General features: G+C 70.0%; 66 protein-coding genes, 1 tRNA gene and 2 rRNA genes (2 of these 69 cut by a window edge). 48 read left to right on the top strand and 21 right to left on the bottom strand.

The window, feature by feature from the left end:
• The 4 genes from OG510_RS09155 to OG510_RS09140 form a co-directional block, all read left to right on the top strand.
• Nucleotides 1-2,397 (top strand): 23S ribosomal RNA (locus OG510_RS09155); it begins 728 nt to the left of the window's first position.
• Nucleotides 2,398-2,475: 78 nt separating this feature from the next.
• Nucleotides 2,476-2,592, top strand: a 5S ribosomal RNA gene (gene rrf, locus OG510_RS09150).
• A 96-nt stretch (nt 2,593-2,688) separates the two neighbouring features.
• The gene (locus tag OG510_RS09145; protein ID WP_406136279.1) at nt 2,689-3,366 is read left to right on the top strand and encodes a DegT/DnrJ/EryC1/StrS family aminotransferase; all 678 of its coding nucleotides are present in this window, start codon (nt 2,689-2,691) and stop codon (nt 3,364-3,366) included.
• Between the two features lie 95 nt (nt 3,367-3,461).
• A tRNA-Thr gene (locus OG510_RS09140) sits at nt 3,462-3,534 on the top strand.
• A gap of 61 nt (nt 3,535-3,595) precedes the next feature.
• On the opposite strand, the gene OG510_RS09135 is transcribed toward OG510_RS09140, so the two are convergent.
• On the bottom strand, nt 3,596-6,253 hold the full coding sequence (locus OG510_RS09135) for a SpoIIE family protein phosphatase (RefSeq protein WP_406136277.1): 2,658 nt from the start codon (nt 6,251-6,253) through the stop codon (nt 3,596-3,598).
• 263 nt (nt 6,254-6,516) lie between these two features.
• Between OG510_RS09135 and OG510_RS09130 the strand changes: the two genes are divergently transcribed.
• From OG510_RS09130 to OG510_RS09090, 9 genes are all read left to right on the top strand, one after another.
• On the top strand, nt 6,517-12,006 hold the full coding sequence (locus OG510_RS09130) for a HAMP domain-containing protein (RefSeq protein ID WP_406136276.1): 5,490 nt from the start codon (nt 6,517-6,519) through the stop codon (nt 12,004-12,006).
• 256 nt (nt 12,007-12,262) lie between these two features.
• Nucleotides 12,263-12,943 (top strand): two-component system response regulator, encoded by a 681-nt coding sequence (locus OG510_RS09125; RefSeq protein ID WP_164266742.1) that lies wholly within the window; start codon nt 12,263-12,265, stop codon nt 12,941-12,943.
• 135 nt (nt 12,944-13,078) lie between these two features.
• Nucleotides 13,079-15,856 carry a DNA translocase FtsK gene (locus OG510_RS09120; protein WP_406136274.1) on the top strand — a complete coding sequence of 926 codons (2,778 nt, stop codon included), beginning with the start codon at nt 13,079-13,081 and terminating at the stop codon, nt 15,854-15,856.
• A gap of 230 nt (nt 15,857-16,086) precedes the next feature.
• The gene (locus OG510_RS09115; RefSeq protein ID WP_406136273.1) at nt 16,087-16,896 is read left to right on the top strand and encodes a helix-turn-helix domain-containing protein; all 810 of its coding nucleotides are present in this window, start codon (nt 16,087-16,089) and stop codon (nt 16,894-16,896) included.
• Nucleotides 16,897-16,944: 48 nt separating this feature from the next.
• Nucleotides 16,945-18,408, top strand: a complete 1,464-nt coding sequence (gene rimO / locus OG510_RS09110) for a 30S ribosomal protein S12 methylthiotransferase RimO (RefSeq protein ID WP_406136271.1) — start codon at nt 16,945-16,947, stop codon at nt 18,406-18,408.
• A complete protein-coding gene (gene pgsA / locus OG510_RS09105) occupies nt 18,405-19,064 on the top strand; it encodes a CDP-diacylglycerol--glycerol-3-phosphate 3-phosphatidyltransferase (RefSeq protein ID WP_406136269.1) in 660 nt (219 codons plus the stop codon). The genes rimO and pgsA overlap by 4 nt, the downstream gene beginning before the upstream one ends.
• A complete protein-coding gene (locus OG510_RS09100; RefSeq protein WP_406136268.1) occupies nt 19,061-19,570 on the top strand; it encodes a CinA family protein in 510 nt (169 codons plus the stop codon). The genes pgsA and OG510_RS09100 overlap by 4 nt, the downstream gene beginning before the upstream one ends.
• A gap of 109 nt (nt 19,571-19,679) precedes the next feature.
• Entirely contained in the window at nt 19,680-20,063 is a 384-nt protein-coding gene (locus tag OG510_RS09095) for a helix-turn-helix domain-containing protein (RefSeq protein ID WP_164266895.1), read from the top strand.
• Between the two features lie 134 nt (nt 20,064-20,197).
• Nucleotides 20,198-20,668 carry a Dps family protein gene (locus tag OG510_RS09090; protein WP_406136267.1) on the top strand — a complete coding sequence of 157 codons (471 nt, stop codon included), beginning with the start codon at nt 20,198-20,200 and terminating at the stop codon, nt 20,666-20,668.
• Nucleotides 20,669-21,318: 650 nt separating this feature from the next.
• On the opposite strand, the gene OG510_RS09085 is transcribed toward OG510_RS09090, so the two are convergent.
• Together OG510_RS09085 and OG510_RS09080 are read right to left on the bottom strand one after the other, a co-directional pair.
• Complete coding sequence (locus OG510_RS09085) at nt 21,319-22,098, bottom strand: SDR family NAD(P)-dependent oxidoreductase (protein WP_406136266.1); 780 nt, start codon at nt 22,096-22,098, stop codon at nt 21,319-21,321.
• A 95-nt stretch (nt 22,099-22,193) separates the two neighbouring features.
• Entirely contained in the window at nt 22,194-23,045 is an 852-nt protein-coding gene (locus OG510_RS09080) for an Fpg/Nei family DNA glycosylase (protein ID WP_406136264.1), read from the bottom strand.
• A 238-nt stretch (nt 23,046-23,283) separates the two neighbouring features.
• Here OG510_RS09080 and OG510_RS09075 point away from each other — a divergent pair, with 238 nt between their 5' ends.
• Entirely contained in the window at nt 23,284-24,177 is an 894-nt protein-coding gene (locus tag OG510_RS09075) for an LLM class flavin-dependent oxidoreductase (RefSeq protein WP_406136263.1), read from the top strand.
• A gap of 136 nt (nt 24,178-24,313) precedes the next feature.
• Here the strand turns inward: OG510_RS09075 and OG510_RS09070 are convergent, their stop codons facing one another.
• Nucleotides 24,314-28,939 (bottom strand): ATP-dependent helicase, encoded by a 4,626-nt coding sequence (locus OG510_RS09070; RefSeq protein ID WP_406136262.1) that lies wholly within the window; start codon nt 28,937-28,939, stop codon nt 24,314-24,316.
• A gap of 58 nt (nt 28,940-28,997) precedes the next feature.
• Between OG510_RS09070 and OG510_RS09065 the strand changes: the two genes are divergently transcribed.
• Genes OG510_RS09065 through OG510_RS09055 form a run of 3 tightly spaced genes read left to right on the top strand, consistent with a single transcriptional unit; the run spans nt 28,998 to nt 31,019 of the window.
• Nucleotides 28,998-29,873: an AraC family transcriptional regulator gene (locus tag OG510_RS09065; RefSeq protein ID WP_406136261.1), complete on the top strand. Its 876-nt coding sequence runs from the start codon at nt 28,998-29,000 to the stop codon at nt 29,871-29,873.
• A gap of 10 nt (nt 29,874-29,883) precedes the next feature.
• Nucleotides 29,884-30,717 carry an AzlC family ABC transporter permease gene (locus OG510_RS09060; RefSeq protein ID WP_406136260.1) on the top strand — a complete coding sequence of 278 codons (834 nt, stop codon included), beginning with the start codon at nt 29,884-29,886 and terminating at the stop codon, nt 30,715-30,717.
• Nucleotides 30,714-31,019 (top strand): AzlD domain-containing protein, encoded by a 306-nt coding sequence (locus tag OG510_RS09055; RefSeq protein ID WP_406136259.1) that lies wholly within the window; start codon nt 30,714-30,716, stop codon nt 31,017-31,019. Before OG510_RS09060 ends, OG510_RS09055 begins: the two co-directional genes overlap by 4 nt.
• 104 nt (nt 31,020-31,123) lie before the next feature.
• Here OG510_RS09055 and OG510_RS09050 read toward each other — a convergent pair whose 3' ends face one another.
• The gene (locus OG510_RS09050; protein ID WP_406136257.1) at nt 31,124-32,038 is read right to left on the bottom strand and encodes a hypothetical protein; all 915 of its coding nucleotides are present in this window, start codon (nt 32,036-32,038) and stop codon (nt 31,124-31,126) included.
• Between the two features lie 79 nt (nt 32,039-32,117).
• On the opposite strand from OG510_RS09050, the gene OG510_RS09045 reads away from it, so the two are divergent.
• The 4 genes from OG510_RS09045 (at nt 32,118) to recX (ending at nt 36,071) form a co-directional block, all read left to right on the top strand.
• Complete coding sequence (locus tag OG510_RS09045; RefSeq protein ID WP_327294906.1) at nt 32,118-32,312, top strand: DUF3046 domain-containing protein; 195 nt, start codon at nt 32,118-32,120, stop codon at nt 32,310-32,312.
• Nucleotides 32,313-32,771: 459 nt separating this feature from the next.
• A complete protein-coding gene (locus tag OG510_RS09040) occupies nt 32,772-33,944 on the top strand; it encodes an AI-2E family transporter (protein WP_406142340.1) in 1,173 nt (390 codons plus the stop codon).
• A 261-nt stretch (nt 33,945-34,205) separates the two neighbouring features.
• Nucleotides 34,206-35,351 carry a recombinase RecA gene (recA, locus tag OG510_RS09035; RefSeq protein ID WP_406136255.1) on the top strand — a complete coding sequence of 382 codons (1,146 nt, stop codon included), beginning with the start codon at nt 34,206-34,208 and terminating at the stop codon, nt 35,349-35,351.
• A 3-nt stretch (nt 35,352-35,354) separates the two neighbouring features.
• Nucleotides 35,355-36,071, top strand: coding sequence for a recombination regulator RecX (gene recX / locus OG510_RS09030; protein ID WP_406136253.1), 717 nt, complete (start codon nt 35,355-35,357; stop codon nt 36,069-36,071).
• Nucleotides 36,072-36,267: 196 nt separating this feature from the next.
• Here the strand turns inward: recX and OG510_RS09025 are convergent, their stop codons facing one another.
• The 8 genes from OG510_RS09025 to OG510_RS08990 all read right to left on the bottom strand — a co-directional run bounded on the left by OG510_RS09025 (nt 36,268) and on the right by OG510_RS08990 (nt 43,120).
• Nucleotides 36,268-36,744, bottom strand: coding sequence for a rhodanese-like domain-containing protein (locus OG510_RS09025; protein ID WP_406136252.1), 477 nt, complete (start codon nt 36,742-36,744; stop codon nt 36,268-36,270).
• Complete coding sequence (locus OG510_RS09020) at nt 36,741-37,280, bottom strand: cysteine dioxygenase (RefSeq protein WP_406136251.1); 540 nt, start codon at nt 37,278-37,280, stop codon at nt 36,741-36,743. Before OG510_RS09020 ends, OG510_RS09025 begins: the two co-directional genes overlap by 4 nt.
• Before the next feature lie 88 nt (nt 37,281-37,368).
• Nucleotides 37,369-37,416 carry a hypothetical protein gene (locus OG510_RS09015; RefSeq protein ID WP_406142339.1) on the bottom strand — a complete coding sequence of 16 codons (48 nt, stop codon included), beginning with the start codon at nt 37,414-37,416 and terminating at the stop codon, nt 37,369-37,371.
• Between the two features lie 71 nt (nt 37,417-37,487).
• Nucleotides 37,488-39,416: an FAD-dependent monooxygenase gene (locus OG510_RS09010; protein ID WP_406136250.1), complete on the bottom strand. Its 1,929-nt coding sequence runs from the start codon at nt 39,414-39,416 to the stop codon at nt 37,488-37,490.
• Between the two features lie 279 nt (nt 39,417-39,695).
• Nucleotides 39,696-40,583 (bottom strand): amino acid ABC transporter permease, encoded by an 888-nt coding sequence (locus tag OG510_RS09005; protein WP_406136249.1) that lies wholly within the window; start codon nt 40,581-40,583, stop codon nt 39,696-39,698.
• The gene (locus OG510_RS09000) at nt 40,580-41,227 is read right to left on the bottom strand and encodes an amino acid ABC transporter permease (protein WP_406136248.1); all 648 of its coding nucleotides are present in this window, start codon (nt 41,225-41,227) and stop codon (nt 40,580-40,582) included. Before OG510_RS09000 ends, OG510_RS09005 begins: the two co-directional genes overlap by 4 nt.
• A 134-nt stretch (nt 41,228-41,361) precedes the next feature.
• Nucleotides 41,362-42,282: a glutamate ABC transporter substrate-binding protein gene (locus OG510_RS08995; RefSeq protein WP_164259019.1), complete on the bottom strand. Its 921-nt coding sequence runs from the start codon at nt 42,280-42,282 to the stop codon at nt 41,362-41,364.
• A 43-nt stretch (nt 42,283-42,325) separates the two neighbouring features.
• Nucleotides 42,326-43,120: an amino acid ABC transporter ATP-binding protein gene (locus OG510_RS08990; protein WP_164259021.1), complete on the bottom strand. Its 795-nt coding sequence runs from the start codon at nt 43,118-43,120 to the stop codon at nt 42,326-42,328.
• Between the two features lie 316 nt (nt 43,121-43,436).
• Between OG510_RS08990 and OG510_RS08985 the strand changes: the two genes are divergently transcribed.
• Both OG510_RS08985 and OG510_RS08980 read left to right on the top strand, forming a co-directional pair.
• The gene (locus OG510_RS08985) at nt 43,437-44,126 is read left to right on the top strand and encodes a response regulator transcription factor (RefSeq protein WP_406136247.1); all 690 of its coding nucleotides are present in this window, start codon (nt 43,437-43,439) and stop codon (nt 44,124-44,126) included.
• A gap of 14 nt (nt 44,127-44,140) precedes the next feature.
• Nucleotides 44,141-45,535 (top strand): sensor histidine kinase, encoded by a 1,395-nt coding sequence (locus OG510_RS08980; protein WP_406136246.1) that lies wholly within the window; start codon nt 44,141-44,143, stop codon nt 45,533-45,535.
• Between the two features lie 82 nt (nt 45,536-45,617).
• Here OG510_RS08980 and OG510_RS08975 read toward each other — a convergent pair whose 3' ends face one another.
• Nucleotides 45,618-46,613, bottom strand: coding sequence for a TAXI family TRAP transporter solute-binding subunit (locus OG510_RS08975; RefSeq protein ID WP_406136245.1), 996 nt, complete (start codon nt 46,611-46,613; stop codon nt 45,618-45,620).
• Between the two features lie 212 nt (nt 46,614-46,825).
• On the opposite strand from OG510_RS08975, the gene OG510_RS08970 reads away from it, so the two are divergent.
• The 3 genes from OG510_RS08970 to OG510_RS08960 all read left to right on the top strand — a co-directional run bounded on the left by OG510_RS08970 (nt 46,826) and on the right by OG510_RS08960 (nt 49,857).
• Nucleotides 46,826-47,458 (top strand): CBS domain-containing protein, encoded by a 633-nt coding sequence (locus OG510_RS08970; RefSeq protein ID WP_406136244.1) that lies wholly within the window; start codon nt 46,826-46,828, stop codon nt 47,456-47,458.
• Between the two features lie 93 nt (nt 47,459-47,551).
• Nucleotides 47,552-49,054, top strand: coding sequence for a tRNA (N6-isopentenyl adenosine(37)-C2)-methylthiotransferase MiaB (miaB, locus tag OG510_RS08965; RefSeq protein WP_406136243.1), 1,503 nt, complete (start codon nt 47,552-47,554; stop codon nt 49,052-49,054).
• A gap of 92 nt (nt 49,055-49,146) precedes the next feature.
• Nucleotides 49,147-49,857, top strand: a complete 711-nt coding sequence (locus OG510_RS08960; RefSeq protein ID WP_406136242.1) for a class III extradiol dioxygenase subunit B-like domain-containing protein — start codon at nt 49,147-49,149, stop codon at nt 49,855-49,857.
• Between the two features lie 79 nt (nt 49,858-49,936).
• Here OG510_RS08960 and OG510_RS08955 read toward each other — a convergent pair whose 3' ends face one another.
• Together OG510_RS08955 and OG510_RS08950 are read right to left on the bottom strand one after the other, a co-directional pair.
• The gene (locus tag OG510_RS08955) at nt 49,937-50,182 is read right to left on the bottom strand and encodes an antitoxin (protein ID WP_164259036.1); all 246 of its coding nucleotides are present in this window, start codon (nt 50,180-50,182) and stop codon (nt 49,937-49,939) included.
• Nucleotides 50,183-50,211: 29 nt separating this feature from the next.
• Nucleotides 50,212-50,448, bottom strand: a complete 237-nt coding sequence (locus OG510_RS08950; RefSeq protein WP_406136241.1) for a gliding motility protein — start codon at nt 50,446-50,448, stop codon at nt 50,212-50,214.
• Between the two features lie 227 nt (nt 50,449-50,675).
• Between OG510_RS08950 and miaA the strand changes: the two genes are divergently transcribed.
• The 6 genes from miaA (at nt 50,676) to hflX (ending at nt 58,635) form a co-directional block, all read left to right on the top strand.
• Nucleotides 50,676-51,614: a tRNA (adenosine(37)-N6)-dimethylallyltransferase MiaA gene (gene miaA, locus OG510_RS08945; protein WP_406136240.1), complete on the top strand. Its 939-nt coding sequence runs from the start codon at nt 50,676-50,678 to the stop codon at nt 51,612-51,614.
• A 106-nt stretch (nt 51,615-51,720) separates the two neighbouring features.
• Nucleotides 51,721-52,182 (top strand): hypothetical protein, encoded by a 462-nt coding sequence (locus tag OG510_RS08940; protein ID WP_406136239.1) that lies wholly within the window; start codon nt 51,721-51,723, stop codon nt 52,180-52,182.
• Nucleotides 52,183-52,228: 46 nt separating this feature from the next.
• Entirely contained in the window at nt 52,229-53,122 is an 894-nt protein-coding gene (gene dapF / locus OG510_RS08935) for a diaminopimelate epimerase (RefSeq protein ID WP_406136238.1), read from the top strand.
• A gap of 139 nt (nt 53,123-53,261) precedes the next feature.
• Entirely contained in the window at nt 53,262-55,406 is a 2,145-nt protein-coding gene (locus tag OG510_RS08930; protein WP_406136237.1) for a RelA/SpoT family protein, read from the top strand.
• Between the two features lie 105 nt (nt 55,407-55,511).
• Nucleotides 55,512-56,969 (top strand): M1 family metallopeptidase, encoded by a 1,458-nt coding sequence (locus OG510_RS08925; RefSeq protein ID WP_406136236.1) that lies wholly within the window; start codon nt 55,512-55,514, stop codon nt 56,967-56,969.
• A gap of 148 nt (nt 56,970-57,117) precedes the next feature.
• The gene (gene hflX / locus OG510_RS08920) at nt 57,118-58,635 is read left to right on the top strand and encodes a GTPase HflX (RefSeq protein WP_164259048.1); all 1,518 of its coding nucleotides are present in this window, start codon (nt 57,118-57,120) and stop codon (nt 58,633-58,635) included.
• A 165-nt stretch (nt 58,636-58,800) separates the two neighbouring features.
• Here hflX and OG510_RS08915 read toward each other — a convergent pair whose 3' ends face one another.
• On the bottom strand, nt 58,801-59,979 hold the full coding sequence (locus tag OG510_RS08915) for a trypsin-like serine peptidase (RefSeq protein ID WP_406136235.1): 1,179 nt from the start codon (nt 59,977-59,979) through the stop codon (nt 58,801-58,803).
• A gap of 95 nt (nt 59,980-60,074) precedes the next feature.
• Nucleotides 60,075-61,295, bottom strand: a complete 1,221-nt coding sequence (locus OG510_RS08910) for a trypsin-like serine peptidase (RefSeq protein WP_406136234.1) — start codon at nt 61,293-61,295, stop codon at nt 60,075-60,077.
• A 337-nt stretch (nt 61,296-61,632) separates the two neighbouring features.
• Between OG510_RS08910 and OG510_RS08905 the strand changes: the two genes are divergently transcribed.
• From OG510_RS08905 to OG510_RS08885, 5 genes are all read left to right on the top strand, one after another.
• Nucleotides 61,633-63,135 carry a diaminobutyrate--2-oxoglutarate transaminase family protein gene (locus OG510_RS08905; RefSeq protein ID WP_406136233.1) on the top strand — a complete coding sequence of 501 codons (1,503 nt, stop codon included), beginning with the start codon at nt 61,633-61,635 and terminating at the stop codon, nt 63,133-63,135.
• A gap of 43 nt (nt 63,136-63,178) precedes the next feature.
• Nucleotides 63,179-65,122, top strand: coding sequence for an IucA/IucC family protein (locus OG510_RS08900; RefSeq protein ID WP_406136232.1), 1,944 nt, complete (start codon nt 63,179-63,181; stop codon nt 65,120-65,122).
• A gap of 38 nt (nt 65,123-65,160) precedes the next feature.
• On the top strand, nt 65,161-65,889 hold the full coding sequence (locus OG510_RS08895; protein WP_406136231.1) for a GNAT family N-acetyltransferase: 729 nt from the start codon (nt 65,161-65,163) through the stop codon (nt 65,887-65,889).
• Nucleotides 65,890-66,014: 125 nt separating this feature from the next.
• On the top strand, nt 66,015-67,820 hold the full coding sequence (locus tag OG510_RS08890; protein WP_406136230.1) for an IucA/IucC family protein: 1,806 nt from the start codon (nt 66,015-66,017) through the stop codon (nt 67,818-67,820).
• Between the two features lie 38 nt (nt 67,821-67,858).
• The gene (locus OG510_RS08885) at nt 67,859-69,829 is read left to right on the top strand and encodes an ATP-dependent DNA helicase (protein ID WP_406136229.1); all 1,971 of its coding nucleotides are present in this window, start codon (nt 67,859-67,861) and stop codon (nt 69,827-69,829) included.
• Between the two features lie 168 nt (nt 69,830-69,997).
• Here OG510_RS08885 and lexA read toward each other — a convergent pair whose 3' ends face one another.
• Nucleotides 69,998-70,792, bottom strand: a complete 795-nt coding sequence (gene lexA, locus OG510_RS08880; protein WP_164259061.1) for a transcriptional repressor LexA — start codon at nt 70,790-70,792, stop codon at nt 69,998-70,000.
• 618 nt (nt 70,793-71,410) lie between these two features.
• Here lexA and nrdR point away from each other — a divergent pair.
• The 8 genes from nrdR to OG510_RS08840 all read left to right on the top strand — a co-directional run bounded on the left by nrdR (nt 71,411) and on the right by OG510_RS08840 (nt 80,343).
• Nucleotides 71,411-71,923 (top strand): transcriptional regulator NrdR, encoded by a 513-nt coding sequence (gene nrdR, locus OG510_RS08875; protein ID WP_164259063.1) that lies wholly within the window; start codon nt 71,411-71,413, stop codon nt 71,921-71,923.
• Between the two features lie 125 nt (nt 71,924-72,048).
• On the top strand, nt 72,049-74,931 hold the full coding sequence (locus OG510_RS08870; RefSeq protein ID WP_406136228.1) for a vitamin B12-dependent ribonucleotide reductase: 2,883 nt from the start codon (nt 72,049-72,051) through the stop codon (nt 74,929-74,931).
• A 299-nt stretch (nt 74,932-75,230) separates the two neighbouring features.
• Nucleotides 75,231-75,971 (top strand): class I SAM-dependent methyltransferase, encoded by a 741-nt coding sequence (locus tag OG510_RS08865; RefSeq protein WP_406136227.1) that lies wholly within the window; start codon nt 75,231-75,233, stop codon nt 75,969-75,971.
• A 197-nt stretch (nt 75,972-76,168) separates the two neighbouring features.
• Entirely contained in the window at nt 76,169-76,774 is a 606-nt protein-coding gene (locus tag OG510_RS08860; RefSeq protein ID WP_406136226.1) for a YdbC family protein, read from the top strand.
• 52 nt (nt 76,775-76,826) lie between these two features.
• Complete coding sequence (locus OG510_RS08855) at nt 76,827-77,486, top strand: histidine phosphatase family protein (protein WP_406136225.1); 660 nt, start codon at nt 76,827-76,829, stop codon at nt 77,484-77,486.
• Between the two features lie 12 nt (nt 77,487-77,498).
• Complete coding sequence (locus OG510_RS08850; protein WP_406136224.1) at nt 77,499-78,428, top strand: ADP-ribosylglycohydrolase family protein; 930 nt, start codon at nt 77,499-77,501, stop codon at nt 78,426-78,428.
• Between the two features lie 442 nt (nt 78,429-78,870).
• Complete coding sequence (locus tag OG510_RS08845; RefSeq protein ID WP_406136223.1) at nt 78,871-79,584, top strand: ribonuclease HII; 714 nt, start codon at nt 78,871-78,873, stop codon at nt 79,582-79,584.
• Nucleotides 79,585-79,680: 96 nt separating this feature from the next.
• Nucleotides 79,681-80,343 (top strand): hypothetical protein, encoded by a 663-nt coding sequence (locus tag OG510_RS08840; RefSeq protein ID WP_406136222.1) that lies wholly within the window; start codon nt 79,681-79,683, stop codon nt 80,341-80,343.
• 174 nt (nt 80,344-80,517) lie between these two features.
• Here OG510_RS08840 and OG510_RS08835 read toward each other — a convergent pair whose 3' ends face one another.
• Entirely contained in the window at nt 80,518-81,150 is a 633-nt protein-coding gene (locus OG510_RS08835; RefSeq protein ID WP_406136221.1) for a hypothetical protein, read from the bottom strand.
• A 417-nt stretch (nt 81,151-81,567) separates the two neighbouring features.
• Here OG510_RS08835 and OG510_RS08830 point away from each other — a divergent pair, with 417 nt between their 5' ends.
• Nucleotides 81,568-83,715 (top strand): RecQ family ATP-dependent DNA helicase, encoded by a 2,148-nt coding sequence (locus tag OG510_RS08830; RefSeq protein ID WP_406136220.1) that lies wholly within the window; start codon nt 81,568-81,570, stop codon nt 83,713-83,715.
• A 261-nt stretch (nt 83,716-83,976) separates the two neighbouring features.
• Here OG510_RS08830 and OG510_RS08825 read toward each other — a convergent pair whose 3' ends face one another.
• Nucleotides 83,977-85,044, bottom strand: a complete 1,068-nt coding sequence (locus OG510_RS08825) for a D-alanyl-D-alanine carboxypeptidase family protein (RefSeq protein ID WP_406136219.1) — start codon at nt 85,042-85,044, stop codon at nt 83,977-83,979.
• Between the two features lie 494 nt (nt 85,045-85,538).
• Between OG510_RS08825 and OG510_RS08820 the strand changes: the two genes are divergently transcribed.
• Nucleotides 85,539-86,834: a DUF4192 domain-containing protein gene (locus tag OG510_RS08820; protein ID WP_406136218.1), complete on the top strand. Its 1,296-nt coding sequence runs from the start codon at nt 85,539-85,541 to the stop codon at nt 86,832-86,834.
• Nucleotides 86,835-87,058: 224 nt separating this feature from the next.
• Nucleotides 87,059-87,643: the beginning of a glycogen debranching N-terminal domain-containing protein gene (locus OG510_RS08815; RefSeq protein WP_406142338.1), read on the top strand. Its footprint extends 1,350 nt past the window's final position; 585 of the gene's 1,935 nt are visible here — the first part of the coding sequence; the start codon lies at nt 87,059-87,061; its stop codon lies off the right edge, out of view.

Raw genomic sequence — 87,643 nt, 5'->3', positions numbered from 1 at the left:
GTAGCGAAAGCGAGTCCTAATAGGGCGTTTGAGTTGCACGCTCTAGACCCGAAGCGGAGTGATCTAGCCATGGGCAGGTTGAAGCGGCTGTAAGAGGTCGTGGAGGACCGAACCCACCAGGGTTGAAAACCTGGGGGATGACCTGTGGTTAGGGGTGAAAGGCCAATCAAACTCCGTGATAGCTGGTTCTCCCCGAAATGCATTTAGGTGCAGCGTCGTGTGTTTCTTGCCGGAGGTAGAGCACTGGATAGGCGATGGGCCCTACCGGGTTACTGACCTTAGCCAAACTCCGAATGCCGGTAAGTGAGAGCGCGGCAGTGAGACTGTGGGGGATAAGCTCCATGGTCGAGAGGGAAACAGCCCAGAGCATCGACTAAGGCCCCTAAGCGTACGCTAAGTGGAAAAGGATGTGGAGTCGCAGAGACAACCAGGAGGTTGGCTTAGAAGCAGCCATCCTTGAAAGAGTGCGTAATAGCTCACTGGTCAAGTGATTCCGCGCCGACAATGTAGCGGGGCTCAAGCGTACCGCCGAAGTCGTGTCATTCCAGCATATACCTCTAACGGGGGCTGGGATGGGTAGGGGAGCGTCGTGTGCCGGGTGAAGCAGCCGCGGAAGCGAGTTGTGGACGGTTCACGAGTGAGAATGCAGGCATGAGTAGCGATACACACGTGAGAAACGTGTGCGCCGATTGACTAAGGGTTCCTGGGTCAAGCTGATCTGCCCAGGGTAAGTCGGGACCTAAGGCGAGGCCGACAGGCGTAGTCGATGGACAACCGGTTGATATTCCGGTACCCGCTTTGAAACGCCCAATACTGAGCCCATTAATGCTAAGGCCGTGAAGCCGTCCTGGACCCTTCGGGGAAAGGGGAGTGGTGGAGCCGCTGAACCAAGGTGGTAGTAGGTAAGCGATGGGGTGACGCAGGAAGGTAGTCCAGCCCGGGCGGTGGTTGTCCCGGGGTAAGGGTGTAGCCCGTTGTCCAGGTAAATCCGGATGACATGTGGGTGAGACCTGATGCCGAGCCGATTGTGGTGAAGTGGATGATCCTATGCTGTCGAGAAAAGCCTCTAGCGAGTTTCATGGCGGCCCGTACCCTAAACCGACTCAGGTGGTCAGGTAGAGAATACCGAGGCGTTCGGGTGAACTATGGTTAAGGAACTCGGCAAAATGCCCCCGTAACTTCGGGAGAAGGGGGGCCATTTCCTGGTGATCATCTTTACGGTGTGAGCTGGGGGTGGCCGCAGAGACCAGCGAGAAGCGACTGTTTACTAAAAACACAGGTCCGTGCGAAGCCGTAAGGCGATGTATACGGACTGACGCCTGCCCGGTGCTGGAACGTTAAGGGGACCGGTTAGTCACATTTCGGTGTGGCGAAGCTGAGAACTTAAGCGCCAGTAAACGGCGGTGGTAACTATAACCATCCTAAGGTAGCGAAATTCCTTGTCGGGTAAGTTCCGACCTGCACGAATGGCGTAACGACTTCTCGACTGTCTCAACCATAGGCCCGGTGAAATTGCACTACGAGTAAAGATGCTCGTTTCGCGCAGAAGGACGGAAAGACCCCGGGACCTTTACTACAGTTTGATATTGGTGTTCGGTTCGGCTTGTGTAGGATAGGTGGGAGACTGTGAAGCGGCCACGCCAGTGGTTGTGGAGTCGTCGTTGAAATACCACTCTGGTCGTGCTGGATGTCTAACCTCGGTCCGTGATCCGGATCAGGGACAGTGTCTGATGGGTAGTTTAACTGGGGCGGTTGCCTCCTAAAGAGTAACGGAGGCGCCCAAAGGTTCCCTCAGCCTGGTTGGCAATCAGGTGTTGAGTGTAAGTGCACAAGGGAGCTTGACTGTGAGACCGACGGGTCGAGCAGGGACGAAAGTCGGGACTAGTGATCCGGCAGTGGCTTGTGGAAGCGCTGTCGCTCAACGGATAAAAGGTACCCCGGGGATAACAGGCTGATCTTCCCCAAGAGTCCATATCGACGGGATGGTTTGGCACCTCGATGTCGGCTCGTCGCATCCTGGGGCTGGAGTCGGTCCCAAGGGTTGGGCTGTTCGCCCATTAAAGCGGTACGCGAGCTGGGTTTAGAACGTCGTGAGACAGTTCGGTCCCTATCCTCTGCGCGCGTAGGAATATTGAGAAGGGCTGTCCCTAGTACGAGAGGACCGGGACGGACGAACCTCTGGTGTGCCAGTTGTCCTGCCAAGGGCATGGCTGGTTGGCTACGTTCGGAAAGGATAACCGCTGAAAGCATCTAAGCGGGAAGCCTGCTTCGAGATGAGTGTTCCCTCCCCCTTTGAGGGGTTAAGGCTCCCAGTAGACGACTGGGTTGATAGGCCAGATGTGGAAGCCCGGTAACGGGTGGAGCTGACTGGTACTAATAGGCCGAGGGCTTGTCCTCAGTTGCTCGCGTCCACTGTGTTAGTTCTGAAATAACGAACGACCGTGTTGTATCCGGTGTTGGTTAATTTCATAGTGTTTCGGTGGTCATTGCGTTAGGGAAACGCCCGGTTACATTCCGAACCCGGAAGCTAAGCCTTTCAGCGCCGATGGTACTGCAGGGGGGACCCTGTGGGAGAGTAGGACGCCGCCGAACAATCTTTCAACGTCGGCCCCTGAACTTCGGTTCAGGGGCCGACGTTTTTTTATGCCCTGTCACTTGGTGTTCACGTACGCCCCGCAGCATGCAGTCATGAGTACCGCGAGGTTCCTGAAGTCCGCAGGCGTCGGAGTCGGCGACGAGGTCGTCGTGTCGGCGTACGGTGATGCCGAAGCTGCCGCAGCCGTGGTGATGGCCGGGGCCAGGCCCGTCTTCGCCGACATAGATCCCGGGAGTTACTGCCTCGACCCGGATGCGGTCGCTGCCGTACTCACCTCACGTACCACCGCCGTGGTGGCGGCCGCCGCCTTCGGGCACCCGCCGGACCTGGCGCGGATCGGTGAACTCGGGCGTACCCATGGGCTCCTGGTCATCGGGCCCGGCGACGCTGTCGCCGCGGCGGACGAAGTCGAGCAACGCCGTTCTCACGCGGCCTACTTGCGCGACCGCTTGACCGGCGTACGCACACCGGTGCCGAACCCGGCCCATACGTACCAGCGTTACGTGGTGCGGGTGCCGGGCAACGGGCGCCCCGACCGCGATGCCTTCGCGCAGGCCCTGCGGCGCAGGGGAGTGGGGTGCGAGGTGCCCGTGACGACGCCGGTTCACCGTATGCCCGCCTTCCGGCGTGATGTGCGGCTGCCCGAGACCGAGCGGGCCGCCGACGAGACTCTCGCGCTTCCGGTGCACGGTTCGCTGCGCCGGCGTGAACTGCAGCGCATGGTCTCGTCCTGCAACGCGCTCGGCGGTCTGCTCCAACCCGCCCTCTGAACAGGCGGCTTGGCGTCGACGTGGGGCCGTGGAACGGCGGTGGCGTGATGGCGGGAAGCACCCTCGACTTCGGGTATGATCTATCTCGTTGCTGCGCCCCAATAGCTCAGTCGGTAGAGCGTCTCCATGGTAAGGAGAAGGTCTACGGTTCGATTCCGTATTGGGGCTCTCACACCGAAAGGCCCCCGCCGGTTGGCGGGGGCCTTTCGCGTATCCGCTACTTGGGCGGTTACTTGGGCGGTTCCGGGACGCGCATGGCCAGGATCGCCATGTCGTCCGACGCCGGTTCGGCGGCGAACCGCTCCACCGCGCGCAGGATACGGCCGGCCACCGCGCCCGCCGTCAGACCGGTGCAGGTGCTGAGCACATCGGCCAGGCCGTCGTCGCCGAGCATCCGGGTGCCCTCGCGGCGCTCCGTGACGCCGTCCGTGACGCAGAGCAGTACGTCGCCCGGTTCGAGGGTCACGGACTGCTCGTACAGCTCCAGGTCCTCCATCACGCCCAGCAGCGGCTGCGGCTCGGCCGCCGGCTCCACGGTGCCGTCCTGCCGCAGCCGCAGGGGCAGCGGATGTCCCGCGCAGACGACCTTGAGGAGCGCGCTGCCGTCCTCCTGGGGCCACAGCTCGCCGTAGAGGAGCGTCAGGAAGCGGCTGCGGGCGCCCTCGTCGAGGATGGCGGCGTTGAGCCGCTCCAGGACGGCGGGCCCCGAGAAGCCCTCCCGGGCGAGCAGCCGCAGCGCGTGGCGGGCCAGGCCGGTGACGGCGGCCGCCTCCGGGCCCGTACCGCAGACATCGCCGATGGCGAAGCCGTAGGCGCCGTCCCGGATGGGGAAGAGGTCGTAGAAGTCGCCGCCGACCTCGTTGCCCTCACCCGCAGCGCGGTAGATGACCTCCACCTCGACATTGGGCACCTCGGGCAGGCCCGGCGGGAGCAGGCTGCGCTGCAGGGCCTGACTGATGGCGGTGCGCTCCGAGTACAGCCGGGCGTTGTCCAGCGCGAGCGCCGCCCTGCGCGAGAGGTCCTCGGCGAGCTCCAGGATCTCCTGGCGGAAGTGGTCGTCGGACGGTTTGCCGAGCGTCAGCATGCCGATGACACGGTTGCGGGCGACCAGCGGCAGGACGACGGTCTCGCCGCCGACCGCTGCGGCGGTGGCGAGCGTGGTGCCGATGCCCGAGCCGAGCGCCGGGCTCGACCCGAGACCGAGGCTGCGCATCGACGACGTCAGCGCCGCCTGGTGCGCCGCCTCACCGGGAGCGGCCCAGCTCCGGGCGCCCGGGGTCGGGACGGGCTCGGGCGGGCTGATCCGGGAGAGCAGCGCCTTGAGGCCGTCGATGCGCTCCTCGTCCTCGTGCAGGACATAGGAGAGGTACGGCTCCGACGACTGGTCGGCGATCGTGTAGACGGCGCACCAGGCGGCCAGGGTCGGCACCGTCATCTGCGCCATCAGCGCGAGGGTCTGGTCGCGGTCGAGGGTGCCCGCCAGCAGGTCGGACGCCTCGACGAGGAACGAGAGCGAGCCGCGGCGCAGCTTCTCCAGCTCGCCGAGCCGGGCCGACTCGACGGCGAGCGCGATGCGGTCGGCGGCGAACTGCAGACGCAGCGCCTGCTCGTTCGAGTACCGGCCGGGGGCCTCCGTCGAGACGCCCAGGGAGCCGGTGAGGCGGCCCTCGACCTTGAGCGGGACCGTGACGACCGAGCGCATGCCCGTGCCGTTCAGCAGGGGGACGGCGCCGGGCACGGCCGCGAGGTCCTCGTGCACGGCGGGCATCCGCGCCGATCCGTACCGTCCGGTGCCCGCCTCGACCGGGACCCGGGCGAAGCGCTGGCGGGCCGAGGGCAGGCCGGTCGTGGCCCGTACTTCCAGCTCCGTCTCGTCGTCCGTCGCGAGCAGCAGGAACGCCGCGTCCGCGTCGAGCATGTCCCGGGCGCGCTCGACGGTGCGCTGGAGGAGGCCGTCGAGGTCGTCGGGGGCGGGGGAGCCGATGAAGACTTCGAACGGGTCGGTGGTGCGGTGGTCGGTGAAGGAGTTCGAGTCGTTCTGCGGGGTGCGCGCCGGTGTCTGGAGGACCGCGCGTTCGTAGTCGTTGACCAGCAGACAGACGGTGCTCGGCTCGCCCTGCGCGTCCCGTACCCGCAGGTGCGACGCGTACACCGGGACGACTCTGCCGTCGGCGGTGCGGATGCCGTAGCTGCCCTCCCAGCGGGACAGCTGGAGGGCGTCGGCGATGCCGGTGCCGGTGCCGGGGGTGTGCGGCCAGGCGGCGAAGTCGGTGAGCTGCTTGCCGACGACCTGGTCCGCGGGGTGGCCGAAGAGCTCCGTCGCGTCCTCGTTCCAGGAGGAGACGGCGCCGGTCGCGTCGATCTGGATCACGGCCACCCGGACGCGTCCGTCGGCCACCGGGAGGAGCTCGGCGGGCAGCAGCGGTCCTGCCGAGCGGGCGCCCACCGCGCGCTGCGGCAGGTCGAGTTGGAACCACACCTGTTTCTGGGTGGGTGTGTAGTCGACGCCCCAGCGGGACGCGAGGGCCGCGCAGAGCAGCAGTCCGCGGCCGCCCTCCCGGTCCGGGTTGCCGAAGGACTGGCCGCTGCCCTGGAGCGGGACCTCACGCTCCGGATAGTGGTCGGCGACCTCCACCCGGATGCCCTCTTCGGTCCGCAGGCACAGGACGTCGGCGTTGGTGCCCGCGTGGACCACCGCGTTGGTGACCAGCTCGCTGGTGAGGACGACCGCGTCGTCGACGACGTCGGAATAACCCCACCCCTGGAGGGTGTCACGTACAAAGGTACGGGCGGTCGCTACCGACCGTCCGACCGGTTCGAAACTGGCAGCCGCCCGCGCGGTGATCACAGAACTCCTCGTACGCGTCTCGACGCCCGGCTCTGCCATGTCGGCCCGCCCCTCGCTGCCCGGTGGTAGTACTGGTGCCTCCGCCCCCGCCGGGCGGACCGGGACGGTTGGACAGCCGGATGCCAGGTTACTTACCTTCGCGGTCCGTGCGGATGCCGGTTACGGGGTTTCCGCCCGGAGTGGGCGGGGACGGTATGCAAAGCTGCCGAACTGTTATGGCCTGGTCCTGCCATGGTGAAACACTGGGCAAGCTTCTCGGTACAGCCCCGGGCAGTACGGCCAACCCCTGCGGGAGGGACACGGTGGAGTCTGGCACGGCGGCGCGTGACAAGAACACGCGCGCAAAAAGCGGACAGTCGCCAAAAAAGCGACACCACGGGACAACTGAAGTGGATACCGCCGCCCTGGGCAGACTTCTGACAGCTCTGGCCGCGATGCGCGACGGCAACTTCCGGCGGCGTCTGACGGTCTCGGGCGAAGGGACGATGGCCGAGATCGCGGCTGTCTTCAACGAGGTCGCCGACCGGAATCTCCATCTGACGGGCGAGCTCGCCCGGGTGCGCAGGATGGTCGGCCGTGAGGGAAAACTCACGGAGAGGCTGGAGACGGGCGCCCTTGAGGGCTCCTGGGCGGTCGCGATCGACGCGTCGAACGAGCTGGTGGACGATCTCGCGCGGCCGGTCTCCGAGGTCGGCAGGGTGCTGTCGGCGGTGGCCGAGGGTGATCTGGAACAGCGGATGGACCTGCGCTCGCAGGCCATGGACGGGGTGGAGCGGCCGCTGCGCGGCGAGTTCCTGAAGGTCGCCCGCACGGTCAACAACCTGGTGGACCAGCTGTCGGCGTTCACCGACGAGGTGACGCGTGTCGCGCTGGAGGTCGGCACCGAGGGCAAGCTCGGCGGCCAGGCCCAGGTGCGAGGTATGTCCGGTTCGTGGAAGGGCCTCACGGATTCGGTGAACACCATGGCGTACCGGCTGACCGCGCAGGTACGTGACATTGCTCTCGTCACGACCGCCGTCGCCCGGGGTGATCTGTCACGCAAGGTCACCGTCCATGTGGCCGGCGAGATGCTCCAGCTGAAGAACACCGTCAACACGATGGTCGACCAGCTGTCCTCGTTCTCATCCGAGGTGACCCGGGTCGCGCGTGAGGTGGGCACGGAGGGCGAGCTGGGCGGTCAGGCGGCCGTGCCGGGTGTGGCCGGCGTGTGGAAGGACCTCACCGACTCGGTGAACACGATGGCCGGGAACCTGACGTCGCAGGTGCGGGGTATCGCGGAGGTCACCACGGCCGTCGCCAACGGGGATCTCTCGCAGAAGGTCACGGTGAGCGCGCGCGGCGAGGTCGCCCAGCTCGCCGAGACGATCAACCAGATGACCGAGACGCTGCGTACCTTCGCGGACGAAGTGACCCGGGTGGCCAGCGAGGTCGGTGCCGAGGGGCTGCTGGGCGGCCAGGCGCAGGTGCCGGGCGCCGCGGGCACGTGGAAGGATCTCACCGACTCCGTCAACACCGTCTTCCGCAACCTCACGACGCAGGTGCGGGACATCGCCCAGGTGACGACGGCGGTCGCCAACGGTGACATGTCGCAGAAGGTCACGGTGAACGTGGCCGGGGAGATGCTGGAGCTGAAGAACACCGTCAACACGATGGTGGACCAGCTGCAGTCCTTCGGTTCCGAAGTGACCCGGGTGGCGCGTGAGGTCGGGGTCGAGGGCCGCCTCGGCGGGCAGGCCGAGGTGCCGGGCGCCGCGGGCACCTGGAAGGACCTCACCGACTCGGTGAACACGGCTTTCCGTAACCTCACCGGGCAGGTGCGGGACATCGCGCAGGTGACGACGGCGGTCGCCAACGGTGATCTGTCGCAGAAGGTCACCGTGGACGTGGCCGGGGAGATGCTGGAGCTGAAGAACACCGTCAACACGATGGTGGCGCAGCTCTCGTCGTTCGCCGACCAGGTGACGCGGATGGCGCGTGACGTGGGCACGGAGGGCCGGCTCGGCGGGCAGGCCCGGGTGGACGGTGTCAGCGGTACGTGGAAGGAACTCACCGACTCCGTCAACTTCATGGCCGGCAACCTCACGTCGCAGGTGCGCCAGATCGCCCAGGTGACCACCGCGGTGGCCCGGGGTGATCTGTCGCAGAAGATCGACGTGGACGCGCGCGGCGAGATCCTGGAGCTCAAGAACACCATCAACACGATGGTCGACCAGCTGTCGGCGTTCGCCGAGCAGGTGACCAGGGTCGCCCGCGAGGTCGGTACGGACGGCAGGCTGGGTGGTCAGGCGCAGGTGCCCGGGGTGGCCGGGGTGTGGCGCGATCTGACCGACTCGGTGAACGGGATGGCGGGCAACCTCACCGCTCAGGTCCGTAACATCGCGCAGGTCGCGACGGCGGTGGCCCGCGGTGATCTGTCGCAGAAGATCGACGTGGACGCCCGGGGCGAGATCCTGGAGCTCAAGAACACCCTGAACACGATGGTCGATCAGCTGTCGTCGTTCGCGGAGCAGGTGACGCGGGTCGCGCGTGAGGTGGGCACCGAGGGCATCCTGGGCGGCCAGGCCGAGGTCCAGGGGGTCTCCGGCACCTGGAAGGACCTCACCCAGTCCGTCAACTTCATGGCGAACAATCTGACCTCGCAGGTACGGAACATCGCCGAGGTGACCACGGCGGTCGCCAAGGGCGACCTCTCGAAGAAGATCACCGTCGACGCCAAGGGCGAGATCCTCGAACTGGTCACGACCGTCAACACGATGGTCGACCAGCTGTCGTCGTTCGCCGAGCAGGTGACGCGGGTCGCGCGCGAGGTGGGCACCGAGGGCATCCTCGGCGGCCAGGCCCGGGTGCGCGGGGTCACCGGCATCTGGGAAGACCTCAGCGACAACGTGAACCTGATGGCGAACAACCTGACCAGTCAGGTGCGGAACATCGCGCAGGTCGCCACGGCGGTCGCCAACGGTGATCTGACCAAGAAGGTGACGGTCGAGGCGCGCGGTGAGGTCGCGCAGCTCGCCGACACCGTCAACACCATGGTGACGACGCTGTCCTCGTTCGCGGACGAGGTGACGCGGGTGGCGCGTGAGGTGGGTACGGACGGCTCGCTCGGCGGCCAGGCGCGGGTGCCGGGGGTCTCCGGTACGTGGAAGGACCTCACCGAGTCGGTGAACTCGATGGCGTCCAACCTGACCGGGCAGGTGCGCCAGATCGCCACGGTCACCACGGCCATCGCCAAGGGCGACCTGACGAAGAAGATCGACATCGACGCCCAGGGCGAGATCCTGGAGCTGAAGACCACCATCAACACGATGGTCGACCAGCTGTCGAGCTTCGCCGAGCAGGTGACCAGGGTGGCCCGTGAGGTGGGCACCGAGGGCCAGCTGGGCGGGCAGGCCCGGGTGCGGGACGTGGACGGCACCTGGCGCGACCTGACCGAGTCGGTGAACGAGATGGCGGGGAACCTGACCCGTCAGGTGCGCGCCATCGCGGCCGTGGCCACCGCGGTGACCCGCGGCGACCTCAATCTCAAGATCGATGTGGATGCGGCGGGCGAGATCCAGGCGCTCCAGGACAACATCAACACGATGATCGCCAACCTGCGTGACACCACCGTCGCCAACAAGGAGCAGGACTGGCTCAAGGGCAACCTGGCGCGTATCTCCGGGCTGATGCAGGGGCGCCGGGAGCTGGTGGACGTGGCGTCGCTCATCATGAGCGAGCTGACGCCGGTCGTCTCCGCCCAGCACGGAGCGTTCTTCCTGGCGGTGCCGACCGGTTCGGCCACCGAGAGCGGCGCGGGCGACGAGAACGCGTACGAGCTGCGGATGCACGGCAGTTACGGCTACTCGGCCGGCTCCATGCCGACGACGTTCCGGCCGGGCGAGACGCTCATCGGTACGGCCGCCGAGGAGAAGCGCACGATCCTGGTGGAGAACGTGCCGCCGGGGTACCTGAAGATCTCGTCCGGTCTGGGTGAGGCGCCGCCCGCCCATGTGATCGTGCTGCCGGTGCTCTTCGACGGGACGGTCCTCGGTGTGATCGAGCTGGCTTCGTTCCAGCCCTTCACGCATATCCAGAAGGACTTCCTCAACCAGATCGCGGAAATGATCGCGACGAGCGTCAACACCATCAGCGTCAACTCGAAGACAGAGGTGCTGCTCAAGCAGTCGCAGGAGCTGACCGAGCAGCTGCGGGAGCGTTCGGCCGAACTGGAGAACCGGCAGAAGGCACTTCAGGCGTCGAATGCCGAACTGGAGGAGAAGGCCGAACTGCTGGCCCAGCAGAACCGCGACATCGAGGTGAAGAACACCGAGATCGAGGAGGCCAGGCAGGTCCTGGAGGAGCGTGCCGAGCAGCTGGCCGTGTCGATGCGGTACAAGTCCGAGTTCCTGGCGAACATGTCGCACGAGCTGCGTACTCCGCTGAACTCGCTGCTGATTCTCGCCAAGCTGCTCGCCGACAACGCCGAGGGAAATCTCTCGCCGAAGCAGGTGGAGTTCGCGGAGACCATTCACGGCGCGGGTTCTGATCTGCTCCAGCTGATCAACGACATTCTGGATCTGTCCAAGGTCGAGGCGGGCAAGATGGATGTCAGCCCGACCCGGATCGCACTGGTCCAGCTCGTCGATTACGTCGAGGCCACCTTCCGTCCGCTGACGGCCGAGAAGGGCCTTGACTTCTCCGTACGGGTCTCGCCCGAACTGCCCGCGACGCTGCACACGGACGAGCAGCGGCTGCTGCAGGTGCTGCGGAACCTCCTCTCCAACGCGGTGAAGTTCACCGACACCGGGGCGGTGGAGCTGGTCATCAGGCCGGCCAACGCCAATGTGCCGAACGCCATCCGTGAGCAGCTGCTCGAAGCGGGCTCGCTGCGCGAGGCCGACGGGGATCTGATCGCCTTCTCGGTCACCGACACGGGGATCGGTATCGCGGCCAGCAAGATGCGGGTGATCTTCGAGGCGTTCAAGCAGGCGGACGGGACCACCAGCCGCAAGTACGGGGGGACCGGGCTCGGTCTGTCCATCAGCCGGGAGATCGCACGGCTGCTCGGCGGTGAGATCCACGCGGCGAGCGAGCCGGGCCGTGGTTCGACGTTCACGCTGTACATGCCGCTGCACGGCAGCGAGCTGCCTCCTCAGGGGTATCCGCAGCTGACTCCTGGCGGCGGTCTCGAGCGGTCGCCGGGCGGGGCCGACGAGGGGGCGTCGCGGGCCGAAGCGGGCCAGGCGCCCGGCATGGCGCCCACGGACGGCCAAGGCGGTCCCGCTGAGCTGTTCCGCCGGCGCCGCAGGTCGCTGGGGCCGTCCGGCGGACAGCCTGCGCTGCCCGCCAGTTCAGGGGTGCAGGCGGCGACCGCTGAGCCGGAGACCTGGGCCGAGGAGCCCCAGGAGCCGGCCGAGCCGCGCCGGGTCTTCCAGTTCAACGGCGAGAAGGTGCTGATCGTCGACGACGACATCCGGAACGTCTTCGCGCTCACCAGCGTCCTCGAACAGCACGGGCTCTCGGTGCTGTACGCGGAGAACGGGCGCGAGGGCATCGAAGTCCTGGAGCAGCACGACGATGTGACGCTCGTGCTGATGGACATCATGATGCCGGAGATGGACGGTTACGCGACGACGACGGCGATCCGCAGGATGCCGCAGTTCGCCGGGCTGCCGATCATCGCGCTGACCGCGAAGGCGATGAAGGGCGACAGGGAGAAGGCCATCGAATCCGGTGCTTCCGACTATGTCACCAAGCCTGTGGATCCTGACCATTTGCTCACGGTAATGGAGCAGTGGATGCGCGGTGAGTGATCGATTGATGAGTGAATCTTCAGGAGTTGCTGACTGACTGTGGCTGAAGGCGTGTGAGAGGGGCGCATTCGGGGAACCTTCTGGTCTCCCGGCGCGTTTCTGCATACGAGCGCCGTGACATCGCGGTGACATCACGGTGACAGGGTGTGGCGACAGGCGGGGTGCGGTTACCATGACCGGCACAAGGACGGACGGCGTTACGGAGCTGTCCCCTGGGGCGGCGCCCGGTGCACTGCCGGGACGAGGAGGACGGGCCATGGTGCAGAAGGCCAAGATCCTCCTGGTCGATGACCGGCCGGAGAATCTGCTGGCGCTGGAGGCCATTCTCTCCGCGCTCGATCAGACACTGGTGCGGGCATCGTCCGGGGAGGAAGCGCTCAAAGCGCTGCTGACGGATGATTTCGCAGTGATTCTGCTGGACGTCCAGATGCCGGGCATGGACGGTTTCGAGACCGCCGCGCACATCAAGCGGCGGGAGCGGACCCGGGACATCCCGATCATCTTCCTCACCGCGATCAACCACGGTCCGCACCACACGTTCCGGGGCTATGCCGCGGGGGCCGTGGACTACATCTCGAAGCCGTTCGACCCCTGGGTGCTGCGGGCGAAGGTGTCGGTCTTCGTCGAGCTCTACATGAAGAACTGCCAGCTGCGTGAGCAGGCGTCGCTGCTGCGTCTCCAGCTCGACGGCAGCGCTCCCGCGGTCGGTGACGCCAAGGAGCCCGCCGGGCTCCTCGCCGAACTGTCCGCGCGGCTCGCGGCAGTTGAGGAGCAGGCTGAGGCGCTCTCCAAACAGCTCGACGAGGAGTCGGCGGACGCCGCCGCGGTGGCCACCGCGGCCCATCTGGAGCGCAAACTCACCGGTCTCCGCAGGGCTCTGGACGCGCTGGAGCCGGGCACGGGCGGCCCGACTGCCCCGGTCCCCTCGCAGAATTGACGGGCCGTCCGGCGATCGCCGTCCGCTGAGGGCGCGTCACCGCGCGTCAAGAAGGCGTGTTCACCCCGGCGACACGAACGGGTGAAGCGGTAAGCACGCGTGTCCGTCGCCGCCGACACAGGTAACCTCGCCTCCATGGCCTCACGTACGTCCGGCAAGGGTTCCCCAGGCGCGGCGGGCACCGCCAAGCCGCGTGCCGGCCGTACCGGCCCAGCCAAGAAGGCAGCTCCGGCGAAGAAGACCGCCGCGAAGAAGACCGCCCCCGCGAAGCGCGCGCCCGCCAAGAAGGCGGCGGCGAAGCCCGCACCGAAACCGGCGCCGTCCCCCACCGGAGGCGTCTACCGGCTCGTGCGGGCTGTCTGGCTCGGCGCGGCCCACGGCGTCGGCGCGATGTTCCGCGGCATAGGACGCGGCGCGAAGGGGCTCGACCCGGCCCACCGCAAGGACGGGGTGGCGCTGCTGCTGCTCGGCCTCGCGCTCGTCATCGCGGCCGGCACCTGGTCGAATCTGCACGGCCCGGTCGGTGATCTCGTCGAGATGCTGATCACCGGCGCCTTCGGCCGGCTCGATCTGCTGGTTCCGATACTGCTGGGTGCCATCGCCGTACGGCTGATCCTCCACCCGGAGAAGCCGGAGGCGAACGGCCGGATCGTGATCGGGCTGTCCGCGCTGGTCCTCGGAGTGCTCGGCCAGGTCCACATCGCCTGCGGCGCTCCCGGGCGCGGGGACGGCACATCGGCCATGCAGGACGCCGGCGGGCTGATCGGCTGGGCCGCGTCCAAGCCGCTGATCTTCCTGATGGGTGATGTCCTCGCCGTACCGCTGCTCCTGCTGCTGACCGTCTTCGGGCTGCTGGTCGTCACGGCCACCCCCGTCACCGCCATCCCGCACCGGCTCAAGGCGCTCGGGGCCCGGCTCGGCATCGTCGACCCCGAGCCCGCGGGCGCCGAGCAGGACGAGCAGGACGACGAGCGGTACGAGGAGCAGTGGCGCGAGTCGCTGCCGGCCGGCCGCCGCACGGCCGCACCGCGCGGCCGCACCGCCGAGGTGTACGACGCCGAAGCCGCCGAGGAGCAGGCGCTCACCAAGCGCCGCACCAAGCCGCGCAGGCCGTCCGTGCAGCCGGCGCCCGGCCGGCCGATGGACGCCGTGGATGTCGCGGCTGCCGCTGCCGCGGCTCTGGATGGGGCGGTGCTGAACGGGCTGCCGCCCTCCCCGCTGGTCGCGGACCTGACCCAGGGCGTCTCCGTCGAGCGCCCCGACGCCACCCCTTCCGGGGCGCAGCCGGCGGCGCCCGTGCCGTCCGCCCGGGAGTCGGCGGGAGCCGGGAAGCCCGACGAGGCGGGCACGGGCGTACCCGACCTGACGAAGAAGTCCCCGAAGCCCCCCGAGTCACAGCCGCTGCCGTCCCGCGCCGAACAGCTCCAGCTCTCCGGCGACATCACCTACTCGCTGCCCTCACTGGACCTGCTGGTGCGCGGCGGCCCGGGCAAGACCCGCAGCGCCGCCAACGACGCGGTCGTCGCCTCGCTGTCGAACGTCTTCCGGGAGTTCAAGGTCGACGCGGCCGTCACCGGCTTCACCCGCGGCCCGACCGTCACCCGCTACGAGGTGGAGCTCGGCCCGGCCGTGAAGGTCGAGCGGATCACCGCGCTCACCAAGAACATCGCCTACGCGGTGGCCAGCCCGGACGTGCGGATCATCTCCCCGATCCCGGGCAAGTCCGCCGTCGGCATCGAGATCCCGAACACCGACCGAGAGATGGTCAACCTCGGTGACGTGCTGCGCCTCGCGGACGCGGCCGAGGACGACCACCCGATGCTGGTGGCGCTCGGCAAGGACGTCGAGGGCGGCTATGTGATGGCCAATCTGGCGAAGATGCCGCACGTCCTGGTCGCGGGCGCGACCGGCTCCGGAAAGTCCTCCTGCATCAACTGCCTGATCACCTCGGTGATGGTGCGGGCGACCCCCGAGGACGTACGGATGGTGCTGGTCGACCCGAAGCGCGTCGAACTGACCGCGTACGAGGGCATCCCGCACCTCATCACCCCGATCATCACCAACCCCAAGCGTGCCGCCGAGGCGCTCCAGTGGGTCGTGCGCGAGATGGACCTGCGGTACGACGACCTCGCGGCCTACGGCTACCGGCACATCGACGACTTCAACCAGGCCGTGCGCAGCGGCAAGGCCAAGGCGCCGGAGGGCAGCGAGCGCGAGCTCTCCCCGTACCCGTATCTGCTGGTCATCGTCGACGAGCTCGCCGACCTGATGATGGTCGCGCCGCGTGACGTCGAGGACTCCATCGTCCGGATCACCCAGTTGGCGCGCGCCGCCGGCATCCACCTGGTGCTGGCGACCCAGCGGCCGTCGGTCGACGTCGTCACCGGTCTGATCAAGGCCAACGTGCCCTCGCGCCTCGCCTTCGCCACCTCGTCGCTCGCCGACAGCCGGGTCATCCTCGACCAGCCGGGCGCCGAGAAGCTGATCGGCAAGGGCGACGGACTCTTCCTCCCGATGGGGGCGAACAAACCCACCCGTATGCAGGGCGCCTTCGTCACCGAGGAAGAGGTCGGTGAGATCGTCCAGCACTGCAAGGACCAGATGGCGCCCGTCTTCCGCGACGACGTCGTGGTCGGGACGGCCAAGAAGAAGGAGATCGACGGAGACATCGGCGACGATCTCGATCTGCTGTGCCAGGCCGCCGAACTGGTCGTCTCCACACAGTTCGGCTCGACATCGATGCTCCAGCGCAAGCTGCGCGTCGGCTTCGCGAAGGCGGGCCGGCTGATGGACCTCATGGAGTCGCGGAACATCGTCGGACCCAGCGAAGGGTCCAAGGCCCGCGACGTGCTGGTGAAGCCGGACGAGATGGACGGCGTGCTCGCGGTGATCCGCGGCGAGACCGAGCCGTAGCCGATCGGCGGGCAACCGTTTCCTCCGGCCGTACGTCAAGTTGAGGAGACACACAGAGAAGAAGGGCCGGGGATGTCCCGCAGACGGGTTGTCTCCCGGCCCGCCCGGCGGGTCGTCCGGTGATTCGCCGACCTGATGGCGTACAAAGTGCGCGCTCAGGTTGCCCCACCCTTTCACCACCCCCCTAGACTGAACATCCAGCAGGTGGCTCACGCTCGAAAGGCGCCCCCGTGTCCATCGGCAACTCCCCCGAAGACGACCGGCCTTCGATCGGTCACGCCCTCCATCAGGCCCGGATCGCCGCCGGTCTGTCGGTAGAGGAAGTCAGCTCGGCCACACGGGTGCGCATCCCCATCGTGCACGCGATCGAGCAGGACGACTTCTCCCGCTGCGGCGGCCAGGTGTACGCCCGCGGTCACATCCGTACGCTGGCGCGCGCCGTCGCCGTCGACCCGACGCCGCTGGTCGACCAGTACGACGCGGAACACGGCGGCCGTCCCGAGCCGACCCCGGTCGCTCCGCTCTTCGAGGCGGAACGCATCAAGCCCGAGCGCCGCCGCCCGAACTGGACCGCGGCCATGGTCGCCGCGATCGTCGTCGTGCTCGGCTTCGTCGGGTTCACCATGTTCACCGGCGGCAGCGGCGACAAGAAGAGCAACCAGGTCGCCGAAGGCCCCACGACCGCCACGAAGGGCGCCAGCCCGAAGCCCAGCAAGCCGGCCGATCCCAAGCCCAGCTCTCCCGCCGCGTCGGACAGCGCCATCGCCGCTGTGCCGAAGGACAAGGTGACGGTGAAGCTGTCCGCTGTCGACGACAAGAGCTGGATCTCCGCGAAGGCGCACAACGGCAAGCTGCTCTTCGACGGTGTGCTCGCCAAGGGCGAGTCCAAGACCTTCACGGACGCCCAGCAGGTCGACCTGATCCTCGGGAACGCCGGCGCGATCCAGCTGTTCGTGAACGGCAAGGACGTCCACAACGACTTCCAGACCGGCCAGGTCGAGCGTCTCTCCTACACCAAGGGCGACCCCGAGGCGGGCTGATCACCCTCGCGGAACGGGCGTGGGCCGGGACAAAGTAGTCTTGAGCCCATGCCCGAACGCCGTACCGTCGCCCTTGTCACTCTTGGCTGCGCCCGTAACGAGGTGGACTCGGAGGAGCTCGCAGGCCGCTTGGCAGCGGACGGCTGGGACCTCGTCGAGGACGCCGCCGCCGCGGACGTGGCCGTCGTCAACACCTGTGGATTCGTCGAAGCCGCCAAGAAGGACTCCGTCGACGCCCTGCTCGAAGCCAACGATCTGAAGGATCACGGGAAGACGCAGGCCGTCGTCGCCGTCGGCTGTATGGCCGAGCGGTACGGCAAGGATCTTGCCGAAGCGCTGCCCGAGGCCGACGGAATCCTCGGATTCGACGACTACGCCGATATCTCCGACCGCCTCCAGACCATCCTGAACGGCGGGATCCACGCGTCGCACACCCCGCGCGACCGCCGCAAGCTGCTGCCGATCAGCCCGGCCGAGCGCCAGGACGCGCCCGGTGTGGCACTTCCCGGCCACGCGCAGGACACCCCGCCCGACGACCTGCCGGAGGGGATCGCCCCGGTCTCCGGGCCACGCGCACCGCTGCGCCGCAGACTCGGCAACAGCCCCGTGGCCTCCGTGAAGCTGGCCTCCGGCTGCGACCGGCGGTGCTCCTTCTGCGCCATCCCGTCCTTCCGCGGCTCCTTCATCTCGCGCCGCCCGTCCGATGTGCTCGGCGAGACGCGCTGGCTGGCCGGGCAGGGGGTCAAGGAGGTCATGCTGGTCTCCGAGAACAACACCTCGTACGGCAAGGACCTCGGCGACATCCGGCTCCTGGAGACGCTGCTGCCTGAGCTCGCGGATGTCGAGGGCATCGAGCGGATCAGGGTCAGCTATCTGCAGCCTGCCGAGATGCGGCCCGGGCTGATCGACGTCCTGACGTCGACCCCGAAGGTCGCCCCGTACTTCGACCTCTCCTTCCAGCACTCGGCACCCGGTGTGCTCCGCGCGATGCGCCGCTTCGGGGACACCGACCGGTTCCTCGAACTGCTCGGCACGATCCGAGGCAAGGCACCGCAGGCCGGTGCGCGCTCCAACTTCATCGTGGGCTTCCCCGGCGAGAGCGAGAGCGACCTGGCGGAGCTGGAGCGTTTCCTCACCGGGGCGCGGCTCGACGCGATCGGGGTCTTCGGCTACTCGGACGAGGACGGCACGGAGGCGGTCGGCTACGAGAACAAGCTGGACGCCGAGGTCATCGCCGAACGGCTCGAACACATCTCGCGGCTCGCCGAGGAGCTGACCGCGCAGCGGGCCGAGGAGCGGCTCGGCGAGACGCTCTCGGTCCTCGTGGAGTCCGTGGACGGCGAGGACGGTGCGGTCGGCAGGGCCGCGCACCAGGCGCCCGAGACGGACGGGCAGGTGATGTTCACGGCAAGCGAGGGCCTGGTCCCCGGCCGTATGGTCGTGGCGAAGGTGGTCGGTACCGAAGGTGTCGACCTGGTGGCCGAATGTCTTGGTGAGGAGGCAGCCAGATGACCGGAGTCCCGGCATCCGCTACGGGCGGCGGTACCGGTGCCAAGCCGGCGCCCGCCGGAAAGCTGGGTGCCGCGGTGGTCAATCAGGCCAGCCTGTGGAACGTCGCGAATCTGCTGACCATGGTGCGGCTGGTGCTCGTACCCGGCTTCGTGCTGCTGCTGCTCCACGACGGCGGCTACGACCCGGTCTGGCGGGCCTGGGCCTGGGCGGCCTTCGCCGTCGCGATGATCACCGATGTCTTCGACGGCCATCTGGCGCGGACGTACAACCTGGTCACCGACTTCGGGAAGATCGCCGACCCCATCGCCGACAAGGCGATCATGGGGGCGGCGCTGATCTGTCTCTCGTACCTCGGTGATCTGCCCTGGTGGGTGACGGGCGTGATCCTCTTCCGGGAGCTCGGGATCACCCTGATGCGGTTCTGGGTGATCAGGCACGCGGTGATTCCGGCCAGTCGCGGGGGCAAGATCAAGACGCTCGCGCAGGGCACGGCCGTCGGGATGTACGTCCTGGCGCTGACCGGCCCGCTGGCCACCATGCGGTTCTGGGTGATGGCGGTCGCCGTGGTGCTGACCGTGGTGACCGGCCTCGACTACGTACAGCAGGCCGTGACCGCCCGCCGTAAGGGTCTCGCGGCCGAGCGGGCCGCCCGGTGAGTTCGGCGGCCCGGGTGCTGGAGCTCCTGGCGGACCGGGGGGAGACCCTCGCCGTCGCCGAGTCGCTCACCGGCGGTCTGCTGGCCGCCGAGCTCACCTCGGTCCCAGGTGCCTCCCGGGTCTTCCGCGGGTCCCTCACGGCGTACGCGACGGCCCTCAAGCAGGAAGTCCTCGGCGTCGACGGGACTCTGCTGGCGGAGCGCGGGCCGGTGGATCCCGGGGTCGCCCGGCAGATGGCGGCCGGGGTGCGACGGGTGCTGGGCGCGGACTGGGGGATGGCGACCACCGGGGTGGCCGGTCCCGCCATGCAGGACGGGCAGCCCGTCGGGACGGTGTACGTCGCGGTTTCCGGGCCGGGCGGGGCAGAGAATATGGCCTCACTGCGGTTGAACGGGGACCGGGCGGAAATCCGTAGAGAGAGCGTGCTGGGCGTTCTCGGACTGCTCTGCGATGAACTCCGTGCGAATGCGCGGACACAGGATACGGAAGAGAACGGGGGGAATTGATGTTTGCAGCCCTGAGTGAACACGACATCGCTCCCCGCACGGCCGCGGCGCAAGGCGGTACGGTGGGGCGTGAAGGATGCGGCTACGCGGTCCGAGGAGGGAGCCACCGATGATTCTGCTCCGTCGCCTGTTGGGTGACGTGCTGCGTCGGCAGCGCCAGCGCCAGGGCCGTACTCTGCGCGAAGTCTCCTCGTCCGCCCGAGTCTCTCTCGGTTATCTGTCCGAGGTGGAGCGGGGGCAGAAGGAGGCATCCTCCGAGCTGCTCTCCGCGATCTGCGACGCGCTTGACGTACGGATGTCCGAGCTCATGCGAGAAGTGAGTGACGAACTGTCGCTCGCGGAGCTGGCCGAGTCGGCAGCGTCCACTGAGCCCGTGCCTGTGCCGGTACGCTCGATGCTCAATTCCGTTTCCGTGACGTCGGTCACGGGTGTTCCTACCGAGCGGGTGACGATCAAGGCGCCCGCCGAGGCCGTGAATGTAGTAGCGGCCTAGTACGTGCTTCCCGGCTCCGGCTGGTCCTCAGGGACCGGTCGGAGCCGTTTTCCGTCTCGGGCTGCCCTGGATGTCCCCTTTGCGGATATTTGTGCCATGGTGGTGGAAACGTACGAACATCTGGGAGGACCCGCATGTCTGGCGTGAAGAGCTCTCTGCCCGAAGCCGATCTGAAAGTGGTCGGAGATGCCCTCCAGGGTGCGCTGGCCGATCTGATCGATCTGTCGCTGGTCGCCAAGCAGGTGCACTGGAACGTGGTCGGACCGCGCTTCCGGTCGGTTCATCTGCAGCTCGACGAGGTGGTCGACACCGCGCGTCAGTACACGGACACGGTGGCCGAGCGGGCCTCCGCGATCGGTGTGACGCCGGACGGACGGGCCGCCACGGTCTCCAAGACGAGCGCGATCCGGGAGGTCCCGGACGGGCGGATCAGCGACACCGACGCCGTACGGACCCTGGTGGCCGCCCTCGGGGCCGTCATCACCCGGATGCGGGAGCGGATCGCGGCCACCGATGTCCCGGACCCGGTCACCCAGGATCTGCTCATTGCGGTCACCGCGGCTCTGGAGAAGCACGCCTGGATGTACCAGGCGGAGAACGCGTGACAGCGGCTGGGTCGTAGTCCTGCCGGTCCTGCCGGTCCTGCCGGTCCTGCGGTCCTACGAGACTGCGGTCCTGCGGTCCTGCGGTCTCGTAGGGGCGGGGAAGGCGTGGCAAGCGACGAACGCGTGATATCGGTGCGGATATGCGCCGGGCGGGCACCTCGTGCGCTCTCCCGCCGGGTGATGGGACCCGGTCGGCGCCGTGGCCGGAGAGGGGCCGTGGGCGGTATGCCCCGGCCGGTCTCTCCGGGTGCGGCTCCGGCGTCAGCCGGAGGAGGCGGCCATGGTGCGGCGGTGGATGCCGGCGGTGATACCGGCGCTCATACTCGGCGGTCTGTGGTGGTGGGCCGTCCTGCGGCTGGTGCTGGTGCCCGGCGCGTCCGGGCCGCTGGAGGGCACCGTCGTGATCGGGGGGTGGGGGCTGAGTCTGTTGCCGGTGCATGTGGTCGCGCTGCCGGCCGGCCGCTCGCGGGCCCGGCGGCGGGCGGGTGCGCGTTCCGCGGGGGTGCGGGGGAGGCGGTGGGCTGTGGAGCGTCCTGGTGGTGTGCCGGGGGGTGGGGCGGCTGTGGAGCGTTCCGGTGGGGTGCTGCGTGGAGGGGCGGGGGAGCGGCGTTGGGGTGGGGATTCGTTGGGCCGGGCCGTGGTGCGGCTTGTCACCAGGGCATCGCGACGCCGCCGTTAGGGCGCAGGATCTGTCCCGTCGTGAAGGCTGCGGCGTCGGACGCCAGGTGCAGTACGGCGTGTGCGATCTCATCGGGCGTGCCCACCCGGCCCAGTGGCGACATCCGGGACATCAGGGCGGCGGTGTGTGCCTGGGCCTCGCTGTTGTTGTGCCGCTCGGTCATGGGCGTACGGATCCAGCCGGGGGCGACCGCGTTGACCCGGATCCCGTGCGGCCCCACCTCGGTCGCGAGCGTCTTCGTCAGCTGGAAGACGGCCGCTTTCGTCACGCCGTAGCAGAGCAGTCCCGGCCCTCCGGTGTCCACGGCGCCGGATGCCATCGTGACGATGCTGCCCGCCGTCCCTGTCGCGATCATGCTGCGGGCCGCTGCCTGGCAGGCGTACAGCACGCCCTTGAAGTTGACGGCGAGGACGCGGTCCAGGTCCTCGTCCCGTGTCTCCAGGACCGGACTGCTGTGCATGATCCCCGCGACGGCCGCCAGGATGTCCAGCCGGCCGGAGGTCGCGGTGACTCCCTCGACGGCCGCTTCCACGGCGCTGCGGTCGGAGACGTCCAGGGGGTGGAGGTGCGCGGTGCCGCCCGCTTCGGTGATGGTGGCGGCGGTCGCGCGCAGGCCCGCTTCGTCGCGGTCCGCGCAGTGGACGGTGGCGCCTGCTTCCGCGAGAAGGACCGCGCAGGCGCGGCCGATGCCGCTCGCGGCGCCGGTGATGAACGCGGTGCGGCCGGTGAGGTCGTACGCCGTGACGGGCATGACGGGACCGTACGACTGAATCTGACGGGGCGTCAACTGTGGGGTGGGTGAAGGGCGGAGGGGGGAGGGTGTGGCTCGGGAGGGTCTGGGGTGGGCTAGGTGGGTGTCGTCGGGCTGGTGGGGCTGGCGGGGCTGGTGGGGCCTGTCTGGCAGGTGGGGCACCAGTAGGTCGGGCGTTCACGGGCGCCGGTGCCGGTGCGGGTGTGTTTGCCGCTGCTGTCGGTCCGGTAGGCCCGGCGTACCTGCGTTCCGCAGCGCAGACAGGGGCGGGGAGCGCGGCCGTAGACGTACAGGCGCTGGTCCGGCCGGCCCGTCGTGGTGCGGACGGGGCGGTCGCGGTTGGCCTCCAGCAGCTTCTTGGCGACGGTCACCGCCCTTTCGGGGCGGGGGAGTTCGCCGACCGGCAGCCAGGGGGTGGCGCGCAGTACGAAACAGATCTCCGCTGCGAAGACATTGCCGATGCCCGCGAGGTTGCGCTGGTCGAGAAGGGCTTCGGCGATGGGCCGGCCGGGCTCCGCCAACAGGTTGGTGAGTGCCTTGCCGGGATCCCAGTCCGGACCCAGGAGGTCCGGTCCGAGGTGGCCCACGACCGTGCTCTCGTCGGCGGTCCGCAGGAGTTCGAGTACGGGGAGGCGGTAGCCGACGGCGGTGTGTCCGGCGGTTCCGATGACGGCGCGGATCTCGTACGAAGGGCCGCCCCGCCAGCGTTCGCCCGGGGCGTAGAGCTTCCAGGCGCCTTCCATGCGCAGATGGCTGTGCAGGGTGAGGCCGCCTTCGGTGCGCATCAGTAGATGTTTGCCGCGCGGGGTGACGTCGAGGACGGTGCGCCCGGTGAGATCCGCGGTCGCGAACCGGGGGACGCGCAGGTCGAACCGGGTGAGGGTGTGGCCGGCGAGCGCCGTGTGCAGCCGCCGGGCGGCCTGGTGGACGCTGTCTCCTTCGGGCATCTCTCCATGATGCGGGCTTGTTGCCGGGCGCGGTGGTCCGGCGGCCGGGTGGTCCGGTGCCCGGGTGGCCGGGTACTGGGGCAGGTCCGGGCTTGTGGGGCAGGTCCGGGTGGGGGTGCCGCGTTGTCGGGTTCCGGGTTGCCAGGCGGAACGTTGTTCCGTATCGTTAGTGGAACAATGTTCCGCTTTTGGTCGCGTCCGGCGCCACCGTGTTGAGCTTGAAAGGACCAGTGGTCCCATGCCGCAGTCACCACAGCCCCGTTTCGGGATCATGACCGCGCCCTCGCAGGTCGACTACGCCGACATCCTGCGGGTCTGGCGCGAGGCCGACGCGATCCCCGAGATCGAGCACGCATGGCTCTTCGATCACCTCATGCCGATCGGGGGCGACCCGAACGGGGTGGCCTACGAAGGCTGGACGCTGCTCTCGGCCCTGGCCGCGCAGACCCGGCGGCTGCGCATCGGTGTGCTGGTGACCAGCAACCGCTTCCGCCCGCCCGCGATGCTGGCCAAGATCGCGGCGACCGTCGACGTCATCTCCCACGGGCGGCTCGACTTCGGAATCGGCGCCGGCTCACGGCCCGGTCACCCCGTGGCCCGGCGCGAGTACGAGGCGCACGGTCTGCCCTTCCACGACGCCGCCCACGCCGTCGCCGGTCTCGCCGAGGCGTGCACGGTCATCCGGCGGCTGTGGACCGAGCCGGAGCCGTTCGACTTCGACGGTGACCACATCCGGCTGACCGGCGCGTTCGGCAACCCCAAACCCGTTCAGCGCCCGCACCCGCCCCTCCTCATCGGCGGACGCGCGTCAGCGACGCTCCGAGTGGTCGCCGAGCACGCCGACGTGTGGAACTTCCCCGGCGGCGACGTGGACGACGCCGCCGCTCGCAGCGCCCTGCTCGACCGCTACTGCGCCGAGATCGGGCGCGATCCCGCCTCGATCACCCGCTCGCTCGTGCTGCCGGTCTCCTACGAGGATCCCGGTACGACCCGGGAGTCGATCGGCAGGGCGACCGCGGCCGGCTTCCAGCACATCGTCCTGGGGCTGTCGGCCCCCTACCCCGTGGACGTCGCACGATGGGTCGCCGACGAACTCATCACCGCGACGGCCCAGGAGCACGGTGCGGCATGACCCGGCCTGCCGCAGTGTGACTTCGATGGCCCCGGCATGACCCGCCCGCAGGCATGACCTACCCGTAGGCATGGCCCGCCCCCGTATGACTCTGCCGCCCCGGTGCGACGGCGCCCCGCTGTTCCGGATCTCCTGTTCAGGCTCTCAGCCGCAACCCCCTCGGAGTGGCCACGAAACCGGCTGCCTCCAAGGTCCGGCCCAGGTCCGATGTGAGCGCCGCCGTGCCGTTGGTGCGCTCCACGGTCACGGTGCCGAGCGCCCCCGAAGCCGCCGCCGCGGCGAGCGCCTCTCCGGCGGCCAGCAGCGCCGGGTGGTCGGGCTCGGTGGGCCAGGCCAGCAGGCTCTTGCCACCGCGCTCCATGTAAAGGATCAGCTCGCCGTCCACCAGGACGACCAGAGCGCCCGCCTTGCGGCCGGGCTTGTGGCCCACCCCGCCCGGGGATTCCGGCCAAGGCAGCGCCGCCCCATAGGCGTTCGCCGGATCCGCCGCGGCCAGCACCAGCGCGCGGCCCGGTGTGCCCGCGTCCGTACGGTCGCGCGCGGTGGCGGCAGCACGCAGCCGGTCGACCGCACCGTCCATCGCGAACTGGGCCGCGCCCAGGCCCTCCACGACATAGCCCCGTCGTGCCTGCCCGGTGTCCTCGAACGCGGAGAGGATCCGGTAGACGGCGGAGAAGCCGCCCTCGACCCCTTCGGCCGATACCGCGCCCCGGGTGACGACGCCGTGCCGGTCCAGGAGCGTACGGGCCAGGGCGTGTGCACGGCGGGTCGCGTCGGGCTCGGCGGCCGGGAGCAAGGACCAGCGGCCCGCCACGGTCGGCGGCCCGGTCCGGGAGACGGGGCGCGCCCCCGCGGTGAGTGAGCCGTACCGCCCGCGCGGGACCGTCCGGCGGGCGCGGTGGGCGGTGGAGCCCGCCGTCCGGCCCGAGCCGAGCAGGGCGCGGAGCGGGGCCAGGGTGTCGTTGGTCAGCCGGCCCGACCAGGCCAGATCCCAGATGGCGTCGGCCAGTTGGGGATCCGTGCAGTCCGGGTGGGTGGTGGCCTGGACGTGGTCCTTGAGCTGGCGGAAGAAGAGGCCGTAGCCCGGGGCGAGGGCCTGGAGCACGGACTCGTGCAGCGCGCTCAGCTCCAGTGGGTGCGGCGGTGGGACGAGCAGCGGTGCGCTGTCCGCCAGGAAGAGGGAGATCCAGCCGTCCTTGCCCGGAAGGGCGCCCGCGCCGGCCCAGACGACCTCACCGGTGGTGGTGAGTTCGTCCAGGAGGGCCGGGGTGTAGCCGGACACCCTCGCGGGCAGGACCAGTCTCTCCAGCGCGGATGCGGGGACCGGTGCCCCCTGGAGCTGCTCGATGGCGCGGGCCAGACCGTCGATGCCGCGCAGGCCGCCGGCGCCGAGATGCTGCCACTGGGGGAGGAACGAGGCGAGGGCCTCGGGCGGAACCGGTTCGAGCTCCTCGCGCAGCGCCGCGAGGGAGCGGCGGCGGAGCCTGCGCAGCACGGTGGCGTCGCACCACTCCTGGCCGATGCCCGAGGGGTGGAACTCGCCCTGGACGACCCGGCCCGCGGCGGCGAGCCGCTGCAGCGCGCCGTCCGTGACCGCGCTGCCCAGACCGAAGCGTGCCGCTGCCGTCGACGAGGTGAACGGGCCGTGCGTGCGGGCGAAGCGGGACAGCAGATCGCCGAGCGGATCCTTGACCGGCTCGGTGAACGCCTCGGGCACACCCACCGGCAGCGCGGTGCCGAGCGCGTCTCGCAGTCTGCCCGCGTCCTCGATCGCCGCCCAGTGGTCGGTGCCCGCGATACGGACCCGGATGGCGCGGCGGGACGCCGCCAGCTCCGGCGCCCAGTGCGGCTCAGCCCCGCGCTCGGCCAGTTCGGCGTCCGTCAGCGGGCCCAGCAGCCGCAGCCGGTCCGCCACCCCCTCGGCGTCCTTGATCCGCCGGTCGTCCGTCAGCCACTGGAGCTCGCGCTCCAGCTCTTCCAGCACGTCGGCGTCCAGCAACTCGCGCAGTTCGGCCCGGCCCAGCAGCTCGGCGAGGAGCCGGGAGTCCAGCGAGAGGGCCGCCGCCCGCCGCTCCGCCAACGGCGAGTCGCCCTCGTACAGGAACTGGGCGACATAGCCGAAGAGGAGCGAGCGGGCGAACGGCGAGGGCTCGGCCGTGGTGACTTCGACGAGCCGCACGCGGCGCGACTCGATGTCGCCCATCAGCTCGGTGAGGCCCGGTACGTCGAACACGTCCTGGAGGCACTCACGGACGGCTTCGAGGACGATGGGGAACGAGCCGAACTCGCTCGCGACCTGCAGGAGCTGGGAGGCACGCTGGCGCTGCTGCCACAGCGGTGTCCGCTTGCCCGGGCTGCGGCGCGGCAGGAGCAGGGCGCGCGCCGCGCACTCCCGGAAGCGGGAGGCGAAGAGAGCCGAGCTGCCCACCTGATCTGTGACGATCTGATTGATCTCACCCTTGTCGAAGGCCACATCGGCCGCCCCGAGCGGGGCCTGTTCGGTGTCGTACTCGACGCCAGGGGCGGCCGGATCGGCGTCCAGCAGGTCGAGGCCCATCAGATCGGCGTCGGGGAGCCGCAGCACGATCCCGTCGTCGGCGTGCATGACCTGGGCGTCCATCCCGTACCGCTCGGAGAGCTTGGCGCCGAGCGCGAGCGCCCAGGGCGCGTGCACCTGCGCGCCGAACGGGGAGTGCACCACCACCCGCCAGTCGCCCAGCTCGTCACGGAACCGTTCGACGACGATGGTCCGGTCGTCCGGCACATGGCCGCAGGCCCGGCGCTGCTCGTCCAGGTAGGAGAGGACATTGTCGGCGGCCCAGGCGTCCAGCCCGGCGGCGAGCAGCCGCAGTCTCGCGTCGTCCGGGGCGAGCCCGCCCACCTCGCGGAGGAACGCGCCCACGGCACGGCCCAGTTCGAGCGGGCGGCCCAGCTGGTCGCCCTTCCAGAACGGCAGCCGTCCCGGCACCCCCGGGGCCGGGGTGACCAGCACCCGGTCGCGGGTGATGTCCTCGATGCGCCAGGACGTGGTGCCGAGGGTGAAGACGTCGCCCACCCTGGACTCGTAGACCATCTCCTCGTCCAGCTCACCGACCCGCCCCCCGCCCTTCTTGGGGTCGGCCCCGGCGAGGAAGACGCCGAAGAGACCGCGGTCGGGGATGGTGCCGCCGGATGTGACGGCGAGGCGCTGCGCCCCGGGGCGGCCCGTGACCGTACCGGCGATCCGGTCCCAGACCACGCGCGGGCGCAGTTCCGCGAAGGCGTCCGACGGATAGCGTCCGGCGAGCATGTCCAGGACCGCGGTGAAGGCGGACTCCGGGAGCGCGGCGAAGGGCGCGGCGCGGCGGACCACCGCCAGCAGGTCGTCGGCCTGCCAGCTGTCGAGCGCCACCATGGCGACCAGCTGCTGGGCCAGCACATCCAGCGGGTTCGACGGGATCCGCAGCGCCTCGATCGAGCCGGTCCGCATCCGCTCGGTCACCACGGCGGCTTGCACCAGGTCCCCGCGGTACTTGGGGAAGACCACACCCGTGGACACGGCGCCCACCTGGTGTCCCGCGCGCCCCACCCGCTGGAGGCCGGAGGCCACCGAAGGCGGTGACTCGACCTGGACGACCAGATCGACCGCCCCCATGTCGATCCCCAGCTCAAGGCTGGATGTGGCCACGACGGCGGGCAGCCGGCCCGCCTTCAGATCCTCCTCGACCTGGGCGCGCTGCTCCTTGGACACCGAGCCGTGGTGTGCGCGGGCCAGCAGGGCGGGCGCCCCCTTGGCCGCGCCCGACTCGGCCATCACCTCGGCGGGTGAGTGCGCCTCCGGCATGACCTCGCCGGTCGCCCGCTCGTACGCGATCTCGTTCAGCCTGTTGCACAGGCGCTCCGCCAGGCGGCGGGAGTTGGCGAAGACGATCGTCGAGCGGTGCGCCTGGACCAGGTCCGCGATGCGTTCCTCGACGTGTGGCCAGATGGACGGCTTCTCCGCCTTGTCCGGGTCGGTGTCGGAGGCCGGGGAACCGCCCAGCTCACCGAGGTCCTCGACGGGGACGACCACCGACAGGTCGAATTCCTTGCCCGAGGGCGGCTGCACGATCTCGGCCTTGCGCTGCGGTGAGAGATAGCGGGCGATCTCGTCCACCGGCCTGACCGTCGCGGACAGCCCGATACGGCGGGCCGGGCGCGGCAACAGCTCGTCCAGCCGCTCCAGGGACACCGCGAGATGCGCACCCCGCTTGGTGCCAGCGACGGCGTGGACCTCGTCCAGGATCACCGTCTCGACGCCCGCCAGCGCCTCACGCGCCGATGAGGTCAGCATCAGGAACAGCGACTCGGGGGTGGTGATCAGGATGTCCGGCGGCCGGAGCGCCATCGAGCGCCGCTCCCCGGCGGGGGTGTCACCCGAGCGGATACCGACCCGCACATCGGGCTCCGGCAGCCCCAGCCGCACCGACTCCTGACGGATACCGGTGAGCGGGCTGCGGAGATTGCGCTCGACGTCCACGGCGAGCGCCTTGAGCGGGGAGACATAGAGGACCCGGCAGCGCTTCCTGGCATCGGCGGGCGGCGGCGCCGACGCCAGCTGGTCGAGGGCGGCCAAGAACGCCGCGAGCGTCTTGCCCGAGCCGGTCGGGGCCACGACCAGCACATCGGACCCGGCCCCGATCGCCCGCCACGCACCGTCCTGGGCCGGGGTGGGCGCGGTGAAGGCCCCCGTGAACCAGCCGCGGGTCGCGGGGGAGAAGGAGTCGAGCGCTGACGTCACCATGTCCCCATCGTGCACTCCACCACTGACAACCGCCCGGACCAGGGGAAACAATGGAGGCATGGAGCCATGGGCGGCAGCAGCGCCGAGTGACGAGGAGCGGGCACGGCACTGGCGGCTCGACGAGCTGCCGGGCGTCGATCTGCTGCACGCCCGCTACATCAGCAAGTCCTTCCCCCGGCACACGCACGAGTCGTTCGTCATCGCCGCGATCACCCATGGCGTCGAGGCGTTCCGCCACCGCGACCAGCTGGTCAGGGCAGGGGTGGGAGAGCTCGCCCTCGTCAACCCGGACACCGCGCACACCGGATTCGCCGGCGTGCCCGAGGGCTGGATCTACCGCACGCTCTACCCGTCCGCCGCACTGATCGCCGAGGTCGCCGCCGACCTCAGCACCCTGAGAGGCCCGGTCGGTTTCACCTCGCCCGTCGTCGGTGATCCACAGGCCGCACAGCTCGTCGTCGGAGTGCACCGGGCGGCCGAGCAGGGCAACGGGCTGGCCGCCGGCAGCATGCTGCGGCTCGCCGTCGCCCGGCTGCTGCGCACCCACGGCGGCCGGCTCCCGGAGCGCCCGGCGCGCACCGCGGGGGCCGGGAACGCGGCCCGGGCACGCGCGGTGCTGGAGGAGCGGCTGGCGCGGCCACCGTCCCTCGACCGGCTCGCCGCCGACCTCGGCACCAGCCCCTTCGCCCTGCTGCGCGCCTTCCGGGCTGCGTACGGCATGCCGCCGCACACCTGGCTCACCGACGCGCGGGTGCGCCGGGCCATGCACCTCCTGGAGGCGGGCACCACGCCCGCGGAGACGGCGGCCGCCGTCGGCTTCACCGACCAGCCGCATCTGAACCGGCATTTCACCCGGATCGTGGGGGTGCCACCGGGCGCGTACCAGCGCGAGCGCGCAAAAACGTACAAGACCGGGCGTGGCCGTACCTCGTAGCGTCAGCCGGGTGACAAGGGAACAGACAGCAATCACGGACAACCGTGCAGAACCGGAACCCGGACCGAGACCGGACTCGGCCGTCATCAGGGACGCGCTGGGCGTCGGTGTCGCGGTCGGGCTCTCCGGGTTCGCCTTCGGCGTGACCTCGGCGGGCTCCGGTCTCAGCCTGCTGCAGACCTGTGCCCTCAGCCTGCTGGTGTTCACCGGGGCCTCACAGTTCGCGCTGGTCGGCGCGCTGGCGGCGGGCGGCAGTCCGTTCGCCGCCGCCGCGGGCGCCTTCTTCCTCGGGGTCCGCAACACCTTCTACGGGCTGCGGCTCTCCCAGCTGCTGGCCCTGCCGCGCGCGGTGCGGCCCTTCGCCGCCCAGTGGGTGATCGACGAGACGACGGCTGTCACTCTCGCCCAGCCGACGCGGCGCGCGGCCCGGATCGGGTTCACCGTCACGGGCCTGACCCTGTACGTGCTGTGGAACCTCACCACGCTGCTCGGCGCGCTGGGCGCGGAGGCGCTCGGGGACACCGCAGCCTGGGGCCTCGACGCGGCCGGGCCCGCGGTCTTCCTCGCGCTCCTGGCCCCCATGCTGCGGACGGCGACGGAGCGGGCGGTCGCCGGGCTCGCCGTCGTCCTGGGGCTCGGACTGCTGCCACTGCTGCCCGGCGGGGTCCCGGTACTGATCGCCGCGTTCGCGGCTCCGGCCGTGCTGTTCCTCAAGGGGCGCGCTGCCGACGGTACGCGCGGCGCGGAGAACGGAAAGACATCGGAGACGGGGCCACCAGAGAAAGAGGCACCCGAGAGAAAGGCGTCAGGGAAAGCGACACCGGAGAAGGGGCAGGACCGTTGAGCGTCTGGATCGCGATCGGGGCGACGGCCGTCGGCTGCTACCTCGCCAAACTGCTCGGGCTGCTGGTGCCCGCGGGCACGCTCGAACGGCCGGTCGTCAAGCGGCTGTCCTCGCTGCTCCCGGTCGCCCTGCTGGCGGCCCTCACCGCTCAGCAGACATTCGGAAGCGGCCAGCACCTCACACTGGACGCCCGGGGCGCGGGTGTCGCGGCAGCGGCGCTCGCACTGGTACTGCGCGCCCCCTTTCTGGTCGTCGTCGGAGCCGCCGTCGTGGTCACCGCCGGGATGCGCGCACTGGGCTGAGCCGGCGTACCGGATCCCGTCCACGCGCGCCCTGCGCTCCGCCGCGCGCCCAGCGAGTGGCGCGAGGACCGAGGGCCGAGGGGACGGGGGGAGGGGGGCGCGCGTCAGGCGACGTCGCGGCCGTGGGCCCGCAGGGTCAGCAGCGCCTGGACCGTCACCATGGGCCGCGCCTCCATCTGCGGACCCGGCGCCCAGGAAAGCCAGTTGACCGGCCAGCCGCCGTCCTGGCGCTGCTCGTCCGCCAGGAAGTCCAGCGACCGGGCCATCTCCTCGTCGGTGAACCAGCCACGCGCCAGCGAACCAGGTACCCGCGCGTAGTCGTACGGAAAATGCTGTTCCCCCGGCGCGTACCCCGGCGCGACCGGATACGACGCGCGGTCCTCCGGATCCAGTACGGCCAGCCGCTGCTCCCGCACCTGCCGGCCCAGCCGGTCGGCCGCCGCCTCGGCCCGCGACCGGTCGGGGACACCGTCCAGGAAGGCGACCGCCGCCTGGATCTCGTACGGGTGGGAGTGCTCCAGCGCGTCGACCGCCTGCCAGCAGAAGTCCGTCGCCCGGAAGAGCCAGGCGTGCCAGACCTCGTTACGGTGCAGCACCCCCACCACGGGCCCGGTGGCCAGCAGCTCGCTCGGCGGGTCGTCGACGACCGGGATGAACGGCGCGCACGGATAGCCGCGCTGCGAGGGGTGGACCGCGGGCAGCGCCCCGTCCCTGGTGGACACCTCGGTCAGATACCGGCACACCCGCTCCACCCGCATCCCGCCGCAGCGACCCACGGAGTCGAGCACGTGCAGCGCGTGCGCCGTGTGCAGGGGCTGGCTCACCGGCCCGCGCAGATCGGGTTCGAGCCCGTGACCGTACCCGCCGTCCTCGTTGAGGTGGGCGGCGAGCGCGGCCTCCACGGCGTCGGCGCGCCCGTCGAGGAAGTGGTACGCGAACCTCCGCTGTTCCAGCACCCGGGCCGTCAGCCAGATGAAGTGCTCGGCGCGTTCGAGAGGAGATGCTCCGGTTCCAGCCATGCTCCGAAGGTAGAGCGGAAAAAGCTCAGGGCAAGGGCGACGGGCGAGGCTGCACTCTCAGGGGCTGGATACTGAAGTCATGCGGTTGACGATTTTCTGGGAGCGGATGGCGGAGCACTTCGGCGAGGGGTACGCCGATTCGTTCGCACGCGACCATGTGATGGCGGAGCTGGGCGGCCGTACGGTGCACGAGGCACTGGCCGCGGGCTGGGAGACGAAGGACGTCTGGCGGGGTGTCTGCGAGGCGGCGGGCATCCCCGAGGACCGGCGCTGAGCGCCAGGGGGCCAGGGGGCGTGCGGCCGCCCGTCACACGGGTGCGCGAGACTGGGCGGGTGCGACCGGCCGCGTGTGCCACCTACAGGCTGTGCCACGTGCGGCCCGTGCCGCGGTGCCACCTGCTGCCTGTGCGACCGGCTGTGACGGCCCCGGACCCGAACATGACAGGCCGGGCCGTGGCGGACCGGGGCATGGTGGACCGGGTCATGACAGCCCCGGCCCATGACCGGCCCGACCGATGAACCGACCTGACGGCGACCTGACTGATGACTGACGGCCGACTGACCGATGACCGACCTGACCGATGAGACTGCCGAGGACCAGATGACCCCGGACGAGACCGCCACGGACCGGACGACCGGCGACCGGACGACCGCGGACCGGGCCCCCGGCGCCGTCCCGCCCTCTCCAGCCGCCGAGCCCGGCGGGCCCGCGGCCGGAAGGGGCCGGGCGGCGATGCCCCGCTGGTTGCCGAAGGCGATGGTGCTCGCCCTCGCTCTCGTGGCCTGCTTCCAGCTGGGCAGCTGGGCGTTCTACCAGCTCATCGGCTTGCTGACGAATATCCTCATCGCGTTCTTCCTGGCTCTGGCGGTCGAGCCCGCGGTGGGGCGCATGGCGGCGCGTGGCATGCGCCGTGGTCTCGCCACCTTCCTGGTCTTCTTCGGGGTGGCGCTCGCGGCCGCCGGATTCGTCTTCCTGCTCGGCTCGATGCTGGCCGGACAGATCGCCGACATGGTCGAGGAGTTCCCCAAGTACCTGGACCTGGTGATCAACTGGACCAACCACACCTTCCACAGCGAGCTGTCCCGGGTGCAGGTACAGGACAGCGTGCTGCACTCGGACTGGCTGCAGAAGTACGTCCAGAACAGCGCGAGCGGTGTGCTCGACGTGTCGACCACCGTGCTGGGCGGCCTCTTCCGGCTGTTGACGATCTTCCTGTTCGCCTTCTACTTCGCGGCCGACGGGCCACGCCTGCGGCGCGCGCTGTGCTCCGTACTCCCGCCGTCGAAGCAGACCGAGGTGCTGCGGGCCTGGGAGATCGCGGTCGACAAGACCGGCGGCTACCTCTACTCGCGCGGTGTGATGGCGCTGATCTCCGGAGTCGCGCACTACATCCTGCTGGTCGCGCTGAACGTGCCGTACGCCCCCGCGCTCGCGGTGTGGGTCGGCCTGGTCTCCCAGTTCATCCCGACCATCGGCACCTACCTGGCGGGCGCCCTGCCCATGCTGCTCGCCTTCACGGTGAACCCCTGGTACGCGCTGTGGGTGCTGGTCTTCGTGGTGATCTACCAGCAGTTCGAGAACTACGGACTCCAGCCGAAGCTCACGGCCAAGGCCGTCGACATCCACCCCGCGGTGGCCTTCGGTTCGGTTATCGCGGGTACCGCGCTGCTGGGGGCGGTCGGTGCGCTGATCGCGATCCCGGCGGTGGCGACCCTCCAGGCGTTCCTGGGGGCCTATGTGAAGCGGTACGACGTGACGGACGACCCGCGCGTCCACGGCAGGCGCGGAACGGGGAACGCACGCGGGCTCCGGGACCCGGCCGCGGTGCCCGCGAGGATCAGGAGCTCCCTGCTCCGGGGACGGATCCCGCGGCCGGGGGACAGCGACGAGGACACAGCCGGCTGACACGGCCGCTGAACCACGGCCGGCCCCGAAGACGCGCCGGACGCGGGCCGGACTCGGCGCCGGACACGGGCCGGACACCCGCGTGGTGCGCTTGACAGCAAAATCGAACAGCCGTTCTTATGGGGTTCTGGCCCGGTACTCGGACGAGTTGTCGACTGCGTTGTCCACCGAGTTGTCCACAGGCGGGACGGGCTTCGGAGCCCATTGTCAGTGGCAGGGGTTAGCGTCATTGACGTGAAGCGATCGACTCAAGCAAATCGGGTGGAACCCATGGCAGCAGGCAACGACCGCGAGAAGGCGCTGGACGCCGCTCTCGCCCAGATTGAACGGCAATTCGGCAAGGGCGCTGTGATGCGCCTGGGCGAGCGGCCCAACGAACCCATCGAGGTCATCCCCACCGGGTCGACCGCGCTCGATGTCGCGCTCGGCGTCGGCGGACTGCCGCGCGGCCGGGTGGTCGAGGTGTACGGTCCGGAGTCCTCCGGCAAGACGACGCTGACGCTGCACGCGGTGGCGAACGCACAGCGGCTCGGCGGCCAGGTGGCCTTCATCGACGCGGAGCACGCGCTGGACCCCGAGTACGCGAGGAAGCTCGGCGTCGACATCGACAACCTCATCCTGTCCCAGCCGGACAACGGCGAGCAGGCGCTGGAAATCGTCGACATGCTGATCCGTTCCGGCGCGCTCGACCTGGTCGTCATCGACTCCGTCGCGGCCCTGGTGCCGCGTGCGGAGATCGAGGGCGAGATGGGCGACTCGCACGTGGGTCTGCAGGCCCGGCTGATGAGCCAGGCGCTCCGCAAGATCACCGGCGCGATGAACCAGTCCAAGACCACCGCGATCTTCATCAACCAGCTCCGCGAGAAGATCGGCGTCATGTTCGGCTCTCCGGAGACCACCACAGGTGGCCGGGCGCTGAAGTTCTACGCCTCGGTCCGGCTCGACATCCGCCGGATCGAGACCCTGAAGGACGGCACCGACGCGGTCGGCAACCGCACCCGCGTGAAGGTCGTCAAGAACAAGGTTTCGCCGCCCTTCAAGCAGGCCGAGTTCGACATCCTCTACGGCCAGGGCATCAGCCGCGAGGGCGGTCTGATCGACATGGGCGTGGAGAACGGCTTCGTACGCAAGGCGGGCGCCTGGTACACGTACGAGGGCGACCAGCTGGGACAGGGCAAGGAGAACGCGCGGAACTTCCTGAAGGACAACCCCGATCTCGCCAACGAGATCGAGAAGAAGATCCTGGAGAAGCTGGGCATCGGTGTCCGGCGGGAGGCCGAACTGGGAGCCGAGCCGGCGGCGGACGCCGCAGGCGCCGTTGTGGCCGACGAGGCAGCGAAGACGGTTCCCGCTCCGGCGGCCGGAGGCAAGGCCAAGGCGGCCAAGACCGCCGCGGCCAAGAGCTGACCCGTGGTCCGGAGAACCGAATGGCCGGAGGCCAGGGACTCCGGGGGAGGGGACGGACAGGGAGACACCGGCTGCGGGGGCGAGTACAGGGACACGGACGGAGCCGGGGACGGAGCCTGGGACGGGGGAGCGGGACCGCGGCGCCAGCGGTCCCGGCAGGGGCGGTCCCAGCAGACGCGGTCCCAGGACCAGGGACCGCGGAAGCCTCAGGACCCGGCGGAGCAGGCGAGGGCCATCTGTCTGCGCCTGCTCACCGGGACCGCCCGCACCCGTAAGCAACTGGCCGAAGCACTGCAGAAGCGGGACATCCCCGACGACGTGTCCGAGGAGGTGCTGTCCCGCTTCGAAGAGGTCGGGCTCATCAACGACGCGGCTTTCGCGGACGCCTGGGTGGAATCCCGCCACCATGGGCGGGGGCTCGCCAAGCGGGCGCTCGCCCGGGAGCTCCGTACGAAGGGCGTGGACTCCGCGCTCATCGAGGACGCCGTCGGACAGCTGGACTCCGAGCAGGAGGAGGAGACCGCCAGGGAGCTGGTCACCCGCAGGCTCCGTTCGACCCGGGGACTGGAACGTGACAAACGGCTGCGCCGTCTCGCGGGCATGCTCGCCCGCAAGGGATACCCGGAGGGCATGGCCCTGCGGGTGGTGCGGCGGGCGCTGGAGACAGAGGGCGAGGACCTGGCGGACCTGGAACACGGGGGGTTCCAGGACGACGGGTAGCCAGGGCGCCACCGGCGATGGTGCCGGGCGCCGATCGCCGCCCGGCACGCGGACCGGTGGCCATCGGCCCCGATAGCCGGGTAGCTGGATGGCGGGTGGCACGCGGACCGGTGCCAGCAGCCGGGTAGCCGTGTGACTGGTGACTGGTGGTATGCGGCACGCGCCCGGTGGCATGCGGCAGATGGCAGATGGCAGCTCAGGGTCTGTCGACCGGGAGTCCTGCGGCGCGCCATGCCTGGAAGCCGCCGATGAGGTCGGTCGCCCGGTACAGGCCAAGCTGCCGCAGTGACGCTGCGGCGAGGGACGACGCGTATCCCTCGTTGCAGATCACCACGGTCCGCAGATCGTGGCCGGTCGCCTCCGGCGCACGGTGGCTGCCCTGGGGATCGAGCCGCCACTCCAGCTCGTTGCGCTCGACCACCAGTGCCCCGGGGATCAGCCCGTCGCGCTTGCGCAGGGCCGCGTACCGGATGTCCACCAGCAGTGCCCCCTGGGCCGCGGCGTCGAAAGCCTCCCGGGGGCCGATCCGGTCGAGCCCCGACCGGACTCTCTCCAGCAGCTCGTCCACGGAGAGCGGTTCGGGCACAGGCAGCGGTTCGGGCACGCGGAGCGGTTCGGGCACGGGGATTTCGGACGTGGGTGTGGGCAGCGGTTCGGGCACGGGGTTGCTCATTCCCACTCCCCGGGACGCTCGACCTGTTCCAGGCGGAGGAGGGGGCCGCTGCGGCTGTAGCGGCGCATCAGCGGCAGCGGCGGATAGTAGGCATGCACCGAGACCGCGTGCTCGGCGGCCGACTCGTTGAGCACCTGGTGGACGTGGTGGGCGCCGAAGGCCCGCCCGTCGCCCGGCGTCAGCTGCCGGGTGCGGTCGACCCCGTCGGCGAGTTCGAGGGTCTTCCACCCTTCGGTGGGCAGCCGCGCGGCCAGGGAGTCCTCCTTGAGCACACCCGCCGCCGTGGCGAACGCGCCCCGGGAGCCGCCGTGGTCGTGCCAGCCGGTGCCGGTGCCGGGTGGCCAGCCGATCAGCCATGCCTCGCTCCCGCCCGGACCGTCCAGCCGGATCCAGGTGCGGCCCTCGGGGTCGAGCGGGAGTGAGCGGATGAGTTCGGAGTCTGCGGCGGTCCGGGTGACGAAGTCGAGGAGCCGGCTCGCGGTGGGCGCCGCCGGGCGCGCGGGCGCAGCGGCGGACAGGGGTGCGGAGAGAGACATGATGACCGTCCGGAATGGTTCGCGGGTACGCGCGGCGCGGCACCCCGGAACAGCACGGGGCGGCGCAGGCGCGAAGGGAAAGGGCGAATCAGCTGGACGGACGACACGTGCAGCCCGCATAGCGGACGAGGTCCATATGGACCCTCCGCCACAGGCGCACATCGGTGTCGGTCACGCTCCGCAGTACACCATGTGCGCCCACGACGGTCAATTGACGTCCGCGGTGCTCTCCTCCCGGACCGTCGTCGCCGCCCCGCCCCGTGCGGCGTCGGCCGCTTCGTAGAGTTCGGCGGGGCGCACCCCGTTGAAGGCCGCCACCAGATGTCCGTCCGGACGCACCAGCAGCACCGTGTGCGCCGAGGCGCCCGGATAGGTCTCGGCCACCAGGAGTTCGGCCTTGACCGGCAGCGCGCTCACCGCGGCGGCCAGCCTCGGCATGACGCCCGCCTTCACCCAGTGCCGCCGGTCCCACACCCCCGTACCCGGCGCGATCAGCACGACCAGCAGTTGCCCGCCCCCGAGCCGTTCGCGCAGCCGCACGGCCGTACCGTCCGGCGCCGTGACCCGTACATCGACTACCGGCGCGCCGACCCGGGTGCCCACCGCGGTCTGTGAGGGGGTGCGCGGGGGCGCCAGGGGTGAGTGGGCGTACACCGGGGGCGCGCCCAGCGCACCGCCGCCCAGATGGCCGTCCGCGAGCAGGGCGTCGTGCCCGCGTGCCCTGCCCGGCAGATAGGCCCGCAGTCCACCGCCGCCGCGCAGTATCGGCAGTGACTGGTCAGCGGCGCGCAGCCGGGCGGCGACGGCCGTCCGGCGCTCCGCCTGATAGCTGTCGAGCAGCAGCTCGGACGCCCCGTGGTGCCAGGTCTGTGCCAGCTTCCAGGCGAGGTTGTCGGCGTCCCGCAGCCCCTCGTCCAGTTCCTGGGTCCCGAGCGCGCCCAGCAGATGCGCCGCGTCGCCGGCCAGGAAGGTACGCCCCACCCGCCAGCGCCTGGCGAGCCGGTGGTGCAGGGTGTAGACGCCGGTGTCGATCAGCTCGTACGGGGGCGTCTCGCCGCCGCACCAGCCGGCCAGCGCGGCGCGGACCCGCGCCACCAGCGCCTCGGGGGTGACCAGTTCGGCGCGCGGCGGCAGCAGCCAGTCGATCCGCCAGACGTCGTCCGGCAGCGGACGGGCCGTCACCTCCTCACCGCCGGTACGCCAGGGCGGCAGCCGGTGCAGCAACGCCTCACCGGGCCAGGGGAGTTCGGTACGCAGGGCGGCCACCGCGTGCCGCTCCACCGCGGTACGGCCGGGGAAGCGGATACCGAGCAGTTTGCGGACGGTGGACCGTGCGCCGTCGCAGCCGACCAGGTGGCTGCCGCGCCACCAGGTGCCCTGGGGGCCCACCGTGTGCACGATCACGCCGCCGCCGTCCTGTTCGACGGTGTCCACCCGGCTGCCGGTGACCAGCTTGACCTGTTCCCGCTTCGCCACCGCGGCCCGCAGTCCGCGGGTCAGCGTGTGCTGGGGCAGATGGAACGGTGACGGCTCGCCCGGGCCATGTCCGGGGCCGTCGAAGCTGTCGTACTCCTTGGACCCCTCGTACCCTTCGTGCTCCCCGTACCCTTCGTACTCCTTGTACCCCTGGAACTCATCGGCCGGCTCCGACCCGTTGGGCCCTGCGGGGCCCCTGGTCCCGTCGGAGCCATTGTTCTCGCCGGTCTCATCAGTCCCGTGAATCCTGTGCGGGCCCACTGAGCCGGATGGGGTGGCGGTGCCTGAAAGGGCGTCAAACCCGCCCGGCCGACCGCCCGTACCGGGGCCACCGATGCCACCGGCCGGGCCATGGCCGGCAGATGTACCGGGCCCGGTGGAGAACCGGACCGGCTCGTCGAAAACGACCCGTTGCATCTGCTGGCTCCGCCTGATGGACCGCCAGGCGGTCCAGCGCGCGGTCTCGCCCGGGGCCGTCGCACAGCCGATCCGCCCCAGGAAGTCGGCGGTGTCCGGGCGCAGTACGACGGTACGGGCGGGGCGCGGGGCCTCTTCGCCGTTCCCCTCGTCGAGCACCACGGAGGGGACATCACGGGCGGCGAGTGCCAGAGCCAGCGCGAGCCCGACCGGGCCCGCGCCGACGATGATCACCGGGTCCACGGTGCGGCTCCTCGGACCCGTGCGGAGAAGTGGCTGATGACAGGTAGAGCCCGGTGCGCGATCACAGAACGTATGCAACCCACTGCGGGTGCTTGCGTCAAGTGACGGCGGGATGCGGCGCAGCCACCGCCCCCGGTCAGCCCCAGAGGCCGCCGCCGGTCAGGCCCTGCGGCCCGGCTGCCGGTCAGCCCCAGGTCCCGGCCTCGGTCAAGCCCCGAGGCCCGCCGCCGGTCAAGCCCCGAGGCCCGCCGCCGGTCAGGTCCCGGGGCCTGCCCCCGGTCAGACCCCGACCGTGCCGCCCCCGACCGCGTCGGACGCGCCCGACACTCCCGGGGGTACGGCCGCGGGCCCTACGGCGATCCCCGTCTTCGCCCGCCGCCCGCGCTTCTCGATCCAGGTGGCGAGCGCCGAGAGGAGCAGGCACATCGCCAGATAGATGGCACCGATGACGACGATCGTCGAGACGTACGGGTACTGCCCGTTGACCGGTGTGTTGCTGGCGATCAGCCGTGCGGTCGCCAGCAGCTCCGGATAGAGAATGATGTAACCGAGCGAGGTGTCCTTCAGCGTGACGACCAGCTGGCTGATGATGGTCGGCAGCATCGCACGGACGGCCTGCGGCATCAGAACCGTCGCCACCACCTGCGACTTACGCATCCCCAGGGCGTACGCGGCCTCGCGCTGCCCCTTCGGTACGGAGTTGATGCCGGCCCTGAGCACCTCGGCCTGCACACAGCCGTTGTAGACGGCGAGGCCCAGAGCCAGCGCCCACATCGAGTAGTCGGTGAGGAACCCGACCCAGATCGCGTAGATGGTGATCAGCAGCGGAATGGAGCGGAAGACCTCGATGAACGCGGTCGCCACCCACCGCACCGGACGGTGGTCGGAGAGCCGGCCGACGACCAGCACCACACCCAGCACCAGCGAACCCGCCGCGCCCAGCGCGAACGCCTTGAGCGTGGCGACGACGGCGTCGGCGATGTTCGTGCGGATGCCGCTGTAGTTGAAGATGTCCCACATACCGCCGTCGAGGTCCCCCTTGCTGGAGAGACGTACGACGGCGACGACGATCAGCGCGACGATGGCCGCACTGCCGAGGACCGAGTAGATCCGGTTGCGTACGACGGCCTTGGGGCCGGGTGCGTCGTAGAGCACGCTGGCACTCATCGGGCGACCTCCATACGGCTCTCGACGAGGCGGAAGATGCCGCTGATCGCGAAGGTGATGATCAGGTAGCCGATGGCGACCCAGATGAAGAGGGGGACGATCCCGTACCCCAGGTCGCTCATGGCCTTCTGCCAGCCGAAGAGTTCGGTGACGCTGAAGGCACCGGCGATGGCGGAGTTCTTGGTGAGCGCGATGATGATGCTGCTCAGCGGGGCGATGACGGTGCGCGTCGCCTGCGGCAGCACGATCATCCGCAGGGTCTGGGAGAAGCTGAGACCGAGCGAGCGGGCCGCTTCGGCCTGGCCCACCGGGACCGTGCTGATCCCGGACCTGATGGCTTCGCAGACGAACGACGAGGTGTAGAAGCCGAGCGCGAGCGACGCCAGCAGGAAGGGGCTCATCCCCGGGAAGAAGATCTCGGGGACCACGAAGGTGGCGACGAGGAAGAGCAGCGTCAGAGGGGTGTTCCGCAGGATCGTGACCCAGGCCGTCCCGAAGAACCGCAGCGGCGGCACGGGCGAGACCCGGAAGCCGGCGATGACGATGCCCAGGACACAGGCGATGACCGTGCTGATGACGGTGATCTCCAGGGTTCCTATGAAGCCGTCGCGGAACGCCGAAAAGTGGTCGAAAAGTACGTTCATGAGGTCTCCGCGTCGGCGGGCAGCAGCTGGAAGACAGGGGGCGTGGCGCCCCGTACCGGGGTACGGGGCGCTTCTGCGCTTACGGACAGGCGGTACCGGCGGGCCGCTGGGTGCGGCGCGCGGCGCCCGGTGGATCAGTAGCGCTCGACGGCCGGCGGCGCGACGTACGAGGATCCGGACAGACCCAGGGTGGCGTCGTAGATCTTCTTGTACGTGCCGTCCTTGACGTGCTTCTCCAGGGCCGAGTCCATGAAGTCGCGCAGCGCCTTGTCGTTCTTGCCCATGCCGACCCCGTACGGCTCCTCGGTGAACGGCTTGCCGACCACCTGGAGCTTCTTCGGGTTCTGGGCCGCGTACCCCTTGAGGATCGCGTCGTCGGTGGTGACCGCGTCGACCTGCTTCGTCAGCAGCTCCTGCACGCAGTCGGAGTACTTGGCCAGCTCGGTGGTCTTCGCGCCGTACTTCGGCTTCTCGATCTCCGCGAGCGGGGTGGAGCCCTTGATCGAGCAGACCTTCTTGCCCTTCAGGGTCTCCGGACCCGTGATGGCCTTCTCGTCCTTGCGGACGAGCAGCGAGGCACCCGCCTTGTAGTAGGGCCCGGCGAATCCGACGAGCTTCTTGCGCTCGTCGTTGATCGTGTACGTACCGACGAAGTAGTCGACCTGGCCCTTGGCGATGGCGGTCTCACGGATACCGGAGTCCACGGTCTTCCACTCGATCTGGTCCTTCGAGAAGCCCAGGTCCGCGGCGATCATCCGGGCGATCTCGACGTCGAAGCCGGAGCGCTCCTTGGTCGACTGGTCCTCGAAGCCGAGGTACGGCTGGTCGGCCTTCGCGCCGATCACCAGCTTGCCGCGCTTCTTGGCCTTCTTGAACGTGGGGGAGTCGAGGGAGACGTTCTTGGCGACCGTGTACGTGGGGAGCTTGGGGGCGTCGGCGGCGCCGGGCTTCGCCGCGCCGTTGTCGCCGGCCGAGCCCGACTTGCCGCCGCAGGCGGTACCGGTCAGAGCGAGCACGGCGATCGTCGCGAAGGCGGCGGACTTACGGAACTTCATGCTGAACATCCTCTGTTTCGGCGCCCGTTGGACGTCTGTCTCATCAGTGGTGAAGGATCTTCGACAGGAAGTCCTTGGCGCGGTCACTGCGGGGGTTGCTGAAGAACTGCTCCGGGACGGCCTCTTCGACGATCTTCCCGTCGGCCATGAAGACGACCCGGTTGGCCGCGGAGCGCGCGAATCCCATCTCGTGGGTGACGACGATCATCGTCATGCCGTCACGGGCCAGCTGCTGCATGACCTCGAGGACCTCATTGATCATCTCGGGGTCGAGCGCGGAGGTCGGCTCGTCGAAGAGCATGACCTTCGGGTCCATCGCCAGCGCCCTGGCGATCGCGACACGCTGCTGCTGGCCGCCGGAGAGCTGCGCGGGGAACTTGTCGGCCTGGGCACCGACACCCACCCGGTCCAGCAGCGCACGCGCCTTGTCCTCGGCGGCCTTCTTCTCGGTCTTGCGCACCTTGGTCTGGCCGAGCACCACGTTCTGCAGAACAGTCTTGTGCGCGAAGAGGTTGAACGACTGGAAGACCATGCCGACATCGGCACGCAGCCTGGCCAGCTCCCGTCCCTCGGCGGGGAGGGGCTTGCCGTCGATCGTTATCGCGCCGGAGTCGACTGTCTCCAGACGGTTGATGGTGCGGCACAGCGTGGACTTACCGGACCCCGAGGGCCCGATGACGACCACGACCTCGCCGCGCGCGATGGTCAGGTCGATGTCCTGGAGCACATGCAGCGCGCCGAAGTGCTTGTTGACGTTGCTCAGTACGACCAGATCGTCCGCTACCGGCAGGGGGTCTTCGGCTGATTCGGCGGACTCGGTCACTGGCACTCCGCTCATCGGCTGTTCGCTCCGTCCTCCTCGACCGCAAGTGCGGTCTTGGTTGGAAGGACAGTAATGAGGCGCTCCTACCAGCGTCATTACATCTGAGCGGAAATTGAGCATCACGATCTGGTTGCACGTGGGCACGGGCCGGACACTCCTGGTGAAGGTCGCCGCGATCCGGAGTACCGGGTGCGTAACGGAAACCGCCGGAATCCGGAACCCTCTTGACTGGTGCGGCGGCCATCGGCGTGGATGCCTGGATACGGCTGGATCCTGCCGGGGCACGGAACCGGATCCGGATCATCAGACGTACCGATAACGAGAGGGGCCCATGAGACTGCTGCTCGTCGAGGACGACAACCACGTGGCCGCCGCCCTGTCCGCCGTACTGGCCAGGCACGGCTTCAAAGTCGTGCACGCCCGCAACGGCGAGGAGGCGCTGCGGTCCCTGCTGCCGGACGAGCAGGAGCCCTTCGGCGTCATCCTGCTGGACCTCGGCCTGCCCGACCTGGACGGCTACGAGGTCTGCGGGAAGATCCGCAAGCGCACCGACACCCCGGTGATCATGGTGACCGCCCGGGCCGATGTGCGGTCCCGTATCCACGGCCTCAACCTCGGCGCCGACGACTACGTCGTCAAGCCCTACGACACGGGCGAACTGCTCGCCCGCATCCACGCCGTCAGCCGGCGCAAGAGCGCGGGCGACGACACCGGGCCGCTCCCGGCGGCCGCACTCCGGGTCGGCCCCATCGAGATCCAGCTGCCCACCCGGCGCGTCAGCGTGGACGGCGGCGAGATACAGCTGACCCGCAAGGAGTTCGACCTGCTGGCGCTGCTCGCCCAGCGCCCCGGCGTCGTCTTCCGCCGGGAGCAGATCATCAGCGAGGTCTGGCAGACCAGCTGGGAGGGGACCGGCCGCACCCTGGAGGTGCACGTCGCCTCGCTGCGCTCCAAACTGCAGCTGCCCGCCCTGATCGAGACCGTGCGCGGCGTCGGCTACCGCCTCGTCGTCCCGGCCTGAGGCGCGTCGGGCCCGTGCGCGCACGACTGCTTCCGCTGCTCATCGTCCTCATGGCCGGGGTGCTGCTCGCGCTCGGCTTCCCGCTCGCGCTGAGCGTGGCGGCCGCCGCACAGCAGAAGGTGGTCGTCGACCGGATCGACGACACCGCGCGGATGGCCGAGGAGGCCCAGTTCGTCACCGAGATACCGGCCAGCGAACAGGAGCGGCACGACACCCTCCAGGAGGAACTCGACCGCTACCAGACGGTGTACGGCATCCGGGCCGGCGTCTTCTACCGCGACCGCGTCGCCATGGCAGCGGCCCCGCGGTCCTGGCAGGTCCCGGTCAGCGGCGAGGGGCGGACCGCCTTCGAGGACGCGCTCGCCGGACGGCGCAGCCGGGACCCGGCGCAGATCTGGCCCTGGCAGCGGGGGCGGCTGATCGTCGCCTCGCCCGTCGTCAGGAACGGCGATGTGATCGCGGTGGTGGTCACCGACTCGCCCACCGGCCAGATGCGTTCACGCACCGTCCGCGGCTGGCTGCTCATCGGCGCGGGCGAGGCGGGGGCGATGCTGCTCGCCGTGGGCGCCGCCTTCCGGCTCACCGGCTGGGTGCTCCTTCCGGTACGGACCCTGGACGCCGCCACCCACGGCATCGCGACCGGGCTGATGAACTCACGCGTCGCCTCCGGCAGCGGCCCGCCCGAACTGCGCCGTCTTGCCCGGTCGTTCAACGAGATGGCCGACAACGTCGAGGACGTGCTGGAGCAGCAGCGGGCCTTCGTGGCCGACGCCTCGCACCAGCTGCGCAACCCGCTCGCGGCGCTGCTGCTGCGGATCGAGCTGCTCGCCTTCGAACTCCCGGAGGGCAACGAGGAGATCGCCTCCGTACGCACCGAGGGCAAGCGCCTGGGCCAGGTGCTCGACGACCTCCTGGATCTGGCGCTGGCCGAGCACACCGCGGCGGAGCTGCGGCTCACCGACATCGCCGAGCTGGCGGCCGAGCGGGTCGCGGCCTGGAGCCCGGTCGCGGAGGCCAAGGGTGTCCGGCTCACCGAGGGGGGCGCCGCGGCGGTCACCGCCTGGGCCGACCCCGTCGCGCTCTCCAGCGCCCTGGACGCGGTGATCGACAACGCGCTGAAGTTCACCCCGGCGGGCGAGGAGGTGCGGGTCGAGACCGCTTCCGACGGCTCCTCGTCCCGGATCACGGTCGCCGACGGCGGACCGGGCCTCAGCCAGGACGAACTGGCCCGGATCGGCGACCGGTTCTGGCGCAGCGGCCGCCACCAGAACATCAAGGGCTCGGGCCTCGGCCTCTCCATCTCGCGCGCCCTGCTGACGGCGGGCCGCGGCACGATCGCGTACGAGCAGAACGAACCGCACGGGCTCCGGGTGACCGTGACGGTGCCGCGCACCGCGCCGGACAGCTGACCGCACGGTCAAGCTCGACCGGCCGACCGACCGCACGCTCAGGCTCGACCTACCGCTCGCCCAGGCTCGGCCGGCTGCTCGCTCAGGGCTTGACCGACCGGTAGTAGCTCCGGGCGCCCTCGTCCAGCTTCAGCGGGTCCGTGTAGATCGCGGTCCGTACGTCGACCAGCTGCGCGGCGTGCACCTGCATGCCGATGCGGTCGCGGCTGCGGATCACACTGCGGGTGAAGCCCTCGGTCAGCTCAGGGTCCTCGCGGTCGGTGGTGACCAGAACGTTCGCAACCGCGATGGTGGGTACCGGGGCGCCGTTACGGGCCTGGCGGTAGGCGTCGGCCGGCATGACGGCCGAGCGGTAGTAGCGGGTGGTGCCGCCCGCCGCGTGCAGCCGGGTCACGAGATCGTCCAGCGGGACCAGCCGGATCGGATGGCGCGCGGCCAGATCGCGTACGGCGTCGGTCGGCAGGCCCCCCGACCAGAAGAACGCGTCGATCCTGCCCGCCGCAAGCAGCTCCGGGCTGGTGTCGATCCCCGCGGGTACGGCCGTGATGTCCTTGACCGGATCGAGCCCGGCGGCCCGCAGCGCCCGGTCGGCTATCAGCCGCACACCGGAGCCGGGCTGGCCCACCGCGACCCGCTTGTGCCGCAGGTCCGCCGCGCGCCTGACCGTGGAGCTGTCGTCGACGGCGAGCTGCACATAGTCGTCGTACAGCCGCGCGCAGCCGCGCAGCCGGTCGGCGCCGGGCTTGCCGTCCTCGATGTACTTCGCGATCGCGTCGGCGGTCGCGATGGTGAAGTCGGCCTGGCCCGTCGCCACCCTGGCGAGGTTCTGCTGGGAGCCCTCGCTGGGCTGGAGACGGATGTCCACTCCGGGCAGGTCGTGCGCGAGCGTGGGGCTGAGCAGCTTCCCGTAGAGCTGGTAGACACCGGTCCGCACCCCCGTACTGAAGGTCACGGTCCCGCGCGGCGACGGCGGGCCGATGGGCAGCAGCCACCACATCAGCAGCCCGGCGACCACCACGACGGCCGCCGTGCCCTGGAGGGCGCGACGGCGGCTGATGCGGGACAGGGCCTTGGGCATGCGCGCGATCCTGCCAGTTCAGGCCCCCGGCGAACAGGGGAGCGGGACAGCGGGCGGGCGGGACGCCTGCCGCGCCGCCGGCCCGGCCGGTCCGGAATTATTGAGTCCGGTTCATGGCTGTCACTATTGGTCCTTGATCACCAGCCGGCAGCCGATTGCCGCTGGACCGTGCCCCGGAGGCTGCAGTGACGTCGAGCCGAACTGTCGGACAGATGATGTCGACCAATGTCGTACGGGTGCAGCGGGGGACGTTCCTCAAGGAGATCGCCCGGCTGCTCACCGAGCACCGTATTTCGGCCGTTCCCGTCGTGGACGAGGACGACCGGCCGGTGGGCGTGGTCTCCGAGGCCGATCTGCTCCGCAAGCAGCTGGGCCTGACCGCGCTGCTGCCCGCCCTCCGGCAGGAGCCCGACCAGCACTCCAAGACCGAGGCGACCACCGCGGAAGGGCTGATGACCAGCCCGGCGGTGGTCGCGTACCCGGACTGGACGATCGTCGAGGCCGGCTGGCTGATGCAGGCCAGGAGCGTCAAACGGCTGCCGGTCGTCGACGACACCGGGCGGCTGGCGGGCGTGATCAGCCGCAGTGATCTCCTCCAGGTCTTCCTCCGCCGCGACCGCGCCATCCAGGAGGAGGTGCTGGAAGGCGTCCTGACCCGGACCCTGGGCCTCTCACCCTCCGCGATCACGGTGGACGTCAGCGACGGACATGTCATGCTCAGCGGCCTGGTCGAGCGGCGGAGCGTGATTCCGGCCGCGGTACGGCTGTGCCGCGGTGTGGACGGAGTGGTCGAGGTCTCCGAGCGCCTGCAGTACGAGGTGGACGACAGCGCCGGCGGGGACTAGCCGGACCGCCGAAGCGCCGGACGGAACCCCGGCGGGCCGGCCCCTCGTCCGGCCGGGGCCCGACACCCGCCCGGCACCGCCTACCCTGGTGACATGACCGCGCAGGACGCCCTGAACCGAAGTTACGAGATCCGCACCTACGGCTGCCAGATGAACGTCCACGACAGTGAACGGCTGTCGGGGCTTCTGGAGGACGCCGGATATGTCCGCGCGCCGGAGGGCGCCGACGGTGATGCCGATGTCGTCGTCTTCAACACCTGCGCGGTGCGCGAGAACGCCGACAACAAGCTGTACGGCAACCTCGGCAGGCTCGCCCCGATGAAGACCAGGCGCCCCGGTATGCAGATCGCCGTCGGCGGCTGCCTGGCCCAGAAGGACAGGGACACCATCGTCCGGCGCGCGCCGTGGGTCGATGTCGTCTTCGGCACGCACAACATCGGCAAGCTCCCGGTGCTGCTCGAGCGCTCCCGGATCGAGGGCGAGGCCCAGGTCGAGATCGCCGAGTCGCTCGAGGCGTTCCCCTCGACGCTGCCGACCCGCCGCGAGAGCGCGTACGCCGCGTGGGTCTCGATCTCCGTGGGCTGCAACAACACCTGCACCTTCTGCATCGTCCCGGCGCTGCGCGGCAAGGAGAAGGACCGCAGGCCCGGCGACATCCTCGCCGAGATCGAGGCGCTGGTGGACGAGGGCGTCTCGGAGATCACGCTGCTCGGCCAGAACGTCAACGCGTACGGCTCGGACATCGGCGACCGCGAGGCGTTCTCCAAGCTGCTGAGGGCCTGCGGGAAGATCGAGGGGCTGGAGCGGGTCCGCTTCACCTCGCCGCACCCCCGTGACTTCACGGACGACGTGATCGCGGCGATGGCCGAGACGCCGAACGTGATGCCCCAGCTCCACATGCCGATGCAGTCCGGTTCGGACACCGTCCTCAAGGCGATGCGCAGGTCCTACCGGCAGGAGCGTTTCCTCGGGATCATCGACAAGGTGCGGGCCGCCATCCCGCACGCCGCGATCTCCACCGACATCATCGTGGGCTTCCCCGGCGAGACCGAGGAGGACTTCCAGCAGACGATGCACGCGGTCCGCGAGGCGCGCTTCGCGCAGGCGTTCACCTTCCAGTACTCCAAGCGTCCCGGGACCCCGGCCGCGACCATGGAGGGGCAGGTCCCCAAGGAGGTCGTCCAGGAGCGCTACATGCGGCTCTCGGCGCTCCAGGAGGAGATCTCCTGGGAGGAGAACAAGACCCAGGTCGGCCGCACCGTGGACGTCATGGTCGCCGAGGGCGAGGGCCGCAAGGACGGCGCGACGCACCGGCTCTCCGGGCGCGCGGCCGACAGCAGGCTGGTGCACTTCACCAAGCCGGACACCGAGGTGCGCCCCGGCGATGTGGTGACGGTGGAGATCACTTACGCGGCCCCGCACCACCTCCTCGCCGAGGGCCCGGCCAAGGCGGTACGGCGCACCAGGTCGGGGGACGCCTGGGAGAAGCGCAACACCGCGGCGGCGGCCAAGCCGGCCGGTGTGATGCTCGGGCTGCCTGGCATCGGCGCTCCGGCACCGGAGCCCGCCGTGGCCGGAGGCTGTGGCTGCGACTAGGGCTGCCGTCCGGGAGGCGGCCTGTCTCGTTGCCGTGCCATCGGGGCCGGGGTCTTGGCCGGTCGCCGACCTGGCGGACTAGGCTGCGGATCATGCTCGTAGCCGCCGCCGTGTGCCCCTGCCCGCCCCTGCTCGTGCCCGAGGTGGCCGCGGGTGCGGCGTCCGAACTCGACGCTGCCAGGGCAGCCTGCCTCGACGCCGTAGGGGTGCTCGCCGCGGCCCGGCCCGATCTGCTGATCGTCGTGGGACCCGCCGGTGCCGAGAGCCGGGGCACACACCCCGAGGGCGCCACCGGCTCGTTCAGCGGCTTCGGCGTCGACCTCCGGGTCCGGCTGGGTACGTCGGACGCCCGTGGCGGACGGGAACTCCCGCCCTCCCTGTCGGTCGCCGCCTGGCTGCTGAGCCGCGCGGAGTGGGCCGACGCACCGGTCGAGGGGCTGGGCGTCGGTGAGCCGCTTGAGCCCGAGCGCTGCCTGGCGGCCGGAAGGGAACTGGCCGGCCGCGCCGAACGGGTCGCCCTGCTGGTCATGGGCGACGGCAGCGCCTGCCGCACCCTGAAGGCACCTGGTTACCTGGACGAACGCGCCGCGGGATTCGACGCCGCCGCCGCGCGGGCCCTGGGCACGGCGGACGTGGCCGCGCTGAAGGCGCTGGACGCCACCCTGGCGTACGAACTGCAGGCCGCGGGCCGTGCGCCCTGGCAGGTACTCGCGGGTGCGGCCGAGGGCATGGAGCCGGGCGGACAACTGCTCTACGACGACGCTCCGTACGGGGTCGGGTACTACGTCGCCACCTGGTCCTGAGGACAGCCTGCTCCGGAACGCGGCGGGCAGGCGGCCGCGGAGCGGAAAGCTCCACGACCGCCTGTCTTGCTGCGCCGGATCAGGAAGCAGTGGGCGGCTTGGACGTACCGCCGTCGTCCTTGTGCGCGAGCCGCTCCAGGGCCTCCTTGGCCTTGCCGGTGCCCGACTCGATCTTGTCGCTGTACTTGCCGTTGGTCCGGGCGTCGACCGTGTGAGCGGCCTTGTCCAGCCCCTCCCCGATCTTGTCGCCGTGCTGCTCGGCCAGGTCGGAGACCTTTTCCTTGGCCGGTCCGAGCTTGGCTTTCACATTGTCCAGGAATCCCATGGCCTACCTACTTCCCTCTGGAGGGCGGTCTACTTGCGAACGCCCTCGCCGGCTTCATTGTCGGCGGCCGCGGCCGCCGACTGCTGACGCGGGATCTCCACACTCTCGACGGTACCGGCCGCGGTGTCCTCCGCGGACGCGGGCGCTGCCGGTACGGGCTCGTCCGCCCGCTTCTCCGGCGCCTGCTCGGCGGCGGGCGCCCCGGCCGGTTCCGCGGCCGGCTCCTGGCCCGGAGCTTCGGTCCCGGCTTCCACGGCCGGCTCCACGACTACGTCCTTCGTCTTCCGGCGAAACACTGCAAAAATACCCATATTCACTCCATAACGTACTCGTGTGAGCGAAATTCCTCGCCGCCCGGAGCGCCTGATTGCGCCGACCGGGGCCACCGGTCGAAAGCCACCGGCCGGAACCTCGGAAGAGGAAACGAATCCGGGCACCCGGCCGTCACGTAACTCATTCGGGGACAGGCCCCCGGGTTTGCGAGACTGAGCCTGTGAGAAGTGCAGCTCCCGCAGCGCGGGTCATCGCCGTCGTCGGTCCCACCGCGGCCGGAAAGTCCGATCTGGGCGTCGCCATCGCCCGGCATTTCGACGGCGAGGTGGTCAACGCCGACTCCATGCAGCTCTACCGGGGCATGGACATCGGCACCGCCAAGCTGACCCTCGAAGAGCGCGGCGGCGTTCCGCACCACCTCCTCGACATCTGGAGCGTGACCGAGGCGGCCAGCGTCGCCGAGTACCAGCGGCTCGCCCGCGCGGAGATCGACCGGCTCCTCGCCGCGGGCCGGACACCGGTCCTCGTGGGGGGCTCCGGGCTCTACGTCCGCGGGGCCATCGACGCGCTGGAGTTCCCCGGCACCGACCCCGGCGTACGGGCACGCCTTGAGGAGGAGCTGGAGCGGCACGGCCCCGGAGCGCTCCACGACCGGCTGGCCGCCGCCGACCCGGAGGCCGCCGTGGCGATCCTGCCCAGCAACGGCCGCAGGATCGTCCGGGCCCTGGAGGTCATCGAGATCACCGGGAAACCCTTCACCGCCAATCTGCCGGGCCCCGACCCGGTCTACGACACGGTGCAGATCGGCGTCGACGTCGCCCGCCCCGAGCTGGACGAACGTATCGCCCTGCGCGTCGACCGGATGTGGGACTCCGGTCTGGTGGACGAGGTACGCGCTCTGGAGGCCCGCGGGCTCCGCGAGGGGCGCACCGCGTCGCGCGCCCTCGGCTACCAGCAGGTGCTCGCGGCGCTCGCGGGGGAGTGCACCGACGACGAGGCGCGCGCCGAGACCGTACGCGCCACGAAGCGCTTCGCGCGCCGCCAGGATTCATGGTTCCGGCGTGATCCACGGGTGCACTGGCTCAGCGGCGCGGCCGCCGACCGGACGGAACTTCCCGGGCGGGCGCTGGCCTTGGTCGAACGGGCGGTCACAGCCTGATCACGTGATGGCATCGGGACGCTCAGCCCGTCAGTTCGCGGTCGGGGGGCGTGCCATCATCGATTTGCGATCGACAGTGGAGTCCGAGTGGGGAGGGCGTGTGGCGATGGAGGCCGGCCCTCGCGACAGCGAACGCGACGTGGAACGTGCCGACGCCCCGGGACACCCCGATGAGGCCCCGCGGCTCAGCCCCGACGGACCCGACGCCCAGGACATCTCCGATACGGCCCCCGAGGTCGAGGTCGAACTGAGGCCGCAGCGGCGGCTGCGCATCTGGCAGCTCGCCCCGATCGTGGTGCTGGCCGCCGTCGGATCGCTGATGTTCGCGTTCCCGCTCGCCTTCGAGTTCGGTGACGGCGGCCCGGTGGTCGCCATGCTCGGGCTGCTGATCAGCTGCTGCGCCGCGGGCTGGGGCATGATGGCCGCCCGCCGCGTCGGCTACACCTGGCCCGGACTGCCCGCCAGAGGTTCGGGGGCGCGCCCCGACTGGCGGATGGCCACCCTCTACGTCCTGGCCTTCTGCGTGATCGTGGCGCTCGCCGTGGGGCGCGTGGCCCGGCTGCGCTGAGCGCACCCGGCCGCCCCGATCCGGGCCCACCTCGTACGATGGCGGGGTGACCACCTCGCAGATCGCCTTCCTCAAGGGCCACGGGACCGAGAACGACTTCGTGATCGTCCCCGACCCGGACAACGTCATCGACCTGTCCGCGTCCGCCGTCGCCGTGCTCTGCGACCGCCGGGCGGGTATCGGCGGCGACGGCCTGCTGCACGTCGTGCGGTCCGCCGCGCACCCGGAGGCCCAGGCGATGGCCGGTGAGGCCGAGTGGTTCATGGACTACCGCAACGGCGACGGATCCACCGCCGAGATGTGCGGCAACGGCGTCCGCGTCTTCGCCCGGTACCTCCAGCGCGCCCAACTGGTGGGCGAAGGGGACCTGGCCATCGCGACGCGCGGCGGAGTGAAGCGGGTCCACCTCGCGAAGAACGGGGACGTCACCGTCTCGATGGGCCGGGCCGTGCTCCCCGCCGACGGGGTGACCGTCACGGTCGGCGACCGGGCCTGGCCCGCGCTGAACGTGAACATGGGCAATCCGCACGCCGTCGTCTTCGTGGACGATCTGGACGACGCCGGACCCCTGCTCTCCGTACCGGGGTTCGAGCCCGCGTCCGTCTACCCGGACGGTGTCAACGTCGAGTTCGTCGTGGACCGGGGCGAACGTCACGTCGCCATGCGGGTGCACGAGCGCGGCTCGGGCGAGACCAGGTCCTGCGGTACGGGCGCCTGCGCCGTCGCCGTCGCCGCGGCCCGCAGGGACGGCACCGACCCCGCGCTCACCGGCGAGCCCGTCACGTACACCGTCGACCTCCCCGGCGGACGTCTGGTGATCACGGAGCTGCCGGACGGCGGGATCGAGATGACGGGCCCCGCGGTGATCGTCGCCGAGGGCACCATCGACGGCCTGTTCAGGGAGACCGCCCTTTCCCGCGGGGAAACGGCCCCCTCCTAGACTTCGCTCGAATGGGTGATCCGTTTCACGCTGGGCGGGAGCGGGCGGGCACCGCGTGGTGGGCTCGGTAGCATCAAGCACCGGCCCGGAGCGCCCAGTCGCAGCCAGTCCACCGCCGGTCGACACTGCCGGAGGTGCCATGAGTGCAGAGGCCGCCAGCCCCAACGGTGCGTCCCCGGAGACCCGTCCGGTGGACAATCCGGGCCGCAGACGCGGCCGCGCCCGCATCGATCTGCGCAGACTGGGCCGTGCCGCACTGTTCGGGCCCGCCTCGCGCGGCGGGCTGCCCGACGCCATCGGCCATGTCGCCGAGGCCCACCGGGCGCACTTCCCCGATGCCGACCTCGCCGTCCTGCGCCGGGCGTACGTCCTTGCTGAAACGTCCCACCGCGGTCAGATGCGCAAGAGCGGCGAGCCCTACATCACGCACCCCCTCGCGGTGACCCTGATCCTCGCCGAACTCGGCGCCGAGACCACCACATTGACCGCGTCGCTCCTCCACGACACCGTCGAGGACACCGAGGTGACGCTCGATCAGGTACGGGCGGGATTCGGCGACGAGGTCTGCTACTTGGTCGACGGCGTGACCAAACTGGAGAAGGTCGACTACGGGGCCGCCGCCGAACCCGAGACCTTCCGCAAGATGCTGGTGGCCACCGGCGACGACGTCCGGGTCATGTCGATCAAACTCGCCGACCGGCTGCACAACATGCGCACGCTCGGTGTGATGCGCCCCGAGAAACAGGTCAGGATCGCCAAGGTCACCAGTGACGTCCTGATCCCGCTGGCCGAACGGCTCGGTGTACAGGCGCTCAAGACCGAGCTGGAGGATCTGGTCTTCGCGATCCTGCACCCGGCGGAGTACGAGATCACCCGTGCCCTCATCGCCGCCCAGGACGCGGCCGCCGACCCGCTCGCCGCCATCGCCGACGACGTCAGAAGGGTCCTGAGAGAGGCGGGCATCACCGCCGAAGTCCTCATCAGGCCACGCCACTTCGTCTCGGTCCACCGGGTCAGGATGAAACGCGGCGAGCTGTGCCCCACCGACTTCGGCCGGCTCCTGGTGCTCGTCGGCGAGGACGCCGACTGCTACGGAGCACTGGGCGAGCTGCACACCTGTTTCACACCGGTCATCTCCGAGTTCAAGGACTTCATCGCCTCGCCCAAGTTCAACCTTTACCAGTCGCTGCACACGGCCGTCGCCACGCCCGGCGGGGACGTCGCCGAAGTCCTCATCCGTACCCACCTGATGCACAAGGTCGCCGAGGCCGGGGTCGTCGCGCTCGGCAACCCGTACGTACCGCTCGACGGCCCGCAGTCCGCCGCCACCATCGCCCGCGCCGCCGCCGGCACCACGGACGGCGAACGCGTCGATCCCACCCGCCCCGGCTGGCTCTCCAGGCTCCTCGCATGGCAGGAGTCGGCGCCCGACCCCGACACGTTCTGGTCCACCCTCCGCGCCGACCTCGCACAGGACCGGGAGATCACGGTCTTCAGGGCCGACGGCGGCACCCTCGGTCTGCCCGCGGGGGCGAGCTGTGTGGACGCCGCCTACGCACAGCACGGCGAGAAGGCGCACGCCTGCATCGGCGCCCGGGTCAACGGCCGTCTGGCGACGCTCAGTACGGTGCTCAGCGACGGCGACACGGTCCAGCTGCTGCTCGCCGAGGACACCGCGTCCGGGCCCTCACCCGACTGGCTCGGCCATGTACGCACCCCGGCCGCCCGGATCGCGATCACCGGCTGGCTCGACGCCCACCCGGAAGGGGCCGCCGTGCCCGCGGCGGCACCCAGGCCGATCGCGTCGGTGACCGGCGGGGCGATGCGCAGAGCGGCCGCCGGAGCCGTCGTGGGCGTGCCGAACGCGACAGTACGGCTGGCCGGGTGCTGTACGCCGGTGCCGCCCGACGCCGTCACCGGATTCACCGTGCGGGGCGGCGCCGTCACCGTCCACCGCGAGGGGTGCCCATCGGTGGCCCGGATGCTGTCCCTGGGGCGCCCGCCCGTCGAGGTCAACTGGGGTGCCACAGGCGACTGCAGAGTCACCCTGGTCGCCGAGGCGTTCGGACGGCCGCAGCTGCTCGCCGACCTCACCGAGGCCATCGCGACAGCGGGTGTCGCGGTCGTCTCGGCCACCGTGGAACCGCCGTCCGAGCAACGCGTACGCCACACCTACACGCTGCAACTCCCGGACGCCGCCGGGCTCCCGGCCCTGATGCGCACCATGCGGGACGTGCCAGGCGTCTACGATGTGAGCCGCGCCCAGCACCCCGCCACCGCCTGACCGGTATCCGGCCGGCGCCCGGCGGCACGACCGCCTGACGACACGTTCGGGTGGCCCGGCGCGCTGTGCCGGGGTGTGCGCGGCAGGGGCTGGTAGCCGTAGTCCATGCTGTTCATCTCCCGGCGCTCGCGAGCCGTTCTGCTCGCGACCGCATCGGCGGCCCTCGTCGCCGCCACACTGCCCGCACCCGTCCCCCTCGGCATCGGCGACCCGCTCTTCCCGCACCTGGGCAACCCCGGGTACGACGTCCTCTCGTACGACATCGGCCTCACCTACCCCGGCAGCAACACCAGACCGCTGGAGGCCGTGACCACGATCGACGCCAGGACCACGGCGTCACTGCGGCGCATCAACCTCGACTTCGCCCGCGGCACCGTCCACTCGGTGGAGGTGAACGGCAGGCCCGCCGGCTTCGCCTCCGCCGACGAGGACCTGGTCGTGACCCCGCGCGGCGCGATCGGCGCCGGACGCCCGCTGCGGATCACCGTGCGCCACACCAGCGACCCGCGCGGGGCGGCGGACGGCGGCTGGATCAGGACCCCCGACGGCCTGGCCATGGCCAACCAGGCGGACGCCGCCCACCGTGTCTTCCCCTGCAACGACCACCCCAGCGACAAAGCGTTCTTCACCTTCCGGATCACCGCGCCGCGGAAACTGACCGTCGTCGCCAACGGCCTGCCGGGACCGCGCACCACCCGCGCAGGCCGCACCACCTGGACCTACCGCACCCGTCACCCCATGGCCACCGAACTGGCCCAGGTGTCGATCGGCGACTCGGCCGTGCTCCACAGGACCGGCCCGCACGGGCTGCCGGTGCGCGACGTCGTACCGGCGGCCGACCGAAAGAAACTCGAACCCTGGCTGCGGAAGACACCCGCCCAGCTGGCCTGGATGGAGTCGAAGGCCGGACGCTTCCCCTTCGAGACGTACGGGGTCCTCATCGCCGACACGGACACCGGCTTCGAGCTGGAGACCCAGACCCTGTCGCTCTTCGAACGGCGGATGTTCACCGGGGAGTCCTTCCCGGAGTGGTACGTCGACTCCGTCATGGTCCATGAGCTCGCCCACCAGTGGTTCGGCGACAGCGTCTCGCCGCACAGCTGGTCCGATCTCTGGCTGAACGAGGGCCACGCCACCTGGTACGAAGCGCTCTACGCCGACGAGCACGACGGGAAGCCGCTGGACACCCGGATGCGCGACGCCTACCGCCAGTCAGACGGCTGGCGGGCGAGCGACGGCCCGCCGGCCGCTCCGAAGCCTCCCGTGCAGGGGCAGAAGATCAGCATCTTCCGGCCGGTGGTCTACGACGGCAGCGCGCTCGTGCTCTACGCGCTCCGCCGGGAGATCGGCGCGGCAGCCTTCTCGGCGGTGGAGCACAGCTGGGTCAGTGATTACCGCGACAGGTCCGCCACCAGCGCCGACTTCGCCGCACTCGCCTCACGGGTGTCAGGACGCGACCTCTCGGGATTCTTCCGGGGCTGGCTGTACGGGAAGAAGACCCCGCCCATGCCGGGCCACCCGGACTGGCGCAGCGCCGCGCCGCCCAAGGCGCACAAGGGCTGAAACCCGGGTGACGGACGTGAGCGCACCATGTCACTATCGACGCGTCGGCGGCGCTGCCGGACCCGGTGGGACCTCAGGGAATCATCGGCGGCCGTCACGCGTTGTGACTGATGAACGAAACTTTCTACCGGTTCGACGTAAGGATCCAATGACCTCCTCTTCTTCCACTTCCCAGGACGCGCACGAGCAGGAAGCGCACGAGCACGAAGCCCAGAGCTTCAACGAGAGCCTTCGGGCCGATGCCCTGATGGAAGAGGACGTCGCCTGGAGCCACTCGATCGACGGTGAGCGGGACGGCGATCAGTACGACCGCTCGGAGCGCGCCGCCCTCCGGCGGGTGGCCGGTCTCTCCACCGAACTCGAAGACGTCACCGAGGTCGAGTACCGGCAGCTGCGCCTGGAGCGCGTGGTGCTGGTGGGCGTCTGGACCTCGGGCACCGCACAGGACGCGGAGAACTCCCTCGCGGAGCTGGCGGCCCTCGCCGAGACGGCGGGCGCGCTGGTTCTCGACGGTGTGGTGCAGCGCCGGGACAAGCCGGACCCCGCCACCTACATCGGGTCGGGCAAGGCGCAGGAGCTGCGGGACATCGTGCTCGAATCGGGCGCGGACACCGTGGTCTGCGACGGTGAGCTCAGCCCCGGCCAGCTGATCCACCTGGAAGACGTCGTCAAGGTCAAGGTCGTGGACCGCACGGCGCTGATCCTGGACATCTTCGCCCAGCACGCCAAGTCCCGGGAGGGCAAGGCGCAGGTCGCACTCGCGCAGATGCAGTACATGCTGCCCAGGCTGCGCGGCTGGGGCCAGTCGCTCTCCCGGCAGATGGGCGGCGCCGGTGCGGGCGGCGGTGGCGGTATGGCCACGCGTGGTCCCGGTGAGACCAAGATCGAGACGGACCGGCGCCGGATCCGCGAGAAGATGGCGAAGATGCGCCGGGAGATCGTGGAGATGAAGACCGGGCGCGACATCAAGCGCCAGGAGCGCAAGCGCCACAGGGTGCCGTCGGTCGCGATCGCCGGGTACACCAACGCCGGCAAGTCCTCCCTGCTGAACCGGCTGACGGGCGCGGGGGTGCTGGTGGAGAACTCCCTGTTCGCCACCCTGGACCCGACCGTCCGCAAGGCCGAGACACCGAGCGGGCGGCTCTACACGCTCGCGGACACCGTCGGATTCGTCCGGCATCTGCCGCACCACCTGGTCGAGGCGTTCCGCTCCACCATGGAGGAGGTCGGCGAGTCCGACCTGATCCTGCACGTGGTGGACGGTGCGCACCCGGCTCCGGAGGAGCAGCTCGCAGCCGTACGCGAGGTGATCAGGGAGGTCGGGGCCACCGATGTGCCGGAGATCGTCGTGATCAACAAGGCGGACGCGGCCGACCCCCTCGTCCTGCAGCGGCTGCTGCGTATCGAACGCCGCGCCATCGCGGTGTCGGCCCGCTCGGGACAGGGCATCGTCGAGCTGCTCGCGCTGATCGACGAACAGCTGCCCCGCCCGCAGGTCGCGGTGGAGGTGCTCGTGCCCTACACGCACGGACAGCTCGTCGCCCGCGCCCACTCCGACGGCGAGGTCATCTCCGAGGAGCACACCCCGGAGGGCACTCTGCTGAAGGCACTGGTGCACGAGGAACTGGCCGCCGATCTGGCGCCGTACGTACCCGTGGCTTCCTGACGCACGGCGCCGCAGCGCCCCGCTCTTCGGCGCTGCGGAACTTCGGGTGCGTCCACCCGTACGAACGGCCGAGGGCCCGTCGTTCTCCCCGCGGGGAGAACGACGGGCCCTCGGCCGTTGCCGGCTGTAGGGCCGGTGGACCGCCGGCCCTACAGACGCGCGCGGTTACTGGTTCGCGTACCGGTCGCTCATCGCCCGGTAGAGCTGCTGCGCACCCTGGCCGAGCCGCGGGCCCGCCAGCCAGCCCGAGGTGACCGGGCCTATGGAGGTGTTGGAGACCAGCTCCGACTTGCCGTCAGGACCAGCGATGAACCAGCCGCCGCCCGACGAGCCACCGGTCATGGTGCAGCCGATACGCCACATCGCCGGTGTACCGGGGCCTACGGACAGCCGGCCCGGCCGGTCGACGCACTTGTTCATCAGCTGACCGTTGAACGGCGGGGCCGCCGGGTAACCCCAGGCGCCCATCGCGGAGATGCTGCTGGGCGCGGGGGCGTTGAAGTCGACGGTCAGCGCGTTGCCGACGGTCTCCTCCAGGGACTTGCCCCCGTTCTCCGGCTTCACATGGAGCAGGGCGTAGTCGTACGCCGCTCCCTGCCCGCCGGTCGGGCCCCCGTCCTTGATCCAGGCGTTGGACGTCATGGCCCAGTCCGCCCAGTAGTCGCCGTACGGGGCGACCTCCTGCGGCTGCGCGTTCCGCAGCTGGGCGACCGACTTGCCCTGGTCGTTGTACGACGGCACGAACATGATATTCCGGTACCAGCCGCCCTTGCCGCCCGCGTGGACACAGTGGCCCGCGGTCCATACCAGATTGGACTTGCCTGGGTGCTTCGGGTCCTTGACGACCGTGCCCGAGCAGACCATGGAGCCTTCGGGGGAGTCGAAGAAGACCTTCCCGACGGGCGCCGCGTACCGGTGGTACGGGCGCTTCTCCTCCTGGGCCTTGACCGGGGCGGGTTCGGGATCGGTCACGTTCTGATCGCCCGAACTGTCGCCGTAGGCCATGGTCTTCTGCGGATCCTTGGCCGTCTTCATCCGGTCGGGCTTCCACAGCCCCTTGATCACCGGATTGGCGAAGTCCTTGGCATCACGCAGCCACTTGTCCTTGTCCCAGTTCTTCCACTGGCCGCTCTTCCACTTCGCCAGATCGACGCCGTGGCGCTTGAGGGCGTCCGCCACACCGGCCGCGGCGTCCGCCCCGGATGCCGGTGCCGCCGTGGATGCCGAGGAGCTGTCGGCCGCCGGAGCAGCCGTCTTGTCTTCACCGCCGCCACACGCGGTGGCCGTCAGCGCAAGGGCTGCGGCCACCCCGGTGGCGGTCAGTATCGGACGGATGGATCGCATGGAGCTGTTCCCCCTGATGGTGCATGAACGTTGTCGTTGTCTGCCGGACACCGGCTGGTGGGACACCTGCGTGCAGGTGTGGGACCAGGCCGGGTCTACTGGTCCGCGTACTTCTTGCTGACCGAGTCGTAGACACCCTTGGCCACCTTGCCGAGGCGCGGACCCGCCAGCCAGCCTGCGGTCACCGGGCCTATGGAGGTGTTGGAGACCAGCGCGGGCTTGCCGTCGGCGCCCTTGGCGATCCAGCCGCCACCGGAGGAACCACCGGTCATGGTGCACCCGAGGCGGTACATCGTCGGGTCGGCAGCCGACAGCGAGAGACGGCCCGGCCGGTCGGAGCACTGGAACAGCTTCTGGCCGTCGAACGGCGGCGCCGCGGGGTAACCGGTCGCCGTCAGGCTCGGGATCTTGGGCACGGCAGGGGCGTTGAAGTTCACCGGAAGCGCGCCACCGACCGTCTCCTCCAGGGACTTGGTGCTGCCCTTCTCCGGAGTGACGTGCAGAACCGCGAAGTCGTACGGGGCACCTTGGCCGCCGGTGGGGCCGCCGTCGTTGATCCACTGCTCGGAGGTCTGGGCCCAGTCCGCCCAGAAGACGCCGTACGGGGCGACTTCCTCCTTCTTGGCGTTCTGCAACTGAGCGGCGGACTCACCGCTGTTGTTGTACGAGGGGACAAAGGCGATGTTCCGGTACCAGCCGCCCTTCTTGCCGGCGTGCACGCAGTGGCCGGCCGTCCACACCAGGTTGGACTTCCCGGGGTGCGCGGGGTCCTCCACGACCGTCGCGGAGCAGACCATCGAGCCCTCGGGGCTGTCGAAGAAGACCTTGCCCGCCTCGGGGATGCTCTGGTGGTACGGCGCGTTCACGCCCTGCGCGGTCACCGGCGACGGAGTCGGGTCGGTCACCCCCTTGTCACCCGAGATGTCATTGTCGACGGGCTTCTCCGGGGGCTTGGAGGCGTGCCGCATCCTGGACGGGTCCCAGAGCCCGGAGATGACCGGATTGACGAAGTCCTGCGCCTCACGCAGCCACTTGTCCTTGTTCCAGTCCTTCCACTCGCCGTGCTTCCACTTGTCCAGATCGATGCCGTGCTTCTTGAGCGCGTTCCGCACGTTGTCCGGTATGACCACCTTGCCGTCCGCGGACGACGAGGTGGTGGCAGCCGGTTTGTCACTCGCGTTGTCGTCGCCGGGACCGCAGGCGGTCACGGTCAGCGCGAGTGCCGCCGTGAGGCCAACCGCGGCCATGGCGGGGAGGGTTCGCCGGGATGCGCGCCTCCCGCGGCGTTCGGTGGAAGTCGGGCGTAGCGATCGCATGTGGTGATTCCCCCTGGTACGTCGGACTGGGACTCGGGACTGGGACTCTGGACTGGGACTTCGGACTGGTACTTCGGGACATCCGGAACTACGGATTTCGGCACCGTGGAACTGTGCGGGACCAAAGTGCGGGCCCCACTATGCCGGTGCCGATGTGGACGGCATAAGGCAGGGCGGTGGTTCCGCCGCCCAAATGACCTTCCTTCCCGGCCGTGATTCCCGGGCGACTTCGTCGTTGGTACGAACGGGGGGCCTTTGGGCTGCGTTCAGCGCCGGGGCGACGGTCGTGTGACGAGCGGCGCCACGGCTGATCCGTACAGCGGGAGGACCGACAGCAGTGGCCGTGACCGAAACCGCACCGTCGGCGGTGACGACAGCGCACGCGGGGATCCTGCGCCGCCAGTCGATGCGTGAATCCGCGGCCCGCACCTACGCGCGGTCCCTGCCGATCGTTCCGGTACGCGCCCGCGGGCTGACCATCGAGGGTGCGGACGGACGCCGCTATCTCGACTGCCTGTCCGGGGCGGGGACCCTGGCGCTCGGACACAACCATCCGGTGGTCCTCGAAGCGATCAAGAAGGTGATCGACTCGGGAGCGCCCCTGCAAGTGCTGGACCTCGCAACGCCGGTCAAGGACGCTTTCATCACAGAGCTGTTCGAGACACTGCCGCGCGCCTTCGCGGACCGCGCCCGGGTTCGGTTCTGCGGTCCGGCCGGTACGGACGCGGTCGAAGCGGCTCTCAAGCTCGTCCGCACAGCCACCGGCCGCAGCGGGATCCTCGCCTTCACCGGTGCCTGCCACGGTATGACGGCCGGTGCGCTTGCCGTGTCCGGCGGAGCCCGCGATGGGCGGGTGACCCGGCTCCCGTATCCGCAGGACTACCGCTCCCCGTTCGGTGTCGGCGGCGCCCGTGGCTCGGAGCTCGCCGGCAACTGGACCGAGAATCTGCTGGACGATCCCAGGAGCGGAGCCGTGCAGCCGGCCGGGATGATCCTCGAACCGGTGCAGGGCGAGGGCGGGGTGATCCCCGGACCGGACAGCTGGATGCGCCGTATGCGGAAGATCACCGCCGACCGGTCCATTCCGCTCATCGCGGACGAGGTACAGACCGGGGTCGGCCGCACCGGTGCTTTCTGGGCCGTCGAGCACAGCGGGATCGTGCCCGACGTGATGGTGATGTCCAAAGCCATCGGCGGTTCCCTCCCGCTCGCTGTCATCGTCTACCGCTCGGAACTCGACTGCTGGGAGCCCGGAGCCCAGGCGGGTACCTTCCGCGGCAATCAGCTCGCCATGGCCGCTGGTGCCGCGACCCTCGCCCATGTCCGTGAGAACCGCCTGGCCGAGCGAGCGGCCGACCTGGGCGCGCGCATGATCGCCAGGCTGCGGGGTCTGGCCGCCGACCACCCGGTCATCGGGGACGTCCGAGGCCGGGGCTTGATGATCGGCCTGGAGTTCGTCGACCCGGAAGCCGCCGGTAGGACCAGAGCCGCCGGTGGGACCAGAGCCGCCGAGGCCCTGGAGGCCCTGGAGGCCGCCGAAGCCACAGAGGCCGCAGACGTTGCGGATCTCCCGGGCCCCGGTGCCGTCGGCCCCTCGCCGACTAACCCTTCGCCTGCTGACCACCTGGTCGCGGCCGCCGTGCAGCGGGAGTGTCTGGCCAGGGGGCTCATTGTCGAACTCGGCGGCCGTCACACAAGCGTCGTGCGGCTGCTGCCTCCCCTCACCCTCACCGACGAGCAGGCAGAGGCGGTTCTGGACCGGCTGGCCGATGCCCTGTCCGCCGCCGAACGCGCCATCCACGCCATGCATGGCCGTCGTGAGAAACGTGTCCCGCACTGAAACCACCTCCCCCCATTCCCCCCGGCCGCGCAAGGAAGCACCCGTGAACCCCACGCCCGACCCCGATGCCCCCGAGACCGGCGACCCCGCAGTCCCCAACAGCCGTGCGGCAGCCCCGCTGTCGGCCCACCCGTCCCGGGCCGACGCCCTCACCGTCGGCCCGGTGTCGACCGGCTCGCTCTCGGCCGGCCCGGAAACGGTGCCACGCCAGATGAGGGCGGACCGCACCCCGGACGGTCACCCGGCACCCGGCCTCTTCGAGGACCCCGTCGACGCACCCGACCCCAGCGCGGCGGCCGAAGCCGCGGCCGTCGAGAACCTGCTCCGCTGCTGGGTGCGGGAGAAGAACCTGTCCGCTCCCACCGGGCGCACCCTGCGCATCCCCCTGAACGCCAGTGGTATCGCGCTGCTTGTCCCCGTCCTTTACTGGTCGGTCACCGGCTGGCACCGGTTCGGCAAGCCGGTGATCGAGGGCGGATCGATCGGCGCCCCTCGCGCCGACGCCGTCACCGTCGCCGCGCTGCTCGGCAGGGAGGCCGGCCAGAGCGACAGCACCGAACTCGTCGGCAGGGTCGCCGACTCGGTGAACCGGACTGCCGTCTTCATCACGGAGCGCCGCCGGAGTCCGGAGCCGTCCAGTGAGGCGGACCCCTTCCTCACCGCCGAGCAGTCTCTCCTGCTCGGCCACCCGCTGCACCCCACACCGAAGAGCCGCGAAGGTCTCTCGGACGCCGAATTCAGCCTTTACTCGCCGGAGTTGCACGGCTCCTTCGCGCTGCACTGGATGGCCGTCGACCGCTCCGTACTCGCGCAGGACTCGGCGTGGACGGAGGGCGGGCGCACCCTGCCCGCCGCCCGGCTGACCGCCCGGCTTTCGGGTGGTGTCCAGCACCCCGAGAACACGGCTCTTCTGCCGCTCCACCCCTGGCAGGCCCGGGACCTGGCCCACCGGCCCGCCGTGGCCTCCCTCCTCGACGCGGGCCTGCTGCACGACCTCGGCCGGCACGGCGACCGCTGGTATCCCACCTCGTCCGTACGCACCGTCCACCGGCCGGGCGGCGAAGCGATGCTGAAGCTGTCCCTGAGGGTCCGCATCACCAACTCCCGCCGGGAGAACCTCCGCAAGGAACTCCACCGTGGAGTGGAGGTCCACCGGGTCCTGCGCAGCGGCCTCGGCGGGGAGTGGCAGGCGGCCCACCCCGGCTTCGACATCGTCCGTGATCCGGCCTGGATGGCCGTGAACACCCCTGAGGGCGCACCGCTTCCCGGCTTCGATGTCGTCCTGCGCCACAATCCGTTCGGTGTCAACGACGACGCCGTCTGCGTCGCCGGTCTCACCGCGGTCCACCCCCGCCCCGGCGCGGGCGCCATGCGTTCGCGTCTCGCCGACATCGTGACCGCACTCGCGGCCAGGACCGGGCGGTCCACCGGAGCTGTCGCCACCGAGTGGTTCCTGCGCTATCTCGACCACGTCGTACGCCCGGTGCTGTGGCTGGACGGCACCGCGGGCATCGCGCTCGAAGCCCATCAGCAGAACACCATCGTCATCCTCGGCCCCGGCGGCTGGCCCGTCGGCGGCCGCTACCGCGACAACCAGGGCTACTACTTCCGGGAGTCCCACCGCACTGCGCTGGAGAAGCGCCTCCCCGGCATCGGGGCCGTCAGCGACACCTTCGTGGCCGACGACGTCACCGACGAACGCTTCGCCTACTACCTCGCCATCAACAACGTCTTCGGACTGATCGGTGCTTTCGGCTCCCAGCAACTCGCCGACGAACGGCTGCTGATCGCGGCCTTCCGGCAATTCCTCACCAGGGCCACCGCACTCGGCTCCCCTTTGCCCGCTCAACTTCTGGACACCCCCGTCCTGCGTACCAAAGCCAACCTGCTGACCCGACTCCACGGGCTCGACGAACTCGTCGGCCCGGTCGACACCCAGTCCGTATACGTCCGCCTCGCCAACCCCCTTCACCCCACTGGGGCATGACCCGACCGATACCTGAGCAGAGAATGAGGAGCGTGGCCGTGCCCTCCACGGATGCGAGCACCGACACCGGGTCAGGATCTGTCCCGCGGACCGACGACGGGTCCGAGGACACCCTCGATCTGCAGCTGCCCGAGGATCTGCTGTCGCTGCTGCGCACCGGGGACCCGTGGCCCGTCGACCCCAACCCCCCCGGAGGGGGGCTGCTGGACGGCCCCGGCGCCTGGAAGCCCGTCTCCACCCCGGTGGGCGTCTTCCAGCTCGTACCCGTGGACATCGAACGCGACCTCTCTCTCCTCAGCCACTGGATGAACGACCCTGCCGTCGCCGCCTTCTGGGAACTGTCGGGCCCCGAGTCCGTCACCCGCGCGCACCTGCGTCCCCAGCTGGACGGCGACGGCCGGAGCGTCCCCTGCCTCGGCGTGCTCCAAGGCACCCCGATGAGCTACTGGGAGATCTACCGCGCCGACCTCGATCCGCTCGCCCGGCACTATCCGGCCCGCCCTCACGACACCGGCCTGCACCTCCTGATCGGTGGCGTCGCCGACCGGGGGCGCGGCACCGGCACCACCCTGCTGCGTACCGTCTCCGACCTCGTACTGGACAACCGGCCCCAGTGCCCCCGGGTCGTGGCCGAGCCCGACCTGCGTAACACCCCTTCCGTATCGGCCTTTCTCGGCGCTGGATTCCGCTATGCGGCCGAAGTCGACCTCCCTGACAAACGTGCGGCCCTGATGATCCGCGACCGCGCCTTCCGCGACCTGATGTGAACAGCTCCCGACAACCACCCGCAGCGACCACACCCCGTGCTCCTGTCCGTACATCCCCGCCCCTGACGACCTGCTGCTTTTGATACACCGACCGCCCCGAATCGGTTCCACCCCGAGGAGTCCCCGTGCTGAACCCGTCTGCTGGCTTCGACTCCGAAGCAGAACCGAAGCTGCTCGCCCCCGCCGAGCTGAACCCCGAGGACTGGGACCGCGCGGCCCGCCGCCTTCTCGCCAAGATGCTCAGCGCCTTCGCCTACGAGGAGATCGTCGAGCCGGTGGCGGGGACCGGCGGGCGCCACACGCTCACGCTCGACGACGACCTGCCGCTGACCTTCCGGGCCCGGCGTGGCGCCTACGGGCACTGGCACATCGACCCCGACACCATCGCGCTCCAGGGCGAACCCTTCAGCGACCCGCTCCGCTTCCTCGTCCTGGCCCGCAGGCTCCTCGAACTGGACGGAGCGACGCTGGGGCACCTGGTCCGTGAACTCACCACCACGCTCGCCGCCGACGCACGCATCGATCACACCGCGCTCTCCGCCGCCGAACTCGCCGAACTCGACTACGCGCAGCTGGAAGGCCATCAGACCGGCCACCCGTGGCTCGTTCTCAACAAGGGCCGGATCGGATTCTCGGCCGCCGACGCCGCCCGCTGGACCCCCGAGTCCCGCAGGCCCGCCCGGCTGCCATGGATCGCGGTCAGTACCGACCTCGCGCAGTACCGGGGCGTCACCGGGCTCGCCACGCCCGACCGGCTCTACCGGCGTGAACTCGACGCCGACGTAAGGGAGTCCTTCGCCGCCGAGTTAAGGGCCCGTGGGCTGGACCCGGACGGATATCTCTACCTCCCCGTGCACCCCTGGCAGTGGGACGAAGTGATCCTTCCGCTCTATGCGCCGGCCATCGCCCACCACCGGATCGTCCCGCTCCACGCCGACACCGATCCCCGCCTCCCGCAGCAGTCCATCCGGACCTTCCTCAACCTCGCACACCCCGAGCGGCACACCGTGAAACTGCCGCTGTCCATCCTCAACACCCTGGTCTGGCGCGGTCTCCCCACCGAGCGCACGCTCGCCGCTCCGGCCGTCACCGCCTGGGTCCAGGGGCTGCGGGACAGCGACGCGTTCCTGCGCGACGAGTGCGGGGTCATCCTGCTGGGCGAAGTCGCGTCCGTCGCGGTGGAGCACCCGCTGTACGACCAGCTGCCCGAAGTCCCATACCAGTACCGGGAACTCCTCGGTGCCATCTGGCGTGAGCCGCTCGGCGTACAACTGGCCGCCGGTGAGAGGGCCCGTACGCTCGCCTCCCTGCTGCACACCGACATCGAGGGACGCTCCTTCACCGCGGAGCTCGTCGCCAGGTCGGGGCTGGCGCCCACCGTCTGGCTCGGGCGGCTCTTCGCCGCACTGCTTCCCCCGCTGCTGCGCTTCCTCTACCGCTACGGAACGGTCTTCTCCCCGCACGGTGAGAACGCCATCGTCGTCTTCGACAGCCACGATGTCCCGGTGCGGCTGGCGATCAAGGATTTCGTCGACGACGTCAACATCAGCGCCGAGCCGCTCCCGGAGCACGACGCGATGCCGGACGATGTCCGGGACGTCCTGCTGACCGAGGAACCGGCCTTCCTGACACAGTTCATCCACTCCGGGCTCTTCATCGGGGTGTTCCGGTACCTCGCACCCCTCTGCGAAGATCAACTAGGAGTGCCGGAGGCTGATTTCTGGCGGCTGGTACGTGCTGAGATCCTCCGCCATCAAGCCCGGTTCCCCGAGCTGAAGGAACGCTACGAGACCTTCGACCTGCTGACCCCGCGGATCGAGCGGCTCTGTCTGAACCGCAACCGGCTCCACCTCGACGGCTACCGCGACCGTCCGAACCGGCCGCACGCCGCCGTGCACGGGACGGTCGCCAACCCTCTGCACGAGGTGTGACCCCGATTGTCAGTGCTGCACCGTAGGGTGGTTCCGCTATGACGAAGCCCTCCCTCCCCGAGCTCCTGCACGCCGCCGTCACCGCTGTGGGCGGTACGGAGCGGCCCGGCCAGGTCACCATGGCCGAGGCTGTTGCCGAAGCCGTCGACGACAACGCCCACCTGCTGGTCCAGGCCGGCACCGGTACCGGAAAGTCGCTGGGGTATCTGGTCCCCGCGCTGGCCCACGGGGAGCGCGTCGTGGTGGCCACCGCGACGCTCGCACTCCAGCGGCAGCTCGTGGAGCGGGACCTCCCGCGTACGGTCGAAGCCCTGCATCCGCTGCTGCGGCGGCGCCCCCAGTTCGCCATGCTGAAGGGGCGGTCCAACTACCTTTGTCTGCACCGCCTCCATGAGGGCGTGCCGCAGGAGGAGGACGACGGGCTGTTCGACCAGTTCGAGGCGGCTGCCCCCACCAGCAAGCTCGGCCAGGACCTGCTGCGTATGCGGGACTGGGCGGACGAGACGGAGACGGGCGACCGCGACGATCTGACTCCGGGCGTCTCCGACCGCGCCTGGGGCCAGATCTCGGTCTCCTCGCGGGAATGTCTCGGGGCGAGCAAATGCGCCTACGGGGCCGAGTGCTTCGCCGAAGCGGCCCGGGAGCGCGCCAAGCTCGCCGACGTCGTCGTGACCAACCACGCCCTGCTCGCCATCGACGCGATCGAGGGCGCGCCGGTCCTGCCGCAGCACGAGGTACTGATCGTGGACGAGGCCCATGAGCTGGTCTCTCGGGTCACCGGAGTCGCCACGGGCGAGCTCACTCCGGGCCAGGTCAACAGGGCCGTACGGCGTGCGGCGAAGCTCGTCAACGAGAAAGCGGCGGACTCGCTCCAGACCGCTTCCGAGACCTTCGAACGGGTGATGGAGCTGGCGCTCCCCGGCCGGCTGGAGGAGATCCCCGAGGACCTCGGATATGCGCTGATGTCCCTGCGGGACGCGGCCCGAACGGTCATCTCGGCCATCGGCGCCACCCGGGACAAGTCCGTGCAGGACGAGGACGTCGTAAGGAAGCAGGCACTGGCGTCCGTCGAGTCCATCCACGATGTCGCCGAGCGGATCACTCTCGGATCGGAGTACGACGTCGTCTGGTACGAGCGTCATGACCGTTTCGGCGCTTCGCTGCGGGTCGCTCCGCTCTCCGTTTCGGGGCTGCTCCGGGAGAAGCTCTTCGCCGAGCGCTCGGTGGTCCTCACCTCGGCGACGCTGAAATTCGGCGGCGATTTCAACGGGGTGGGTGCTTCACTCGGACTCTCGCCCGAGGGCACGGAGGGGGAGGACGTCCCGCAGTGGAAGGGCCTGGATGTCGGCTCGCCCTTCGACTATGCGAAGCAAGGCATTCTGTACGTCGCCAAACACCTCTCGGCACCTGGCCGCGAGGGATCGCGTACGGACATGCTGGACGAGCTCGCTGAACTGGTCGAGTCGGCAGGCGGCCGCACGCTCGGTCTCTTCTCGTCCATGAGGGCCGCCCAGGCAGCCGCCGAGGAACTGCGCGGCAGGCAGGACAGGCGGGTGCTGCTCCAGGGCGAGGAGACACTCGGTGAGCTGATCAAGAATTTCGCGGCAGATCCGGAGACCTGTCTCTTCGGGACGCTGTCGCTCTGGCAGGGAGTCGATGTCCCGGGACCTAGCTGTCAGCTCGTGGTGATGGACCGGATTCCCTTCCCACGCCCGGACGACCCGCTGATGAGCGCTCGGCAGAAGGCGGTCGAGGAGGGCGGTGGCAATGGGTTCATGGCCGTTGCCGCGACGCATGCCGCTCTGCTCATGGCGCAGGGCGCCGGCCGGCTGGTCAGGGCGATGGGGGACCGCGGTGTCGTCGCGGTGCTGGACCCCCGGCTGGCCACCGCGCGCTACGGCAGCTATCTGAGGGCTTCGCTGCCCGATTTCTGGTTCACCACAGACCGTAATCAGATCCGTCGGTCACTGGCCGCGATCGACGCGGTGGCCAAGGAGACCGGTCAGTAAGGGGCAGCAGCGGAGTGGCCAGCAGTGGCGTGGTCAGCCGCGGTCAGTAGGGTGCGCGGATCAGTGGCGCGCGGGAAAAATGAGGTGCGGAAAAAGCGGTGTGGAGAAAGCAGGACCCCGGAACCGGCGCAGTGAGTTCCGGAGCCCTGTCCAGGGCCGACGCGGTACTCACACGCGTCGGAGCACGGCCACAACCTTGCCGAGGATGGTGGCTTCGTCACCGGGGATGGGCTGGTAAGCGGCATTGTGCGGCAGCAGCCAGACATGGCCGTCCTCGCGCTTGAAGCGCTTGACCGTGGCCTCGCCCTCCAGCATGGCGGCCACGATGTCGCCGTTTTCCGCGACGGGCTGGCGGCGCACGGTGACCCAGTCGCCGTCACAGATGGCGGCCTCGATCATGGAGTCGCCCACGACCTTCAGGACGAAGAGCTCGCCGTCACCGACCAACTGCCGGGGGAGCGGGAAGACGTCCTCGACCGACTCCTCGGCCAGGATCGGCCCACCGGCGGCGATCCGGCCGACCAGCGGCACATACGACGCGGCGGGCTTGCCCGTGGTGTCGGTGGTCTGGGTGCTCGGCTGGTCCGAGCCCCTGACCTCGTACGCCCGGGGGCGGTGCGGGTCACGGCGCAGGAAGCCCTTGCGCTCCAGGGCCATGAGCTGATGGGCGACGGACGAGGTGCTGGACAGCCCGACCGCCTGACCGATCTCGCGCATCGACGGCGGATACCCACGGCGCTGCACGGAGTCCCTGATCACCTCGATCACCCGCCGCTGCCGGTCCGTGAGCCCTGAGCTGTCCGCCCGGATACCGGGAGGCCGTCCGGGCAGCGAGCGTGTGGGGCGCGGGGGCAGCTGGCCCTCCGGGTCCGTGGCTGCGTCATTCATGGCATGCACCGGCTCGAGTCGGTTCTGCGAACGGTCCTGGGCGGTGATGGTGGCGGTGTCTGCGGTCGTGGTCACGTCGTCGGCCCCTCTCGAGATGTTCTCTCCCTGGTTGGACAACGGTAGTGGGTTTCGAAAGGTTGCGCCAAACACACGTTCGAGTGAAAAAATGAAATATCCTTCACGTGAGCGTGGCGGCGGGTGTATGAGCGGCGGCCGGGGTCGAAACCGGGGCCGAAAGGTGATCCCTTGATGCCGAAAGGCAATTCGGTCGATTACGGTACCGTCCGCCGCCGGCGTCCGGATCCGCGGGTCCGGCCGCGGGCCCCCGGGCCGCCGCGTGCCGCGGGCCGGGGGCGATCCGTCACCGTCCGTGCTCCGGTCGCGGCCGCCCGTCGCTGTACCTCCCGGGATGCTGTCCGCCGGTGACTTCCGGGAGGGCCCGGGATCCGGCCGCCGAAGCGCTTCCCGTAGCCTCTTCCGAGCCGGACTGCCCGGCGGCCGGGTGCGACACGCGCTGCTGCAAAAGCGGAGCTGAACCCCAGATCTAGTGGTTGGATTGAAACAGCCGCCCAGAAGTTGTGGTCCTTGGTCCCTCGCGTCCCGGGTCATCGCCTATGCTTGGGGCTGCTTCGAGGGGCTCGATCCGGCCCCGGCGAGGCTATTCAGTCGTACCGCGAAGGAGGCTCGGGAACCATGCACTGCCCCTTCTGCAGGCACCCTGACAGCCGCGTTGTCGACAGCCGCACCACGGACGACGGCACGTCGATCCGGCGGCGCCGGCAGTGTCCCGACTGCTCCCGCCGTTTCACGACGGTCGAGACGGCTTCGCTGATGGTGATCAAGCGGAGCGGGGTCACCGAACCGTTCAGCCGTACGAAGGTCATCTCGGGTGTGCGGAAGGCGTGCCAGGGGCGGCCGGTCACCGAGGACGCCCTCGCCAAACTCGGCCAGCAGGTCGAGGAGGCGCTGCGCGCCACCGGGGGCGCCGAGCTCACCACTCACGACGTCGGGCTGGCCATACTCGGCCCGTTGCAGGAACTCGACCTTGTCGCGTATCTGCGCTTCGCGTCCGTCTACCGGGCTTTCAACTCGCTCGAAGACTTCGAGGCCGCCATCGCGGAACTCCGCGACGCGCAGCCCCCCGCAGTGGGATGCGAGTGCGGAGGGGCCCCCGCGGTCCCCGTGCCCGCCACTGCCACCGACTGACCCTCCGGGGCCGGCGGACAGAGACCTGCCTGTGGTGCTTCCTGCGCCACAGGTGTCAGACAGACACAGTGCCATGGGAAGAACTGGGCACTTTTGGGCGTTTTAGCCCGCATATGGGAGGCGGCATGACAGAGACGGCGAGCGGCCCGGCACGAGGTTCCCGTACGAAGGGCACCAAGGCGGCTGCTAATCGGCAGGGGCTGCGCAGCGAGCGCATCCACACCACTCCCGGCGTGCATCCGTACGACGAGGTCGTCTGGGAGCGCCGCGATGTCGTCATGACCAACTGGCGCGACGGCTCGGTCAACTTCGAGCAGCGTGGCGTCGAGTTCCCCGACTTCTGGTCGGTGAACGCGGTCAACATCGTCACCAGCAAGTACTTCCGCGGCGCTGTCGGCGCGGACAACCGTGAGAACAGCCTCAAGCAGCTCATCGACCGTGTGGTGAAGACGTACCGCAAGGCCGGCGAGGAGAACGGTTACTTCGCCTCCCCGGCGGACGCCGAGCTCTTCGACCACGAGCTCACGTACGCGCTGCTCCACCAGGTCTTCAGCTTCAACTCGCCGGTCTGGTTCAACGTCGGCACGGCTCAGCCCCAGCAGGTCAGCGCCTGTTTCATCCTGTCGGTCGACGACTCCATGGAGTCCATCCTCGACTGGTACAAGGAAGAGGGGATGATCTTCAAGGGCGGCTCGGGCGCCGGCCTGAACCTCTCCCGTATCCGCTCCTCCAAGGAGCTGCTCTCCTCCGGCGGCAACGCGTCGGGTCCGGTCTCCTTCATGCGCGGGGCCGACGCCTCCGCGGGAACGATCAAGTCCGGCGGCGCCACCCGCCGCGCGGCCAAGATGGTCGTCCTCGACGTCGACCACCCGGACGTCGAAGCCTTCATCGAGACCAAGGTGAAGGAGGAGGAGAAGATCCGCGCCCTGCGTGACGCGGGCTTCGACATGGACCTGGGCGGCGACGACATCACGTCCGTCCAGTACCAGAACGCGAACAACTCGGTCCGGGTGAACGACGAGTTCATGCACGCGGTCGAGTCCGGATCCGCCTTCGGTCTGCGCTCGCGCATGACCGGCGAGGTCATCGAGAAGGTCGACGCCAAGGCGCTCTTCCGCAAGATGGCCGAGGCCGCGCACGTCTGTGCCGACCCCGGGATCCAGTACGACGACATCATCAACCGGTGGCACACCTCGCCCGAGACGGGTCGGATCACCGCGTCCAACCCGTGCAGCGAGTACATGCACCTGGATAACTCGTCGTGCAACCTCGCCTCCCTCAACCTCATGAAGTTCCTGCGCGACGACGACCAGGGCAACCAGTCGTTCGACGCCGAGCGCTTCGCCAAGGTCGTCGAGCTGGTCATCACCGCGATGGACATCTCGATCTGCTTCGCCGACTTCCCCACCGAGAAGATCGGCGAGACGACCCGCGCCTTCCGCCAGCTGGGCATCGGCTACGCCAACCTCGGCGCGCTCCTCATGGCGACCGGCCACGCGTACGACAGTGACGGCGGCCGCGCACTGGCCGGCTCCATCACCTCGCTGATGACCGGCACCTCGTACAAGCGGTCAGCGGAGCTCGCCGCGGTCGTCGGCCCGTACGACGGTTACGCCCGCAACGCGGACGCGCACAAGCGCGTCATGAAGCAGCACTCGGACGCCAACGCGTCGGCCAAGCGCACCGATGACCTGGACAGCCCGGTCTGGGCCGCCGCCACCGAGGCATGGCAGGACGTTCTGCGCCTCGGTGAGAAGAACGGTTTCCGCAATGCGCAGGCGTCGGTGCTGGCACCGACCGGCACCATCGGCCTGATGATGGACTGCGACACCACGGGCGTCGAGCCGGACCTGGCCCTGGTCAAGTTCAAGAAGCTCGTCGGCGGCGGCTCGATGCAGATCGTGAACAACACGGTCCCCAAGGCCCTCAAGCGCCTCGGCTACCAGCCGGAGCAGGTCGAGGCGATCGTCGCCCACATCGCCGACCACGGCAATGTCGTCGACGCGCCCGGCCTCAAGCCGGAGCACTACTCGGTCTTCGACTGCGCCATGGGCGAGCGTTCCATCGCCCCCATGGGCCACGTGCGGATGATGGCGGCCGCTCAGCCGTTCCTGTCCGGTGCCATCTCCAAGACGGTCAACATGCCGGCGTCCAGCACGGTCGAGGACGTCGAGGAGATCTACCTCCAGGGCTGGAAGCTCGGCACCAAGGCGCTCGCCGTCTACGTCGAGAACTCCAAGGTCGGACAGCCGCTCTCGGCCAAGTCCAAGTCCGCCGACGACGCCGAGAAGACCGAGCCGAAGACCGAGAAGGTCATCGAGTACCGCCCGGTCCGCAAGCGCCTTCCGAAGGGCCGTCCCGGCATCACCACCTCCTTCACGGTCGGTGGCGCCGAGGGGTACATGACCGCCAACTCCTACCCGGACGACGGCCTCGGTGAGGTCTTCCTCAAGATGTCCAAGCAGGGGTCGACCCTCGCGGGCATGATGGACGCCTTCTCGATCGCGGTCTCGGTCGGTATGCAGTACGGCGTCCCGCTGGAGACGTACGTCTCGAAGTTCACCAACATGCGCTTCGAGCCTGCCGGTATGACGGACGACCCCGATGTGCGGATGGCGCAGTCGATCGTCGACTACATCTTCCGCCGTCTGGCGCTCGACTTCCTGCCCTTCGAGACGCGTTCCGCGCTCGGTATCCACTCGGCGGCGGAGCGCCAGCGCCACCTGGACACCGGATCGTACGAGCCCGGCGAGGACGACGTGGATGTGGAGGGCCTGTCCCAGTCCGCACCGCGCCAGGCCGATGCGCCGAAGGCGGCTTCACCGCAGCCGGAGGCCGCTGCGGAGGTGCCCGCTCCCAAGCAGGCGCACAACTCGACGGAACTGATGGAGATCACGCTGGGCCTGAACGCCGATGCCCCGCTCTGCTTCTCCTGCGGTACGAAGATGCGCCGCGCGGGCAGCTGCTACCTCTGCGAGGGATGCGGTTCGACCAGCGGCTGCAGCTGACAGCGGGGAGGGCCGCGTCGGATCCAGGTCCGGCGTAGCCCGCGCGTACAGCTGAGCAGTGGCTCACCGAAGGGGACCGGCCCGCGGGCCGGTCCCCTTCGGCGTCCCCGCACACCCGGTGCCACGATGCCCGCCCGTACACGGCGCCGGAACGGCGGCCGCATCTTTGTGGCTTCTGCCAGTACGACGGTGTGCCGGAGGCGCGGAAGACTGCCCGCCAGAGGCCGCGGAGTGCCCCGGGAACGGGAACGGATGCGCGGCCGTGGCCAAAGGCATCGCGGCGCACAGGGGGCGGCAGGGTGGGCGTGCAGCAGTACGACGGGATCGGTGAGGCGTTCGAGGGCTTCAAGGCCCTGCCGCTGGAGCAGTACGTGGTGGTGCCCGGCTTCCTGGCCATGGTGGGGGACGTACGCGGCAAGTCGGTCCTCGACCTGGCATCCGGGACCGGCTTCTACAGCAGGGAGTTCAAACGCCGTGGCGCCGCGGACGTGCTCGGAGTCGACATTTCCGGCGTGATGATCGACGCGGCACAGCAGTCGGAGGACCGCCATCCGCTGGGTGTGCGCTACGAGGTGGGCGACGTGTCCGAACTCCGGCCCGTCGAGAAGCCTTTTGACGTCGCGGTGGCGGTCCAGCCGTTCGGTTACGCGCGGGACACCGCGACCGCCGAGCGGATGTGCCGCCATGTGCACCGGAGCCTGAGGCCCGGCGGCGAATTCTTCGTGCTCAACCAGTCGCCCGACTTCCGCTTCGACGGGCCGCCTCCGGACAAGTACGGCTTTCGCACCGAGCTGACCGGCGAGGAGGCCGGGACCGGGCCACAGGTCCGGATCACGGCGCTGCTCGACCCGCCGGTCTCCTTCGTCGCCAACCGCCCGCGCCGCGAGGTCTACGAGAACTCCCTGCGGGCGGCCGGATTCAGCGACGTGACCTGGGTTCCGCTGACGGTGTCCGATGCCGGTGTGCGTAAGTTCGGTACGGAATTCTGGGCGGACTTCCACGCCAACCCTCCGCTGGAGATGCTGCGCTGCCGCGCCTGATGGCCGGGCGGGCAGCTCGGGGTGCGCACCGCTCCGGGCGCGGAAGAGAGTGAACAGACCGTTGTGGCCGCCGAGATGACCGGTTTCCTTGGCTATATGACCGGTATTGAAAGCGCCCCGGATGTTTACGGCAGCTGATCGGGGCGTGGTCCACAGGACCATGACCGGCGTCACTCTCCTGGCCGTACGATGGCGCGGTGCTGGTCAAGTGGATTCGCTGCACGGTGACAGACCCCAGAGGGTTCGAACAGGGGCAGCGAAGGTGGGCGGGGCTGCTGGGTGAGCCGGGATTCCGGGGACAGGGGGGCGGTTGGAGCCGCAGTCGGCAGAATGTGGCGAATGTCTTCGCCTTCTGGGAGAGCCGGCCGTTCTACGACTCGTTCATGGCCCGCGCGCACGACCGGCTCGCCGCGGCTCAGGCCGGCACGTTCAAGGACATGCAGGCCAAGCTCTTCGAGTACCGCTTCGATGTGAGAACGGGGTTCGAACCCCGCTTCGCCGACGCGGATGTGGTCAGGGTCGCGCACTGCCGGGTGCACGCCGAGCGGGCCGAGCACTTCGCGCTGATGCAGGAGAAGGTCTGGAACCCGGCGATGGCGGGCTCGCCCGGGATGCTGCGCGGGATGTTCGGGGAGGCGCCGGGCGACGAGTTCCTCGTGCTCTCGATGTGGCAGTCCGCGGCCGAGCGCGGCAAATACCGGCCTGAGCGCATCGAGCGGCTGTCGCTGCGGGCCCGGACCGACGCGGATGTGGCAGCGCTGACGGGCGACGTCGTCCAGCTGGAACCGTCCTGGACGGTATAGCCGTGGAGGGGGCATCGGGGCACCCGGCACCGATCCGATCTAGGGTCTTGGCATGGCACGACCACAACGCATCGTTCTTGTCCGGCACGGGGAGTCGGAGGGAAACGCCGATGACACGGTGTACGAGCGCGAACCCGACCACGCCCTGAAGCTCACCCCGAGCGGCAGGAGCCAGGCGGAGGAGACCGGGGCGCGGCTGCGGGAGCTGTTCGGCCGCGAACCCGTGAGCGCCTATGTCTCGCCCTACCGCCGTACCCACGAGACCTTCCGCGCCTTCGGCCTCGATCCTGACCTGGTACGGGTCAGGGAGGAGCCCCGGCTGCGCGAGCAGGACTGGGGGAACTGGCAGGACCGCGACGACGTGCGGCTGCAGAAGGCGTACCGCGACGCCTACGGTCACTTCTTCTACCGCTTCGCACAGGGGGAGTCCGGGGCCGATGTCTACGACCGCGTCGGGTCGTTCCTGGAGAGCCTCCACCGGAGCTTCGAGGCGCCCGACCATCCGCCGAACGTCCTGCTGGTCACTCACGGGCTGACGATGAGGCTCTTCTGCATGCGCTGGTTCCACTGGTCGGTCGCCGAGTTCGAGGCGCTGTCCAACCCGGGGAACGGGGAGTCCAGGACGCTGGTGCTGGGGGAGGACGGCAAGTACACGCTGGACCGGCCTTTCGACCACTGGCGCGTTCCGGAGCCGTACGGCGTCACCGGTTAGAGTGGAGGTGAGATGACCGCTGACTCCGCTTTTCACCCCGTTTCCGGGTCTCTTGCCGACGCTTTCGGACGGGCTCGGGCCAGCCTGCGCGGCCTCTCCGTCGGAGATGCCCTGGGATCCCGGTTCTTCGCGCCCGACAACTATCCGCTGCTGGCCCGCCGTGAGCTGCCCGTGGGCCCCTGGCGGTGGACCGACGACACCGAGATGGCCTGTTCCGTACTGGCGGTTCTGGTCGTGGAAGGCCGGATCGACCAGGACACGCTCGCCGCTTCCTTCGCCGCGCACCACGACGTCGACCGGGACTACGGTCCTGCGGTCAACCGGATGCTGCGGCTGGTCGGAGAAGGGGGTGACTGGCGGGAACTGGCCAGTGCCGTCTTCAACGGCCAGGGCTCGTGGGGGAACGGCGCCGCGATGCGGATCGCGCCCCTCGGAGCCTGGTACGCACACGATCCGGAGCAGGCCACCCACCAGGCCGAGATCTCCGCGTACACGACACATCAGCACCGGGAAGCGGTGGTGGGAAGCATGGCGGTCGCCGCGGCCGCCGCCCTGGTGGCCGACCCGGCGGGGCCTCCGTCGGCTGCCGACCTGCTGGACGGCGTGATCGCGCTCGTCCCGCGCAGTGCCGTGGGGGCCGGGCTGCGCCGGGCCAAGGACATGCTGGACTACGACGACGCGGGTACGGTCGCCGCGGTGCTGGGGTGCGGCCGGCGGACCACCGCGCATGACACGGTGCCGTTCGCACTGTGGTCGGCCGCGCGGGGCCTGGGCGATTTCGAGCGGACTTTCTGGACGACGGCCCAGGTGGGCGGCGACATCGACACGACCTGTGCGATCGCGGGCGGGGTCGTGGCCGCGGGAGTGGGCGGTGTGCCGCCCGAGGGGTGGCTGGAGCGGACCGAGGAACTCCCCGCGTGGGCGCCGTCGCGCCTGCCGTGAGGTCGCCTGCCGTGACGTGACGGAGTGTGCGCCACCGGCTGAGTCGCGGGGCCGCGATGCGTCCTTCTCCGCGGCTAGGTTTGCGCAGTGTGCCGTGCTTCCCGAATGCGATGGTCCTGCTGTTGGAACGGGTGCAGTAGGGGCATGAACTCATGGCCGACCGTCCCGTCGTGCGTCCGGTCTGCTCCTCAAAGAGGTTGTGCGACCCTGGAGTCAAGCGTAGTGGTGTTCGCGCCGACGTGGGCGTGCGCTCCGGTACGCGAGAGATTTCCGAGTCGACGGCGCATCGGTGAAGGTGCGCGTATGCAAATCCGTGGACGTCGGCACTGCCCGGATCGCCGACGCCGTGAGGGCGGCGCTGCCGCGTCGCCGAGGCCACTGAATCCGAGGGCGGTACCGGGGTGTCGCAGGAGGTGTCCGGCGGCGTACCCTGACTGGCGCCATGCCGTACGAACCACCCACGCACACCGTCGAGCGCTCACTGCGCGCCACGACGGGTGCCAAGACCGTCGCCGGCGTCGACGAGGTCGGACGCGGGGCCTGGGCCGGCCCTGTCACCGTCTGCGCCGCAGTCACCGGACTGCGGCGACCGCCGCCCGGACTCACCGACTCCAAGCTGATCACCCCCAAGCGCCGCACGGAGCTGGCCGGGGTGCTGGAGTCCTGGGTCACCGCCTTCGCACTCGGGCATGCCTCTCCGCAGGAGATCGATGACCTGGGGATGACGGCGGCGCTGCGGCTCGCCGCCGTACGGGCGCTCGATGTGCTTCCCGTCCGCCCCGACGCGGTGATCCTCGACGGCAAGCACGACTACCTCGGCGTTCCCTGGAAGGTCCGTACGGTGATCAAGGGCGACCAGTCCTGCGTCGCCGTCGCTGCCGCTTCGGTGATCGCCAAGGTGCGCAGGGACGCGATGATGGCCGAGCTCGCCCTGGCGGAGTCCGATGTGTGCGAGGGGTTCGCCTTCGAGAACAACGCGGGCTATCCCTCACCTGTGCACAAAGCCACGCTGGCGGAGCGGGGGCCCACACCGCACCACCGGCTCTCCTGGTCCTATCTCGACGGGCTGCCCCAGTGGCGGCACTTGAAGAAGATCCGTCCACTCGCGGAGGCCGTCGCGCTGGAAACCGGGGGCCAACTCGGCTTCGACTTCTGAACTTTCAGTGCATCGGCGGAGGAAACCCCGTCCGAATCGCACTGACGTGCCCACCCGGTGGTGCCTCGTGCACCGCCGTTTGATAGACATCCATTCATGCCTCTCATCCCCGAGGAGTCTCAGATTCACGAGAGTGCCCAGGGTCCCCGCGTTGCTCCGGCCGCCGGCCGTACTGCGTCGACCCCTCGTCCCGTACCCGGACCGCGTCCCGCGGCCGTACCACGCCCCGCTCGTCCGGGGCCCCGTCCTGCTGCCAGGCCCGCGCCCGCCGCGCCTCCCGCGCAGCGGACATCCTCTTCCCAGCGTTCGGACAACCGGCCGGGCAACCGTCCGGATGCCCGGCCAGAGACCCCCGCGGGAGACTCTTCCGCGCCGCAGATCCAGCTGATCCCCGCCTCGGCGGAGGGTGCGCTGGACGCGGCGGAGGAAGCGGTCGACCTGCTGCTCGACACCGGTCGCGCACCGGGCGATGTCCTGGTGTTCACCACCGGCGAGCAGCACCCGTGGGCGGCGCACGAGCTGTCCTTCGGCGAAGCGGCCTACTGGGCGCAGCACGATGCCCGCGAGGACGTTTTCTACGCGGGCGCCGACGCGGTGAGCAGGGCCAAGGCCCGGCCTGTCGTGGTGGTGGCGCTCAACGGCGGAACCGATGAGTCCGTGGCCCAGGTGCTGCCTGCGGCCAGGGAGTTCGCCGGAGCCCTGCTGATCGTCTGCGGTGACCCGCAGCGCGTCAACGCCGTGCTCGGCGCGGGCGTCTGAACCGTACGTCCCGTCCGCCCGGCCTTCTCCCTTGAGGAGCAGGCCGGGCGGTGGCATGTCCGGGTATCTCCAGCGGCAGTCGTAGCTGAGCGCGTCGGATTCCGCTGCGGTGGTTGTCGGCTGCCTTTCTGGCCGCGGATTCAGCGGGCCGCGGCTGCCCTTCAGGCTGTGCGTTCAGCGGGCCGCGACCCGGCGGAGCGCGGCGGGCGCACCCGAACGGAGCGGTGCCGGGGGCGAGTCGGCGGTGCTGCGGCCGATGTCGGCCGGACGGGACAGCAGGTTGGGCCGCCGCCCGCCGCGTCCTTCGCCGAGTACCTGCCAACCGCCACGGGTGAGTGTGATGTACGCCCCGCAGCGCAGCCCGTGCAGCGTGCAGGCATCACGCAGCCCCCACATCCACGCGCCGTCCTCCTCGGTCCACCGCTCGTCCCCCTCGCGGCAGTAGAGCAGTACGGCGGTGCGGACCGGCGTACGGCGGCGCAGGTCATGGGGGACGATGCGGCGCAGATGGTCGAGGAGCGCGTTGCGGAGGTCCCAGCCGTCCGCCGGCTGGGAACCGCGGGTGAACGAGGCGCTGGCGACGAGCCGTTCCTCGTGGTTGAGGACGGCAACGACGGCGGTCGAAGCGGTGGGACGGTGCCTGGAGTGCAGGCCGACCACGACATCGCGCGGGCTGCGGAGCAGGGGGATGCCCGCGGCAGCCCACTCGGCAGGTTCGAGCAGGCGCCCGATTCTGTTGCCCGAGTCGGCGGACTTGAAGGTGGAAGAGGCTGTCAGTGCGGCGGACGGAGCGAATCCGAAGGTCACGGTCCTCCCTTCGCATACGCGCCCATGGAGCGGGCAGGGCGGGTGAGGCGCACCGGGGCACAACCCATCCGGACCTCGGGCGGGCCGTGCGGGGGAGCAGTCCCAATTCTTCCTGCCGGACGGGCGGGCGGCAACGAGCAATTCATGCGACGGACGAGAATCTTCGGGTATGACCCGCATATCCCTGCCCAGCGGCGTCGCGGGCGACTCTTCTCGTCCCGCCTGTCGTCCTGCCTGAACGGCGCGGAGCAGCGGTTCCGGGCGGATACGAGGTCCTGACCTGGGGTGACGCGCTGACCGGTGCCGGCCGCGGTCGGTCGCGTCGCGGCCCCGGGGGGACCGGCAGGCCCTGAGCGAGTCCTTCGCCGCGGTGGATGGATTGGCCGATTGTCAGTGGCATCGGGTTGCATGGGGGACATGGACCATCTGGAGCTCCGCACCGAAGCCGACACCATCCTCGCTGAGCTCGTCGGTGACCCGGGGGGCTCGGCGAGGCTGCGGGAGGACCAGTGGCAGGCGGTGGCGGCCCTGGTGGAGGAGCGCCGGCGTGCGCTGGTGGTGCAGCGCACCGGCTGGGGCAAGTCGGCGGTGTACTTCGTCGCCACCGCCCTGCTGCGCCGGCGCGGCGCCGGCCCGACAGTGATCATCTCGCCGCTGCTGGCGCTGATGCGGAACCAGGTCGAGTCGGCGGCGCGGGCCGGGATCCAGGCACGCACCATCAACTCCGCCAACCCGGAGGAATGGGAAACGATCTACGGAGAGGTCGAGCGAGGCGAAACCGACGTCCTCCTGGTCAGTCCGGAACGGCTGAACTCCGTGGACTTCCGCGATCAAGTGCTGCCCAGGCTGGCGGCCACGACCGGTCTGCTGGTCGTGGACGAGGCGCACTGCATCTCCGACTGGGGCCACGACTTCCGTCCCGACTACCGCAGACTGCGGGCGATGCTGGCCGAGCTGCCCGCCGGGGTCCCGGTGCTGGCCACGACAGCGACCGCCAACGCGCGGGTGACGGCGGACGTGGCGGAGCAGCTGGGCACCGGCACGGGCGAGGCGCTGGTCCTGCGCGGTCAGCTGGACCGGGAGAGCCTGCGGCTCGGTGTGGTCCAGCTGCCGGACGCCGCGCACCGTCTGGCATGGCTCGCCGAACACCTGGATGACCTTCAGGGTTCCGGAATCGTCTACACCCTCACCGTCGCCGCGGCCGAGGAGGCCACCGCGTTCCTGCGCCAGCGAGGCTTCAAGGTGGCCTCGTACACCGGGAAGACGGAGAACGCCGACCGGCTGCAGGCCGAGGTCGACCTCAAGGAGAACCGGGTCAAGGCCCTGGTCGCGACATCGGCGCTCGGCATGGGGTACGACAAGCCCGACCTGGGGTTCGTGGTGCATCTGGGGTCACCGTCGTCGCCGATCGCCTACTACCAGCAGGTGGGGCGTGCGGGGCGTGGTGTGGCGCACGCCGATGTGCTGCTGTTGCCGGGCAGGGAGGACGAGGCCATCTGGCGTTACTTCGCTGATACGGCCTTCCCGCCCGAGACCCAGGTGCGACAGACCCTCGCGGCGCTCACCGAAGCGGGCCGGCCGCTGTCCGTGCCGGCTCTGGAGGCGGCTGTGGACCTCCGGCGCAGCCGGCTGGAGTCGATGCTGAAGGTGCTGGATGTCGACGGCGCGGTCAAGCGGGTGAAGGGCGGCTGGACGGCCACCGGAGCCGAGTGGGTGTACGAGGCGGACCGCTATGCGTGGGTCGCCAAGCAACGGGCCGCCGAGCAGCAGGCCATGAGGGACTACGCGAGCACGTCCCAGTGCCGGATGGAGTTCCTGCGCCGGCAACTGGACGACGAGGGGGCGGCCCCGTGCGGTCGTTGTGACAACTGCGCGGGAGCCTGGGCCGATTCCGCTGTCTCGGCGGAGGTGCTGACGGGGGCGGCGAAGGAACTGGACCGTCCCGGGGTCGAAGTCGAGCCGCGCAGGATGTGGCCGACCGGGATGCCGGCGCTGGGCATCGACCTCAAGGGGCGTATCCCGGCCAAGGAACAGTGCGCCACGGGGCGAGCGCTGGGGCGGCTCTCCGACATCGGCTGGGGCAACAGGCTGCGCCCGCTGCTGGCGGAGAACGCACCTGACGGGCCGGTTCCCGACGATGTCCTGCGGGCAGCGGTGGCGGTCCTCGCTGACTGGGCGCGCTCCCCGGGCGGCTGGGCGTCGAACACCCCGGACGCCGCTGCCCGGCCGGTGGGTGTCGTCGCTGTCCCGTCCCTGTCCCGGCCGCAGCTGGTCGGTTCCCTCGCTCAGGGGATTGCGGCCGTGGGCCGCCTTCCCTTCCTCGGCACCCTGACGTACACGGAGCCGGACGGTGCGCACGCGGCGCGCCGCAGCAACTCCGCCCAACGGCTGAGGGCGCTGTCCGGCGCCTTCACCGTCCCGGAGGGTGTGGCCGGTTCCGCCGGTCCCGTCCTCCTCGTGGACGACTACACCGACTCGGGCTGGACCCTCGCCGTCGCTGCCCGGCTTCTCCGCCAGGCCGGAAGCGAACAGGTCCTCCCGTTGGTCCTCGCTGCGGCGGGCTGACACGGGGGCCGGCCCCGGCCTGGCTGCTGCCGAACCGCACTGGCAGAGTGCGTGCCGCGGGCCCGCTCCGGGTGCCCGCTCGCGGGTGCTCGCAGCACCGAAAAGGCCCCCGCTCGTCCACCGTGGGGGTGGGGACGGCGCAGGGGCCTTCGGGTACCGCACGCGGTGGGCGCGGTGTACGCGTTGAACAACTCGCCGCCGGGGCGCTCTCCGCTCGGCGTGCGACTTCGGTGAGCGAATCAGTGGCGAGTCAATGGCGAATCAGTGGGCGAAGCCCCAGTCGAGCATCTTGGTGGCGTCGTCGAACCGTGCCTTGTCAGTGGTGTCCCCGAGGACCACACCGACCAGAGTGCGGTTGTCACGCTTGGCGGCGAAGACGACGCAGTAGCCGTCCTCCGGGCCGCTGCCCGTCTTGACGCCCAGGGCACCGTCGTAGCTGCCCAGCAGCTCGTTGGTGGTGTTCCAGGTGTAGTACCGGGTGTGGCCGTTGGCCGCCGGGGCCTCGGTCTTGTACTGCTTGTCCTTCACGATGTCGGCGAACACCGGCTGCAGCATCGCGCGCTGGCCGAGCTTGGCCAGGTCACGGGCGGTGCTGTGATTGTTGCCGTGCGAGATGCCGTCGAAGGTGTCGAAGTGCGTGCCGGTCAGGCCCAGCTGCTGCGCTTCCACGTTCATCTGGTTCACGAAGTCGGCGATCCGCGCGTCCTGGGTGTCGCCGGAGCCGAAGTTGTCGGCCAGCGCCATCGCGGCGTCGTCGCCGGACGGGATCAGCATGGCGTGCAGCATCTGCTCGACCGTCAGGGTGTCGCCGGTCTGCAGGTCGGCGGTGCTGCCGCCGGCCTTCTGCACGTAGTCCCGGTAGTCCTGCTTCACCACGACCGGCCGGTTCAGCCACTCCGGGTGCTTGAGCACCACCAGGGCGGTCATGATCTTGGTGGTGCTCGCCATCGGGACGCTCTCGTCGGCCTTGGCCCCGGCCCACATCTCCCGCTCCTGGCTGCCGTCGCGGGCGTCCAGCAGATAGGCGTGATCGGCGCTGATGCTGGGGCCGGCCTGGTCCTTGGGGCCCTGCGTGCCGGCGGCCTTGGCCTTGACGGAGTGCTGTGCCGTCTGGGCAGGCTGGGACTGCTGCGCGGCCTGCTTCTGGCCGGCCGGAGCGGTGGCCTCGCTGCCCCCCTGGCCGTTGTCGTCGGCGGAGTGCGTGGCACCGGGGGTGGCTGCCTCGGCGAGGCCACCGGCGGTGATCGGCAGGGCGACTCCGACGAGGGCGGCCGTCGCGATCCGGACCCCGGTGCGGTGTATCCGGTTGGGGCGGGCGTGGGAACCCATGAACGTCCCTTCTCCCGGCGCGGGTACGCCGGCAGGTAGTAGAAACTCGGTTTATACCGAACCTACTTGCGCGATGACAGTGACTGTCAAGCTGGCTATGTCATAGCCACGTAACGAGGTCCACTGCTGTGGAGATGTTGTGGAAGTGCCTGGTGGGGCCAGTGACTCCACTCGCGCTTGGTGGCCGCGCGACTCCCCTGGGGCATCGGCGCACACCCGGCTGGGCGTGCTCCCGGGCTGTCCGTCAACTCGCGGATGAACGAACAGCCTTGCGACTCGTTCTGCGACTCGTTCTGTGGTGCGGCCGGTGTGTGGTGGCGGGTGACGGGGGTGTCGCGCGGAGTGGGCCCATGCCGTCGGGTGTGAGCGGTGTGAGTTGGCATGGCGTCATGTAACCCGAGCGAACCGACAACGAGCGAACGGGTCGGCCAGCCTGTGGATAACAGTTATCCACAGGGGTCGCGGAGCCGTTCGGATCGCGGGATCTTCGAGCCATGAACACGCACGACGAATCCAACGGCCCTTCGCCCGTCCAGGAACAGGTCACACTGCGCGGCCCTGCCGAACTCGCGGACGCACTGCCCTATCTGCTGGGATTCCACCCGACCGACTCGGTCGTGATGGTCGCGCTGCACGGACCACGCGGCCGTTTCGGCGGACGGCTCAGGCTCGGGATCCCCCGCTCGCCGCAGGAGTGGCAGCCGGTCGCCGACCAGCTCGCGGACGGGCTGGTCACAGGCAGCGAGAAGCGGGGCAGGCGGCCGGAGGGCATCATCGTCTTCCTGTGCCAGGACCCGGGCCAGGGGGAGACCCCGGCGGACGTCATGGAGCGGCTGCGCCCGTTCGCCCAGCATCTGCGTACGGCGTGCGGAGCCCGGGACGTGCCCGTTCCCGAAGCCCTCTGTATCTCCGACGGCAGATTCTTCTCGTACTGCTGCCCGGACGCCCGGTGCTGCCCGCCGGACGGCAACCCCCTGGCTCTGCCCGGTACTTCGGTGATGGCTGCGGCCGCGGCATACGCCGGGATCCAGGTGCGAGGATCCCTCCAGGAGATGGAAGCCAGGCTGGCCCCACGGCAGCCACCTCGCGCGGCCACGCAGGAACGCGCACTGGACGAGGCGGCAGGCGCTCTGGTGCCGAAAATCCTGGCCGGCACCGATCGTGAACAGGTCGGACAGGAGACCCTGGACGCGGCCCGGCGGCTCGTCCGCCGCATCGGACGGACCCCACAGGCTCCGGGCTGGGCCGAGGCGGATGCGGCGGACGACGAACTCGTCACGGACGAAGAGGCGGCTCTGGTTCTCCTCGGGCTCCAGGACCGCACGACCCGTGACCGTGCGGCCGAGTGGATGGAAGGACCTTCCACGGGGCCGGTCTTGCGTCTCTGGCGTGCCCTGGCGCGCCGTTGTGTCGGCCCGTACGCCGAATATGCCGCGGCGCCCCTGACCCTTGCTGGTTGGGTGGCCTGGTCGACGGGGGACGAACCGGGCGCCCGGGTGGCCCTCGGGCGCGCCCTCGCCCTCGACCCCGACTACGTCTTTGCCCGGCTGCTCCACCAGGCGTGCAACGAAGGTCTCGATCCCGAGGCGCTACGGCACTGCCTGCGCCGGGAGCGGAGCAACCGGTTGACGGCGGGAAAACCATCCGCGCAGAGGGACCGTCCTGCCTCTCCCGGGCCGCCGGGCGCCCGCCAGGACCCTCCTGCCGGGACCGCCCGGCCGGGGACACCGGCAGGGCGTGGCCGTCCACGCCGCCGCAGCGGTCAGCGCGGGACGAGAACCGGACGATGAGAGCGGGACACAGGTACGGGCGTGACCCCGTCGTGTCCGGCGCCGTTCATCCGGGTGGCGGTGTGCGGCGGTCCGCGCCGGGAGCTCCGCCGCAACCGGCCGTAGCGCTCAGGAGGCGGAAGATGGCTCTCAGCGTCCCTTCAGGAACCCGTGGGACGGCCGGGGGCCGTGCCACGGTGCCCACTCCCGGACAAGTATCCGCCGCCCCGCACCGGCGGGGAGAACTGCCCTCGGTGCACAATGCGTTGATCTGTGTGGGCCTTCCAGGGCTCGCGATTTCCCCCGCACACGGGCAGCTCACCGGTCAGGGCTTCGACGGCTTCTATCAGTCGGGGCGACGGCTCGTCTCCCGCTGTCAGGTGAGGGTGGCCGGGCGTGAACCGGTCGCGGTCCAGGGCAGGTTGATCGGAGCCGACCGGGCCAGGTTCACGGCTGTGGTGCGGCTGCCCGGCGCGGTGGGGCCCGATCCCGAGCTGTTCGTTGAGCGTCTGCGCTCGGCGGACGGCACCGAGCGGATCACTCTGCGCAGTGCCTCGGACCGGACGCTGCGGGTTCCGGTGGAGATCGCTCTCGGCACGGACCTGGCGTTCCTGGGAGCGGTCGCGGCGGGCTCTCCGGGGACGGAACTGCCCGCCGGCGTCCATGGAGCCGGTCTTCGCTGGACGGGAGACGGCAGCCACGCCGTTGTCACGGCAAGCCCGCCACCGGACGATGCCCTGGCCGCCACAGGGCTGCTCGGCTGGCAGCTCGAACTGCCTCCGGGAGGTTCCAGGGACATCGAGCTCCGAATCCGTACCGATGCGCCGTCC

This window comes from Streptomyces sp. NBC_01089 (assembly GCF_045162975.1).
In the GTDB taxonomy this organism is placed as follows: Bacteria; Actinomycetota; Actinomycetes; order Streptomycetales; family Streptomycetaceae; genus Streptomyces.
The sequence above is the reverse complement of the archived record's forward strand: the minus strand, read 5'-3'. Positions and strand labels throughout refer to the sequence as shown.

Bases quoted from the DNA above. Each gene is read 5' to 3' on its own strand.
- miaB (WP_406136243.1), top strand. From the start codon at position 47,552: ATGACCGCGCAGGACGCCCTGAACCGAAGTTACGAGATCCGCACCTAC.
- OG510_RS09050 (WP_406136257.1), bottom strand. From the start codon at position 32,038: ATGGCTGGAACCGGAGCATCTCCTCTCGAACGCGCCGAGCACTTCATC.
- OG510_RS08830 (WP_406136220.1), top strand. From the start codon at position 81,568: ATGGACCATCTGGAGCTCCGCACCGAAGCCGACACCATCCTCGCTGAG.
- OG510_RS08930 (WP_406136237.1), top strand. From the start codon at position 53,262: ATGAGTGCAGAGGCCGCCAGCCCCAACGGTGCGTCCCCGGAGACCCGT.
- OG510_RS08970 (WP_406136244.1), top strand. From the start codon at position 46,826: ATGATGTCGACCAATGTCGTACGGGTGCAGCGGGGGACGTTCCTCAAG.
- OG510_RS08910 (WP_406136234.1), bottom strand. From the start codon at position 61,295: ATGCGATCGCTACGCCCGACTTCCACCGAACGCCGCGGGAGGCGCGCA.
- OG510_RS08960 (WP_406136242.1), top strand. From the start codon at position 49,147: ATGCTCGTAGCCGCCGCCGTGTGCCCCTGCCCGCCCCTGCTCGTGCCC.
- OG510_RS09135 (WP_406136277.1), bottom strand. From the start codon at position 6,253: ATGGCAGAGCCGGGCGTCGAGACGCGTACGAGGAGTTCTGTGATCACC.
- OG510_RS09005 (WP_406136249.1), bottom strand. From the start codon at position 40,583: ATGAGTGCCAGCGTGCTCTACGACGCACCCGGCCCCAAGGCCGTCGTA.
- OG510_RS09065 (WP_406136261.1), top strand. From the start codon at position 28,998: ATGGAGCCATGGGCGGCAGCAGCGCCGAGTGACGAGGAGCGGGCACGG.
- OG510_RS09070 (WP_406136262.1), bottom strand. From the start codon at position 28,939: ATGGTGACGTCAGCGCTCGACTCCTTCTCCCCCGCGACCCGCGGCTGG.
- OG510_RS09095 (WP_164266895.1), top strand. From the start codon at position 19,680: ATGATTCTGCTCCGTCGCCTGTTGGGTGACGTGCTGCGTCGGCAGCGC.
- OG510_RS09145 (WP_406136279.1), top strand. From the start codon at position 2,689: ATGAGTACCGCGAGGTTCCTGAAGTCCGCAGGCGTCGGAGTCGGCGAC.
- OG510_RS08915 (WP_406136235.1), bottom strand. From the start codon at position 59,979: ATGCGATCCATCCGTCCGATACTGACCGCCACCGGGGTGGCCGCAGCC.
- rimO (WP_406136271.1), top strand. From the start codon at position 16,945: ATGCCCGAACGCCGTACCGTCGCCCTTGTCACTCTTGGCTGCGCCCGT.
- OG510_RS08825 (WP_406136219.1), bottom strand. From the start codon at position 85,044: ATGGGTTCCCACGCCCGCCCCAACCGGATACACCGCACCGGGGTCCGG.
- hflX (WP_164259048.1), top strand. From the start codon at position 57,118: ATGACCTCCTCTTCTTCCACTTCCCAGGACGCGCACGAGCAGGAAGCG.
- OG510_RS08820 (WP_406136218.1), top strand. From the start codon at position 85,539: ATGAACACGCACGACGAATCCAACGGCCCTTCGCCCGTCCAGGAACAG.
- OG510_RS09125 (WP_164266742.1), top strand. From the start codon at position 12,263: ATGGTGCAGAAGGCCAAGATCCTCCTGGTCGATGACCGGCCGGAGAAT.
- OG510_RS09080 (WP_406136264.1), bottom strand. From the start codon at position 23,045: ATGCCCGAAGGAGACAGCGTCCACCAGGCCGCCCGGCGGCTGCACACG.
- OG510_RS08870 (WP_406136228.1), top strand. From the start codon at position 72,049: ATGACAGAGACGGCGAGCGGCCCGGCACGAGGTTCCCGTACGAAGGGC.
- OG510_RS08840 (WP_406136222.1), top strand. From the start codon at position 79,681: ATGCCTCTCATCCCCGAGGAGTCTCAGATTCACGAGAGTGCCCAGGGT.
- OG510_RS09090 (WP_406136267.1), top strand. From the start codon at position 20,198: ATGTCTGGCGTGAAGAGCTCTCTGCCCGAAGCCGATCTGAAAGTGGTC.
- OG510_RS08955 (WP_164259036.1), bottom strand. From the start codon at position 50,182: ATGGGATTCCTGGACAATGTGAAAGCCAAGCTCGGACCGGCCAAGGAA.
- OG510_RS09040 (WP_406142340.1), top strand. From the start codon at position 32,772: ATGCCCCGCTGGTTGCCGAAGGCGATGGTGCTCGCCCTCGCTCTCGTG.
- OG510_RS08885 (WP_406136229.1), top strand. From the start codon at position 67,859: ATGACGAAGCCCTCCCTCCCCGAGCTCCTGCACGCCGCCGTCACCGCT.
- OG510_RS08940 (WP_406136239.1), top strand. From the start codon at position 51,721: ATGGAGGCCGGCCCTCGCGACAGCGAACGCGACGTGGAACGTGCCGAC.
- pgsA (WP_406136269.1), top strand. From the start codon at position 18,405: ATGACCGGAGTCCCGGCATCCGCTACGGGCGGCGGTACCGGTGCCAAG.
- OG510_RS09045 (WP_327294906.1), top strand. From the start codon at position 32,118: ATGCGGTTGACGATTTTCTGGGAGCGGATGGCGGAGCACTTCGGCGAG.
- OG510_RS08845 (WP_406136223.1), top strand. From the start codon at position 78,871: ATGCCGTACGAACCACCCACGCACACCGTCGAGCGCTCACTGCGCGCC.
- OG510_RS09075 (WP_406136263.1), top strand. From the start codon at position 23,284: ATGCCGCAGTCACCACAGCCCCGTTTCGGGATCATGACCGCGCCCTCG.
- OG510_RS09085 (WP_406136266.1), bottom strand. From the start codon at position 22,098: ATGCCCGTCACGGCGTACGACCTCACCGGCCGCACCGCGTTCATCACC.
- OG510_RS09000 (WP_406136248.1), bottom strand. From the start codon at position 41,227: ATGAACGTACTTTTCGACCACTTTTCGGCGTTCCGCGACGGCTTCATA.
- OG510_RS08985 (WP_406136247.1), top strand. From the start codon at position 43,437: ATGAGACTGCTGCTCGTCGAGGACGACAACCACGTGGCCGCCGCCCTG.
- OG510_RS08925 (WP_406136236.1), top strand. From the start codon at position 55,512: ATGCTGTTCATCTCCCGGCGCTCGCGAGCCGTTCTGCTCGCGACCGCA.
- OG510_RS08990 (WP_164259021.1), bottom strand. From the start codon at position 43,120: ATGAGCGGAGTGCCAGTGACCGAGTCCGCCGAATCAGCCGAAGACCCC.
- OG510_RS08975 (WP_406136245.1), bottom strand. From the start codon at position 46,613: ATGCCCAAGGCCCTGTCCCGCATCAGCCGCCGTCGCGCCCTCCAGGGC.
- OG510_RS08850 (WP_406136224.1), top strand. From the start codon at position 77,499: ATGACCGCTGACTCCGCTTTTCACCCCGTTTCCGGGTCTCTTGCCGAC.
- OG510_RS09120 (WP_406136274.1), top strand. From the start codon at position 13,079: ATGGCCTCACGTACGTCCGGCAAGGGTTCCCCAGGCGCGGCGGGCACC.
- OG510_RS09025 (WP_406136252.1), bottom strand. From the start codon at position 36,744: ATGAGCAACCCCGTGCCCGAACCGCTGCCCACACCCACGTCCGAAATC.
- OG510_RS08855 (WP_406136225.1), top strand. From the start codon at position 76,827: ATGGCACGACCACAACGCATCGTTCTTGTCCGGCACGGGGAGTCGGAG.
- OG510_RS09020 (WP_406136251.1), bottom strand. From the start codon at position 37,280: ATGTCTCTCTCCGCACCCCTGTCCGCCGCTGCGCCCGCGCGCCCGGCG.
- nrdR (WP_164259063.1), top strand. From the start codon at position 71,411: ATGCACTGCCCCTTCTGCAGGCACCCTGACAGCCGCGTTGTCGACAGC.
- OG510_RS08995 (WP_164259019.1), bottom strand. From the start codon at position 42,282: ATGAAGTTCCGTAAGTCCGCCGCCTTCGCGACGATCGCCGTGCTCGCT.